The 112,468-nt window shown below is 58.1% G+C and carries 110 protein-coding genes (2 of these 110 only partly in view); 51 read left to right on the top strand and 59 right to left on the bottom strand.

Features of this window, described 5'->3' with window-relative positions:
* On the bottom strand, window positions 1-1,797 hold the 5' portion of the coding sequence (locus tag ABRP31_RS28230) for an ATP-binding cassette domain-containing protein (protein ID WP_349971263.1). Its footprint begins 114 nt before the window's first position; 1,797 of the gene's 1,911 nt are visible here — the first part of the coding sequence; its start codon is at window positions 1,795-1,797; its stop codon lies beyond the left edge, outside the window.
* A 46-nt stretch (window positions 1,798-1,843) separates the two neighbouring features.
* On the opposite strand from ABRP31_RS28230, the gene ABRP31_RS28225 reads away from it, so the two are divergent.
* Window positions 1,844-2,308 (top strand): TIGR02444 family protein, encoded by a 465-nt coding sequence (locus tag ABRP31_RS28225; protein ID WP_349971262.1) that lies wholly within the window; start codon window positions 1,844-1,846, stop codon window positions 2,306-2,308.
* On the opposite strand, the gene ABRP31_RS28220 is transcribed toward ABRP31_RS28225, so the two are convergent.
* Window positions 2,305-3,465: an AlgP family protein gene (locus ABRP31_RS28220; RefSeq protein ID WP_349971261.1), complete on the bottom strand. Its 1,161-nt coding sequence runs from the start codon at window positions 3,463-3,465 to the stop codon at window positions 2,305-2,307. The genes ABRP31_RS28225 and ABRP31_RS28220 overlap by 4 nt on opposite strands.
* A gap of 216 nt (window positions 3,466-3,681) precedes the next feature.
* Between ABRP31_RS28220 and ABRP31_RS28215 the strand changes: the two genes are divergently transcribed.
* Window positions 3,682-4,359 carry an FKBP-type peptidyl-prolyl cis-trans isomerase gene (locus ABRP31_RS28215; protein WP_087271526.1) on the top strand — a complete coding sequence of 226 codons (678 nt, stop codon included), beginning with the start codon at window positions 3,682-3,684 and terminating at the stop codon, window positions 4,357-4,359.
* 202 nt (window positions 4,360-4,561) lie between these two features.
* Here ABRP31_RS28215 and rsd read toward each other — a convergent pair whose 3' ends face one another.
* The 8 genes from rsd to ABRP31_RS28175 all read right to left on the bottom strand — a co-directional run bounded on the left by rsd (window position 4,562) and on the right by ABRP31_RS28175 (window position 12,163).
* Entirely contained in the window at window positions 4,562-5,035 is a 474-nt protein-coding gene (rsd, locus tag ABRP31_RS28210; RefSeq protein WP_087271523.1) for a sigma D regulator, read from the bottom strand.
* A gap of 179 nt (window positions 5,036-5,214) precedes the next feature.
* Complete coding sequence (locus tag ABRP31_RS28205) at window positions 5,215-5,742, bottom strand: disulfide bond formation protein B (protein WP_349971260.1); 528 nt, start codon at window positions 5,740-5,742, stop codon at window positions 5,215-5,217.
* A 230-nt stretch (window positions 5,743-5,972) separates the two neighbouring features.
* Window positions 5,973-7,217: a heme biosynthesis HemY N-terminal domain-containing protein gene (locus ABRP31_RS28200; protein ID WP_087271517.1), complete on the bottom strand. Its 1,245-nt coding sequence runs from the start codon at window positions 7,215-7,217 to the stop codon at window positions 5,973-5,975.
* Complete coding sequence (locus ABRP31_RS28195; protein WP_087271514.1) at window positions 7,214-8,356, bottom strand: uroporphyrinogen-III C-methyltransferase; 1,143 nt, start codon at window positions 8,354-8,356, stop codon at window positions 7,214-7,216. Before ABRP31_RS28195 ends, ABRP31_RS28200 begins: the two co-directional genes overlap by 4 nt.
* Before the next feature lie 49 nt (window positions 8,357-8,405).
* Complete coding sequence (locus tag ABRP31_RS28190; RefSeq protein WP_349971259.1) at window positions 8,406-9,182, bottom strand: uroporphyrinogen-III synthase; 777 nt, start codon at window positions 9,180-9,182, stop codon at window positions 8,406-8,408.
* Window positions 9,179-10,120, bottom strand: coding sequence for a hydroxymethylbilane synthase (gene hemC, locus ABRP31_RS28185; RefSeq protein ID WP_349971258.1), 942 nt, complete (start codon window positions 10,118-10,120; stop codon window positions 9,179-9,181). The genes ABRP31_RS28190 and hemC overlap by 4 nt, the downstream gene beginning before the upstream one ends.
* Before the next feature lie 217 nt (window positions 10,121-10,337).
* Complete coding sequence (locus tag ABRP31_RS28180) at window positions 10,338-11,084, bottom strand: LytTR family DNA-binding domain-containing protein (protein ID WP_087271507.1); 747 nt, start codon at window positions 11,082-11,084, stop codon at window positions 10,338-10,340.
* A complete protein-coding gene (locus tag ABRP31_RS28175) occupies window positions 11,081-12,163 on the bottom strand; it encodes a sensor histidine kinase (protein ID WP_087271504.1) in 1,083 nt (360 codons plus the stop codon). Before ABRP31_RS28175 ends, ABRP31_RS28180 begins: the two co-directional genes overlap by 4 nt.
* Window positions 12,164-12,295: 132 nt before the next feature.
* Between ABRP31_RS28175 and argH the strand changes: the two genes are divergently transcribed.
* The 4 genes from argH (at window position 12,296) to ABRP31_RS28155 (ending at window position 17,651) form a co-directional block, all read left to right on the top strand.
* Complete coding sequence (gene argH, locus ABRP31_RS28170; RefSeq protein ID WP_349971256.1) at window positions 12,296-13,690, top strand: argininosuccinate lyase; 1,395 nt, start codon at window positions 12,296-12,298, stop codon at window positions 13,688-13,690.
* Window positions 13,691-13,852: 162 nt separating this feature from the next.
* Window positions 13,853-14,128: a hypothetical protein gene (locus tag ABRP31_RS28165; protein WP_027899428.1), complete on the top strand. Its 276-nt coding sequence runs from the start codon at window positions 13,853-13,855 to the stop codon at window positions 14,126-14,128.
* A gap of 235 nt (window positions 14,129-14,363) precedes the next feature.
* Window positions 14,364-14,612, top strand: a complete 249-nt coding sequence (locus ABRP31_RS28160) for a TIGR02647 family protein (protein ID WP_087271499.1) — start codon at window positions 14,364-14,366, stop codon at window positions 14,610-14,612.
* A gap of 189 nt (window positions 14,613-14,801) precedes the next feature.
* Complete coding sequence (locus ABRP31_RS28155; protein ID WP_349971254.1) at window positions 14,802-17,651, top strand: class I adenylate cyclase; 2,850 nt, start codon at window positions 14,802-14,804, stop codon at window positions 17,649-17,651.
* A 177-nt stretch (window positions 17,652-17,828) separates the two neighbouring features.
* On the opposite strand, the gene gltP is transcribed toward ABRP31_RS28155, so the two are convergent.
* The 5 genes from gltP to ABRP31_RS28130 form a co-directional block, all read right to left on the bottom strand.
* Window positions 17,829-19,169, bottom strand: a complete 1,341-nt coding sequence (gltP, locus tag ABRP31_RS28150) for a glutamate/aspartate:proton symporter GltP (RefSeq protein ID WP_349971253.1) — start codon at window positions 19,167-19,169, stop codon at window positions 17,829-17,831.
* Window positions 19,170-19,818: 649 nt separating this feature from the next.
* Window positions 19,819-20,286, bottom strand: a complete 468-nt coding sequence (locus ABRP31_RS28145; protein WP_349971252.1) for an inhibitor of vertebrate lysozyme family protein — start codon at window positions 20,284-20,286, stop codon at window positions 19,819-19,821.
* A gap of 2 nt (window positions 20,287-20,288) precedes the next feature.
* Complete coding sequence (locus ABRP31_RS28140; protein WP_002555679.1) at window positions 20,289-20,453, bottom strand: DUF1328 domain-containing protein; 165 nt, start codon at window positions 20,451-20,453, stop codon at window positions 20,289-20,291.
* A 49-nt stretch (window positions 20,454-20,502) separates the two neighbouring features.
* The gene (locus ABRP31_RS28135; RefSeq protein ID WP_087271487.1) at window positions 20,503-20,784 is read right to left on the bottom strand and encodes a hypothetical protein; all 282 of its coding nucleotides are present in this window, start codon (window positions 20,782-20,784) and stop codon (window positions 20,503-20,505) included.
* 225 nt (window positions 20,785-21,009) lie between these two features.
* Window positions 21,010-21,858, bottom strand: coding sequence for a BON domain-containing protein (locus ABRP31_RS28130; protein ID WP_349971251.1), 849 nt, complete (start codon window positions 21,856-21,858; stop codon window positions 21,010-21,012).
* Between the two features lie 362 nt (window positions 21,859-22,220).
* Here ABRP31_RS28130 and algB point away from each other — a divergent pair, with 362 nt between their 5' ends.
* Window positions 22,221-23,567, top strand: coding sequence for a sigma-54-dependent response regulator transcription factor AlgB (gene algB, locus ABRP31_RS28125; RefSeq protein ID WP_087271481.1), 1,347 nt, complete (start codon window positions 22,221-22,223; stop codon window positions 23,565-23,567).
* A 10-nt stretch (window positions 23,568-23,577) separates the two neighbouring features.
* Complete coding sequence (locus ABRP31_RS28120) at window positions 23,578-25,365, top strand: KinB sensor domain-containing domain (RefSeq protein WP_349971250.1); 1,788 nt, start codon at window positions 23,578-23,580, stop codon at window positions 25,363-25,365.
* Window positions 25,366-25,380: 15 nt separating this feature from the next.
* Here the strand turns inward: ABRP31_RS28120 and ABRP31_RS28115 are convergent, their stop codons facing one another.
* From ABRP31_RS28115 to ABRP31_RS28090, 6 genes are all read right to left on the bottom strand, one after another.
* On the bottom strand, window positions 25,381-27,000 hold the full coding sequence (locus ABRP31_RS28115) for an EAL domain-containing protein (protein ID WP_087271476.1): 1,620 nt from the start codon (window positions 26,998-27,000) through the stop codon (window positions 25,381-25,383).
* A gap of 89 nt (window positions 27,001-27,089) precedes the next feature.
* Window positions 27,090-27,866, bottom strand: a complete 777-nt coding sequence (locus ABRP31_RS28110) for an N-acetylmuramoyl-L-alanine amidase (RefSeq protein WP_349971249.1) — start codon at window positions 27,864-27,866, stop codon at window positions 27,090-27,092.
* 79 nt (window positions 27,867-27,945) lie between these two features.
* A complete protein-coding gene (locus ABRP31_RS28105) occupies window positions 27,946-30,063 on the bottom strand; it encodes a diguanylate cyclase (RefSeq protein WP_349971248.1) in 2,118 nt (705 codons plus the stop codon).
* Window positions 30,060-30,932 carry an endonuclease/exonuclease/phosphatase family protein gene (locus ABRP31_RS28100; protein WP_087271470.1) on the bottom strand — a complete coding sequence of 291 codons (873 nt, stop codon included), beginning with the start codon at window positions 30,930-30,932 and terminating at the stop codon, window positions 30,060-30,062. The genes ABRP31_RS28105 and ABRP31_RS28100 overlap by 4 nt, the downstream gene beginning before the upstream one ends.
* Window positions 30,933-30,944: 12 nt before the next feature.
* Window positions 30,945-31,577 (bottom strand): thiol:disulfide interchange protein DsbA/DsbL, encoded by a 633-nt coding sequence (locus ABRP31_RS28095; RefSeq protein WP_087271467.1) that lies wholly within the window; start codon window positions 31,575-31,577, stop codon window positions 30,945-30,947.
* 273 nt (window positions 31,578-31,850) lie between these two features.
* Entirely contained in the window at window positions 31,851-32,480 is a 630-nt protein-coding gene (locus ABRP31_RS28090; protein ID WP_349971247.1) for a c-type cytochrome, read from the bottom strand.
* A 352-nt stretch (window positions 32,481-32,832) separates the two neighbouring features.
* On the opposite strand from ABRP31_RS28090, the gene yihA reads away from it, so the two are divergent.
* Entirely contained in the window at window positions 32,833-33,468 is a 636-nt protein-coding gene (yihA, locus tag ABRP31_RS28085) for a ribosome biogenesis GTP-binding protein YihA/YsxC (RefSeq protein WP_087271460.1), read from the top strand.
* Window positions 33,469-33,753: 285 nt separating this feature from the next.
* Here the strand turns inward: yihA and polA are convergent, their stop codons facing one another.
* Window positions 33,754-36,516 (bottom strand): DNA polymerase I, encoded by a 2,763-nt coding sequence (gene polA / locus ABRP31_RS28080; RefSeq protein WP_349971246.1) that lies wholly within the window; start codon window positions 36,514-36,516, stop codon window positions 33,754-33,756.
* Window positions 36,517-36,590: 74 nt separating this feature from the next.
* Between polA and ABRP31_RS28075 the strand changes: the two genes are divergently transcribed.
* Window positions 36,591-36,878 carry a DUF2782 domain-containing protein gene (locus ABRP31_RS28075; protein WP_087271453.1) on the top strand — a complete coding sequence of 96 codons (288 nt, stop codon included), beginning with the start codon at window positions 36,591-36,593 and terminating at the stop codon, window positions 36,876-36,878.
* A 36-nt stretch (window positions 36,879-36,914) separates the two neighbouring features.
* Entirely contained in the window at window positions 36,915-37,865 is a 951-nt protein-coding gene (locus tag ABRP31_RS28070; RefSeq protein WP_087271449.1) for a homoserine kinase, read from the top strand.
* A 138-nt stretch (window positions 37,866-38,003) separates the two neighbouring features.
* Here the strand turns inward: ABRP31_RS28070 and ABRP31_RS28065 are convergent, their stop codons facing one another.
* Entirely contained in the window at window positions 38,004-38,936 is a 933-nt protein-coding gene (locus ABRP31_RS28065) for a zinc ABC transporter substrate-binding protein (RefSeq protein WP_372489274.1), read from the bottom strand.
* Between the two features lie 67 nt (window positions 38,937-39,003).
* Here ABRP31_RS28065 and ABRP31_RS28060 point away from each other — a divergent pair, with 67 nt between their 5' ends.
* Genes ABRP31_RS28060 through ABRP31_RS28045 form a run of 4 tightly spaced genes read left to right on the top strand, consistent with a single transcriptional unit; the run spans window position 39,004 to window position 41,818 of the window.
* Window positions 39,004-39,486 carry a Fur family transcriptional regulator gene (locus ABRP31_RS28060; protein ID WP_087271443.1) on the top strand — a complete coding sequence of 161 codons (483 nt, stop codon included), beginning with the start codon at window positions 39,004-39,006 and terminating at the stop codon, window positions 39,484-39,486.
* A complete protein-coding gene (znuC, locus tag ABRP31_RS28055) occupies window positions 39,486-40,283 on the top strand; it encodes a zinc ABC transporter ATP-binding protein ZnuC (RefSeq protein ID WP_349971243.1) in 798 nt (265 codons plus the stop codon). Before ABRP31_RS28060 ends, znuC begins: the two co-directional genes overlap by 1 nt.
* The gene (gene znuB, locus ABRP31_RS28050) at window positions 40,276-41,064 is read left to right on the top strand and encodes a zinc ABC transporter permease subunit ZnuB (protein WP_087271438.1); all 789 of its coding nucleotides are present in this window, start codon (window positions 40,276-40,278) and stop codon (window positions 41,062-41,064) included. Before znuC ends, znuB begins: the two co-directional genes overlap by 8 nt.
* A 37-nt stretch (window positions 41,065-41,101) precedes the next feature.
* Window positions 41,102-41,818 carry a PA5502 family lipoprotein gene (locus ABRP31_RS28045; RefSeq protein ID WP_349971242.1) on the top strand — a complete coding sequence of 239 codons (717 nt, stop codon included), beginning with the start codon at window positions 41,102-41,104 and terminating at the stop codon, window positions 41,816-41,818.
* A gap of 152 nt (window positions 41,819-41,970) precedes the next feature.
* Here the strand turns inward: ABRP31_RS28045 and katE are convergent, their stop codons facing one another.
* Window positions 41,971-44,121, bottom strand: a complete 2,151-nt coding sequence (gene katE, locus ABRP31_RS28040; RefSeq protein ID WP_349971241.1) for a catalase HPII — start codon at window positions 44,119-44,121, stop codon at window positions 41,971-41,973.
* A 454-nt stretch (window positions 44,122-44,575) separates the two neighbouring features.
* On the opposite strand from katE, the gene ABRP31_RS28035 reads away from it, so the two are divergent.
* The 3 genes from ABRP31_RS28035 (at window position 44,576) to ABRP31_RS28025 (ending at window position 47,095) form a co-directional block, all read left to right on the top strand.
* Window positions 44,576-45,583, top strand: coding sequence for a methionine ABC transporter ATP-binding protein (locus tag ABRP31_RS28035; protein ID WP_349971240.1), 1,008 nt, complete (start codon window positions 44,576-44,578; stop codon window positions 45,581-45,583).
* Window positions 45,583-46,257, top strand: coding sequence for a methionine ABC transporter permease (locus ABRP31_RS28030; protein ID WP_349971239.1), 675 nt, complete (start codon window positions 45,583-45,585; stop codon window positions 46,255-46,257). The genes ABRP31_RS28035 and ABRP31_RS28030 overlap by 1 nt, the downstream gene beginning before the upstream one ends.
* Before the next feature lie 64 nt (window positions 46,258-46,321).
* Window positions 46,322-47,095 (top strand): MetQ/NlpA family ABC transporter substrate-binding protein, encoded by a 774-nt coding sequence (locus tag ABRP31_RS28025; RefSeq protein WP_087271420.1) that lies wholly within the window; start codon window positions 46,322-46,324, stop codon window positions 47,093-47,095.
* 161 nt (window positions 47,096-47,256) lie between these two features.
* Here the strand turns inward: ABRP31_RS28025 and ABRP31_RS28020 are convergent, their stop codons facing one another.
* The 4 genes from ABRP31_RS28020 to ABRP31_RS28005 all read right to left on the bottom strand — a co-directional run bounded on the left by ABRP31_RS28020 (window position 47,257) and on the right by ABRP31_RS28005 (window position 50,446).
* A complete protein-coding gene (locus tag ABRP31_RS28020) occupies window positions 47,257-47,889 on the bottom strand; it encodes an SCO family protein (RefSeq protein WP_349971238.1) in 633 nt (210 codons plus the stop codon).
* Window positions 47,890-48,063: 174 nt separating this feature from the next.
* The gene (locus ABRP31_RS28015) at window positions 48,064-49,131 is read right to left on the bottom strand and encodes a COX15/CtaA family protein (protein WP_349971237.1); all 1,068 of its coding nucleotides are present in this window, start codon (window positions 49,129-49,131) and stop codon (window positions 48,064-48,066) included.
* 9 nt (window positions 49,132-49,140) lie between these two features.
* Entirely contained in the window at window positions 49,141-49,707 is a 567-nt protein-coding gene (locus tag ABRP31_RS28010; protein ID WP_372489487.1) for a hypothetical protein, read from the bottom strand.
* Window positions 49,700-50,446: an SURF1 family protein gene (locus tag ABRP31_RS28005; RefSeq protein WP_349971235.1), complete on the bottom strand. Its 747-nt coding sequence runs from the start codon at window positions 50,444-50,446 to the stop codon at window positions 49,700-49,702. The genes ABRP31_RS28010 and ABRP31_RS28005 overlap by 8 nt, the downstream gene beginning before the upstream one ends.
* Before the next feature lie 68 nt (window positions 50,447-50,514).
* Here ABRP31_RS28005 and ABRP31_RS28000 point away from each other — a divergent pair, with 68 nt between their 5' ends.
* Window positions 50,515-50,703 carry a twin transmembrane helix small protein gene (locus ABRP31_RS28000; RefSeq protein WP_349971234.1) on the top strand — a complete coding sequence of 63 codons (189 nt, stop codon included), beginning with the start codon at window positions 50,515-50,517 and terminating at the stop codon, window positions 50,701-50,703.
* A 117-nt stretch (window positions 50,704-50,820) separates the two neighbouring features.
* Here ABRP31_RS28000 and ABRP31_RS27995 read toward each other — a convergent pair whose 3' ends face one another.
* The 4 genes from ABRP31_RS27995 to coxB all read right to left on the bottom strand — a co-directional run bounded on the left by ABRP31_RS27995 (window position 50,821) and on the right by coxB (window position 55,271).
* Window positions 50,821-51,708, bottom strand: coding sequence for a cytochrome c oxidase subunit 3 (locus ABRP31_RS27995; protein WP_349971233.1), 888 nt, complete (start codon window positions 51,706-51,708; stop codon window positions 50,821-50,823).
* Between the two features lie 13 nt (window positions 51,709-51,721).
* Window positions 51,722-52,270, bottom strand: coding sequence for a cytochrome c oxidase assembly protein (locus ABRP31_RS27990; protein WP_087271398.1), 549 nt, complete (start codon window positions 52,268-52,270; stop codon window positions 51,722-51,724).
* A 144-nt stretch (window positions 52,271-52,414) separates the two neighbouring features.
* Window positions 52,415-54,007, bottom strand: a complete 1,593-nt coding sequence (gene ctaD, locus ABRP31_RS27985) for a cytochrome c oxidase subunit I (RefSeq protein WP_349971232.1) — start codon at window positions 54,005-54,007, stop codon at window positions 52,415-52,417.
* A gap of 139 nt (window positions 54,008-54,146) precedes the next feature.
* On the bottom strand, window positions 54,147-55,271 hold the full coding sequence (coxB, locus tag ABRP31_RS27980) for a cytochrome c oxidase subunit II (RefSeq protein ID WP_087269632.1): 1,125 nt from the start codon (window positions 55,269-55,271) through the stop codon (window positions 54,147-54,149).
* A gap of 124 nt (window positions 55,272-55,395) precedes the next feature.
* Here coxB and ABRP31_RS27975 point away from each other — a divergent pair, with 124 nt between their 5' ends.
* Together ABRP31_RS27975 and ABRP31_RS27970 are read left to right on the top strand one after the other, a co-directional pair.
* Window positions 55,396-55,692, top strand: coding sequence for a hypothetical protein (locus ABRP31_RS27975; RefSeq protein ID WP_349973835.1), 297 nt, complete (start codon window positions 55,396-55,398; stop codon window positions 55,690-55,692).
* A 71-nt stretch (window positions 55,693-55,763) separates the two neighbouring features.
* Window positions 55,764-56,408, top strand: a complete 645-nt coding sequence (locus tag ABRP31_RS27970) for a hypothetical protein (RefSeq protein WP_087269628.1) — start codon at window positions 55,764-55,766, stop codon at window positions 56,406-56,408.
* Between the two features lie 123 nt (window positions 56,409-56,531).
* On the opposite strand, the gene ABRP31_RS27965 is transcribed toward ABRP31_RS27970, so the two are convergent.
* The 4 genes from ABRP31_RS27965 to ABRP31_RS27950 form a co-directional block, all read right to left on the bottom strand.
* Complete coding sequence (locus ABRP31_RS27965) at window positions 56,532-58,070, bottom strand: SulP family inorganic anion transporter (protein ID WP_349971767.1); 1,539 nt, start codon at window positions 58,068-58,070, stop codon at window positions 56,532-56,534.
* A gap of 92 nt (window positions 58,071-58,162) precedes the next feature.
* The gene (locus ABRP31_RS27960) at window positions 58,163-58,894 is read right to left on the bottom strand and encodes a carbonic anhydrase (RefSeq protein WP_087269625.1); all 732 of its coding nucleotides are present in this window, start codon (window positions 58,892-58,894) and stop codon (window positions 58,163-58,165) included.
* A gap of 215 nt (window positions 58,895-59,109) precedes the next feature.
* Window positions 59,110-60,309: an amino acid aminotransferase gene (locus ABRP31_RS27955; protein WP_349971766.1), complete on the bottom strand. Its 1,200-nt coding sequence runs from the start codon at window positions 60,307-60,309 to the stop codon at window positions 59,110-59,112.
* Between the two features lie 234 nt (window positions 60,310-60,543).
* Window positions 60,544-61,008 (bottom strand): Lrp/AsnC family transcriptional regulator, encoded by a 465-nt coding sequence (locus tag ABRP31_RS27950; protein WP_349971765.1) that lies wholly within the window; start codon window positions 61,006-61,008, stop codon window positions 60,544-60,546.
* A gap of 216 nt (window positions 61,009-61,224) precedes the next feature.
* On the opposite strand from ABRP31_RS27950, the gene ABRP31_RS27945 reads away from it, so the two are divergent.
* Window positions 61,225-62,613: an amino acid permease gene (locus ABRP31_RS27945; RefSeq protein WP_349971763.1), complete on the top strand. Its 1,389-nt coding sequence runs from the start codon at window positions 61,225-61,227 to the stop codon at window positions 62,611-62,613.
* 139 nt (window positions 62,614-62,752) lie between these two features.
* On the opposite strand, the gene ABRP31_RS27940 is transcribed toward ABRP31_RS27945, so the two are convergent.
* The 3 genes from ABRP31_RS27940 to prlC form a co-directional block, all read right to left on the bottom strand.
* Complete coding sequence (locus ABRP31_RS27940; RefSeq protein WP_349971761.1) at window positions 62,753-63,811, bottom strand: PA0069 family radical SAM protein; 1,059 nt, start codon at window positions 63,809-63,811, stop codon at window positions 62,753-62,755.
* Window positions 63,812-63,989: 178 nt separating this feature from the next.
* Window positions 63,990-64,277 carry a YheV family putative zinc ribbon protein gene (locus ABRP31_RS27935; RefSeq protein WP_349971760.1) on the bottom strand — a complete coding sequence of 96 codons (288 nt, stop codon included), beginning with the start codon at window positions 64,275-64,277 and terminating at the stop codon, window positions 63,990-63,992.
* Window positions 64,274-66,361, bottom strand: a complete 2,088-nt coding sequence (gene prlC / locus ABRP31_RS27930) for an oligopeptidase A (protein WP_349971759.1) — start codon at window positions 66,359-66,361, stop codon at window positions 64,274-64,276. The genes ABRP31_RS27935 and prlC overlap by 4 nt, the downstream gene beginning before the upstream one ends.
* 54 nt (window positions 66,362-66,415) lie before the next feature.
* Between prlC and ABRP31_RS27925 the strand changes: the two genes are divergently transcribed.
* From ABRP31_RS27925 to ABRP31_RS27915, 3 genes are all read left to right on the top strand, one after another.
* The gene (locus ABRP31_RS27925; RefSeq protein WP_349971758.1) at window positions 66,416-66,964 is read left to right on the top strand and encodes a gamma carbonic anhydrase family protein; all 549 of its coding nucleotides are present in this window, start codon (window positions 66,416-66,418) and stop codon (window positions 66,962-66,964) included.
* Window positions 66,965-67,096: 132 nt separating this feature from the next.
* Entirely contained in the window at window positions 67,097-67,747 is a 651-nt protein-coding gene (locus ABRP31_RS27920) for an HAD family hydrolase (protein WP_349971757.1), read from the top strand.
* 173 nt (window positions 67,748-67,920) lie between these two features.
* Window positions 67,921-69,864 carry an acetyl-CoA hydrolase/transferase C-terminal domain-containing protein gene (locus ABRP31_RS27915; RefSeq protein ID WP_349971756.1) on the top strand — a complete coding sequence of 648 codons (1,944 nt, stop codon included), beginning with the start codon at window positions 67,921-67,923 and terminating at the stop codon, window positions 69,862-69,864.
* A 281-nt stretch (window positions 69,865-70,145) separates the two neighbouring features.
* Here the strand turns inward: ABRP31_RS27915 and ABRP31_RS27910 are convergent, their stop codons facing one another.
* Both ABRP31_RS27910 and ABRP31_RS27905 read right to left on the bottom strand, forming a co-directional pair.
* Window positions 70,146-71,030 (bottom strand): MBL fold metallo-hydrolase, encoded by an 885-nt coding sequence (locus ABRP31_RS27910; RefSeq protein ID WP_349971755.1) that lies wholly within the window; start codon window positions 71,028-71,030, stop codon window positions 70,146-70,148.
* Between the two features lie 171 nt (window positions 71,031-71,201).
* Window positions 71,202-72,791: an ABC transporter substrate-binding protein gene (locus tag ABRP31_RS27905; RefSeq protein WP_349971754.1), complete on the bottom strand. Its 1,590-nt coding sequence runs from the start codon at window positions 72,789-72,791 to the stop codon at window positions 71,202-71,204.
* Window positions 72,792-73,154: 363 nt separating this feature from the next.
* On the opposite strand from ABRP31_RS27905, the gene rpmB reads away from it, so the two are divergent.
* Entirely contained in the window at window positions 73,155-73,388 is a 234-nt protein-coding gene (gene rpmB, locus ABRP31_RS27900; RefSeq protein ID WP_007920377.1) for a 50S ribosomal protein L28, read from the top strand.
* Window positions 73,389-73,399: 11 nt separating this feature from the next.
* Window positions 73,400-73,555: a 50S ribosomal protein L33 gene (rpmG, locus tag ABRP31_RS27895; RefSeq protein WP_007894709.1), complete on the top strand. Its 156-nt coding sequence runs from the start codon at window positions 73,400-73,402 to the stop codon at window positions 73,553-73,555.
* Window positions 73,556-73,619: 64 nt separating this feature from the next.
* Here rpmG and ABRP31_RS27890 read toward each other — a convergent pair whose 3' ends face one another.
* Window positions 73,620-73,982 (bottom strand): cupin domain-containing protein, encoded by a 363-nt coding sequence (locus ABRP31_RS27890; protein ID WP_349971753.1) that lies wholly within the window; start codon window positions 73,980-73,982, stop codon window positions 73,620-73,622.
* A 261-nt stretch (window positions 73,983-74,243) separates the two neighbouring features.
* Between ABRP31_RS27890 and ABRP31_RS27885 the strand changes: the two genes are divergently transcribed.
* Both ABRP31_RS27885 and ABRP31_RS27880 read left to right on the top strand, forming a co-directional pair.
* Entirely contained in the window at window positions 74,244-75,737 is a 1,494-nt protein-coding gene (locus tag ABRP31_RS27885; RefSeq protein WP_349971752.1) for an aldehyde dehydrogenase, read from the top strand.
* A 238-nt stretch (window positions 75,738-75,975) separates the two neighbouring features.
* Window positions 75,976-77,124 (top strand): MFS transporter, encoded by a 1,149-nt coding sequence (locus ABRP31_RS27880; RefSeq protein WP_349971751.1) that lies wholly within the window; start codon window positions 75,976-75,978, stop codon window positions 77,122-77,124.
* Here ABRP31_RS27880 and ABRP31_RS27875 read toward each other — a convergent pair.
* Window positions 77,121-78,707, bottom strand: a complete 1,587-nt coding sequence (locus tag ABRP31_RS27875; protein ID WP_372489264.1) for a phospholipase D family protein — start codon at window positions 78,705-78,707, stop codon at window positions 77,121-77,123. The genes ABRP31_RS27880 and ABRP31_RS27875 overlap by 4 nt on opposite strands.
* A 55-nt stretch (window positions 78,708-78,762) precedes the next feature.
* The gene (locus ABRP31_RS27870; protein WP_087269576.1) at window positions 78,763-80,196 is read right to left on the bottom strand and encodes a PLP-dependent aminotransferase family protein; all 1,434 of its coding nucleotides are present in this window, start codon (window positions 80,194-80,196) and stop codon (window positions 78,763-78,765) included.
* Between the two features lie 174 nt (window positions 80,197-80,370).
* On the opposite strand from ABRP31_RS27870, the gene ABRP31_RS27865 reads away from it, so the two are divergent.
* Window positions 80,371-80,604: a DUF1127 domain-containing protein gene (locus ABRP31_RS27865; protein ID WP_349971749.1), complete on the top strand. Its 234-nt coding sequence runs from the start codon at window positions 80,371-80,373 to the stop codon at window positions 80,602-80,604.
* Window positions 80,605-80,739: 135 nt separating this feature from the next.
* Here the strand turns inward: ABRP31_RS27865 and ABRP31_RS27860 are convergent, their stop codons facing one another.
* Window positions 80,740-82,053 carry an FAD-binding oxidoreductase gene (locus ABRP31_RS27860; RefSeq protein ID WP_349971747.1) on the bottom strand — a complete coding sequence of 438 codons (1,314 nt, stop codon included), beginning with the start codon at window positions 82,051-82,053 and terminating at the stop codon, window positions 80,740-80,742.
* A gap of 143 nt (window positions 82,054-82,196) precedes the next feature.
* On the opposite strand from ABRP31_RS27860, the gene ABRP31_RS27855 reads away from it, so the two are divergent.
* The gene (locus tag ABRP31_RS27855) at window positions 82,197-82,550 is read left to right on the top strand and encodes a YkgJ family cysteine cluster protein (RefSeq protein ID WP_027901534.1); all 354 of its coding nucleotides are present in this window, start codon (window positions 82,197-82,199) and stop codon (window positions 82,548-82,550) included.
* Window positions 82,551-82,692: 142 nt separating this feature from the next.
* On the opposite strand, the gene ABRP31_RS27850 is transcribed toward ABRP31_RS27855, so the two are convergent.
* Window positions 82,693-83,181 carry an Lrp/AsnC ligand binding domain-containing protein gene (locus ABRP31_RS27850; protein ID WP_027901535.1) on the bottom strand — a complete coding sequence of 163 codons (489 nt, stop codon included), beginning with the start codon at window positions 83,179-83,181 and terminating at the stop codon, window positions 82,693-82,695.
* 158 nt (window positions 83,182-83,339) lie between these two features.
* On the opposite strand from ABRP31_RS27850, the gene dadA reads away from it, so the two are divergent.
* The 5 genes from dadA (at window position 83,340) to ABRP31_RS27825 (ending at window position 87,572) form a co-directional block, all read left to right on the top strand.
* Window positions 83,340-84,641, top strand: coding sequence for a D-amino acid dehydrogenase (gene dadA / locus ABRP31_RS27845; protein ID WP_087269567.1), 1,302 nt, complete (start codon window positions 83,340-83,342; stop codon window positions 84,639-84,641).
* Window positions 84,613-84,966, top strand: a complete 354-nt coding sequence (locus ABRP31_RS27840; RefSeq protein WP_087269564.1) for a RidA family protein — start codon at window positions 84,613-84,615, stop codon at window positions 84,964-84,966. The genes dadA and ABRP31_RS27840 overlap by 29 nt, the downstream gene beginning before the upstream one ends.
* 124 nt (window positions 84,967-85,090) lie before the next feature.
* Window positions 85,091-86,161, top strand: a complete 1,071-nt coding sequence (alr, locus tag ABRP31_RS27835) for an alanine racemase (protein ID WP_349971744.1) — start codon at window positions 85,091-85,093, stop codon at window positions 86,159-86,161.
* A gap of 266 nt (window positions 86,162-86,427) precedes the next feature.
* Window positions 86,428-86,976 (top strand): cupin domain-containing protein, encoded by a 549-nt coding sequence (locus ABRP31_RS27830; RefSeq protein ID WP_349971773.1) that lies wholly within the window; start codon window positions 86,428-86,430, stop codon window positions 86,974-86,976.
* Window positions 86,977-87,149: 173 nt separating this feature from the next.
* On the top strand, window positions 87,150-87,572 hold the full coding sequence (locus tag ABRP31_RS27825; RefSeq protein ID WP_349971742.1) for a c-type cytochrome: 423 nt from the start codon (window positions 87,150-87,152) through the stop codon (window positions 87,570-87,572).
* Between the two features lie 103 nt (window positions 87,573-87,675).
* Here ABRP31_RS27825 and ABRP31_RS27820 read toward each other — a convergent pair whose 3' ends face one another.
* On the bottom strand, window positions 87,676-88,740 hold the full coding sequence (locus ABRP31_RS27820; protein WP_349971741.1) for an aminopeptidase: 1,065 nt from the start codon (window positions 88,738-88,740) through the stop codon (window positions 87,676-87,678).
* Window positions 88,741-88,888: 148 nt separating this feature from the next.
* Between ABRP31_RS27820 and ABRP31_RS27815 the strand changes: the two genes are divergently transcribed.
* Window positions 88,889-89,245, top strand: coding sequence for a hypothetical protein (locus ABRP31_RS27815; RefSeq protein ID WP_349971772.1), 357 nt, complete (start codon window positions 88,889-88,891; stop codon window positions 89,243-89,245).
* A gap of 3 nt (window positions 89,246-89,248) precedes the next feature.
* Here the strand turns inward: ABRP31_RS27815 and ABRP31_RS27810 are convergent, their stop codons facing one another.
* Complete coding sequence (locus ABRP31_RS27810) at window positions 89,249-89,482, bottom strand: DUF1161 domain-containing protein (RefSeq protein ID WP_349971740.1); 234 nt, start codon at window positions 89,480-89,482, stop codon at window positions 89,249-89,251.
* Window positions 89,483-89,653: 171 nt separating this feature from the next.
* Here ABRP31_RS27810 and ABRP31_RS27805 point away from each other — a divergent pair, with 171 nt between their 5' ends.
* The gene (locus ABRP31_RS27805; protein WP_193441868.1) at window positions 89,654-90,313 is read left to right on the top strand and encodes a hypothetical protein; all 660 of its coding nucleotides are present in this window, start codon (window positions 89,654-89,656) and stop codon (window positions 90,311-90,313) included.
* A gap of 120 nt (window positions 90,314-90,433) precedes the next feature.
* Here the strand turns inward: ABRP31_RS27805 and ABRP31_RS27800 are convergent, their stop codons facing one another.
* Complete coding sequence (locus ABRP31_RS27800; protein WP_087269543.1) at window positions 90,434-90,865, bottom strand: OsmC family protein; 432 nt, start codon at window positions 90,863-90,865, stop codon at window positions 90,434-90,436.
* Between the two features lie 246 nt (window positions 90,866-91,111).
* Between ABRP31_RS27800 and ABRP31_RS27795 the strand changes: the two genes are divergently transcribed.
* Window positions 91,112-92,113 carry an LLM class flavin-dependent oxidoreductase gene (locus ABRP31_RS27795; RefSeq protein ID WP_349971739.1) on the top strand — a complete coding sequence of 334 codons (1,002 nt, stop codon included), beginning with the start codon at window positions 91,112-91,114 and terminating at the stop codon, window positions 92,111-92,113.
* 109 nt (window positions 92,114-92,222) lie between these two features.
* Here ABRP31_RS27795 and ABRP31_RS27790 read toward each other — a convergent pair whose 3' ends face one another.
* Window positions 92,223-92,447, bottom strand: a complete 225-nt coding sequence (locus tag ABRP31_RS27790) for a DUF1161 domain-containing protein (RefSeq protein WP_349971738.1) — start codon at window positions 92,445-92,447, stop codon at window positions 92,223-92,225.
* Between the two features lie 149 nt (window positions 92,448-92,596).
* Window positions 92,597-92,812 carry a dodecin gene (locus ABRP31_RS27785; RefSeq protein ID WP_087269534.1) on the bottom strand — a complete coding sequence of 72 codons (216 nt, stop codon included), beginning with the start codon at window positions 92,810-92,812 and terminating at the stop codon, window positions 92,597-92,599.
* Between the two features lie 181 nt (window positions 92,813-92,993).
* On the opposite strand from ABRP31_RS27785, the gene ABRP31_RS27780 reads away from it, so the two are divergent.
* The gene (locus tag ABRP31_RS27780) at window positions 92,994-93,320 is read left to right on the top strand and encodes a YqjD family protein (RefSeq protein ID WP_087269531.1); all 327 of its coding nucleotides are present in this window, start codon (window positions 92,994-92,996) and stop codon (window positions 93,318-93,320) included.
* A gap of 24 nt (window positions 93,321-93,344) precedes the next feature.
* On the opposite strand, the gene ABRP31_RS27775 is transcribed toward ABRP31_RS27780, so the two are convergent.
* Window positions 93,345-94,244 (bottom strand): LysR family transcriptional regulator, encoded by a 900-nt coding sequence (locus ABRP31_RS27775; RefSeq protein WP_349971737.1) that lies wholly within the window; start codon window positions 94,242-94,244, stop codon window positions 93,345-93,347.
* A 124-nt stretch (window positions 94,245-94,368) separates the two neighbouring features.
* Here ABRP31_RS27775 and trpB point away from each other — a divergent pair, with 124 nt between their 5' ends.
* From trpB to ABRP31_RS27760, 3 genes are all read left to right on the top strand, one after another.
* Window positions 94,369-95,598, top strand: a complete 1,230-nt coding sequence (gene trpB, locus ABRP31_RS27770) for a tryptophan synthase subunit beta (RefSeq protein ID WP_349971736.1) — start codon at window positions 94,369-94,371, stop codon at window positions 95,596-95,598.
* Window positions 95,595-96,407, top strand: coding sequence for a tryptophan synthase subunit alpha (gene trpA / locus ABRP31_RS27765; RefSeq protein ID WP_349971735.1), 813 nt, complete (start codon window positions 95,595-95,597; stop codon window positions 96,405-96,407). The genes trpB and trpA overlap by 4 nt, the downstream gene beginning before the upstream one ends.
* Before the next feature lie 123 nt (window positions 96,408-96,530).
* A complete protein-coding gene (locus ABRP31_RS27760) occupies window positions 96,531-97,028 on the top strand; it encodes an anti-virulence regulator CigR family protein (RefSeq protein WP_349971734.1) in 498 nt (165 codons plus the stop codon).
* A gap of 124 nt (window positions 97,029-97,152) precedes the next feature.
* On the opposite strand, the gene ABRP31_RS27755 is transcribed toward ABRP31_RS27760, so the two are convergent.
* The gene (locus ABRP31_RS27755) at window positions 97,153-97,485 is read right to left on the bottom strand and encodes a DOPA 4,5-dioxygenase family protein (protein WP_087269516.1); all 333 of its coding nucleotides are present in this window, start codon (window positions 97,483-97,485) and stop codon (window positions 97,153-97,155) included.
* A 173-nt stretch (window positions 97,486-97,658) separates the two neighbouring features.
* Window positions 97,659-98,609, bottom strand: coding sequence for a LysR family transcriptional regulator (locus tag ABRP31_RS27750; protein ID WP_349971733.1), 951 nt, complete (start codon window positions 98,607-98,609; stop codon window positions 97,659-97,661).
* A 115-nt stretch (window positions 98,610-98,724) separates the two neighbouring features.
* On the opposite strand from ABRP31_RS27750, the gene betC reads away from it, so the two are divergent.
* The 3 genes from betC (at window position 98,725) to ABRP31_RS27735 (ending at window position 102,921) form a co-directional block, all read left to right on the top strand.
* Complete coding sequence (gene betC / locus ABRP31_RS27745) at window positions 98,725-100,230, top strand: choline-sulfatase (RefSeq protein WP_349971732.1); 1,506 nt, start codon at window positions 98,725-98,727, stop codon at window positions 100,228-100,230.
* Window positions 100,231-100,264: 34 nt separating this feature from the next.
* Complete coding sequence (gene choX / locus ABRP31_RS27740; RefSeq protein ID WP_087269508.1) at window positions 100,265-101,191, top strand: choline ABC transporter substrate-binding protein; 927 nt, start codon at window positions 100,265-100,267, stop codon at window positions 101,189-101,191.
* Between the two features lie 164 nt (window positions 101,192-101,355).
* Window positions 101,356-102,921 carry a SulP family inorganic anion transporter gene (locus ABRP31_RS27735; protein WP_349971731.1) on the top strand — a complete coding sequence of 522 codons (1,566 nt, stop codon included), beginning with the start codon at window positions 101,356-101,358 and terminating at the stop codon, window positions 102,919-102,921.
* Here the strand turns inward: ABRP31_RS27735 and aroE are convergent.
* On the bottom strand, window positions 102,918-103,739 hold the full coding sequence (aroE, locus tag ABRP31_RS27730) for a shikimate dehydrogenase (protein ID WP_349971730.1): 822 nt from the start codon (window positions 103,737-103,739) through the stop codon (window positions 102,918-102,920). The genes ABRP31_RS27735 and aroE overlap by 4 nt on opposite strands.
* 163 nt (window positions 103,740-103,902) lie before the next feature.
* The gene (hemF, locus tag ABRP31_RS27725) at window positions 103,903-104,820 is read right to left on the bottom strand and encodes an oxygen-dependent coproporphyrinogen oxidase (RefSeq protein WP_087269499.1); all 918 of its coding nucleotides are present in this window, start codon (window positions 104,818-104,820) and stop codon (window positions 103,903-103,905) included.
* Window positions 104,821-104,994: 174 nt separating this feature from the next.
* Between hemF and ABRP31_RS27720 the strand changes: the two genes are divergently transcribed.
* A complete protein-coding gene (locus ABRP31_RS27720) occupies window positions 104,995-105,972 on the top strand; it encodes an NADPH:quinone reductase (RefSeq protein WP_349971729.1) in 978 nt (325 codons plus the stop codon).
* 79 nt (window positions 105,973-106,051) lie between these two features.
* Here the strand turns inward: ABRP31_RS27720 and ABRP31_RS27715 are convergent, their stop codons facing one another.
* The 3 genes from ABRP31_RS27715 to ABRP31_RS27705 form a co-directional block, all read right to left on the bottom strand.
* Window positions 106,052-106,609 carry a Sua5/YciO/YrdC/YwlC family protein gene (locus tag ABRP31_RS27715; protein WP_349971727.1) on the bottom strand — a complete coding sequence of 186 codons (558 nt, stop codon included), beginning with the start codon at window positions 106,607-106,609 and terminating at the stop codon, window positions 106,052-106,054.
* 37 nt (window positions 106,610-106,646) lie between these two features.
* Entirely contained in the window at window positions 106,647-107,759 is a 1,113-nt protein-coding gene (gene dprA / locus ABRP31_RS27710; RefSeq protein WP_349971726.1) for a DNA-processing protein DprA, read from the bottom strand.
* 123 nt (window positions 107,760-107,882) lie between these two features.
* Complete coding sequence (locus tag ABRP31_RS27705) at window positions 107,883-108,908, bottom strand: LysM peptidoglycan-binding domain-containing protein (RefSeq protein ID WP_349971724.1); 1,026 nt, start codon at window positions 108,906-108,908, stop codon at window positions 107,883-107,885.
* A 139-nt stretch (window positions 108,909-109,047) separates the two neighbouring features.
* Here ABRP31_RS27705 and def point away from each other — a divergent pair, with 139 nt between their 5' ends.
* The 4 genes from def to trkA form a co-directional block, all read left to right on the top strand.
* A complete protein-coding gene (gene def / locus ABRP31_RS27700; RefSeq protein WP_087269485.1) occupies window positions 109,048-109,554 on the top strand; it encodes a peptide deformylase in 507 nt (168 codons plus the stop codon).
* A 145-nt stretch (window positions 109,555-109,699) separates the two neighbouring features.
* On the top strand, window positions 109,700-110,659 hold the full coding sequence (gene fmt, locus ABRP31_RS27695) for a methionyl-tRNA formyltransferase (protein WP_087269482.1): 960 nt from the start codon (window positions 109,700-109,702) through the stop codon (window positions 110,657-110,659).
* Window positions 110,656-111,972, top strand: a complete 1,317-nt coding sequence (rsmB, locus tag ABRP31_RS27690) for a 16S rRNA (cytosine(967)-C(5))-methyltransferase RsmB (RefSeq protein ID WP_349971723.1) — start codon at window positions 110,656-110,658, stop codon at window positions 111,970-111,972. Before fmt ends, rsmB begins: the two co-directional genes overlap by 4 nt.
* A gap of 193 nt (window positions 111,973-112,165) precedes the next feature.
* Window positions 112,166-112,468, top strand: the start of a protein-coding gene (gene trkA / locus ABRP31_RS27685; RefSeq protein ID WP_087269476.1) for a Trk system potassium transporter TrkA. The gene runs 1,071 nt beyond the window's last position; the window shows 303 of its 1,374 coding nt (coding positions 1-303); its start codon is at window positions 112,166-112,168; its stop codon lies off the right edge, out of view.

Genomic DNA, 112,468 nt, shown 5'->3' with positions numbered 1-112,468 from the left:
ATCACGCAACTTGTCTTTATTGGCCGCCTCGTAATTGGCGCTGTCGGCCAACTCCGCTTCAACCTTGGCAAGCCGCTCGTGCAACGTGCCGAGGTCGCGCTCAAGTTTGTCGGCCAGCTTTTTGTGCGGGGCTAACTGCTGACGCAGCGCCGCTGCTTGTTGGCGCTGGGCCTTTTTATCAGTCTTGTCGACGTTGACCGGCGTGTTGCTGACTGGCGCATTGCGCAGCCGGTAATCAGCCAGCCAGCGTGCGTAGTCTTCAAGATCGCCATCGAACTCCTGAACGCGGCCGTCAGCGACCAGCAGGAAGTCATCGGTCGTACTTTTGAGCAGATGCCGATCGTGAGAGACCACCAGTACCGCGCCACTGAATTCCTGAAGAGCCATGGTCAACGCCAGGCGCATTTCCAGATCCAGGTGGTTGGTAGGTTCGTCGAGCAGCAACAGGTTCGGCCGGTCCCACGCGATCAAGGCCAGAGCCAGACGCGCTTTTTCACCACCCGAGAAATTCAGTACCGGCTCATCAAGGCGCCCGCCGCGGAAGTCGAAACCACCGAGGAAATCACGCAACGTCTGCTCGCGCTCTGTCGGGGCGATACGCTGCAGGTGCAGCATTGGACTGGCCTTGGCATCCAGCGAGTCCAGCTGATGCTGGGCAAAGTAACCCACCACGGTGTTCTCGCCACGAGCCATGTGGCCGCTCAAGGGTTCGAGTTCACCTGCAAGGTTTTTGATCAGTGTCGACTTACCCGCGCCGTTCGGCCCGAGCAAGCCAATGCGAGCGCCAGGGGTCAACTGCAACTTGACCTTCTCCAGCACGGCCCGATCGCCATAACCCAGACGCGCATCAGACAGATCCAGCAGCGGGCTGGAAATCTTGCTGGACTCACGGAAGGTGAAGTCGAACGGCGAATCCACATGCGCGGCGGAGAGTTCTTCCATCCGCTCCAGAGCCTTGATCCGGCTCTGGGCCTGCTTGGCCTTGGTGGCCTGAGCCTTGAAGCGCGTGATGAATTTTTCCATGTGCGCGCGCTGCGCCTGCTGCTTCTCGTAGGCTTGTTGCTGCTGGGCCAGACGCTCGGCACGGGCGCGCTCGAAAGCACTGTAGCCACCGCGATAAAGCGTGATCTTGCGCTGCTCGACGTGGGCGACATGGTCGACCACGGCATCCAGAAAATCCCTGTCGTGGGAAATCAGCAGCAGAGTGCCCGGATAGCTTTTCAGCCAGTCTTCCAGCCACAGGATCGCATCGAGATCCAAGTGGTTGGTCGGTTCGTCGAGCAGCAACAAATCCGAAGGGCACATCAAGGCTTGCGCCAGGTTCAGACGCATCCGCCAGCCACCGGAGAAATCCCCAACCGGCTTTTCCATCTGTTCGTTGGTAAAACCCAGCCCGGCCAGCAGCTTGCGTGCCCGTGCATCGGCGGTGTAGCCATCGGCACTGTCGAGCTCCGAGTGCATCCTCGCCTGGGCTGCGCCGTCCTGAGCCGCCTCCGCTTCAACCAGCAAGCGCTGCACTTCGCGCAAGCGCAGGTCACCATCGAGGACATAGTCCACGGCGATGCGCTCAAGGGTGTCGACCTCTTGGCGCATATGCGCGATACGCCAGTCGGCAGGTAGCAGACAGTCACCGGCGTCGGGGGTCAATTCACCCCGAAGCAAAGCGAACAGGCTGGATTTACCGGCGCCATTGGCACCGATGAGGCCGGCTTTCTGACCGGCGTGCAGGGTCAGCTCGGCGTCTTCTAGCAGACGTTGCGGGCCACGCTGTAAGGTAAGGCTTTGAAGTCGAATCATAATGGCGGCGGAGTCTACCAGCTTCGTCTCAAACAGGTAGCGCACTATGCCTTCAGACCTTTGGAGTTTCACCCTCGATTTGTACGCCCGGCCCGGCGTCGAACAGGCTTGTCTGAGCCTGCAGGCCAGCGGCGCCAATGTTTGCCTGCTGTTGTGCGGCGTATGGCTGACCCGGCGCGGCATCGTTTGCACTCACGAACGCGTCAGGGAAATCGGACAGTTGGCCACGCCCTGGCATGACAACGTGGTGCGCCCGCTTCGGGAATTACGCATGCAGTGGCGCAATAGCGCTCAGCACGACACACCCTTGAGCGTGCTACGTGAGCAAGTCAAAGCACTTGAGCTGGAAGCGGAACGGGAACTGCTGACAAGGCTGGAAGCGCACACACTGGAGTGGTCCGCACAGAAATTGGCAGAGCAAGGGGATTGGTTGATTTGCCTGGCGGGCGAGGCCGCCGGGCAAAATCACGACGCGCTGCAGGTGCTGCGCGTCGCGATGAACCAGCCTTAGGAAGCGCTGGTTGGAGTGCTGCTGTTGGATGCCGAAGGCGCAGGTGTCGCTGGTGCAGCGGGCGCCGCAGCAGGCGCTGGGGTCGCAGCAGGAGCAGCAGGTGTTGCCGGCTTCGCAGCGGCTGGTTTGGCAGCTGCAGGTTTAGCGGCTGGCTTCGCTGCTGCTGGCTTGGCGACAGCTGGTTTAGCGACAGGCTTTGCAGCTGCTTTGACTGGAGCCTTGGCCGGTGCTTTCACAGTAGGCTTGGCGGCAACGGTTTTAGCCGCTGGCTTGGCTGCGCTGGCAGCAGGCGCTTTAGCGGCAGGCTTCGCAGCGGGTTTGGCCGCGGCAGGTTTGGCTGGCGCTTTAGCGGCGACAGGTTTAGCTGCTGCAGTTTTGGCCGGTGCTTTAGCGGCGACAGGTTTTGCTGCTGTAGTTTTAGCCGGCGCTTTAGCGGCTGACGCTGGCTTTGCAGCGGCAGTTTTGGCAGGTGCTTTGGCTGCCGATTTAACGGCTGGCTTGCTCACTGGCTTTGCTGCAGCAGCCGGAGCTTTGGCGGCAGGTTTTGCCGCTGCTTTGGCTGGTGTTGCCTTGGCTGGCGCTTTGGCCGGGGCCTTCGCGGCAGGCTTGGCGGCCGCTACTTTGGCAGGTGCTTTGGCTGGAGCCTTGGTCGCCGTTTTTGCGGGTGCTTTTGCAGCACCGGTTTTGGCAACAGGAGCTTTGGCTTTGGCAGCGACAGCCTTGGCCGGTACTGCTTTGGCTGGAGCCGGTTTAGCGGCACGGCTGGTCAGGGCCTTGCTGACAGCTTCTTTGACTCGGCCAATGCCTTGAGCCAGTTTCAGGCTTTCCTGGGCATCACGCTTGAGTTGCAGAATGTAGCCGCGGGTTTCGCTTTGGCGCTCTTTCAGCGCGTCCAGCAACTCTTCGAGTTCGGCAACGGCGGACTTGGCTTTGACCTGAGCCTTGGCTTTACCCGCACTCGCTGCGTCTTGCAATTTGGTACGCGACTTGTGCAGTTTTTCTTGCGCTTTGCCACGCTGTTTTTCAAGTTTGGCGAGCAGTTTTTCCGCATCAGCCAGCGCTTGGGAGCAGGCGTCTTCAAGGTGTTCGAGCAAGCTGCTCGACAGCTGTTGTAGCAAATGCAACGGAGTATTTACTGGCTTGTTCTTGGCCGACATGACTTACCTCCAGGCTGACTGATTTGCGGCTCATACTAGACCTCTGCCCGCAGCGCCGCTAGGGCATCTTGACAGTACGAAACGTCCGCTGTTGCATAGGGGGATAAATGCTTGTAGCAGTCAACTGCGAACCTACGCGAAATTCATCTTCAAACACCCGTCCCACAAGGCCATTGCACTGGCATAATCGCTGCCTTCCCAGGCCGGAGAGCATTCATGTCGCGCTACCTGTTAACGTCGTTGTTCGTCTTGTTGCCGGTGGTTCAGGCTGTACAGGCCGCCCCCTCCAGCGAGGCGCACGATCTCGCTTACAGCCTTGGCGCAAGCCTGGGCGAACGCTTGCATCAGGAAGTGCCGGACCTTGATTTGCCTGCCTTGATCGAAGGTTTGCAGCAGTCCTATCAAGGCAAACCTTTGGCATTGAAAAAGGAGCGCATCGAGCAAATCCTTCGCGAACATGACGCCGCTGTGGCCGAGGCCGAAGCGTCAGGCAACGTCGAGCCGCTCAGCGAAGCCGCCATGGAAGGTGAGCAGAAGTTCATGGCCAGCGAAAAAGCCAAACCCGGTGTCACTGAGTTGGCCGACGGGATATTGATGACCGAACTGGTCGCAGGCAAAGGCCCCAAGCCAAGCGCTGATGGCCGGGTTCAGGTTCGCTACGTCGGGCGCCTGCCAGATGGTACGGTCTTCGATCAGAGCGCCCAGCCGCAGTGGTTTCGTCTCGACAGCGTGATCAGCGGCTGGACTACTGCGCTGCAAAACATGCCCGTCGGTGCCAAATGGCGTCTGGTCATTCCCTCGGCAGAAGCCTACGGCGCAGAAGGCGCAGGTGACTTGATCGACCCGTTCACGCCGCTGGTGTTTGAAATCGAACTGGTTGGGGTGTCGCAGTAGGAACCAACACCAGACGCCATCAAAATACTGGATTGAAGTGGATTTTCTGTAGGCGCTGCCGAAGGCTGCGAAGCTCTTCTCCTGACACATCGCGATCGCAGCCTTCGGCAGCTCCTAAAGATCCTGTGGTTGCTGCGCGACAGTTCCGCAGAAACGAAAAAGGGGTGCCCAATGGCACCCCTTTTTATTCACGCAGAAGTCATCAGGCTTGAGCAGCCGCTTCTTCCTTGTGAGAGTTGTGAAGCACCTCAATCAGGCAGTCCTCCAACTCGAAACGCTCATGCAGCAAGCCACCCAGCTTGTTGAATTCCGCAGCAACGACGGTGCAATCAGAGCAGTCACCTTTGTCACAGCGGTCATTGAAGGCCAGCGCGGATTCGGTGATGACTTTCAGACGCGGGTAGATGGTATCTGCCAGCTCAAGGCCACGCTCATCATTGAATGCCTTGGCTTCGCTGTTGAGCTGTTCATAGATTTCAAAGTGACCGGCCGAAACGTAATCGACCAACACTTCACAGAATTTCTGCAAGCCTTCACGATCGGCAGCCAGCGCTTCGGGCGTATCACCGAGAGCATCGTAGACGCGGACCAGTTCAAGGCGTTCCTGCAGCCAGCGATCAATCAGCTTATTGACCCCACCCCAGCGTTCCTGCGCGTTCTGACAGCTTTCCAACATGATGATCTCTTCCCTTCAGGGGCACGCAGTCTGTGCAGGCCTGGTTTCGAGCTCGTCGGTGGACGACACAGGCTTTATAGGCAACAGATGATGCATATTTCCAATAACGCTTGCGGGCCAGATTATGCCCGCATGACTAGCCCATCAAGGTACGCAGGAGAGAAAGTTCATACAAGTGTTTAATCCTCGACCCGACTTTCGGCAGTTACAACCCGGGCCGAAGCCCTGAAAAGCGCATTGAGCATGAGCAATGCCAACCCGACGAAAGCCAGCAAACTCCACTCCGGCAAGCTGATGCCAAACAACGACCAGGAAATTTCTGCGCAGATCGAGGCGTCGCCCCGCAATCCGTCGACCAGATGGTGCAGAGAAACGGTATCGAGCAGCCATTCAGCCCAGGCAATCACCGCGATGGTTTCATCGGCGGATGCTGTCTGCAGCCACACCTGGCCACCAGCAATTGCAGCACCGGCTAACGTCAGCAGCAGAATGATCACACTGTAAGCGCGAAACCCTTTACGGTCTGGCGCATGAAGCGTAGCGATCAACGCCACCAGGCCGCTGGCGGCAAGCGCTGCGCGTTGCCACAGGCACAGTACGCAAGGTGAGAGGCCGACCACACACTGCAAGTAGAAAACAGAGCCGATGATCATTGCGCAGGCAATGAACACCAGAAAAAACAGGGAGCGCGTGTGAGCCAGTTGCATGGCAAATCCGTAACAAGAGACGAAGGCAGTTACGGTAGAGAAAGCGTCACCCCCTTTCAAGGCGCTGCCGTAAGGATACGTCCCTGTTTAGGTGGGCATTTGTAGACAATGGATGACGGCTTCATCACCGCCCCGTGAAGGAAATTACCTACAACGAGCGAACACCCAAGATTATTCCTACATTGCCGCCTGCGCCCCCATAGCAGAGACAGCCCTTCTGGCTGACCCTGTCAGCCTGCCAGCGCAGGAAGCGGTCGTGCCAGAAGGCGCTCGTCGAGCAAGCTCAAGCCTTCCTGAAAAAGCTGATTGCTACGCTCGGTCTCACCCAGTTGACCCAGCAGACGAGCCAGCTCGGCACAGGTTTCCGGATTGCGCTGCAAACGCAGACTGGCCTCCAGATAATCACGTGCCTTGCCCCACAAACTGCTTTGCAGACACAACCGTCCCAGCGTCAGCAACAAGCTCGGATCGTCAGGATGATTTTTCAGCCAACCCTCTGCCGTCTGGAGCTGGCGCCCCGGATCACTGCCGCGCACCAGGCCATACAGACGAGCAAGATGGCTGTTGTATTCACGCTTGAGCGCACTACGCAGTGCTTCTTCAGCTTGCGCGTCCGCACCCAATCGACGCAGTTGTTCAGCGTAGGCCAATACCAGCTGTGGCTCCTGACGTTGCGCCGAGGTCAGACCTTTCCAGGCGTTATCCAGACCGGGCAAGCCAGCCGAGCTGCCATCGTCTTCCTGCTCGCGGTAAGCCGCCAGCGTGAGGTTTTCACCCCAGGCACGGCGCTCTAGCTCTGCCAGTTCTTGGGGTGGCAGAACCTTGTCCTTGCGCAATTCAGGCATCAGCTTGATCAACGCAGACCATTCGCCGCGCTGACGATACAAGCGCTGTAGCTGACGCAGGATTTGCGCGTTATGTGGATGACGCTCGTTCATGGCCTGCAAGGTAACCAGCGCACCATCGGTGTCGCCTCGGTCTTGCTGCAACTGGGCGTGACTTAGTGCAATCGCCAGCTCTGCCTGGGGCTGACGCTCGAGTGCGCGCTCCAACAAGCTGTCGCTTTCATCGTAACGACCTTGCTCGTTGGCAGCGCGAGCGGCGCCAAGGTAGTAAAGCAACGGTTGCGGTTCTGCCTCGGCGGCACGATGCAGATGACGTTGTGCGCTGGCCCAACGACCCTCCACCAGGTCCATCTGTCCTTGCTCAATTGCAACCTGCACACGGCGGCTGCGGTTGCGCCGCGACCATGGATTGGCAACTGAGCCGGACGCTGTGAGCAGACGGACCAGCAGACGCACCACGACCAGCACCAGCCAGATGGCAAACAGCAGGCCCAGCGTGGCCCAGAGGCTGGATTCATAGCGGAAGTTTTTATAGGCGATCAGGACGTAGCCGGAATGCTCGGCAATCGCCACACCAATCGCCGCAGCTACGGCAATGGCGATGAACAACAGCACATAGGCACGTTTCATGGGCTCGTCCCCTGACGGGCTTCAGCGGGCTGGCTGTTCACGGCACCCGGCGCATCGGCCGAGGCATGACGCCGCTCAAGGTAGGCCTGAACGGCGCTGAGGCTCTGCGCAAGGTCAGGCGTCATCACCGAAACCGGCTGTTTGGAAAGTTCGTCCAGCCGCGCGGAGAGCATTTTGCTCTGGGAGTCATCCTGATTGAAGTTGGTGCGCAGCACCTCTTTCGCTTCGGCCAACGCCTGTTCAAACACTTCTGGCTGGCCATTCAGGGCGGCCCACTGTGCCTGCTCGAGCGCAAGGCTCAATGCCAGACGAACCTGGGTGAGGCTTTGCCCGGCCAATAATGGGCGGATGTTCTTGTCGGCATTGAAGTCGATGCGAATGTAGTGAGATATCTCGTTCCACCACTGCACCAAATGACTGTCTTCGCTTTTGGCGTTGGTCAGGCCCAGCAGCGACTCACCCTTGTCTTTGTATTCCGGGGCCAGTTCATTGAGCTGTGCAACTTGATCACGCAGCGCTGCGAGCTGTAGAAACAGCCCGGTGCGGTCCGGCTGGTCGATGCTGCGCAGTGATGCCAGGCTTTTCGCCAGTTGGTCCCGGGCAGCAAATGATCCGGGATCATCCTGCTCACGAAGAATTTCATCAGCGCCCTGCACCAGCGCCTGAGCGCTGTTGATGTCCTGCAATGCAGACAGACGCAAGCTCGCCAGACGCAGCAAATGCTCGGCCTCGGCAAGGCGCCAGTCCTTGCGGCTGGCACCGAGTACGGTTTCCAGTCGTTGACTCAAGCGCTGCTGATCGCCTTGCAACTGCGCAACCAGACGACGGCGTTCTTCCAGCTCATCGGCAGGGGGAAGTTGCGCCAGCCGCTCAGAGAGCTGTTTCTCGCTGGTTTGCAACGTCAGGGTTTGCGCGGCGATGTCCTGCATTTGCGTACGTTGCAGTTGGTGACTGGCCTGAACAGCGCGCAGTTGCCATACCCCCCAACCGGCGACAGCAATACCTCCAACGCCAAACAACAAGGCCAGCACAACCAGACCGTTACTGCGCCCGGCTGGACGCTCAGGCCGCAATGGATCGGGGGTCGGTGGTGTCAGCACAGATTCAGAATCATCTTTAGGCAAGGCTGTTTCGCTCACGTATCCATCCTTTGCATTTGGGCGTAATCCGTAAAAAACATCACGTCGATCAATACGCCTGAAGAGCAGGCCCGGGTTGTTCCCGCAACGCTGCCAGCAAAGCCGCAGCGCTCGCGCCACGGCAATTCACCACTGTTCGGGCTCCGGCCTCACGCGCCATTTCGGCAACCCGTGGGCTCGGCACGAATAAAGTTAAAAGCGCCAATTCAGGCCAGGCATTGCCTGCCAACTGACGCAGGTGTTCAAAACCCTGCCCACTGCTGACCACCACCGCGTTCAAGCGTTCCGCCTGGATACGCTGGGCCAGCGTCGAAGATGGATAATAGGGCAAGTTGCGCTTGTACAGCGGCAGATAATCAACACTGGCGCCCAGGCTGCGTAAGCGCTCGGCGAGCAACTCCCGACCGTCTTCACCGCGCATGATTAACACGCGCGAACCGGGTATGGCGATGGATTGTTGCAGTCGAGATAAATCAAGCAAGGCCTCACTGTCATCGCCATTCTCTGGCCAACTGACGTCGAGGCCATAGTCCTGAAGAATCTGCGCGGTGCCTGCGCCAACGCTGAACCAGGGCAGAATGGGAGTCTGCGGCCACAGCTGCGCAACCAGCTTCAAGCCCAGGCGCGCGGCGGGTTTGCTGACCACAATGACGGCACTGTAGAGGTCAAGATCCTGAACCATTGAATGCTGTTCGGGACTGGTCGGCAGCGGTTCGATGTCGAGCAGCGGCAAGCTGCTGCTGAATATCCCGGCGTCAGCCAGAGTCTGCGCCAACGCGGCGGACTCTTCTGCAGGACGGGTCAGCAGCAGTCGCCAATCGCTCATTCTCGTTCTGCCTCGCCGTAGACAGCCTTGAGAATGGCTTCTGCGCCTTGCTCCAGCAGCGCGTCGGCAACCTGAACACCCAGCGCCTGAGCATCGGCTTGCGGCGCACGCGCTTCGGCACGCAATAACAAAGCGCCGGATGGATCGCCCACCAGACCGCGCAACCAGATCTGCTCACCTTCAAGCACGGCATAACACGCGATAGGCACCTGACAGCCGCCGTTGAGGTGTTTGTTCAGCGAACGCTCGGCAACCACCCGGATGGCTGTCGCATCGTGATGCAAAGGCGCGAGCAGGGCATGGATTTCAGCATCAACGCTGCGGCACTCGATACCGACTGCACCCTGGCCACCGGCAGGCAGACTGTCGTCAACACTGATGCTGGCAGTGATCCGGTCTTCGAAGCCCAGACGAATCAGGCCTGCAGCTGCAAGAATGATCGCGTCGTATTCACCCGCATCGAGCTTGGCCAGACGTGTGTTGACGTTGCCGCGCAGGAATTGAATTTTCAGGTCAGGGCGACGTGCCAACAGTTGGGCTTGGCGGCGCAGGCTGGAGGTGCCGACTACGCTGCCAGCGGGCAACGCTTCAAGACTGGCGAAGTGATTTGAGACGAAGGCGTCGCGCGGGTCTTCCCGTTCGCAAATGCAGAACAGGCCAAGGCCTTGCGGAAAGTCCATCGGCACGTCTTTCATGGAATGGACCGCAATGTCCGCACGCTCTTCCAGCAGAGCGGTTTCCAGCTCTTTGACGAAAAGTCCTTTGCCACCGATTTTCGAAAGCGGGGAGTCGAGCAATTTGTCGCCACGGCTAACCATGGGCACTAATGTCACGATTAGCCCCGGATGAGACTGTTCCAGACGTGCTTTTACGTATTCGGCTTGCCAGAGGGCCAACGCACTTTTGCGGGTGGCGATGCGGATTTCGCGAGAGGACATGGATCAATCCGTACATGATAGTTGCGACGGATAATAACAGTTCAGACAAAACGGCTCAGCGCTGTGTGGTCGCAGTCATGATTCAGATCAGTGATCTCGAGCCTGTAGGAGCGCACGGGCACCGCGAGGCTGCGATCGCGGTGCATCAGGCAGGCTGCGATCGCGGCCTCGCGGTGCTCGTGCGCTCCTACAGTCAGGATTCATTCATACCGCCAAATCAAAGCTGCTGCATCATCTTGCGCACACCGGCCACGTGGCGGCGGCTGACGATCAGTGCATCGCCATTCAGACCTTTGAGGAACAACTGAAAATGCCCCAGAGGCGTACGTTGCAAGCGCTCGATGCGCTCGCGTGAAACCAGCGCGTTGCGGTGGATGCGCACAAAACGATCGCCGAATTCGTCTTCCAGCGCCTTCAACGGTTCGTCCAGCAGGACTTCACCGCCTTCATGGCGCAACGTGACGTACTTGTGATCTGCAATGAAATAGATCACATGATCCAACGGGATCAGCTCGATACCTTTGCGGGTCCGTGCACTGATGTGGCTGCGTGGTCCGTTGCCGCTTTCCGCCGCGGGGCGCGTCATGGCCGCCAACTGCACGCGGTTGGGACGCTCTGCTTTTCTCAAAGCATCAACCAGATGCTCCGGCCGCACGGGCTTGACCAGATAGCCAACCGCGCTGACCTGGAAAGCTTCAAGGGCAAACTCGTCGTGCGCAGTACAAAAGACAACAGCAGGCGGGGTATCCCGCTCGCACAATCTGGCAGCGACCTGCAGACCATCGAGGCCCGGCATGCGGATATCCAGCAAAACGATATCCGGCTTATGGCTTTCAATAAGCGCCAAGGCTTCTTCGCCATTGGACGCGCCGGGCTCCAAAACCCGGTAACCCTCAATTTCACTGACCATCCGGCTTAGCCGTTCGCGGGCCAGCGGTTCGTCATCAACGATCAGGACATTCATATAGCTCTGGCTTCCTGCGTGAGTCTCGCACAAGGATAGCGTAGACAGGTGAAGTGACGACCGTCACGGCGCTCCACGCTCAGACTGGCCTGCGGGCCAAAAAGTGCCGTAAGACGAGCACCGATATTTACCAGGGCCTGTTGAGTGCCGTTGGAAGTCTGCCGACTGGCAACTTCGTCATAGGGATTGCTTACACACAATATGAACTCTCCCCTTTCATAATCTGCTTCAACCTTTACGACACCTCCTTCGACGCGAGGTGCAATCCCGTAAAGCAAAGCGTTTTCCAGTAATGGCTGCAAGGTTAGCTGGGGAATTGGAAGATCGTCCGGAATTCCACTGATCACCCAGTCCAACTGTAGACGCTCGCCAAGACGATATTGCTCAATCGATAAATATCGTTTTGCCAATTCCAGTTCATCGCGCCACGTAACAAGACTTCCAGGCTTGGCCAGACTGGCCCGAAAAAGGTCGGACAGATCCAGCACCGCCTGCTCGGCCTTGGCCGGATTGGTGGCTACAAGGCTCGCAATGCTGTTGAGCGTATTGAACAGAAAGTGCGGCCGGATGCGCGCTTGCAGCGATTCAATACGAGCGCGCAACTCGCCTTGCTGCTGCTTTCGCCACTGACTCTGCAAATAAAAGTACCGCAGCATCAGTGCCGACATGATCAGGGCGATCACGCCATAGCGCACGTAGCGCTCCACCATCACACCAAAAGTCACCTTGCCCGTAAGCTGGCACACGTCAGTGACTGCGGTGCAGAGCAGCGTGATTGCTACGACCAGCAAACAACCAAACACTCCCGCACGACCCGCTGGCAGACGCGCCAACCAAGGCCGAAGCCCGCACAACAACGCGGCCGACAGCAGCACAATCCATTGCACGAACAGCGACATCAGGGCCAACCGAACCCAATCAAAACTCGGGCGCATAGGCTCGACCAGCACCAAAACCAGCACCAGTAACTCCGCGAGCAACACCAATACCAGCAGCGCTTGTGGCAGGCACAGTTCGGGGAGAAAGAATTCTTTGCCAGGCCCTTTGGGCGAGGGTTGTTTCGGTAAGCTATTTCGCATGGGTCCAGTCTCGACTGTGCTGGCTCAGGCGGCAAGCTGCCCACGAATAAAAAAATCCCAACCTGTTATTATCGCGACTGTCCGGCGAGCAGACGCGGGCATGTCATTCTTCAGCAGATCACGAGCGAATCCATGAGCACCGACAAGACCAACCAGTCCTGGGGCGGCCGCTTCAGTGAACCCGTCGACGCCTTCGTCGCGCGCTTCACGGCCTCCGTCACCTTCGACCAACGCCTTTATCGCCACGACATCATGGGCTCCATTGCCCACGCAACGATGCTGGCGAAGGTCGGCGTTCTCACCGACGCCGAGCGCGATACCATCATCGATGGCCTGAAGACCATCCAGACCGAGATCGAAGCAGGCAGCTTCGAGTGGCGCGTCGACCTGGAAGACGTGCACATGAACATCGAAGCGCGTCTGACCGACCGCATCGGCATCACCGGTAAAAAACTGCACACGGGTCGTAGCCGTAATGACCAGGTGGCAACGGATATCCGCCTGTGGCTGCGTGACGAGATCGACCTGATCCTGTCGGAAATTACTCGCCTGCAACAGGGCCTGCTGGGTCAGGCAGAGCGTGAAGCTGAAACCATCATGCCGGGCTTCACCCACCTGCAGACCGCGCAACCGGTAACATTCGGTCATCACATGCTGGCGTGGTTCGAAATGCTCAGCCGCGACTACGAGCGCCTGGTCGACTGCCGCAAGCGCCTGAACCGCATGCCCTTGGGCAGCGCGGCACTGGCCGGTACGACTTACCCGATCGACCGCGAACTGACCTGCAAACTGCTGGGCTTCGACGTCGTAGGCGGCAACTCGCTGGACAGCGTTTCGGATCGTGACTTCGCCATCGAGTTCTGCTCGGCCGCCAGTATCGCGATGATGCACTTGTCGCGCTTCTCGGAAGAGCTGGTGCTGTGGACCAGTGCCCAGTTCCAGTTCATCGATTTGCCAGACCGTTTCTGCACCGGCAGCTCGATCATGCCGCAGAAGAAAAACCCTGACGTTCCAGAACTGGTCCGTGGCAAAAGTGGCCGCGTGTTCGGTGCATTGATGGGCCTGCTGACCTTGATGAAGGGCCAACCACTGGCCTACAACAAGGACAATCAGGAAGACAAGGAACCGCTGTTCGACGCCGCCGACACTCTGCGCGATTCGTTACGAGCCTTTGCCGACATGATCCCGGCAATCAAGCCAAAGCACGCCATCATGCGCGAAGCCGCGCTACGTGGTTTCTCCACCGCGACTGACCTTGCGGACTATCTGGTGCGTCGTGGTCTGCCATTCCGTGACTGTCACGAAATCGTCGGCCACGCCGTGAAGTACGGCGTTGAAAGCGGTAAAGATCTGGCCGAGATGAGCCTGGAAGAACTGCGCAAGTTCAGCGACCAGATCGAGCAGGACGTTTTTGCCGTGCTGACGCTTGAAGGCTCGGTGAATGCCCGCGATCACATCGGCGGAACCGCACCGGCACAGGTCAAGGCAGCAGTAGCTCGCGGACAAGCGTTAATCGCTGCGCGTTAATCACCTCTCCTTTGTGGGAGCTGAGCTTGCTCGCGATTGGAACGCCGCGGTTTGAAGTAATACCGTGTCATCGTTCATCGCGGGCAAGCCTCGCTCCCACAGGGACCGCGGCTAACCATCACACTTATGCGCTCCGACTAAAAATTCTCAAGGAAACACCCCATGACCGACACCCTCGACAACGATGAAGAAGAATTCGCTGAATCGACCCTGGTTCAGGCAATCGAAAACCAGATTGAAAGCGACAACCCACCTGCCGCCAAAGCGACGTTCAACAAGCTGACGCTGGTTGGCTATGAGCGTGAAGAAATCCTGCAGTTGATGGCCCATGTTCTGGCTATCGAGATTGACGCACTGCTGGAAGAAGATCGTCCATTCAACACCGAATGGTACGAAACAGCCTTGCGTGCTCTGCCTGAGTTGCCGCCAGAGGCATGAGCTGACGTGCTCACCGGCCAACTGACGGCCGGTGGCGAAACCTCGGCAAATCATGCTCGGCAAAATCTCCAGACCAGGTCTACACTGCAAATGCCTCGCTGCCACTCGAACGACGGGGCTACCACGCCAAGCCGGCTTTAACGGTCATCCAGAACCGACAAGCGCAGCACACCCGTTGGTTCCAGAACTTCCGCCAGCCAGTAAGGCGTATTACTAGAAAAAGTCTGGAGCACCTATGTCGTATACCCCTGAGCTGGTTGCCGAACTGGAAATCCTTGCACTCTTCAACCTGGGCAATACCCTTGAAGGACTCAAAGTCCATCATGTAGCCGCCCCGACAGCTGTTGCTGCCGCACAAAGACTCTTCGAAAAAGGCCTGACAACTCAGGTCGATGGCGGATACCTGACCAGCCTGGGGCTGGAAGCCGCCGAACATGCCCAGTCGCTGCTGACTATTCTGAACGTTGCCAAACAAGCCGCTTGATCGCCTTGAGGGTCCGCATTCCAAAAAAGGTTTAGCGGACCCTTCATTTGTGGAAAACTGCGCCGATAAAAAATTGGCGCCAGACAATAAATGACCTGAAAGCCTCCCGCTCTCACGTCCTCCTGACCGCCGTCTAGCTCAGCATTTCAACGCTGCCTCTTTCGAGCCCGGCCGCCGGTTTGAGTTGTAATGACGCGTAACTCCGAAATCCGTCCTGACCTGGATGAAGGCATCGACCGTAAGGTGCTTTCCCAGCTACGCAACCGTTTCCTGACCCTCAACAGCGGGCGGCTTGCGCGTGCCATGGAGGGTCTGTCGACTCGCCAGCAAACCGTGTTGAATCTGCTGCCGCTGTTTTTTCACGTCAACCACCCACTGCTACCCGGCTATGTTTCCGGAAGTACGCCGGCGGGTGTATCTCAATACGAACCCAGCAGCCTGGCCTTGGCCGAGGCTCAACGCCTGACCCGCTCGTTTTCGTACAAGGCGCGGCTTGGCAATGCCCGAAATCCTGTTCACGGCCTGTTTTTGATGGGCAGTCTGGGCACTCTCGCGCAGGCCGAAGAAAGCGATATGGACGTCTGGGTCTGCCACGACTCTGAACTCAGCGCCGATGAAATCGCCGAGCTGCACAAGAAATGCCTGGCACTGGAAGCCTGGGCAGACAGCCAGGGCGCTGAAGCGCACTTTTTCCTGATCGACCCGAAACGTTTCGTGGCAGGCGAGCGCGATACACAGCTCAGCTCAGACAATTGCGGCACGACTCAACACTACCTGCTGCTGGATGAGTTCTATCGCACCGCCATCTGGCTTGCTGGCCGCACGCCCATGTGGTGGCTTGTACCGAGCTATGAAGAACAACGTTACGCCGACTACACCCACACCCTGCTTTCAAAACGCTTTATCCGCCAGGACGAAGTGCTTGATCTGGGACATATGGCGCTTATTCCGCCCGGAGAGTTTCTGGGCGCGGGCTTGTGGCAGCTGTTCAAGGGCATCGAGTCACCCTACAAGTCGGTACTCAAGCTGCTGTTGACCGAGGTGTATGCCAGTGAGCATCCGAAAGTTCGCTGCCTGAGCCTGCGCTTCAAGAAGGCGGTTTTTGCCAATCGGGTAGATCTGGATGAGCTGGATCCGTACATGGTCGTGTACCGGCGCATCGAAGAGTATCTGATCGCGCGTGGCGAGCTGGAGCGCCTGGAACTGGTACGGCGCAGCCTGTACCTGAAAGTGAACAAGAAGCTGACCGGCACATCGCGGCTGCGCAATACCAGTTGGCAGCGCCAGTTGCTGGAGCGCCTGACGCGGGAGTGGGGTTGGGACGAACGTCAATTGCTGCTGCTCGACAGCCGCAGCCAGTGGAAGGTGCGCCAGGTGGCTCATGAGCGCCGGGTACTGGTCAACGAACTCAACTACAGCTATCGCTTTCTGACTCAACTCGCTCGCCAACAAAACGTGGCAAGCTCGGCCGATGCACGCGACCTTAATGTGCTGGGCCGCAGGCTGTACGCAGCGTTTGAACGAAAGGCGGGCAAGGTCGAGTTCATCAACCCTGGCATCGCGCCCGATCTGGCCGAAGACACTTTGACCCTGGTGCAGTCGCCCAACAAGCGCGAGCCGGGTAAAGTCCAGTGGGCTCTGTATAACGGCAATCTGGGCGCGCATGACTGGATAAATTTTTCGCCGATCAAACGCAGCCGCGAGTTGCTTGAACTGCTGACCTGGTGTCACCGCAACAACGTTATCGACAGCTCCACACGGCTTGCGCTGCACCCCGGCAGCAGCGATCTGAGCGAGTTCGAGTTGTTCAATCTGATCGGCGCGCTGCAACAGCAGATCCCGTTGCCGCTGGAAATGGTCAGCGAAGAACGCCTGCTGAGCCCCGCAGTGCCAAGCGAGATTCTGTTGCTGGTCAACGTGGGGGTCGATCCGCTCGGGCATCATCGAGACCTGAACATCCTGATGACCACCGAGCGAACTGACTCGCTGAGCTACGCCGGTGTCAGAGAGAATCTCGTACTGACTCTGGATCAGATCACGCTCAATAGCTGGAACGAGATTCTTGTCAGTCGTTATGACGGTGTCCACGCACTGCTCGACTGCCTGAGCGAGTTACTCAGTAATCTGCCTGAAGGCGCAGCGCAGCCTGCGGTTCGCGTGCGCTGCTTCTGCCACAACCGCGCCCACGCCATCGCTCAGCGGGTTGAAGAACTGGTTTCGACCGCGCAATTGCTGCATGCCGCAGGTTTGAATCATCGCTATCTGATCCAGGTTCAACAGCAGTATCACGTACTGGAAATGGTCCCGGCCCAGCCGGTGACCCATGTCGTGATCAACAGCCTTTCAGGCTTATTCGAATATCTGGGTGAAGAGCTAGCGCGGTATAGCCCGCTGCATTTGGACCCCCACGCGCTGAGCGATCACGATTTAGCGCTGATCCTGCCCCATGGACAGCCCGAATGCATTCAAGTGTTTTACAGGGTCAACGAAAACGAGGCCGAACTCTATGCCCTTGATGAGCACAATGCGCTCTGGCATCAGCGTCTGCCTTATCACGACGAGTTGAGCCTGTTGCAGCCCTTGCAGCGCTTCTTCAATGCGCTGGCTTATCGACGCAACGCGGTGCTGCCTATGAACAACGCTACCGCGTCCGATTCCCTTGAAACGCTGTATTACCAGATCCTGCCATCTGGAGCGGGACGAGCCCGACGCATCGAGCCACGCAGCACGCCAACGGCTGCGAGCAAGCCGTTTTACGACGTGCAGGCGATTGTCGAAGAAGCATCCCCTGGACAGGTCAGCGTGACGCTGTACTGCAATAACAGCGAATTCTCCGAACTGGAACATGGTGACCAGTTGTTCAGCGTCGTAGCCAGACAGATCCTTGAGCGACGCACCGAACCCGAACGCTACCGCTGCTACATCACCGACCTGGACCTTTCAGGGCTGCTGGACGATGCTCGCGGGCAGACGATCCTTTACCTGCGCTACAAGGCACAACTGGAGAAGGCGCTCAACGACGCCATGGAACAGGCTTGAGCCAGAAACAACAAACCCCGGCATGCCGGGGTTTGTTAGGGCGATACGAAACCTGTGCATGAGCTTGAGGTTGCTACCCAACTGTGGGAGCAGGGCTTGCCCGCGATTCAGGCGCCGCAGTATGCCTGTTTAACCGCGTTGTTCTTATCGCGGGCAAGCCCGGCTCCCACACAGCCTTTATGCGTTGTTCGATGAAACCGGCTCGGCCTCCGGAACAGCTTCTTTGCTGCGCCAGTGCGGCAGGGAGTTCCAGTAGCGCTCGCCTTTGGCATCGTCGTACATGCCTTCCCAACGCGAGATGACCAACACGGCCAAGGCGTTGCCAATCACGTTCAGCGCGGTTCGCGCCATGTCCATGATCCGGTCTACACCTGCAATGAACGCCAAACCTTCGAGTGGAATCCCCACGCTACCCAGCGTCGCCAGCAACACGACGAAGGAAACACCCGGTACGCCTGCGATCCCTTTGGAGGTCACCATCAGTGTCAGAACCAGCATCAACTGTTGGCCGATGGACAGATCAATGCCGTACAGCTGGGCAATGAACATGGCGGCGATGCTTTGGTACAGGGTCGAGCCGTCGAGGTTGAAGGAGTAACCGGTCGGTACCACGAAGCTGCAGATAGACTTCGGTGCGCCATAGGCTTCCATCTTTCTGATCACGTTCGGCAGGGCGGTTTCGGAGCTGGCAGTGGAGTAGGCCAGGATCAGCTCATCCTTGAAGATGCGCATCAGCTTGATCACCGAGAAGCCGAACAAACGAGCAATCAGACCAAGTACCACGAATGCAAAGAATGCGATGGCCACGTAAACCAGGATCACCAGCTTCGCCAATGGCAGCAGCGAGGCAAAACCGAATTTAGCGACGGTCACGGCGATCAGCGCAAATACACCGATAGGCGCATAGTTCATGATCATATGGGTGACCTTGAACATGGTTTCCGAGACGCCCTGGAATACCTTCAGCACCGGCTCGCGCACTTCTGCGTCGAGACTCGCCAGACCGAGGCCGAAGATCACCGAAAAGAAGATGATCGGCAACATATCGCCGCGGGCAAGGGCCGCGAAAATATTGGAAGGGATCAGGTTAAGGAGCGTGGCGATGAAAGCATGGTCATGCTGCACTTCGGCAGTAGTCGCCATGTATTTCGAGATGTCGTCAGTACCCAGCGTGCTCATATCGATACCGGTGCCGGGATGGAAAACATTGGCCAGCAACAGCCCGACCACAATCGCGATGGTCGTGACGACTTCGAAGTAGAGGATGGTCTTGAGGCCAATACGTCCCAGTTTCTTGGCATCACCAACACCTGCGATCCCCACGACCAGCGAGGCAACCACAATCGGTACGACGATCATTTTGATCAGGCGGATAAAGATATCGCCCGCGGGCTGAAGGATATTACTGATCCACCACGCCTTCTCTGCGCTGAAGTGGTTAAGTAGTGCGCCCAGCGCAATCCCGAGTGTCAGACCGATAAGGATCTGCCACGCGAGGCTCAGCTTTGCCTTCTTCATGTCGTTACCTTTTTTCAAGTGGCTCGCACTTCTCTAAGCACACATGCACAACGTTGCTGATCCACAGCAGCGGCGAGGCATCGGTTACCGGTTAGAGCAGTCCCGAGTAGATGCAGCAAGCGAGCATCCGGCTCTGTAGCTGACGAAAAAAGGCGCAACTATTCCCACGCATCAGCGCAACGTCTAATGCCGTAAACGACTACCCCATACCGAATCGGCATAATGTTTGCGACGAAAAACATATCTGAAAACGACCTTCCAGTACCGCGAATCGGCTCAAAGGTGGCTAATTCGCCCTCTAGAGGCCATTCAGGAGAATCAGGCAGGTGTATCAGAAGGGATATGGCGAGAGAAAGAAGGGCAAAGTTCTTACATGAAATGTCGGATGTGCGGCGGCGTGAGGCGAGGTGGAACGATAAAACGCAACGCAAGACAGCCGATCGTTTCCCGAGATTCGAGATCACAATCATGGACTTGCGTCGCGGTTCTTCCTGACCCGGCCCTCATCGGGAGTACTCCCTGTACTCCTAGGTCACTTCGATCCGAACGATCAAAGCATCCCGGCCCCCTGGTCATGCGCAATTCTTTTCAAACCGCGCATCTAAAGAGCATCCCGAACATGGACGCTCTCTGTTCTTGAATACCGTGATCAATACCAGTTGGGATCCTTGCGCAGCTGCTCCTGGAGCATGTCCTGCATACCCTTGTCGGGTTCACCCAAGTACCGATAAGTTGCGTGACGTGTCGGCGACTTGTCCGAAGGCAGGCCAGCCGGCACATCTACCAGCAACGCATAAGCTTTGTCCTTGTCGAGGCGAAAGGCCACGAGAAGGCGCTGGCTCTTGCAGGTCTCAGCCGTTTTGCACAGAGGACCTACAAGGTAGTTATCGCCATCTTCAGGCACAGCGGTCATCTGCTGCTCGCTGGCGCCGGACAGATTGATTACCCAATCGGGCAAACGCTCTTCCTTCTTGATCACTGAGGTCCAAGTGGATCGGTACTCGGGGTCAGATCCCAGTAGCTGATTGACCCGAGACTGTCCGTCATTGGCAGCCATCGCCGTCGCACAACCGCCCATTAACAGGGCGGCAGCGATTGAGTGCAGAGACGTGCGCATATTCAGCCTCGGCCGCGACGGCCAAAGAAGAAAGAGACCACGAACATAACCAGGAATACGACGAAGAGGATCTTCGCGATACCGGTTGCGGTGCCTGCGATACCACCGAAGCCAAGTACTGCGGCGACAATGGCAATAATCAGAAACGTGATTGCCCAACTCAACATGATGACTCTCCTTAGCTGCTTTTAATGGATGCTGCGTTTACTACGCGGGTCAAAAAACCCAGGTTTGCTGGCGCTGCACTTCACTTACAGGCGCTTTGCGATCAACGGGTGTGAGGCTAAGCGCAGTATCCCGAGCCATCGACGCACTGGCGTTGGTGTAGGACTGGCTGTAAGTGAACGGCTGCTTGATCTGCGCGGCTTCGCGGGAATTGTCCCAGTGCTGAAACTGCTGAATTGCAATCAGAGTGACCATCAGCGCCAGGCTGGCGAACAAGCCTTGCTGAATGTGCAAGGGCGAAATACGCAATTGAGTAAGACGCTGGCGGTTCATCTGAGTGCTCCTGACGCCACGTTGGGCTGTCAAACTTGATCTTGTTGCCGATGTTTCACGGCTTCTATAAACAAGATATTGCAGCCTGCGTGCCAGCTTTCAACCGAGATAAATAACCATATAAATCAATAACTTATAAGTACTCCAGAAATTCTTCTGCGAGCATCCTGCACGATCAGCCCTGGTGGGTCGTGCAGGATGCACGAACGTCCCGATGTACGTTGATTAGCCTGTTGTCCGCGCCATCACCTTCAACGCATCTGCGTTGACGCCTTTCACGCCGCGAATATTTCGCGCGATCTCGACAGCGAGTTCTTTTTCCGCATAGTTCGCGACGATGCCGTTAAGGCTGACCAGACCACTCTTGGTGTCGACCTTGATGTTCAGGCCATCCAGATTGCGGCTGTAGATCAGACTGGATTTGACCTTGCTGGTAATCCATACATCACTGATGTCTTCAGCCGGGCTGGGGGCCTGCGGGTCAACCCGCGAAGCAATGGAGTCTGCGGCACTGATGCTGATCAGGTTATTAACGGTAATCACGCCATCAGTATTGGTCGCCAGGCTACCCGCCACCTCCTTGGCTTCCGGGCTCTGCGCTCGGCCTTTGAGCGTCACGACACCCTCTTTGGCATCTACATCAATGTTGAGAGCTTCTGTGACGCTGCTCCACAGCAGCTTGGACTTCACGGTCGCGGTCAGCGTGGAGTCTTCAAAACGCTGCGCCATATTGGCCTTGGTACCAGGCTCGGCGGCAACATTTGGGTCGATCTGCAGTTGATTGTCGACTTTGTCGATGCCCTTGGTATCCAACGCGATGCGTTCGGCCAGTTCACGATCAACCTGGTTTTCAACCTTGCCTTTCAAGACAGCCGTTCCCTGCTCGACGCTGACGTCGATCTTGAACGGGCTCAAATGCTTGTTCAAAGCAAACGCGGTCCAGATCGAACCTTCCTGACGCGCTTCGGCAAGCTGGCTAGGCAAATCGCCCTGAGCAGCACTGGCCATCAAAGGGTTCAGGCCCAGCACAGTGATTGTGGCTGTGGCCAGAGCGAGCTTTTTCAGCGGGTGCATGGCACTTCTCCGTCTTTATAGCTGTGGAAAATTTTCGAGCAACTCTGCAGGAACTGACTTCGTCCGGGAGGGCATTGTTCCTGAGGAAAAGTTTCCAACGATTGCGCTATGCCTCTCGGGGCTGCCGTCAGCACGCCGTAGGCATAAGAAAAACTGTGGGAACTAGCTTCACTCCCTACACGCAATACACGGACCATGAACGAAGCGCTTATTGAAATAATTTCCTATTAATATCAATTAGTTGCGTCTAATTCGGTCAGATAGCTACCATCCAGCCCGCATAATCAATCAGAATCAACCATGCAACTTGCCCGATTATTCCGACACTAACGCAAGACTATTCATTAAGGAGCGTAGGAAAAATGGAAGCAGCCACTGAGAATCAGGGCCGTATTCTGCTTGTGGATGACGAATCCGCGATCCTTCGCACGTTCCGTTATTGCCTGGAAGATGAGGGCTACAGTGTCGCCACCGCCAACAGCGCATCCCAAGCGGAAACGTTGCTGCAGCGCCAGGTCTTCGACCTGTGCTTTCTGGACCTGCGGCTAGGCGAAGACAACGGGCTCGATGTATTGGCCCAGATGCGCGTCCAAGCACCCTGGATGCGAGTGGTGATTGTCACTGCTCACTCAGCGGTAGACACAGCGGTTGATGCTATTCAGGCCGGTGCGGCGGACTATCTGGTCAAGCCATGCAGCCCCGACCAATTGCGTCTGGCCACCGCCAAACAACTGGAAGTACGCCAGTTGTCAGCGCGACTGGAAGCGCTGGAAGGCGAGATACGCAAACCCAAGGATGGCCTGGACTCCCATAGCCCTTCGATGATGGCTATCCTGGAAACTGCCCGCCAGGTAGCAACCACGGATGCCAACATCCTTATCCTTGGCGAGTCAGGTACCGGTAAGGGTGAACTCGCCCGCGCCATCCATGGCTGGAGCAAACGCAACAAGAAGTCCTGCGTGACCATCAACTGTCCGTCGCTGACGGCTGAGCTGATGGAAAGTGAGCTGTTTGGCCACAGCCGTGGCGCGTTTACCGGCGCGAGCGAGAGCACCTTGGGTCGCGTCAACCAAGCTGACGGTGGCACGTTGTTTCTTGACGAGATCGGCGATTTTCCACTCACATTGCAGCCAAAATTGCTTCGCTTTATTCAGGACAAAGAATACGAGCGGGTCGGCGACCCCGTCACTCGCCGCGCCGATGTGCGCATTCTCGCGGCCACAAACCTGAATCTGGAAGACATGGTGCGCAACGGTCGTTTCCGTGAGGACCTGTTGTACCGCCTGAACGTCATAACCCTGCATTTGCCTGCCCTGCGCGAGCGTACAGAAGACATTCTGACCTTGGCGGATCGCTTCCTGGCGCGCTTCGTCAAGGATTACGCCCGCCCTGCACGGGGTTTCAGCGATGAGGCCAAAGCCGCGCTGCTGAACTACCGCTGGCCCGGCAACATTCGCGAGCTGCGTAACGTGATTGAACGCGCCAGTATCATCTGCCCACAGGAGCGAGTCGAAATCTCTCATCTGGGCATGGCCGAACAACCCACCAGCAATGCTCCGCGAGTCGGTGCCGCGCTGAGCCTGGATGAGCTGGAAAAAGCTCACATCGGTGCAGTCCTGGCGACCAGCGACACCCTTGACCAGGCGGCCAAAACACTCGGAATCGATGCTTCGACACTGTATCGAAAACGCAAGCAGTACAACCTATGACTAACCCGGCATGAAACTGGCCATGAAGTTGCGCACAAGGTTGTTCTTCAGCATTTCGGCCCTGATAACCGTGGCGTTATTGGGGCTGGTGCTTGGGCTGGTCAGCGTCATGCAGATGGCGAACTCGCAGGAGTCGTTGATCCACCAGAATTTCGTGACCCTGGATACCGGGCTGAAGCTTCGGCAAAACCTCGGCGACCAATTGGTCATGATGCTCAATGAAACGCCTGAACCGGAGCGCTTCAGCAAGCTTCAGGACCAATTCCGGGTCCTGCTGGAGCAAGGCGTTGAGCACGACGAACTTAACAACGTCGACAACGGGTTCCACGAGGCCCGGGAGGACTACCAGAAATTTATCGATGCTTACGAAGAGTCCCGTCAGTCGGCACGCTCGATGCGCGATAACTCTGAATTGACTGAAGCCTTCAACAACCTGCGCAACAACCTGCTGATTGCACACCGCCAATCACTGGAAAACATCAGTCAGGTGGAAGTGCACTCACGCGAAAGGGCGTTATGGGTTGCCGGCTTACTCGGGCTGGTAGGCATTGCCGTGCTCTGCATCGGCTTCATTACCGCCCACGGTATCGCTCGCCGTTTCGGTGCGCCTATCGAAGCCTTGGCCAAAGCCGCAGACAACATCGGCAAAGGCAACTTTGAAGTGACCTTGCCAATTGCCTCGGGCGCCGAAATGAACTTGCTGACCCGACGCTTCGGGATCATGGCGGAAGCGTTGCGGCAGCATCAGGTGACCAATGTCGACGAACTGCTGGCCGGCCAACAGCGTTTGCAGGCTGTACTGGACAGTATCGACGACGGCCTGCTGATGATCGACCGCCAAGGTCGTCTGGAACACCTCAATCCGGTTGCCCAGCGTCAGTTGGGATGGGAAGAGCCCAAGCTGGGCCAGGGGCTTGGCAGCGCCCTGCAGCGCCCCGAGCTGGATGAACAGCTTTACTTGACGCTGCGCGGTGGATCGCTTGAGCGCGCGCCGGAAGACCTCGAAATAGAGGTCGATGGTGAGTCGCGCTTGCTCACCTACAGCCTGACTCCTGTCAGCCATACCAAGGGGCACATTCTCGGTGCGGTGATGGTTCTGCACGATGTGACCGAGCAGCGAGCGTTCGAGCGAGTGCGCAGCGAGTTTGTCTTGCGCGCGTCTCATGAGCTGCGCACGCCAGTCACGGGCATGCACATGGCGTTTGGGCTGTTCCGCGAGCGGGCCAAATACCCTGCGGACTCGCGCGAGGCGGACCTGCTGGATACGGTCAACGAAGAAATGCAGCGTTTGATGCAACTGATCAATGACCTGCTGAATTTTTCTCGTTACCAGAATGGGCTACAGAAGCTGACCCTGGCGCCCGTGTCCATCGAAGAAATGCTGGAGCAGGCGCGACAGCGTTTCGATGATAAGGCTCACGAACAGAACGTTGTCTTGTCCATCGAGACCCAAGACCCACTGCCCCGTCTGCATGCGGACCGGGCTCAGCTCGAACGGGTACTGGATAACCTGATGGACAACGCCCTGCGCCACACCCCGGAAAACGGCCTGATTCGCCTGCAGGCACGGCGTCATGGCGAGCGGGTGATCATCAGCATAGAAGACAACGGTGAAGGCATCGCCTACGGTCAGCAGGGGCGAATATTCGAGCCCTTCGTCCAGGTCGGCCGTAAGAAAGGCGGCGCCGGGTTAGGTCTGGCGCTGTGCAAAGAGATCGTGCAACTGCACGGCGGGCGAATGGGCGTCTATTCGAGGCCGGGGCAGGGCACCCAGTTTTATATGGCGTTGCCGCTGTAGGTTTAACCTTCACCGTTACGCCACATCCTCGGCCCGCCGCCCTTGGCTACGGCGCCCGCCGGTGACCAGTTCGCTGAATTTATGAGCGCTCAGCGGCCTGGCGAACAGCCAGCCCTGGCCGTATTTCACACCCTCACTCATCAACAGCCGAGCCTGAGACTCAAACTCGATGCCCTCGGCAATCACTCGCAATTGCAACGCATGAGCCATCCGGATGATATGCGGCGCCACCCCGCTACTGGCCGCGTCATGCCCCAGAGCATCGATAAAAGCCTTATCGATTTTCAGGCAATCCACAGGCAACGTTTGCAGATAAGCCAGGCTGCAATAGCCTGTGCCGAAATCATCGATCAGCACTTGGTGCCCCCTGTCGCGCAAGGCCTGCAAGTGATTGCGCGCAATCACAACGTCGATCAGCCCACGCTCGGTCACTTCAAAGGCAATCTGCCGGGCTGACACCTTGTGCACAGCCAGCAGCTTGGCTGTAACCCGTCCGATACGCGGCGCCATCACATCGCACGCCGCCAGATTCACGGAAATGTAGAGCTGCGGGTTGGCGCGCAGCAGCGGCCCCAACTGTTCAAGTAGCTGCTGCAAAACGAAATCCGTGATCTGCCGGATTTGACCGGTATTTTCTGCCAACGGAATAAACAGATCCGGGCTGGTCAGCGTGCCATCCGGCCTGCGCCAGCGAACCAGGGCTTCGGCCCCCACACACAGACGCGTCTGCAGATCAAAGATCGGCTGAAAGAGCACCTTCAATTCACCGCGCCTTAATGCTCCCTGCAACTCCCCACCCAATGATTGCTTCTGGCGCACCAGCTGTAACACCAGCCCGCCCATACACAAGGCAATCAGCAAACTTGCAGGAACCAGCAACCACCAGGCGCCGGTTACTTTCTCCTGAAGGCCAGCGCGTGGCGCAATCATCACGAGCTGATATTCGGGACTCTCGGTCGGCATGCGATAGATCAGTCGTGTGTCGGTGATCATCAGTTTTTGGGCGCTGGTCGACGACCAAGGGACGCTGGGTGGCCAGGACTGATCAGGCCCGAGCACCGTCACCGCTTTGGCACCGTGATTCAGCACAACCAACAAGCTGCCGCCACTGGGCAGGTCCACCACATCGGTCAAATGCCCTCGGGAGGTTGAAACCCGGAAGCCCCCGAGCCCAAGCACCAGTGCTGCAAGGTTGTCATCAGGCTGGGCGGAGGTATTGAGCCAATAATCGTAGGTGGGCCCGCGAATATCCGGCTCACGAGGCTGACCGAGATGACTGGGGCGCGAGCTGCTGGTGCAAACTGTGAGGTCGCCTACAAACGCAGCTTCATAAATGAATCGATAGCTGGAGGTCACCTGACGTAATCGGTCGACCATCTGCGGACCGCAGCGACGCAAAGGCTGCGCATCGAGCTGATCAAGCCCTGCGCGCAACTGACCAAACAGTTGCTCCATCCGCACCAGGAAACGCCCGCCCTGGGCACTCATCTGCTCACTTTCGTTCTGTCGCGCCTGATGCACAGCCAATGCGAAACTGCCCACCAGCAACACAGCCGCGCTTAGCAAGGCGGCGAGCAAAGCCATCAGCCAAGGACGAAAGAGGGTCATGCGAAAGGGTGTTGCCGCATCGCGCATCAGTTGATATCCGGAGGAAACCCTCTAGGTATAGCAACAAGCGCGCAAATAGCCCGTCTGATTGGGGCTGCGGCAACGATTTAGTGCAATTAGCGCTGGCGGTTGAGCACCTTCAGGATTGCCGCACTCTGCACATCGGGCTGTCCGTCAAAACGTGCGGGCCGATAATGCATCTGAAAGGCGGCCAACACATCTCGTGTCGCGACATCCAGCTCACCGGTCTGCGGTGTGGTGTAACCCACTCGAGCAAGCTGCTGCTGAAACCAGGCAATGTCCGGCACGCTATCGAGCATCAATGCCTGTTGCTCCGCCACCAGACGCTCGTCTGGCCAGACACCCAGGCCTTCCTGCGCCAGCCGTTTCCACGGGAACAGCGGCCCCGGATCAAGCTTGCGCGCCGGTGCAATATCGCTATGGCCGATGATGTGACGCGGGTCGATATGGTTACGCTTGACGATGTCCTTGAGCAGTACGATCAAGGCCTGAATCTGGCCTTCGGAGTATGGATACCAAAGCCTGCCTGTCGGTGTGTCGCGGTAGCCAGGATTGACGATTTCGATGCCGATAGACGCAGAGTTTAGCCAGGTACGCCCATCCCACTCACTTTCACCCGCGTGCCACGCTCGGGCGCTCTCATCGACGAGCTTGTAGATGGTCGGCGGCGTATCACCGATCAGGTAATGCGCGCTGACCTCGCCGTGGGTCAACAACTCAAGGGAGCGCTCTAGCGTCGCCGAGGTGTAATGCACCACGACAAACTGCACGCGGTTGTCGTAATTCACCGAGGGATGACTGGTGTCGAGTCGTGGCCCGCTGGTGCAAGCGGTCAACGTAATGAGCAGCAGGGCAGATAAAAACAGCTTCATGAAAACCTGAACACTTAGGCAATAAAAGAACGGAGCATAACGCACTCCAGTGACAACGCTCACGACCAGGAGATCAACGTCAGCCCTGTTCAATACGGTTTCGGCCATTTTCCTTGGCACGGTACAAAGCCTGATCAGCGCGTTTGAGAGCCACATCACTGCGCTCGCCAGGACGTAACGCGGTCACGCCGGTAGACACAGTGATCGTTACTGGCTCACTTTTGAAGTGGAAAGGACACTGCTCGACAGCGGCTCGCAACTGCTCAAGCAAAGCCAGGCCGGCTGTTACTTGAGTTGCCGGGAGCAGAATCACAAACTCTTCCCCCCCGAAGCGAGCAATGAAATCCGTGGAGCGCAGCTGTTTTTTCAGCACCTTGCCCACGATCTTGAGGACCCGATCACCGGCCAGGTGTCCATAACCATCGTTAATGCGCTTGAAGTGATCCAGATCCAGATCCAGAATGCAGACCAGCAGATTGGTTTTATTCTTTTGCCAGAGGGCCATTTCATGCCCAAGACGCTCTTCCCACGCCGCCCGATTGGGTAAGCCGGTCAGTGGATCGATCAAAGCCTTTTGTCGCTGCTCTTCAAGATTGGCCCTGAAGCCAAGCGCTTCCTGCTCCATGGTTGCGACTCGACTGGCGAGACTCTGCAGACGCGCCGCAACGTCCTGCTCACGCTCATCACGTGCTTTCTGGTGCTGATCCATGGTGCCCAGCAAGCCTTCCAGGCGGTCTTCCAGGACCTTCTTCAGGCTAGGTAAATCGGCCGCGTCCTGAACACTGTTTTGTAAGCCGTCTACTTGCAGGCGCAGCTCATTGTTCAGCTCACGCGAGGCAGTCTGCTGACCGACATAATCCTCACTGGCAGCCTGAAGGTTGCTCTGGAAAGACTCCAGGCGCTCATTGAGTTGTTTTAGGTAAACCTCGAACTCATGCTGACCACTGTCAGTGATTGCCAACATCAAGACCGCAAGATCGTCGAGGATGGGCAGCAGTTCGTACCAGTTCAACCCATGTTCAAGACGCAAACGCATCGCCTCGGCTTGCGGGCGATGGTGCTCGGGCAGAGTCAGGTCATTCAGCAGACCCAACAGGGTGTCTTCGATATGCGCTGCCACCGAGCTGTAACTGGGCTCGGGTGAACTCGGCAACGCGTAAACCGCATCCTCATCACCAGGCTCTGACTCTTGCGCCACATCGTCTTCAACGACTGCGGCTGCAGGCGGCTCCGGCGCATATTCGTAAGGCACTGCGGGGGTTGGCGTGAGCAAGTCCTGAAGCGGAGCGACTTGATCCGCAGGAGCAGCGGCGGCCGCGGCAGGCGTTTGCGGCTCAGGAACAGGAACAGGAACAGGAACAGGAACAGGAACAGGAACAGGTTGCGCCGGCGCCGGCGCCTCCGCCACAGCAACGACCGTCGGTTCAATCAATGGGCTCGACACGCCTGGCTGCTGGACTTGCAGCGCAGAAGTCACTGGAGGCGGTGCTTCCTGAGGGACTGTCACCGCAACGACTGGTGGAACAGTGTCGGCTTCCGCTCGTTTCGCTGCGTCTACGGGCTCTTCCCAGTCATCGACCTCTATCGGAGTCGGCGCACGCTCGGCTCCCTGCTCTGCGTCAGCAGCCGGGGCCACAGTTGCGTCAGCCGCTTTGACAGCGGCATCGCTTGTTTCATGTCCGCCAAAAAGACGCTGCAACAAACCCGGACGATGCGGCTCCTCTGGACGCTCTATTACGGTCAGGGCCTGGCCCTGCAGGCCGCTTAACTCCCCCAGCAATAGAGGCAGCTCCCGCGCCTGGGAGGCACGCTCTTCCAGATCCTTGGCGAAACGTTTGAGGGGTTTGCGTACGTCCTTGGGCAGTTGCAGAGACTGCAGCTGCGTGACCAGCGACACCAATGCGCTACTCACCTGAGCAGCACGCTCTTCGCGGCGCTGCTCCGAATCCAGTACCGCTTTTTCCAGCTTTGGAATCAAAGCGGCAAGGCCTGCGTCCATGTCGTCCTTACGGACGATTTCGCGCATTTCCTTCATGCACTGGTCGACAGCCCTATCCGAGCCCTCGGCCGCCAGACTGCTGCGCACCAGACCGCGGCGTAACAGGTCGAGACGGGCATTCCAGCGTTTTTCGAGTTTGTCCTGTTGTTCGATGCCTTTGAGGTACTTCTCTCGCCAGCGTTCTGCTTCGTCGCTCATTCAGGGGATCCGCGATGACTGATAACGGGCAGCGAGTCGCCACTCAATGAAGCAGGCAGGCGGATCTCTACTGCAACGGGTAAATGATCAGAGATTGGCTGAGCCAGTACCTGAACCCGTTCCAGAGTGAGTGTAGGACTGAGCAGAATATGATCAAGGCAGCGCTGTGGCCGCCAACTCGGAAATGTCGCTTCAACTTGTGGCGCCAGCAGCCCCAAGTCACGTAACGGCGAGTTTTCAAGCAGGTCGAGCGCATGAGTGTTCATGTCGCCCATCAATACCTGATGACGAAAACCACCGATCAACTCCCGGATATACGCCAGTTGGCGTGTACGGGTGCGAGCCCCCAGGGCAAGGTGCATCATCACAACGACCAGCGCATCTTCACCTTCACCGAAGCGAAGCAGAATCGCACCGCGCCCGGCAGGTCCCGGCAGCGGGTGATCCTCGATGGCCCACGGGCGCAAACGACTGAGCACACCATTGCTGTGCTGACCGAAACGACCAAGGTTGCGATTGAGCTGCTGATACCAGTAAGGGAAGGCGCCAAGCTGGGCCAGGTGTTCGACTTGATTGACGTAGCCAGAGCGCAGACTGCCGCCATCGGCTTCCTGCAGGGCGACCAGATCAAAGTCGCCCAGCAAGTCACCTATCTTCTGTAGATTGCTGGCCCGCCCCACGTGTGGCAGCAAATGCTGCCAGCTGCGCGTGACGTAATGCCCATAGCGACCGGTGCTGATACCGACCTGGATGTTGAAGCTGAGCAAGCGAAGCCGGCCATCAGCCGGCAGACCACTGGCTTGCAGGTGATCTTCGTTGACCCGCGGATCATGCAGGCCAACGCTTCGTGCTTCTTTCCTGCGCCGCATGGCAGGCGCTGCTTACTTGGCCGCTCGCTCTTTGGCGATGAGCTGATCGGCTACTTGCAGAGTCTGCTCAGGACCACCAGCAGAACCCAGATCGAAGCGGTACTTGCCGTTGACGATCATGGTCGGTACACCCGTGATTTCATACTTCTTGGCCAGTTCTTTGTACTGGGCGATCTTGCCCTTCACAGCGAAAGAGTCGAAGGTTTTCAGGAACTCGTCCTTGTCGACACCTTGGGTAGCCACGAACTCGGCCATGTCATTTTTGTCGGTCAGACGCTTGCCGCCTTTTTGGATCGCGTCGAATACCGCAGCGTGAACCTTGTGCTCTACACCCATGGTGTCCAGCGTGATGAACAGTTGACCGTGTGCGTCCCATGGGCCGCCGAACATGGCAGGGATGCGGACGAAGTGAACGTCGGCTGGCAGCTTCTCAACCCATGGGTTGATGGTCGGCTCGAATGCGTAGCAGTGCGGGCAGCCGTACCAGAACATTTCCACGACTTCGATCTTGCCTGGCTCGGAAACAGGAACAGCGCTGCTCAGCACGGTGTACTGCTTACCGGCTTCGATAGGCTCGGCAGCTTGTGCCGTGATACCGAACAGACTGGCGGCAACCAGTGCGGCGCTGAGGATCAGATTACGCATGCTTTACTCCTGAGGCTGATTTGAGTCGCCTTGAAACGACCGGACTTCGACCGACCGACAAGGCGCGAGTTCGCTAGTGTAACGCTGGCAAGAGCAAAAAAGGGTGGCCGAAGCCACCCTTTTTGAGTTGAAAATCTGTTCGAGCCCAGCCTGCCCGCGAAGAACGGTAACGAGGTGTTTCAGTATCTGGGCAGTGGCGCTTCATGCGAGGCAATTCCGGCCCACGTAATCAATGATCCTGTGGGAGCCGGGCGGCTCCCACAGGATCAGCCATCAATGAAGCCCCTGGATGTACTGCGAAAGCGCTTCGATATCCTTGTTGCTCAACTTCGCAGCAATGGAGCGCATGACCATGGTGTCGCCGTCATTGGTGCGTTCACCTTCGCGGAAGGCCACAAGCTGCTTCTTGATGTAATCAGCATGCTGGCCGCCCAGATGCGGGAACCCTGCTTGTTCGTTGCCTACGCCATTGGGCGAATGACACCCGGTGCAAGCCGGCATGCCTTCACTCAAATTGCCGCCTCGGAATAGCGCTTCACCGCGAGCGACCAGATTTTCGTCAGCTGCACCAATAGTGCCTTTCTGGCTGGCGTAAAACGCGGCGATGTCGTTCAGGTCCTGTTCATTGAGACTGGCCAGCAAGCCGGTCATTTCCAGCACGACGCGTTTGCCGTCTTTGATTTCATGCAATTGCTTGAGTAGATAACGTTCGCCTTGACCTGCCAGTTTGGGGAAGTTTGGCGCCAGGCTGTTACCGTCAGGGCCATGACAAGCACCACAAACCACGGTTTTGGCCTGGCCAGCAGCCGCGTCGCCGACTACCTTTTCAGCCGCCTGAGCCGTACTGCAGACGGCCAAGCTCAACGGCAGGGTCAACAGCAGCCTCAAGAAAATTTTGTTCATCAGGTAATCCAAATCGGCTAAAGGTGAATAGTTATATAGAGGTGGACTCGCTCATCCAGACGGATGAAGGTTCACGAATCCCCGCTATTGCGGTCCCTGCACAATCCACGCGACGGCATCGCTTTGAACTCCTGAACACAGGCGGCTCCAAAGCCTTCATACTCAGCAACCCTTTCAGGTTAAAAGCGGACTGCGTTCTAATGCGCTTATAGTTCTCGCTTGGCTGATGTAGCTCCCGGTGACCGGGACAAAGCACACACAAAATCTGCGGTAATTATATACTGGCCTCACTGAAACGGAAACGACACCTCTTGCCGCACCCCTTGCTGGCACCGCTCTCACCGGAAATCACATGCAACTCAAGAATCCCATCCTCGGCTTGTGCCAACAGGCAACCTTCATGCTCAGCGCAGCCAAAGTCGACCAATGCCCGGACGACGAAGGCTTTGAAGTGGCCTTCGCAGGGCGTTCCAACGCGGGCAAGTCCAGCGCTCTGAACACGCTGACCCACGCCAGCCTGGCCCGTACATCGAAGACGCCAGGTCGTACTCAGCTGCTGAACTTCTTCAAACTGGACGATGAGCGGCGTCTGGTCGACCTGCCGGGTTACGGCTACGCCAAGGTGCCAATTCCGCTCAAGCAACACTGGCAGCGTCACCTTGAAGCTTATCTGGGCAGCCGGGAAAGCCTGAAAGGTCTGATTCTGATGATGGACATCCGTCACCCGATGACGGACTTCGACATCCTGATGCTGGACTGGTCGATCGCCAGCCACATGCCGATGCACATTCTGTTGACCAAAGCCGACAAGCTGACTTACGGCGCAGCCAAGAACACGCTGCTCAAGGTTCAGTCAGAAATCCGCAAGGGCTGGGGCGATGCCGTCACTATCCAGCTGTTCTCGGCACCCAAGCGTATGGGTCTGGAAGAGGCCTATACCGTGCTTGCAGGCTGGATGGAGCTGGAAGACAAGGCACCTGCCGAGTAAATCGCAGGCAAAAAAAACCCCGGACTTCATATGGGGGAGGGGAAGTTCGGGGTTCAAGTTCCAGACTTCCAGGGAGGGAAGCCGGATATCTGCCAACACTTAACACAACTAGGAGCATGACTGGCTTCGCAGCCAATCGAGTTCTCTGACTGGCTTTTCGAGGCGTAAGTTCCTGGCCGGAGGAAATTCTCCGAACGGTCCGTCTGGTACACCGCGTTATCGTTTATCGCGGGCAAGCCCGGCTCCCACAGGAAACCGCATGCTTGCCCGGGTTCAGCACCTTGATCAGTGCGCCTCGTCCCAGTTGTTGCCGACACCAACTTCCACCAATAGCGGAACATCCAGCTGTGCCGCGCCACTCATGTGCGGACGGATCTGCTCGCTGATCTGTTCAACCAGATCTTCACGAACCTCCAGCACCAGTTCATCGTGTACTTGCAGGATCACTCTGGCGTCTAGCCCGGACTCTTGCAGCCAGCCATTTACCGCCACCATGGCCTTCTTGATGATGTCTGCCGCCGTGCCCTGCATAGGCGCGTTGATCGCCATGCGCTCGGCGCCTTTGCGCAGAGCCTGGTTCTTGGCGTTGATGTCTGGCAAATACAGACGACGGCCAAAAATGGTCTCAACGAAACCCTGCTCAGCCGCCTGCGTACGGGTGCGCTCCATGTAATCGAGCACGCCGGGATAGCGAGCGAAATATCGATCTACATAGGCCTGGGACTGTTTGCGATCAACACCGATCTGCTTGGCCAGACCGAAAGCGCTCATGCCGTAAATCAGGCCGAAGTTGATCGCCTTGGCGCTGCGACGCATGTCAGTCGTTACCGCTTCGAGCTCGACGCCGAAAACTTCTGCGGCCGTTGCCCGGTGAACGTCCAGATCATTACGGAACGCGTGCAACAAGCCTTCATCCTTGGCCAGGTGAGCCATGATGCGCAGCTCAATCTGCGAGTAGTCCGCCGCCAACAGCTTGTAGCCCTTGGGCGCGACAAAAGCCTGACGAATACGACGCCCTTCTGCGGTACGGATCGGGATGTTCTGCAGGTTCGGGTCACTGGAAGAAAGGCGCCCGGTCACTGCCACCGCTTGATGATAGGACGTGTGAATACGCCCCGTACGCGGGTTGATCTGCTCCGGCAGGCGGTCGGTGTAAGTGCTCTTGAGCTTGCTCATCGAGCGGTACTTCATCAGGACCGTAGGCAGCGGGAAACCTTGCTCGGCCAGTTCAGCCAGCACCGCTTCAGCGGTGGAGGCCTGCCCCTTGGCGGTCTTGCTCAGGATCGGCATGCCGAGTTTTTCGTAGAGAATCACACCCAGTTGTTTGGGCGAGCCCAGATTGAACTCCTCCCCGGCAATCTCGAACGCCTCGCGCTCAAGAGCGACCATCTTGTCGCCCAGCTCGACGCTTTGAATGCCAAGCAGCTTGGCGTCTACCAACGCACCTTGCCGCTCGATGCCTGCCAGCACCGGCACCAATGGCATCTCGATATCGTTGAGTACCGGCAACAGGCTTGGAATGGCAGTGAGCTTCGCCTGAAGCGCTTCGTGCAGGCGTAACGTTACGTCCGCTTCCTGGGCAGCGTACTGCGCGGCCAACTCCAGTGAAATCTGGTCGAACGTCAGTTGCTTCACGCCCTTGCCAGCGATGTCCTGAATATTTCCGGCGGCATGGCCCAGGTATTTCAGCGCCAGGCTTTCGCGGTCATGACGGGTCGCGGTGGAATCCAGCACATAGGATTCCAGCATGGTGTCGTAGAGCAGCCCCTGAACCGCAATGCCCTGGCTCTGATCACCGTCGATGGCGCAGTTCGCGAGGATATTGATATCGAACTTGGCGTGCTGGCCGACTTTGATTTTGCTCGGGTCTTCCAGCAGCGGCTTGAGCTGCTTGAGGACATGGTCGCGGTCCAGCTGCTGCGGAACACCCATGTACGAGTGGGTCAGCGGAATGTAAGCAGCTTCGTGAGTCTGCACGGCAAATGACAAACCCACCAGTTGCGCACGCTGGGCGTCCAGGCCATTGCTCTGGGTCACGAATGCCACCAGCTTGGCGTCGTTGAGCTTCTTCAGCCAGACGTCGAGCTGGTCCTGCTCCAGGATGGTTTCGTAGCGGGACTCTGCCGGAGCCGGGGCTTCTTCGATAGCGATTTCCAGACCGACACGCTTGGCGTCACGGTGCAGTTCTTCGATCCAGCTTTTGAATTCCAGCTCGGCGTACAGCTCAAGCAGCGCTTCACGATCAGGCTCTGTGCAGTGCAGTTGATCCAGTTCGATATCCAGCGGCACGTCGATCTTGATCGTCGCCAGCTCATACGACAGGAATGCCATGGCGCGGTGCTCTTCGAGCTTGGCCGCCAGGTTCTTCGCGCCACGAATGGGCAGCGTCGCGACCATTTCGAGGTTTTCGTACAGCTCTTTCAGGCCACCACCGACGCCGACCAACAGGCCTACGGCGGTTTTTTCGCCCACTCCCGGCACGCCCGGAATGTTGTCGACCTTGTCGCCCATCAGCGCCAGGTAATCAATGATGTGCTCAGGACCGACGCCGAACTTCTCCTTCACACCTGCCACGTCCTGCACGCTACCGGTCATGGTGTTGACCAGCGTGATATGGCCGTCGACCAGCTGCGCCATGTCCTTGTCGCCGGTGGAAATGATTACCGGTCGGTCCGCCGCTGCACTGCTGCGCGCCAGTGTGCCAATCACGTCGTCAGCTTCGACCCCGTCAACGCACAGTAACGGGTAACCCAAACCTTTCACACAGGCGTGCAGCAGATCGATCTGCACGCGCAAATCGTCCGGCATGCTTGGCCGGTTAGCCTTGTATTCAGCGTACAGCTCGTCACGGAACGTACCGCCCTTGGCGTCGAACACCACAGCGAACGGGCTGTCCGGGTATTGCCGACGCAGGCTTTTGAGCATATTCAGCACGCCTTTCACGGCACCCGTGGGCAAACCCTTGGACGTGGCGAGCGGCGGCAGCGCATGAAAAGCGCGGTACAGGTAAGAAGAACCGTCCACCAGGACGAGGGGAGCTTGGCTCATGAGCAGAATCAACCTTTTCGGCGGGGTCGGCGCTAGAATGCGAGGACCATTGACGACAAAGGGACAAGGTTATCATGCGCACAACAAATCGCCTGTTGCTGGCCGGCCTGTTTACACTCTGCCCGCTGATTGCCGTTGCTGCCGATGAAGCACCGTCAGGAGACCCGGAAGTTACAATCCGCACCGAAGGTGACAGGACCATTCAGGAGTACCGCCAGAACGGTTTCCTGTATGCGATCAAGATCACCCCGAAAGGCGGTAAACCTTACTTCCTGGTGCGCGCCGATGGTACAGACGCCAATTTCATTCGTTCAGACCAACCGGATATGCTGATTCCATCGTGGAAAATATTCGAGTGGTAAGGTCCCACATTCACCTTTTTTGCTGGCAGCCCTGATATGTCCGTATTTACCCCACTGGCTCGGCCCGAGCTGGAAACATTTCTCGCCCCTTACGGGCTAGGCCATCTACGTGACTTTCAAGGCATTGCCGCCGGAAGCGAAAACACCAACTACTTCATTAGCCTGGAGCAGGGTGAGTTCGTACTGACGCTTGTGGAACGCGGTCCGGTTCAGGAAATGCCGTTCTTCATCGAACTGCTGGACACCCTCCACGAGGCTGATCTGCCGGTACCGTATGCCTTGCGCACCACGGACGGCGCTGCCTTGCGCGAGCTGGCCGGCAAACCGGCGTTGCTGCAACCGCGGCTGCCAGGCAAACACATCAGCGCGCCGAACACGCAGCATTGCGTGCAAATCGGTGAGCTGCTGGGTCATCTGCACCTGGCGACTCGCGACAAGATACTGGAGCGCAAGACCGATCGCGGCCTAGACTGGATGCTCGCCGAAGGCGCGACACTGATTTCTCATCTGGAAGCCGCACCCAGCGCGTTGCTCAAAGCTGCACTGGAAGAAATCGAACGCTTGAAGCCCAGGATCATGGCGCTGCCTCGGGCCAATCTGCATGCCGATCTGTTCCGCGACAACGCGCTGTTTGAAGGCACGCACCTGACCGGGCTGATCGACTTCTACAACGCCTGCTCAGGGCCGATGCTTTACGACCTGGCTATCGCATTGAATGACTGGTGCTCGGACGAAGAAGGCAAGATCGACGCGCCACGCGGGCGTGCATTGCTGGGTGCCTACGCAGGGTTGCGCCCGTTCACAGCGGCCGAAGCCGAGTTGTGGCCGACCATGCTGCGCGTAGGTTGCGTGCGTTTCTGGCTGTCGCGCTTGATTGCGGCGGAATCCAACGCAGGGCAGGACGTGCTGATCCACGACCCGATGGAGTTCGAGAAACGCTTGGCCCAACGGCAGGAAACGCACCTGCCGCTGCCGTTTGCGTTGTAAATCCACAAAGCTTCAAAGGTCGGCACTGTTAAACCGAATGCCAAGAACCTGTAGGAGCTGCCGAAGGCTGCGAATGGGCAATTCTGACACACCGCCTTCGCAGCCTTCGGCAGCTCCTACAAAAACTATCAACCGACCTCAAAGACTCTCCAGGCACCCCACCAAATCATCACCCAGCTTGTTCAGCAGCAGCTCATAACCGGTCGCGTTTGCCTGAGTATCTCCGCCCAGCGCATCCAGCTCAGCCAGTTTTGCAGGCAGCCCGGCCGTCAGGGTTTCGGCCAGACGTGGACGCAATGGCGGCTCGCTGAATACGCAGGTCTTGCCAACTTCCTTCAGCCGCGCACGCATGGCAGCGACATGCTGGGCACCGGGCTGAACCTCGGCAGCAACGCTGAATACGCCCGCATGCTTGAGGCCATAAGCGTCTTCGAAATAATCGAAAGCCTCATGGAATACGAAGTACGGCTTGCCCGCGATTCCGGCTACACGGCCTTTGATTCGCGCATCCAATGTGTCCAGACGCGCATTGAACGCTTTGGCATTACTTGCATACCGCGCGGCATTGGCCGGATCGGCAGCGCTCAGGTCGGTGGCCATTTTTGCCGCGATCACCCGGGCATTCACCGACGACAACCACAAATGCGCATCGAGGCTACCGGGCCGATGATCGTGGTCATGCTCGTCGTGGCCGTGGTCATCGTCTTCTTCGTGGGACGCGCTGTCTGCGCCGAAGTGGCGCAACTTCAGACCCGGTAGCGATTGCACGGCGACGACCGGCAAGGTCCGGTTTTTCAGGACACGAGGCAGGAAGCCTTCCATGTCCGGGCCGATCCAGTAGAGCAAATCGGATTGCTGCACGCGCCGTACGTCGGATGGCCGCAAAGCATAGTGATGCGGCGACGCCCCTGGCGGCAAAAGCACCTCTGGCGTACCGACACCATCCTGCACAGCCGCAGCAATCAGCTGCAATGGCTTGATGCTGGTGAGGACGCGGACATCGGCCTGAACCGGGGAAATTGTCAGCAAACTTGCGGTTAAAGCGACAAATAGAGCAAAAAGACGGTACACGTGGGCCACTCATAGAAGGCTAGAACGGGTAACATAATAACGTCTCTAGCAATTATCGTCGCCGCCCATGCCTATTACACCGTTGGCCAGTCGCCCTCACGACCACTCCCACTGCGTGCATACCGCGCTTTCCGAAGCCGATACCCTGTGCGCCCAGAAAGGCCTGCGCCTGACTGCCCTGCGCCGTCGCGTGCTGGAACTCGTCTGGCAGAGCCACAAACCGCTGGGTGCCTACGACATCCTCGCGGTGCTCAGCGAAGAAGATGGCCGTCGTGCTGCGCCGCCTACCGTTTACCGAGCGCTGGATTTCCTGCTGGAAAACGGTCTCGTACATCGCATCGCGTCCCTGAACGCCTTCACCGGCTGCAACCACCCGACTCACGTGCATCAAGGCCAGTTCCTGATTTGCCGTGAATGCCACGCCGCCATTGAGCTGCAAAGCCCGACCATCAGCGAGGCCGTGACCACTGCGGCTGCCGACGTGGGCTTTGCGGTCGAAGGCCAGACGGTGGAAATCATCGGGGTGTGTTCCGGCTGCAAGGCCGCCTGATGAGCAACGCGTTGATCAAGCTTGAGCACGTTGGCGTCGCCCTGTCCGGGCAGAACGTGCTGGAAAATATTCACCTGAGCGTCAAGCCTGGGGAAATCGTCACCCTGATCGGCCCCAACGGCGCGGGTAAAACCACGCTGGTGCGTGCGGTGCTCGGTTTGCTTAAACCGGACACCGGCAGCGTCTGGCGTAAACCGAAGCTGCGCGTTGGCTACATGCCGCAAAAGCTGCACGTTGACCCAACGCTGCCACTGTCGGTACTACGCTTTCTGCGTCTGGTGCCCGGCGTTGACCGTGGGGCCGCGCTGGCAGCGCTCGCTGAAGTTGGGGCCGAGAAGGTTATCGACAGCCCACTGCAAAGCGTTTCCGGCGGTGAGATGCAGCGCGTTCTGCTGGCTCGCGCCTTGTTGCGCAAACCGGAATTGCTGGTACTGGACGAGCCCGTGCAGGGCGTCGACGTCGCCGGGCAAGCCGAGCTTTACAGTTTGATTACCCGCCTGCGTGACCGCCATGGCTGCGGTGTGCTGATGGTCTCCCACGATCTGCATCTGGTGATGAGCACCACGGATCAGGTGGTGTGCCTGAATCGCCACGTCTGCTGCTCCGGCCATCCGGAACAAGTTAGCCACGACCCGGCGTTCGTCGAGCTGTTTGGCAAAAACGCGCAAAGCCTGGCGATCTATCACCACCATCACGACCACGCCCATGACCTGCATGGCGAAGTCGTTGAAGAGACCGCCGACCCGGCTGGTCACGCACACACACATGTTCACGGGGACAGCTGCAAGCATGGCTGATTTTCTTCTCTACGCCTTGCTAGCCGGCCTGGCCTTGGCACTTGTTGCAGGACCGCTGGGTTCATTCGTAGTCTGGCGACGCATGGCCTATTTTGGCGACACGCTTTCTCACGCAGCGCTGCTAGGCGTGGCACTGGGCTTTTTGCTGGATGTCAGCCCCACGATTGCGGTGACTGTCGGCTGCCTGTTGCTGGCGATTCTGCTGGTCACCCTGCAGCAACGTCAGCCGCTGGCATCCGATACGCTGCTGGGGATTCTTGCGCCCAGCACGTTGTCTCTTGGGCTGGTTGTGCTGAGCTTCATGCACGATGTGCGCATCGACCTGATGGCTTACCTGTTTGGCGATTTGTTAGCGATCAGCCCTAACGACCTGATCTGGATCCTTGGCGGATCACTGGCAGTGCTGGTATTACTGATAGCACTTTGGCGCCCACTGTTGGCGATTACCGTGCATGAAGAGCTGGCGAAGGTTGAAGGCCTGCCCGTCGCAGGCTTGCGCATGGCGCTGATGTTGTTGATCGCGGTAGTGATCGCCGTGGCGATGAAAATTGTCGGCGTTCTGCTGATTACATCGCTGCTGATCATTCCGGCAGCTGCGGCACAGCGTCACGCCCGCTCGCCGGAGCAAATGGCATTAGGCGCAAGCGTGCTGGGCATAGTCGCCGTGTGTCTCGGGCTGTCGATGTCCTGGTTCAAGGACACCCCGGCAGGGCCATCAATTGTGGTTTCAGCAGCGGCATTGTTTCTGCTGAGTTTTGTCCTCCCCAAACGAGCGGTGTAGACTTGCTCGTTTTTTGCGCAATTAGAGAATCGCAGGAATGAAGCCGTTCGCATCCCGTTATCTGCTGCTTGCCGCATTTTCCGCTCTGTTGGCGGCCTGTCAAAACACGCCGACAGTCGAAGCGCCTGCCCCTGCGACTGAAGCAGACGGCTTCGCGCAGCTTGAGCAGAGCATTACCAGCAATGAACTGGCCACAGCCGAAGACCAGTTGGCCAAGCTGCAAGCTGCAGCGCCAACGGATATTCGCCTTGAGCCGTTCCAGCGTCGTCTGGCAGAAGCGTATCTGAGCCGCAGCCAGATTGGCCTGCAGAAGGGCGACGTCAACGCAGCAGCCACGGCGTTGAGCCGAGCACGAGCCTTGATGCCTAAAGCACCCGCCTTGACCAGCGGCGTCAACGGCGCAATCGCCCATGCCCGCAAAGCCGAGCTGGATCAGGCCGAAGCGGAGTTGAAAGCAGCTGAAGCCAAGCGTGTCGCCAAACTGATTGATCCATCGGCAGAAAGCACGACTATCGAATTGAAGATCGGCGATATGGCGCAACTACGTCGCCAACTGGATGCGATCGCTGCTGATACGGTAGCGTTCAACTGCGTCGTTCTACTGCAAGTACCGCGCACAGACGATTACCCGTGGCTGGCCACTTTGCTGACCAAACGGGTAAACAAGATCAATCCGGATTTTGAACTGGAATTGCGCCGCAAGATTGAGCGCAATGAGTCGGCGACAGTCGTTCTGAAGCCTGCACAGCAATAGCCGAGCCCGCCACGCCTCGGGTCTATGGCACCGCGCTATCTCGCGTCAAACGGTAGATCTGTAGGAGCGCACGAGCACCGCGAGGCCGCGATAGCGGTTTATGAGACAGACCTCCATGGCTGCCTCGCGTTACTCGTGAGCTCCGACAGGATTTACGCAGGAATCGCTTTAGCCTTCGGCTCACGATCCCAGACCCGATGCTGGGCTATCGCGGTGAAGAAAGGCTTGAACGACTTGCTGTCAGACACTTCCAACAGCCCGGCATCCTTATCCAGATGCAGCAGATCAATAATCTGCTTGGCCTCACCACTTACCGAAATTGCCTTGAGGTGTTTGTAAGCCTCGAGCACATAGTGCAACGCGACACCATCGCCACTCAGTGCAGTTACCGAAGCAGCCCCACCTGGAATGAACACTGCGTCGAACGCTACCGACGGCAAGCCTTCCATGGAGGCGTCCACCGGCAGGCTCGCACCGCTGGCAGTTTTCACCGGCGCAGAAGTCGGACCCAGCACCTTGGCGTGAGCACCTTCAGCTTCCAGCGCCGCTTTCATAGCCGCAACAGCTTTGTCGTCGACACCATTGGCCACAAGGATCGCCACTTTGCGCGACACGATATCGCCCGACAGCAGATTCACCTGACTCAACAGCGGCGACTCTTCAAGCGATTGCTTCCTGGACGGCACGGTTGGAGCCGTTGGCGCAGGCAGACCTAGATTGGCGGCGACACGAGCAGCCAATTCCAGATCGATGTTCGCCAGGATCTCGTTCACCTGACGTGCACGAATGTGTTCGCGCTCGACCTTGCCCAACTCGAAGCTGTACGCCGCGATGATGTGCTCTTTCTCAGGGTGGCTCATGCTGTTGAAGAACAGCGTGGCTTGCGAGAAGTGGTCGGAGAACGATTCGCTACGCTGACGAACCTTGTGCGCTTCGATGCGCTCCGGATAGCTTTCAAAACCGCCATCCACCGGGCCAGCCGGGGTTTCTTTCGGCCAGCCGCCGTCAATCGAGTTCGGCTCGTAGGAAGCGCGGCCTTTGTCGATCGTGGTGCGGTGCTGAGCATCGCGCTGACCATTGTGGTTCGGGGCGACAGGGCGGTTGATCGGGATCTCGTGGAAGTTCGGCCCGCCAAGACGGCTGATCTGAGTGTCTGTGTAGGAAAACAGACGACCTTGCAGCAGCGGGTCATTGGAGAAATCGATACCCGGCACGACGTGACCAGGGCAGAACGCGACCTGCTCGGTTTCAGCGAAGAAATTGTCCGGGTTACGGTTGAGCACCATTTTGCCCAGCGGCGTCACGGGTACCAGTTCTTCAGGGATGATCTTGGTCGGGTCGAGAATATCGAAGTCGAACTTGTGCTCGTCCTCTTCTGCCACGATCTGCACGCCCAGTTCCCATTCTGGGTAATCGCCGGTTTCGATGGATTCCCACAGGTCACGACGGTGGAAGTCGGTGTCTTTACCGGCCAGCTTCTGCGCTTCGTCCCATACCAGCGAGCAAACGCCGAATTTAGGCTTCCAGTGGAATTTCACGAAGGACGATTTGCCCTCGGTGTTGATCATGCGGAACGTATGCACGCCGAAACCCTGCATGGTGCGCAGGCTTTTTGGAATGGCGCGGTCGGACATAGTCCACAGCACCATGTGCGCGGACTCAGGCACCAGCGAGACGAAATCCCAGAAGGTGTCGTGAGCGGAGCCACCGGTCGGGATTTCGTTATGCGGTTCAGGTTTGACCGCGTGAACGAAGTCCGGGAATTTGATCGCGTCCTGGATAAAGAACACTGGCATGTTGTTGCCAACCAGGTCGTAGTTGCCTTCATCGGTATAGAACTTCACGGAAAAACCACGTACGTCACGCACGGTATCGCCTGAACCACGAGGACCTTGTACGGTGGAAAAACGCACAAACACCGGGGTTTGCTTGGCCGGATCACGCAGGAAGCCAGCTTTGGTCAGCGCGGCATGGTCCTCGTAAGCCTGAAAGTAACCATGCGCGCCAGTGCCGCGGGCATGGACGATGCGCTCTGGAATACGCTCATGGTCAAAGTGCGTGATTTTTTCACGCATGATGAAATCTTCGAGCAGCGACGGGCCGCGGTCGCCTGCCTTCAGAGTGTTCTGGTTGTCGGAGACCTTCACACCATGGTTGGTGCGCAGCGCCTGCTGGGTCGCGTCGGAGCGAAACTGCTCCAGACTTTCCAGCTTGGCGTTGGTGTTGCTGCGGTCCGGAGTATCGGTTCCTGCGAGTTCGCTTTTTGCTGTTCCTGCGGTATTCGTGGGTTTCTTCGTAGCCATCAGACAAAAACTCCTCAATGACAGTCTGCCCTTTAGCCGGAACCGGCATGGGCTTATAAGCAAAAATCCCTGAAATCGAGCCCAGGGAAATCACGGCACTAAGAAAGTGACTGAGAAGAAAAACAGGCGTTCCGTGTTTTTTTCGAACATCTGTCGGGTGGCGCTCCCAACGGAGCGATTTCTTGTGGGAGCAGGGCTTGCCCGCGATAAGACTGGACGCGATATACCTGATATTTGCGGAGCCTCATCGCGAGCAAGCTCTGCTCCCACAGGAAATCCAGATCATTGCCACCCATCGCCTTATTCCATTTCGATGGGTGCGTTATGAAATAAATGCTAAATCGATTCCGGCGGACAGGCTAAAATGCGCGCCCGGCCTATCCAGCCGATGCCAATCAGCCGGCGCGTTCTGCCGCTGCGCTGAACTTTTAACGCGCCCCACAAGGTTCGCTAAGTGATCGAGTTCCATAACGTCCATAAAACCTATCGGGTGGCAGGCAAGGAAATTCCAGCCCTGCACCCCACCAGCCTGCGCGTCGAAGACGGCCAGGTGTTCGGTCTGATCGGCCACTCAGGGGCAGGCAAAAGTACTTTGCTGCGCCTGATCAACCGCCTGGAAACTCCGAGCGGCGGACAGATAATCGTCGATGACGAAGACGTCACGGCCCTTGATGCCAATGGCTTGCGGCGTTTCCGCCAGCAGGTCGGGATGATCTTCCAGCACTTCAACCTGCTGTCCTCCAAAACTGTGGCCGACAACGTCGCCATGCCGCTGACTCTGGCCGGTGATATGTCCCGCGCCGAGATCGACCAGCGCGTGTCAGAACTATTGGCCCGGGTGGGTTTGTCGGATCATGCGAAGAAGTACCCTTCGCAGTTGTCCGGCGGGCAGAAGCAGCGCGTCGGCATTGCCCGTGCTCTGGCGACCAAGCCGAAAATCCTGCTGTGTGATGAAGCGACCAGCGCTCTGGACCCGCAAACCACGGCGTCGGTCCTGCAATTGCTGGCCGAGATCAACCGTGAGCTGAAGCTGACTATTGTCCTGATCACCCACGAGATGGACGTGATCCGTCGCGTTTGCGACCACGTCGCAGTCATGGACGCTGGCGTGATCGTCGAGCAGGGCAAGGTCGCTGATGTGTTCCTGCACCCGCAGCATCCGACCACCAAACGCTTTGTTCAGGAACACGAGCAGATCGATGAAAACGAGCAGCGCGATGACTTCGCCCACGTCGAAGGCCGCATCGTGCGTCTGACCTTCCAGGGTGAGGCGACCTACGCGCCGCTGCTCGGCACTGTCGCGCGTGAAACCGGTGTGGATTACAGCATCCTGGCCGGACGCATCGATCGCATCAAGGACACGCCTTACGGGCAACTGACCTTGGCCATCACCGGCGGTGACATGGACGCCGCCTTCGCTCGCTTCACCGCCGCGGATGTTCATATGGAGGTGCTGCGCTGATGGACGCTCTACTGACTTTATTCCCCAACGTCGACTGGTCGGAAATCTGGATCGCCACGCTCGATACCCTGAACATGCTTGTCGTTTCTCTGGGCTTTACGGTGCTGCTCGGCTTGCCGCTGGGCGTGATTCTGTTCCTGACTTCGCCACGCCAGTTGCTCGAAAACAAGGGCCTGTATTCAGTCCTGGCAGTGATCGTCAACCTGCTGCGGGCCTTGCCATTCATCATCCTGCTGATTGTGATGATGCCCGTTACCGAGATTATTACCGGCACCACTCTGGGCATCCTCGGCACCTTGCCACCGCTGATCGCGGGCGCAACTCCGTTCTTTGCTCGTCTGGTGGAAACCGCGCTGCGCGAAGTGGATCGGGGCATCATCGAAGCGACTCAGGCCATGGGCGCCACCACGCGGCAGATCATCGTCAAGGCGCTGCTGCCTGAAGCGCGTCCGGGCATCCTCGCAGCCATTACCGTTACGGCCATTGCGCTGGTGTCGTTCACCGCCATGGCGGGTGCGGTTGGCGCGGGCGGGCTGGGTGACCTGGCAATCCGTTACGGTTACCAGCGCTTCCAGAACGATGTGATGTTTGTGACGGTCGTATTGCTGCTGGTGCTGGTGCAAATCCTGCAAACCATCGGCGACAAACTGGTCGCACACTTTTCCCACCGTTAAGTTATTGGCCGATGTCCATCGGCAAAGGCCCGCCACGATGGCGGGCCCTCAAAGGAGTTGATCCATGAAAAAACTGTTGGCCGTATTTGCCGCCGTCGCCGCGTTGTCCGCCCACGCCGATGAAACCCTTAAAGTCGCGGCAAGTGCCGTGCCCCATGCCGAACTCCTGGAGTTCGTGAAGCCGACCCTGGCCAAAGAAGGCGTGGACCTGCAAATCAAAGTCTTCAACGACTATGTGCAGCCTAACCTGCAGGTTGCAGAAAAGCGCATGGACGCCAACTTCTTCCAGCACCAACCGTACCTGGATGAGTTCAACAAGGGCAAAGGCACTGATCTGGTCAGCGTGGCCAAGGTTCACGTAGAACCCTTTGGTGCTTACTCCGACAAGATCAAGAACCTGGCCGATCTGCCGGACGGCGCCAACGTTGCCCTGCCTAACGACGCGACCAACGAAGGCCGTGCGTTGCTGCTGCTGGCCAAAGCTGGCTTGATCACGCTAAAGGATCCAGCCAGCATTCTTGCCAAACCGAGCGATGTGCTGCAAAACCCGAAAAACCTGAAGTTCCGTGAGCTGGAAGCTGCGACACTGCCACGCGTGCTGACTCAGGTTGATCTGGCACTGATCAATACCAACTATGCACTGACGGCCAAGCTCGATCCAACCAAGGACGCGCTGATCATCGAAGGTGCAGAGTCGCCTTACGCCAATATTCTGGTTGCCCGCCCGGACAACAAGGATTCGGACGCCATCAAGAAGCTGGTCGCGGCACTGCAAAGCCCGGAAGTGAAAGCGTTTATCGCTGAGAAGTACAAAGGCGCTGTGGTTCCGGCGTTCTAAGCTGAACCCGCTCCCCTGTAACTTAGCTTGGAATGCATTCCTGTGGGAGCGGTGCTTGCCCGCGATACATGAGACGCAGATAGAAGATACACCGCGTCATCGTTTATCGCGGGCAAGCACCGCTCCCACATAAAATTGCACGGTGTCAGAAACCCCATTACTCACTCCCGCTCCAACAACCCCGGCAACTGCGCCAGCAGCTTCTGAGTGTTGAACGGCGCCCGGATAAAGCCACGCTGATTGCCATCCGGCCCAAGCAACGCAAGGTTGCCGCTATGGTCCACGGTGTATCCCGGTTTGCTGGTATCAGCAGGGATAAACGGAATGCTCACCCCGTTGGCCAGCTTCTGAATATCCGGCACGCTCCCCGTCAATCCCACGAAGTCCTTATCGAAATAGCCCAGATACTGCTTGAGTTGCTGCGGCGTATCGCGAGCTGGATCGACGCTGATCAGCACCACTCGCAACCGGCTCAATACTTCCTTGGGTAGCTCGCTCTTGATCTGGCGCAGCTGGGCGAGGGTAGTCGGGCAGATGTCCGGGCAATAGGTGTAGCCAAAAAACAGCAGCGTCCACTTGTCCTTGAATTCGTTGATCTGTACCGGCTGGCCATCCTGATTGGTCATCATCAGGTCCGGCAACTTGCGGCTTTGCGGGAGCAGAATGATCCCTGCATCGATCAACGCCGTCTGGTCGCCGGAGCCTTTGCCCGATAACACACGATTGACGGTCAGGCCCAAGATCAAAGCGACGATGGCGACCAGGATGAAGACGGTTTTCTGGGTTCGAGTCATAAGATCAACAGTAGTAGTTTTTGAACAGATTGATTGCAGCATGTGGTTGTGGGCACGGTACAGCACATCTCACGTTTTGTTGGCAAACATGCCTTTGGCAGCGCTCATCCAACGGCGCATGACGAGGTGATAACCGTAGAACCGGCTTTGGCCGGGAAAGGCCCCGTACATCCACTATATTTTCGTCGTGAGGAATGCCGCCTTCCCGGTTAGATCCGGTCCCAACAGTCCCCGATGATTCCCAATATGGGGCCTCTGGACGACCGGCGCGCGCACTCGATAATTGATCATCACCATGCTCACCATCAGCCCTGCACCACAGGCGCTATGGGCGATAGCGGTAAGCAGTGGCAGATGAAACAGTACGTTGCTGACGCCAAGGCTGATCTGCATCGCGAGAAGCGTGACTAACAAGGCCGCCATGCCCATAAGCCCCGACTTCTTGAGTTGCCAGGCCAGGCTGAGCAGCGACAGCGTGACCAGTAGCGCGCCGACGCGATGAGTCAGGTGAATCGCCGTACGCGCCTCGCTGTCGAGTTTGCCGCCCAGATAATTGGGCCCGATGTGTTGGGCTAGATGAAAGCCGTTGGCAAAGTCTGCGTCAGGCCACCATTGCCCCTGACACGTAGGCACATCGGTACAGGCTAACGCGGCATAGTTGGCGCTGACCCAGCCACCCAGCGCGATCTGCACAGTTACCAGAAGCAAACCAATGGCAGCCAGGCGCTGAAGCTTTGCAGGCAACTGCGGCCTTACAGCGAAGGCACCACTCAAGCGCAGTGTCAGCAGAAACAACAGACTCAGCGTTGCGACCCCGCCCAGCAGATGTGCCGTTACCACTTGCGGCCAGAGCTTGAGGGTCACAGTCCACATGCCAAATGTGGCCTGCGCAAGCACCACGCCCAACAACAAAAATGGCAGCTTCAATGGTTGACCTGTCTGCCTGCGTCGCCGCCAGGCCTGGCCTGCCAACAGCAGGATCAGCAGCGCCAGCGCACCGGCGAAGTAGCGATGGAGCATTTCGCTCCAGCCCTTGGCGGCATGCACCGGTGTGTCGGGAAAATATAGCTCGGCGTGGGCCAGTTGCAGGTCGTTGCTCGGCACACTGATAAAGCCATAACAGCCTGGCCAGTCCGGGCAACCCAGCCCGGCATGAGTGAGCCGGGTATAAGCACCCAGTAACACCACGAACAGCGCCAGCAGCGTGGCAAGCAGAGCAAGACGAAAACCGGGCCTGGTCATGACGACCTCCTAGCCTATATTCGATAGCTTCAGCAGTTGCCGCAGGTCCTTGAGCAAGTCCTTGCCGTTGACATCAGCGCCGTAGCGCAACACGAGATTGCCGTGGGGATCGACGATCCACAATTGAGGTACTTCAATGCCGGGCGCAGCCTTGTGGTAACGCGGCAGCTCCAGCGGGTAACGTTGCAGTTGCGGGTATTCTCGGCTCAATTGCACGGCGTAATCTGCACTCAGCGGTTGTGCGCTGGCCAGTGCGTGACTGGCGCGAGCGGCATCACGCCCCAGTCCGATCTGGATTTGCCGCGCCAGATACACCAGTTGCCGGCAATCGGCAGCGCAGTCTCCCGGCGCACTGACCAATAGCTGCCAACGCGATTCCTCAGCCTGCACACCCAAGTCAGCGCGGCTCTGACCATTACCGATCAACTGCCCGTGAAAGCTGCGATCCTCCGGTACCCAGAATTTGAACTTGTACATGCTGGTGGCCAGGATCATCGGCCCGACAGCCACTAACACCACCAGAATCAACTGCAATCGTCCCCTGCGACGGTTATGTGGCGAGCGCTGTTCAGACATGCTGATGGTCGTTCCCATGAGGGTTCTCCGGTCTTTTCTTGTTGTGCTTTGCCTGGTGCCAACCGAGATAGAGATAAAGTGCGATCAGCGCGACGGCCATCGAGAACCACTGCACGGCGTAGCCAAGATGCTTTTCTGGACCCATGGCGACCACCGGCCAATCGACTCGATACGCACCGAGTCCCGACTCCATTCGCAGCTCTTGAGCGAAGCCTTCACGACCCAGTTCCGCCCAGAGTCTGGAAGGCTCGATTACCGTGACCAGTCGCGGCCAGGGGGCGTTGGCAGAGTCGGCCTGTAGCTGAAACGTGGCAGGTATCACATAAACCCAAGCCTGCAGGCTGACCGGTTGTGTCGGGGTACTGAATGCAGGTGCGGTCCGGCGATCAGGCCAAGGTAGCCAGCCGCGATTGACCCACACCCAGACACCACTGGCCTGGTCCTGAAACGGCTGGATCAGTTCAACCCCGGCTTTACCTTCGCGGGTGCTGTTATCGAGCAATAGACTGTGCTCAGCATCAAAAGCCCCGCGTAACTGCACACGACAGTACGCAGCATCAGCGCTGTTCAATAATTGATCAATCGACCCGGGTGACTCAGCCTGACGTTCGGCATGGGTCGCGAGCATCACGCGTTTCTGTTCGCCACGGCCCAGTTGCCAGAAGCCAAGGGAAACCAGCACAGGCAACAAGACAAGCACGACGACGCTAGGCAGCAGGCCGGGAGCGAAGTGCTTCATCGCCCGGCCTGCCAAGCGTGATCAGGCCCACCTATACTCCATTGCATCGCGTTGCTCCTGGAGTTGTCATGCTCAAGATAGCGATCGTTCTTCTGCTTATCGCCACCGTGGCCTGCCTGTTCAGTGGCCTGTTCTTTCTGGCCAGAGACGGCAGCCAATCCACCCGTTTGCTGAAAGCCCTGACGTTGCGTGTCAGCCTGGCGGTGGTAACTCTGGCGCTGATTGCCTGGGGGTTCTATAGCGGCCAGTTGGTGTGACCCACCCCTGTAGGAGCTGAGCTTGCTCGCGATGCAGATGCCAGATTTCTCAGGCTAACCGAGTTATCGTTTATCGCGAGCAAGCTCGGCTCCCACAGGTTTAACCAGGCTCAAGGTCTAGACCACATACACAAATACAAACAGCCCGACCCACACCACATCCACAAAATGCCAATACCAACTGGCCGCCTCAAACCCGAATTGATGCTGCGCATCGAAATGCCCGCGCAGGATGCGCATCAGCATCACGAACAAGATGATCGTGCCGATGGTGACGTGAGCGCCGTGAAAGCCGGTGAGCATGAAAAAGGTCGCGCCATAAATGCCGGAGCCCAGCGTCAGGCCGAGCTCCTGGTAGGCGTGAACGTATTCCTCAACTTGTAGCGTCAAGAAGCTCAAGCCCAACAAAACCGTGATCGCCATCCATGTCTTCAACGCGCCACGATGGCCGCGCTTCAAGGCGTGATGAGCAATGGTGATGGTGACACTGGAGCTGACCAGCAGAATCGTGTTGATCAGCGGTAACTTCCAGGGATCGATCACGCCCTTGGGCGCGGGATAAAGCTTCGGGTCTGGCGTGTCCAGCATCGGCCAGGTGTACTGAAAGTTCGGCCACAGCATGTTGGCAATGCCTTTGGAGCCTTCGCCACCCAACCACGGCCCGGACCAGTAACGGATGTAAAACAGCGCACCGAAGAAGGCGACGAAGAACATCACTTCCGAGAAAATGAACCAGCTCATGCCCCATCGAAATGAGCGATCCATCTGCGCGCTGTACAACCCGGCGCGGCTCTCCCTTATCACCGTGCCGAACCAGCCGAAGAGCATGTATGCCACCAGCAGACCGCCCACGATAAAAATCCATGGCCCATGTGAGTCCGGCCGTGCGGCCTTCAGGTCGTTGAACCAGGTGCCCAGGCCGTACATCGTTATCAACAGCCCGACGGTGGCAATAATCGGCCATTTGCTTTGTGCCGGAACGTAATACTGCTCGTGAGCGGCCATCAGGCTCTCCTCGCTAACCCCCGCTTTTCGCTGCGGGTGGTTTGCTGGCGGTAACGTTGAACAGGGTATAACCCAGCGTCAGCTGATTCACGTCCTTGGGCAGGTCGCGATCCACGATAAAACGTACCGGCATTTCGATACGCTCTCCCGGCTGCAACACTTGCTGGGTGAAGCAAAAACATTCGGTCTTGTGGAAATACACCGCTGCCGACCCAGGGGAAATGCTGGGCACTGCCTGAGCGGTCATGGGCCGGTCAGTCGGGTTTTGAGCAACGAACAACATCTCGTTGACGGCACCGGGATGCACTTGCAACTGGTCAGCCTTGGGATAAAAACCCCAAACCATATCCACGGCATTGGTCGACAAGAACTGCACCCGCACCTGACGGCTTTCATCAACCTGCTGCGAGCCCTGCCAGGCATCGCCAGTCTTGCCGTTGATACCGAACGCCTTGCACATCACGTCGTAAAGCGGCACCAGAGCAAAGCCGAAGGCGAACATCACGACGACTACCAGCAGGAGACGAGTGATCAGTTTTTTCTGAGAGCGAGCTTCATTCATGCCAACACACCCTCGACTTGGAATGCGGCCCTGTGGGAGCTGGGCTTGCCCGCGATGCAGATGCCACATTTCGCAGGCTCACCGCGTTATCGTTTATCGCGGGCAAGCCCGGCTCCCACAGGATCTGCATCAAGGCACGCATCTTCATTTCACCTCCGGCGGCGTAGTGAAGGTGTGATACGGCGCGGGCGAGGGGATGCTCCATTCCAGACCTTCAGCGCCGTCCCAAGGTTTGGCTGGCGCCGGTACGCCGCCGCGAATGGTCTTGATCACGATGAACAAAAAGAAAATCTGCGTCGCACCGAAGGTAAACGCACCTATCGAGGACACCATGTTGAAGTCGGCGAATTGCAGGTTGTAGTCCGGGACGCGGCGCGGCATGCCTGCCAAACCGACAAAGTGCATCGGGAAGAACGCCATGTTCATGCCCACGAAAGACAGCCAGAAATGCAGCTTGCCGAGGGTTTCGTCGTACATGTGTCCGGTCCACTTGGGCAGCCAGTAGTAAGCCGAGGCGAAAATACCGAAGATCGCACCGGGTACCAGCACGTAATGGAAATGGGCGACCACGAAATAAGTGTCCTGGTACTGAAAATCGGCGGGAGCGATGGCCAGCATCAACCCGGAAAATCCTCCAATACTGAACAGAATCACAAAGGCCACGGCGAACAGCATCGGCGTCTCAAACGTCAGCGAGCCTTGCCACATGGTGCTGACCCAGTTAAAGACCTTCACACCTGTAGGCACTGCGATGAGCATAGTCGCGTACATGAAGAACAGCTCGCCCACCAACGGAATGCCCACCACAAACATATGGTGCGCCCAGACCATGAACGACAAAAAGGCGATGCTCGCCGTGGCGTAGACCATCGAGGTGTAGCCAAACAGCGGCTTGCGCGAGAACGCCGGGATGATTGAACTGACCGCGCCGAACGCCGGCAGGATCATGATGTACACCTCCGGGTGGCCAAAAAACCAGAACACATGCTGGAACAACACCGGATCACCGCCGCCCGCAGCATTGAAGAAGCTGGTACCGAAGTGGATGTCCATGAGCATCATCGTCACGCAGCCGGCCAATACCGGCATCACCGCGATCAGAAGAAATGCGGTGATCAGCCAGGTCCAGACGAACAATGGCATCTTCATCAGGGTCATGCCGGGGGCACGGAGATTGAGAATCGTTGCAACCACGTTGATTGCGCCCATGATTGAGCTAATGCCCATCATATGAATGGCGAATATGAAAAACGTCACGCTTTCAGGTGCATAGGTCGTGGACAGAGGCGCATAGAACGTCCAGCCAAAATTCGGACCGCCGCCGGGGCTGAACAGGGTCGAGACCAGCAGCGCGAAGGCGGCGGGCAGCAACCAGAAGCTGAAGTTGTTCATCCTTGGCAAAGCCATGTCTGGCGCGCCGATCATCAGCGGGATCATCCAGTTGGCGAGACCGACGAAGGCGGGCATGACCGCACCGAAGACCATGATCAACCCGTGCATGGTGGTCATCTGATTGAAGAATGCTGGCTCGACGATTTGCAATCCCGGCTGAAACAGCTCGGCGCGAATCACCATCGCAAAGGAGCCACCCAACAGAAACATGGTGAAGCTGAACCACAGGTACAGCGTGCCGATGTCTTTGTGGTTGGTGGTCAGCAGCCAGCGCATCAGGCCTTTGGCAGGGCCGTGTACCGCGTCATGGCCAGAAGCGCCATGATCGTCGATGACGGTGCTCATGAGTTGTCTCCCGCGGTGCCGACAAAATCTTTTTGTAGGAGCGCACGAGCACCGCGAGGCCGCGATAGCGGTGTATCAGGCAGGACGCCATCGCGGCCTCGCGGTGCTCGTGCGCTCCTACAGAATTTGTGTTGGTTATTCATTTCTGCGCCTCTTTCAGCGCCAGCACATCCTTGGGCGTGACCATATCGCTGGTGTTGTTGCCCCAGGCGTGGCGCTCGTAGGTGATCACTGCGGCGATATCGACTTCCGATAACTGCTTGCCGAACGCCGCCATGGCGGTACCCGCTTTACCGTTGAACACGATATTGAGGTGGGCGTCCTTCGGACCGGTGGCGATTTTTGATCCCTTGAGCGCCGGGAACAGCGGCGGCAGACCTTGACCCTCCGGCTGATGACAGGCCACGCAAGTGGTGTGATAGACCTTGTCGCCCCGCGCAACCAGCTCTTCGAGGGTCCACTCCTTGCTGGTCAGTTCCTTGAGCCTGGCGCTCTCCTCTTTGCGCCCGGCCAGCCAGGTGTCGTAATCGGCCTTGCTCTTGGCTTCAACCACGATGGGCATGAAGCCGTGATCCTTACCGCACAGTTCGGTGCACTGCCCACGGTAAATGCCCGGCTTGTCGATGCGGGTCCAGGCCTCGTTGACAAAACCGGGGATGGCGTCGCGCTTGACCGCAAAGGCCGGCACCCACCAGGAATGAATGACATCAGCGCCGGTCACCAGAAAGCGGATTTTCTGCCCAACCGGGACCACCAGCGGCTGGTCTACCTCCAGCAGGTAGTGCTCACCTTTTTCATCGCGGTTGTGAATCTGCTCAGCCGTGGTCGCCAGATTGCTAAAGAATTCGACGTCCTGCCCCAGGTATTTGTAATGCCACTTCCACTGATAGCCGGTGATCTGGATGTCCAGATCCGACTCAGTGTTGTCGTACATTTCGATGAGGGTTTTTGTCGCAGGAATGGCCATTGCCACCAGAATCAGCAGCGGCACGATGGTCCAGAGGATTTCGACGGTGGTGTGTTCGTGAAAATGCGCCGCGACCTGCCCGGTAGAACGCCGATGAACGATCATCGACCAGAACATCGCGCCGAACACCACGATGCCGATCACCACACAGATCCAGAAGATGGTCATGTGCAGATCGAACACCGCATTACTGACCTGTGTCGCTCCAGGCGCCATATTCGTTGTCCAGGCGCCGTGCGCCTGATCGAATACCGACCACAACAGGAGCAACATCCAGACTCGTGGATGTCGCATCATTGCGGGCTTCCCCATTGTTCTTATTCCGCAGGTTCGTACCGGCGGTGCAGGGCGTGTGAGAACGTAACGAGCGAAGGCAAGACAAGGCAAAAACAGGCGAAAAAGCGAAGTTCAGGTGTGCTAAATGAGCATTTTTCGCCTGTTTTTAACGCAGTATTGCCGAGCGCAGTCGTTTTCACGCGTCATGCTGGGGAGTGGGCTGCCACTTCAGTTACACCAGAGCCGCGCAGGCGGTCATCAGCCAACTTCCGTCAGAACCGAGTATAGACAGGGCCACGAGGCGTGCAACGCGCTGGCAAAATCCGGAAAATGGTCTACACAGATGCGCAGCCTCGAAAATAAAGAGGCATTAATGGCGCAAATGGCGTTTTTAATAGCCAATGCACATATATGTGAATTTGTTATGACAAATACGTCTTAGCCTTTCGCTGAGGCAGGCTAACGTATGGTCTCCCCTTTCCGTACCCTGGTTTTCCGCCTTCAGGAGCGTTCATGAACACCGCCGCTTTGCGCGAGCAGATCCAACGTGCCCACCAGCACGAGGCCGAGACTGGCCAACTATTGCGTCAACTTGAAACCCAGTTACCGCACCTGCACCCAGCCATCCATCTGCCGGAAGTCGATGCGCGTGGCGTGCTGACGCGCTTCGTCACCGCCTATATCGATCTGGTGCCGGACTTGCTGGACGCTGCGCATGAAGTCGCCGTAGAAGCCGGCATCGAAGGACAGATCAAACCGGTACTTAAAATCGCTGAGCATTTCTTCACCGCGCCACCCGCGATCATGGACGGCCACGAAGGCCTGGACAGTCTGCTGGACGAAGCCTATCTGGCGCATCGGCTGGTTGAGGAAGTGAATGATCTCTACATCAAGCATTTCGCCCGCCCGCTGATCCCCTCCAACACCGTGGTCGCCAGCGTTATCGCCCACCAGTTGATTGGTGAGTCATTCGCCAACCAACTGGACGAAGCGGTGCATCACGCGGTGGATCAGTTGCTTGATGAAGAAAGCTTTGAGCTGGAATCCGTAGAAGCCTACCGCGACCGCCTGAGCAGCCCGGACACCGAAGCCGCGTGGAAACGCTGGCCGTGCCTGTCGCGGCAATTGGGGCTTGGGCTGGATCTGGATCGGGGGTAAGAAAGCCCCCCTTAAATCCTGTAGAAGCGCACGAGCAACGCGAGGCCGCGATAGCGTTCGCCATCGCGGCCTCGCGTTGCTCGTGCGCTCCTACAGGGTCGGGTTCAGTTGATGCTGACGACCTCAAGCCTGCGAGGCCGCTGACCCGATACCGGTAGTCGTCGTCAACCGACCTTCCAGCCTGCGCTTCAACCCACGCGATTCGATGATCAGACGCGAGCCTTGAGCAGCGTTGGCGCGACCCCACTCTTCCAGCAGCTCAAGGCAGGAATGGTCGATGTAACTCAGGTTGCTCATCGGCACATAAACCTTGCTGCCCGCCGGAATAGTCTCCAGCACTTTGGTCAGCGCCGGGACTTTCAGGAAGGTGGCGGACCCCACCATGCGCAGTTCAAACTCGCCTTCAACGTCCGTGGGTACCAGATTGATCTTCAACCGCGCAGCCTGCAGCGCCAGTTTGACCAGAGTCAGACCGAAACCGACCAGTACACCCGTCAGCAGATCCGTGAAGATGATCGCCGCAGCGGTAGCCGCGTAAGTGAACATCGGCATCCGGCCATAACGGCCCAGACCACGAAACGCCTTGAGGTCCACCAGCTTGCAACCGGTGTAAACCAACACACCCGCCAGACTCGCCACCGGAATGCTTTGCAGCACGCTGGACAGCAACAATACGAACGCCAGCAGCCACAAGCCGTGGAACATCGCCGACATACGTGTCTTGGCTCCCGCCTGAACGTTGGCGGAACTGCGCACGATCACGCCCGTCATTGGCAATGCGCCCACCAGACCGCAAAGCACGTTACCGACGCCTTGGGCACTCAGCTCTTTATCGAAATCCGAGCGCTGACCGTCATGCATGCGGTCTACCGCGGCTGCCGAGAGCAAGGTTTCGGCGCTGGCAATAAAAGCGACAGCGAAAGCAGCGATCAGAATCGCCGGATCAGCGAGGTTCATCAGGTCGGCAGGGCGCAACCAGTCGATGGCTTCTGCGAGGTTATCCGGCACTTCCACACGCTTGACCTGCATCGCCAGAGCGATACTGGCAAAGGTCGCGAGGCCGACACCCAGCAGCGCACCCGGTACGAAGCGCAGCGACTGAGGACGAAACTTGTCCCACACCCACATCACCAGGATCGTACCCAGACCGAGGGCACCTGCCTGCATGCCGCTGCCCGGGCCGATGGCCTGAATCAGGGTAGAAGGGAAGCCAACCAGGTTATCCAGACCGGACGGTTTAGGCCCGCCATCAAACATGACGTGCGCCTGAGAGAGCACGATCAGCACACCGATACCGGCAAGCATGCCGTAAACCACCGCCGGGGCTGTGACGCGGAACCAGCAACCGAGCTTGAAACGCCCCGCAAGGATCTGCAGCACACCCGCCAGCAGCAGGATCGGACCGAGCATGGCCATGCCGTGTTCGCGAACCACCTCGAAGACCAATACCGCGAGGCCTGCAGCCGGACCGCTGACTTGCAGCGGTGAGCCCGCCAACCAACCCACCACCAGGCCGCCGATGATGCCGGTGATCAGTCCTTTGGCCGGTGGCATACCGGAAGCGATAGCGATCCCCATACACAGGGGCAATGCAACCAGAAAAACGACTACGGAAGCGAGAAGCTCTCTGGGCAAAACGGATTTCAATTGAGCGAGGCCCATGATGACTCTCCGGTATTCTTCAGACGTGACGACGCCTCACGGCGCGCTTTGAGCGCACCGTCAGGTGTCTGAACGAGGTGAAAGTCGCGTTTTTAGTAGCGAGACTTCGGCGTGGCCACCGGTGTCGGATGATCGCCATCCAACGCCAGGAAGCGACCTTTTTCGGCATCGTAGGCTTTGATGCCACAGGTTTCGATGTCGTACACCCAGCCATGGATGAACAACTCACCGCTGGCCAGCTTCGACGCTACCGATGGGTGAGTACGCAAGTGTTGAAGTTGCGCGATGACGTTCTCTTCGGTGAGGACGTGCATCGTTTCTTTTTCGCCGGTGCAACTGCAGTTGTCTTCAACCACAGTACGGGCAACCTCGGCATGTCGCAGCCAGGCTTTGACCGTCGGCATTTTTTCCAGCGTGTGCGGGTTGAGAACAGCGCGCATGGCGCCGCAATCGGAGTGACCGCAGACGATGATGTGATGAACGCCCAATGCCATAACGGCATATTCGATGGCAGTGGAAACACCACCGTTCATGGGACCGTAAGGCGGGACTACGTTACCGACGTTACGCGTCACGAACAGGTCGCCTGGCGAGCTGTTGGTGATGAGCTCCGGCACAATCCGGGAGTCGGCACAGGTAATGAACATGGCACGCGGCTGCTGGGCCGTTGCGAGTTTCTTGAACAGTTCTTCCTGCTCAGGAAAAACTTCAGAGCGAAAACGTTTGAAGCCTTCAACAATGTGAGCCAGCGCTACGTCGGAAGTTTCGGCCTCAGGCTTAACGTCTACCGACGTAGCTGAAACCTGCTTATCCATGTCACTCATGTCTAATCCTCTTTGACGGATTGATGTGGATTTATTGCTGCCACCCTAACTACAGGCATCGCTTCCAAATCCATTTGCCCGCGCCCAACGGGGTGATGCAGATTTACAGGCTAACCGTCAAAACTTAACTGAAACTGAATGTAGCGCTCTGGATCAAGGGTTACAGCCCAACGGCATTAGTGGCATTTGAGTGGCCTGCAACCCTGATTTTGTCGTTATCCCTCGCAAACGCTACTGAAAGCCTCGACGACCTTCGGCAGATTTTGCTCGTTCAGCCCGGCCATGCAAACCCGGCCACTGCTGATCAGATAAACGGCGTGCTCGTTTCTCAGTCGGTCAACCTGTGCACTGCTGAAACCTGTGTAACTGAACATGCCACTCTGCGTGAGGATATAGCTGAAGTCGCGCTGTGGCATTTTTTCCTTGAGGGCTGCGACCAGTTTCACGCGCATGTCGATGATCCGCAGACGCATGGCTTCCACTTCAGCCAACCACTGGCTGCGCAGCGCTGGGTCGTTAAGTACGGCGGACACGACCAGCGCGCCGTGTTTCGGCGGGCTGGAATAGTTGCGGCGGACAGTGGCCTTGAGCTGGCCCAATACCTTGTCGGCCATGGCCGCATCAGGGCAGACGATCGACAAGCCGCCGACCCGCTCGCCGTACAGCGAGAAGATTTTCGAGAACGAGTTGCTGACCAGCACCGTCAGACCGGCATCGGCCATGGCCCGAATCGCATAGGCATCTTCACTCATACCAGCACCGAACCCCTGATAAGCAGTGTCCAGGAAAGGAATCAGCTTGCGGGCTTCGATCAGTTCAATGAGCTGATCCCATTGGGCAATGGTCAGGTCCGCGCCTGTCGGGTTGTGGCAGCACGGGTGCAGCAAGACGATGCTGTGCGCAGGCAAATCCTGAAGCGCAGCAAACATGGCGTCGAATTTCACGCCACCGGTCGCGGCATCGAAATATGGGTAGGTGTTGACTTTGAAGCCTGCGCCGCCGAACAACGCGTGGTGGTTCTCCCACGTCGGATCGCTGACCCAGACCTGAGAATCCGGGTAAGCCGACTTCAGGAAGTCCGCGCCCACTTTCAATGCCCCCGAACCGCCAACGGTCTGGATCGTTGCGATGCGCCCGGCCAGCAGAGCAGGGTGCTGCTCGCCGAACAACAATGCCTGCACGCCCTGACGATAAGGAGCAAGGCCTTCCATCGGCAGATAAACACAAGGCGGCTGCTTGCCTTCGAGCAATTGACGCTCGGCTTCCACTGCCGAGGCCAGACGCGGGATTTGCCCTTGCTCGTCGTAATACAGACCGATACTGAGATTGACCTTCTCGGCGTTCGGATCTTTTTGATAAGCGTCCATCAACGACAGGATCGGATCACCGGCATAGGACTCAACGTGGGCAAACATGGCAGACAACTCCTGATGAAAAGCGCGTGGGCAGGGCTCGGGGGCGACATAACGAGGTAGGCGAGCATTGGACAATACAGCCGAAGCTCACACAACAAGCGCGCATCGTACACAAAGCATGATGATTACGCATATAAAGCTTTAAAAACGCACGAATCGCGCAATAAGAAAACCAAAAACGCACCAGCCGTGTACACAAAGCCCTGAAAATGAGTCAACACAGTGCGACTTGCTTCAGGCGGTCCCGATATTGTTTTCCTTCAAGCGTTCCAGCACCACCGACGTCTTGAGATGCGAAACACAATTCGTCGCAGAAATCCGGGCCATCAGCTGATTGAGGCTGGCGAGGTCGGCCACTGCGGTTTTCAGGTTGTAATCGGCATCACCCGTTGTCTTGTACGCGTCGATGATTGCAGCCTCGCTGGCAATAAAACCCTGAAAGCCTTCCGAGTGCTCGGGACGGTGGCTGATCAACTTGACCTCGACCATCGCCACCACCTCCAGGTTCATGGCCTGCGGGGCCAGCCGCGCATGGTAGCCAAGGATCAACTGCGCTTGCTCCAGAGCGATCCGACGCCGCGAACACTGGGATGCGGATAACCCGATAAGGTCACTGAGCTCCTGATTGGTCAGGCGCCCGTTGGCCTGCAACAGGGTCAGGATCTTCAAATCAAAATCGTCGATCTCGTTGACTTTCATGGTCGGGTAATCCGTCGGAATTCAAAGGCTTCGGACGCAAAGCCTAACAGTTTATGCTTGACGCTTGGCCAATGGCGGGTAGCCTGCGTCATCCTTTTGCAGCGTATGAGAAAAACCAAAGGCTGAGGTGTGGCACCTGTTTTGCAAAATGCCCTCCGCAGCCGGCAATTGGCGGCTTGTATCTACTCGGTATCTTCACCTGGGCCAGGACCTTTTATGAACGAACAAAAATCTGCCGCTCACCTGCATCGCGGGCTCAAGAATCGGCATATCCAGCTGATCGCCCTGGGCGGCGCTATCGGCACCGGACTGTTCCTGGGCATTGCGCACACCATCAACATGGCCGGCCCGTCGGTGATCCTCGGTTACGCCATCGCTGGCATGATCGCGTTTTTCATCATGCGTCAACTGGGCGAGATGGTCGTGGAAGAGCCTGTCGCAGGCACTTTCAGTCACTTCGCCAATCGTTACTGGGGTCGCTTCGCGGGGTTCATGTCGGGCTGGAACTACTGGGTACTTTACGTGCTGGTGGGCATGGCCGAGCTGACTGCCGTAGGCCAATACGTGCAGTACTGGTGGCCTGAGACACCGACCTGGGTGTCCGCAGCGATCTTCTTCGTCGCCATCAACCTGATCAACCTGACCAGCGTGAAGATCTTCGGTGAAATGGAGTTCTGGTTCTCCATGATCAAGATCGTGGCGATCATCAGCATGATCGTCTTTGGCGCCTGGCTGCTGGCCAGCGGCACTGGCGGACCTGACGCGAGCGTTGCCAACCTTTGGCAATACGGCGGCTTCTTCCCGAATGGCATCAGCGGGCTGGTGATGGCGATGGCCTTCATCATGTTCTCGTTCGGCGGCCTGGAGCTGGTCGGCATCACCGCTGCCGAGGCGGAAAACCCTAAAACCAGCATTCCCAAGGCGACCAATCAGGTGATCTACCGCATCCTGATTTTCTATGTCGGCGCGTTGGCAATCCTGCTCTCGCTGTACCCTTGGCAGAAAGTCGTGACTGGCGGCAGCCCGTTCGTGCTGATCTTCCACGCGCTGGACAGTGATCTGGTCGCTACGATTCTCAACGTCGTGGTCCTGACCGCAGCGCTGTCGGTCTACAACAGCTGCGTTTACAGCAACAGCCGCATGCTCTTCGGTCTGGCCATGCAGGGCAATGCGCCCAAGGCTTTGCTCAAGGTCAACCGTCGCGGCGTGCCACTACTGGCGCTGGGCGTATCGGCCACTGCCACCGGCCTGTGCGTGCTGATCAACTACCTGATGCCCGGCAAAGCTTTCGAACTGCTGATGGCGCTGGTGGTGTCCGCACTGGTGCTGAACTGGGTCATCATCAGCATCACCCACCTGAAATTTCGCAAGGCCAAACGCGAAGCGGGTGAAATCACTGAGTACCAAAGCTGGGGCTATCCGCTGACCAACTATGTGTGCCTGGTATTCCTGCTGGGCATTCTGGTGGTCATGTACTTCACGCCGGGCATCTCGCTGTCGGTATTCCTGCTTCCAGCGTGGCTGATCGTTCTTGGAGTGGCTTACCGGATCAAGATGCGTAAGGCGAAGGCATTGGGGCCTGAGCTGAAATCGCATAAGTCTTGAGTTGCAATGCAGCCCTTGTGGGAGCAGAGCTTGCTCGCGATAAGGCTGGATGCGGCTCACTTTAGACCGCGGTGTTCTTATCGCGAGCAAGCTCTGCTCCCACAGGGTTTAGCATTGCAACTCGCTATTGCGACATCCGCTACAACAACGACATCTGCCCACCCGGTGGGCAGAATGCCTCGCAATCCAGATCGAAGCTTTCCCGCTTGTTCAGCCCCAGCCGTTTGATCGCCATCCGATAGCGCTGCGCCAAGAGGTCGGCAAACGGGCCTTCGCCACGCATGCGCACGCCAAAACGGCTGTCGTAAACCTCACCGCCACGCACTTGCCTGACAAGGCTCATCACATGCTCTGCCCGTTGCGGGTAGTGCGCGTGTAGCCACTCTTCAAACAGCGGCGCGACTTCCAGCGGCAGACGAAGCATCACGTAGCTTGCACTCAATGCCCCGGCAGCCTTTGCCTCCGTGAGCATGGCTTCCAGTTCCATGTCGTTGATCATCGGGATGATTGGCGCACACAACACACCCACCGGAACACCTGCATCGCGCAGCACACGGATCGCTCGCAGCCTCGCTTTAGGCGCAGCGGCGCGCGGTTCAAGTATGCGTTTGAGCTCGTCGTCCAGCGTGGTCAGGCTGATGAACACGGAAATCAGGTTCTGCTTCGCCAGTTCGGCCAGCAGATCCAGATCCCGCAAAATCAAAGATCCTTTGGTAATGATCGTCACCGGGTGGCGATAACGCAGAAGCACTTCGAGAACAGCACGAGTGATTTTGTACTCGCGCTCGATGGGCTGATACGGATCGGTGTTAGCCCCCAGGGTGATCGGTGCACAACGATAGCCCGGCTTCGACAACTGCTGTTCGAGCACTGCAGCGGCGTTGGTCTTGGCGATCAGCTTCGTCTCGAAATCCAGCCCCGGCGACATGTCCCAATAGGCATGACTGGGCCGTGCATAGCAGTAAATGCAGCCGTGTTCACAACCGCGATAGGGGTTGATCGAGCGATCGAAAGGGATGTCAGGCGAGCTATTGCGGGTGATGATGCTTTTGGCGGTTTCGCTGGTGACCTGCGTGCCTTGGGTCAATGGCACTTCCTGGTACCAGCCGTCATCCTCAGCCAATGAGCGGCTGGGCGCGAAGCGATTGTGCGGGTTGCTGGCCGTGCCCCGGCCGCGAGGCGGGAAAATCAGGGACATGGGGGCTTCTCCTATAGCTGTATGTGCACACAGTACAAGATACCCCCCTTTACGTCTCTAGCTTGCCCGATAAAAGGCGTAACCCCGGTAGGAGCGAACTTGTTCGCGAGACGGTATTTCTGCATGTGCAGCAACATCGCCTCGCGAACAAGTTCGCTCCTACCGATAGTGAGTCACTTCAATCCAAATCAACCGGCTTTTTCAGCTTCGGATTCGGGAAGAACTGCACGCCCTGCACCTTCGGATCGATAGCCTTGACCGCGATCTTGTTGACTCGCGTGCCGAGTTCGTTCGGCACCGAATTGCCCTGCTCGTTGAGCGTGTCGCTGTAGCCGCAAGCCACGCACTCGCGATGGGGAACGTCGTTTTCGCTCCACATCATGAGTTTGTCCGGCTCGCTGCACGCCGGGCACACAGCCCCGGCGATGAAGCGTTTCTTGGTAATGACTACCGGGGTTTCGGTCATGCTGCCGCATCCTCACTCAGGCCACTGTGACGCAAGAGTGCGTCAATCGATGGCTCACGTCCGCGGAAGTCGACGAACAGCACCATTGGTGCCTGCGAACCACCGCGAGCCAGGATCGCTTCACGGAAAGCGCGACCGGTCTCTGCGTTAAGCACGCCGTCTTCTTCAAACCTGGAGAAGGCATCGGCAGACAGCACCTCAGCCCATTTGTAGCTGTAGTAACCCGCTGCGTAACCGCCGGCGAAAATGTGCGCGAAGCTGTTCGGGAAGCGGTTGTAAGCAGGCGGACGCATCACCGACACCTCGTCGCGAATGCCATCCAGGACCTGCGCCACGCTGCGGCCATCACCATGGGTAGCATGCAACTCGAAGTCGAACAGCGAGAACTCCAGCTGACGAACCATCATCAATCCGGACTGGAAGTTCTTCGCAGCGAGCATTTTTTCCAGCAGGTCCTGCGGCAGGGCTTCGCCAGTCTGGTAATGACCGGAAATCAGCGCCAGACCTTCCGGCTCCCAGCACCAGTTCTCCATGAACTGGCTCGGCAGCTCCACAGCATCCCATGCCACGCCGTTGATGCCGGACACACCAGCATGCTCAACGCGGGTCAGCAGGTGATGCAGACCGTGGCCGAACTCGTGGAACAGGGTGGTGACTTCATCGTGCGTCAGCAACGCAGGCTGACCCGGCGAGGCCGGGGTGAAGTTGCAGACCAAATTCGCCACCGGGCTCTGCAGTTGACCTTCGGCGGTACGGCGACGGTCGCGAGCGCCGTCCATCCAGGCACCGCCGCGCTTGTTGGCACGGGCATACAGATCGAAGAAGAAGCGGCCGACGTGCTGACCGTTTTCCTTGATCTCAAACAGACGCACGTCCGGATGCCAAGTATCAAAGCCTTTCTGTTCGGCGATTTCGATGCCGTACAGACGCTGAACAATGGCAAACAGCCCGCCCAGTACTTTGTCGATCGGGAAGTAGGCACGCAACGTTTCCTGAGAAACGCTGTAGCGTTGCTCACGAAGTTTCTCGCCATAAAAGCCGCTGTCCCAGCTTTGCAGGTCCGGGCAGCCTTGCTCGGCAGCGTAGGCCTTGAGCTGTTGCAGGTCCTGGGCAGCAAACGGTTTGCTGCGCTTGGCCAGATCACGCAGGAACGTCAGCACCTGATCGCTGGATTCCGCCATCTTGGTAGCCAGGCTCAACTCGGAGAAGCTGGCAAAACCCAATAGCTGAGCCAGCTCCTGACGCAAATCGAGAATCTGCTCCATTACCGGGCCGTTGTCGTTCTTGCCGGCATTCGGGCCCTGGTCAGACGCACGGGTACAGTACGCCGCATAGACTTCTTCACGCAGGGCGCGATCTTCGGCGTAAGTCATTACTGCGTAGTAGCTCGGGAACTCCAGAGTGATCAGGAAACCTTCCAGATCCTTGGCCTTGGCGGCGGCCGCCATTTGTTGTTTGGCCGATTCGGTCAGGCCAGCCAGGGACGCTTCGTCGGTGACCAGTTTGGTCCAGGCCTGAGTAGCATCGAGCAATTGGTTGGAAAACTGGCTGCCCAGCTCCGAGAGCTTGCTCTGGACTTCGGCGTAGCGCTTTTGCTGCTCGGGCGGCAGGTCAATGCCCGACAGGCGGAAGTCACGCAGCGATTGCTCAAGAATGGTTTTCTGCGCCACATCAAAGCCAGCCGCTTCAGGGCTGTTGGCCAGCGCTTCAAACGCCTGGAACAGCTCGCGGTTCTGGCCCATTTCAGTGGAATAGGCACTCAGCGCAGGCAGGCACGACTCGTAGGCTTCACGCAGTTCGGCGCTGTTGCACACGGCGTTCAAGTGGCTGACAGGGCTCCAGGCTGCGCCGAGGCGGTCATTGAGTTCGTCCATGGCCAATACAAGCCCGGCCCATGTAGGCTGCGAGCCTTGCCTGGCGAGGATCTCGGCAATCGCGGCGCGGTTGTCGGCAAGAATCTGTTCGATGGCAGGTTTGACATGCTCGGCACGAATCGCCGAAAAAGGTGGCAGGTCGTAGGATTGCAGAAGAGGGTTGTTCGCGCTCACGGTTTTGCACCTTGGCTGGAAGAAACACCCACGCATCTTAATTACAATCGGCGCGGTCCGCAGCTATCAGCGCCAAAGAAGGAGCCTATCGTGGCGATTCGCACGTTCCAGAACCACACGCCAGCGCTTGGCGACCGGGCCTTTGTCGATCATTCGGCGGTTGTGCTAGGTGATGTCGAAATCGGTGCTGACAGCTCAGTCTGGCCGCTGACGGTGATTCGCGGTGACATGCACCGCATCCGTATCGGCGCCCGTACCAGCGTGCAGGACGGCAGTGTGTTGCACATTACTCATGCCGGGCCGTTCAACCCTGACGGCTTTGCGCTGTTGATTGGCGACGAAGTCACCATCGGCCATAAAGTCATGCTGCACGGCTGCGTCATCGGCAATCGCATCCTGATCGGCATGGGCAGCACGATCATGGACGGCGCCGTGGTTGAAGATGAGGTGATCATTGGCGCAGGGAGTCTGGTGCCGCCGGGCAAAGTATTGGAAAGTGGCTTTCTCTACGTCGGCCGCCCGGTGAAACAGGTCCGAGCGTTGACCGAAAAGGAAATCGCCTTCTTTCCCTACAGCGCCGCCAATTACGTGAAGCTCAAGGACCTGCATCTGGCCGAAGGTTTTGATCAGCCTTGCTGAATCGCCACATGCCACGGTAGGAGCGAACTTGTTCGCGAGGCGCTGGGCCTGACACAGCTGCCTCGCGAACAAGTTCGCTCCTACCGTTAACGCCGCAAGACAGCCAATCGCGAAAACCCCATGGGAGTTTGCATGCATTATCAAAACATCCTGTTCGACCTGGATGGCACTCTGACCGATCCACGCCAGGGGATAACCAGATCAATCCAGTTCGCCCTCAAGCAACTGGGTATCGATGAGCCGGACCTGGTGCAACTGGAACACTTCATCGGTCCGCCGCTGTTGCAGCAGTTCATGCATCAATACGGTTTTGACGAGGCCAAAGCCTGGGAGGCGGTGGGTTTTTATCGCCAGCGTTTCAAGGTCACCGGGCTTTACGAGAACCTGGTGTTCGATGGGATATTTGAACTGTTGGATGAGCTGGTGGACCAGGGGCGCAACCTGTACATCGCGACGTCCAAGCCGTGGGTATTCGCCCACGAAATCGCCCGACACTTCGACTTCGCTCGACACTTCAAAGTGATCTACGGAAGCGAACTGGACGGCACCCGCACCGATAAAGTCGAACTGATTGCGCATTTGATGGCGACAGAAAAACTCGACCCGAAACAGACGCTGATGATCGGCGACCGCAAACACGACCTGATCGGCGGCCTGCGCAACGGGCTGGATGTTGCGGCAGTAGGCTATGGTTTTGGTAGTCACGAGGAATTGCAGGCTGAGTCGCCGACGTATCACTTTGCAACGCTGGCGGAGCTGCATAAGGCCTTTCTGAATAAATGAATACCTTGTAGGAGCTGCCGAAGGCTGCGAAGGCGGTGTGTCAGAATTAATGCTTCGCAGCCTTCGGCAGCTCCTACAGGATGTGCGCAAGCCATTGCAGCAAACTTGCTTTCGCCCCGGTCCAACCTCCATCGAATAACTGCCCCATCCAATAAAAAGTCCCGGAGGACCCGATGCCGCAGTACAGCTCCATTGATCAAGCGGTCGCTCATGTCATCGCCCGGTTGCCGACGCACATCCACATGGGCATCCCATTGGGTCTGGGCAAACCGAACCGGTTCGTCAACGCGCTGTATGAGCGCATCAAGCAAATGCCCGAGCGGCAGCTAACGATCTATACAGCGCTAAGTCTCGGTCGTCCGCCAACCGGCGACGGTCTGCAAGGACGATTCCTGCAACCGTTCCTGGACCGGGTATTTGATGATTATCCAGAGCTGGAATTTCTCTCTGACCTGCATCGCGACAGCCTGCCGGCCAATATCCGCGTACAGCAGTTCTTCATGCAGCCGGGCAGTCTGCTCAACAGCGCGCCCGCTCAGCACGATTACATCAGCAGCAATTACAGCCACGCCGCTCGGGACATCAATGCCGGTGGCCTGAACCTGGTCGCGCAACTGGTTGCCCGCGATGAACAGCGGCCCGGCAAGCTGAGCCTGAGCTGCAACCCCGATGTCACCCTCGACTTGTTGCCCATGATCGCGAAGCGACGCGCAGCAGGCGAAACCATTCTGATGTTGGGCCAGGTTCACGCGGACCTGCCCTACATGCCGGGCGATTCGGAGCTGGATGTCGATGACTTCGACTTCCTGATCGATGAGGAAGAACGCAGCACACTGTTCTCTACGCCAAATATGCCGGTAGGTTTTCAGGATCATTTCATCGGCCTGCATGCCAGCACTTTGGTACGCGATGGCGGCACCCTGCAGATCGGTATTGGCTCAATGGGCGACGCACTGACCGCTGCGTTACTGGCTCGGCAGGCCGATAACGACACCTATCGAGCGCTGCTTGCCGAGCTGAACCTCAGCGACTGGCAAACCCTGATCGATCGCGAGGGCGGCGTGGAGCCCTTCGTGTCCGGGCTTTACGGCTGCAGCGAGATGTTCGTCAACGGCTTGCTGGTGCTGGTCGACGCCGGGATCATTCGCCGCAAGGTGTATCCCGATGCGATGCGTCAGCGCGAAGCCAATAATGGCACCCTCGACGAGTCGGCTTACACGGACGGCATCATGGTCCATGGCGGGTTCTTCCTCGGGCCGCAGAGTTTTTATCAGCGCCTTCGCGAGTTTTCCCCGGAGCGTCTCGGCGATTTCAACATGACCGCCATCAGCTACATCAACGAGCTGTATGGCGATGAGCAGCTCAAGCGTCTGCAACGACGCGATGCGCGGTTCATCAACAGCGCGTTCACGGTCACGCTCATGGGTGCTGCCGTGGCCGACCAGTTAGAGGATGGCCGCGTGGTGAGCGGCGTCGGCGGCCAATACAATTTCGTCGCTCAGGCGCATGCGCTGGAAGACGCCCGTTCGATCATGATCCTGCGTAGCTGGCGTGAGTCCGGCGGCGAGACTAGCTCCAATATTGTCTGGGAATACGGCCACACCACGATTCCACGGCATCTGCGAGACATCGTGGTCACCGAGTACGGCATTGCCGACCTGCGCGGCAAGAATGATTCAGCGGTCATTGAGGCCATGCTCAACATCAGTGACTCGCGCTTTCAGCCGGGCTTGATCGAACAGGCGCAACGAGCAGGCAAGCTGCCCAAGGATTTCAAACTGGACCCGCGCTTCGCCCACAACACCGCCGAGCGCCTTCAAGCCATCGCTGAGCAGTATTCGCAGCTGTTTCCCGAATACCCGTTGGGTTGCGACTTCAACACTGAGGAGCGCGACCTGCTGCGGGCGCTGCATTGGCTGGAGAGCAAGTTCAAGCTCACGGAAATCATCGAGCTGGGCAAAGCTACGCTGGACGCACCTGAGCCTGAGGCGTTCCCGGTGCATCTGGAACGGATGCAACTTGACCAGCCACAGGGATTGAAAGAGGAGCTGTATCAGCGGCTGTTGTTGGCGGGGTTGCAGAATACGGCTCGGGCTGATGCGACGCCGAGCGTCTGACACGGCGCAGTGCTTGTGGGAAACGTTATGTTCGCCTGCAAACCCAATCCCCTGTGGGAGCGAGGCTTGTCCGCGATAAAAGCAACTTGGACCATCTGTCGAATCGCAGTGCCTGCATCGCGGGCAAGCCCAGCTCCCACATAAGATTGCGCTCTTGTGTCGGAGCCGGGCTTGGACTGGGCGGCATTGTGACGAGTCAGTCGCTGCGGTGCATCAGGCTTACCGAGCAATCGCTCCTCGCGGGCAAGCCTCGCTCCAACAGGTTTCTACAAAGGTCGGGATCAAAGCGTATTCAACGGGATCTTGAGATAGCGCACGCCATTGTCTTCCGGCTCGGGAAGATGACCTGCACGCATATTGATCTGTACTGACGGCAGGATCAGCACGGGCATTTCCAGCGTCGCATCCCGGGCTTCGCGCATCTGCACGAATTCGTTTTCATCGATGCCCTGGCGAATGTGGATGTTGTTGGCGCGCTGTTCGGCAACCGTGGTCATATACTGCAACTCGCGACCATCAGGCTGGTAGTCGTGACACATGAACAGGCGCGCGGAGTCGGGCAGGGTGAGGATTTTCTGGATCGACTGATACAGCGTTCGTGCATCTGCGCCGGGGAAATCACAACGCGCCGTGCCGTAGTCCGGCATGAACAGCGTATCGCCAACAAACGCCACGCTTTCACCGCCCACCTCGAACACATAGGTCATGCACGCCGGGGTATGCCCGGGCGTGTGCATGGCCCGCGCCTCAAGGGTGCCGACGTTAAAGGTCGCGCCGTCGTCCAGCAGCACGTCGAACTGGCTGCCGTCACGGGCGAAACCAGTCGGCGCATTGAACAGCTCGCCGAACACGTTTTGCACCGCTGTGATATGGCTGCCGATGGCAATCTTCGCGTTGAGCTTGTCTTTGAGGTAAGCAGCTGCCGAAACATGATCGGCGTGGACGTGGGTTTCCAGGATCCATTGCACCGAGGCGTTCAGTTCACGAACCCGGGCAATCAGCTGATCGGCGGATTCGGTGCGCGTGCGTCCCGATTTGGGATCGAAGTCGAGCACGCTGTCGATCAGCGCGCAGTGTCTGGTCTGAACATCCATGACCAGATAACTGAGCGTGGAAGTGTGGGTGTCGAACAAGCCTTCAATGTGCAGGCGGTCGGCGATGATCATGGATTCTCCGACGGTTGTGTGATGGTCGCGATCTTGGGCTGTGCTTCATGTGGGAGCGGTGCTTGCCCGCGATAAGGCTGGATGCGACTCAGCATAGATCGCGGTGTTCTTATCGCGGGCAAGCACCGCTCCCACAAGGGGGCGTATTCCATTTCAAATCACGTGTTGCGGTTATTTAACCTGCACCTTGAAGAAGTCCTGGCGACCAAACGGGCTGACCTGATAACCGCTGACATCTTTGCGGGTGAGGGCGGCTGCGGTTGGGTGTGCCAGTGGCAACCAGAGTGCCTGTTGCTGGATCTGCTGCTGGGCCTGGTGATACAGCTTGCTGCGCGCAGCCTGATCACTGGTGGTTTTGCCGTCGCTGATCAGCTTGTCCAGCGTGGCGTCGCAGTAGCGGGCGAAGTTGGTACCGGACTTCACGGCCGCGCAGGAGAACTGCGGGGTCAGGAAGTTATCCGGGTCGCCGTTGTCGCCAGCCCACCCCATGAACAACAGGTCATGCTCGCCAGCCTTGGCGCGACGGATCAACTCACCCCACTCGATGACTTTGATTTCAGCGGTGATGCCGACTTTAGCCAGGTCCGCTTGCAGCAGCTGCGCGCCCAGGTTCGGATTCGGGTTGAGCAGGCTACCGGTCGGGCGCGTCCAGATAGTGGTTTTGAAACCATCCTTCACGCCGGCCTTGGCCAGCAGCGCTTTGGCTTTGGCGATGTCCTGCTTGTAACCGGGCAGATCTTTCGCGTAGCTCCAAGTGTTTGGCGGGTAGGGGCCGTTGGCAGCTTCGGCGGTGCCTTCGAATACCGCTTTCAGGTAGCTATCCTTGTCGAACGCCAGATTGACCGCTTGCCGCACTTCAGCTTTGTCGAACGGAGGATGCTGACTGTTGATCGCCAGAAACGCAGTCATGAATGCTTCGGTTTTTTCCACTTTCAGGTTCGGGTCTTTAGCGGCTTCCTGGATATCCAGCGGCTTCGGTGAAAGGGTGATCTGGCACTCGTCGCGACGAATGCGCTGCAAACGCACGTTGGCGTCCGGGGTGATGGCGTAGATCAATTTGTCGACGCCCGGCTTGCCTGCGAAATAATCCGCGTTGGCTTCGTAGCGCACCACGGCGTCTTTCTGGAAACGTTCGAACACGAACGGCCCGGTACCAATCGGCTGGCTGTTGAGCTTCTCCGGAGTGCCCGCTTTAAGCAGTTGCGCGGTGTACTCGGCCGAGTAGATCGAGGCAAAACCCATGCTCAGCGTCGCCAGGAACGTCGAGTCCGGGTGGTCCAGGGTAAAGCGCACAGTCAGCGGATCCGGTGCATCGATCTTCTTGATCAGCGCAGGCAACTGCATCGATTGAGCATGCGGGAAACCGCTTTGGGCGACCTTATGCCACGGATTCTGCGGGTCAAGCATGCGCTGGAAACTGAACACCACGTCATCCGCATTCAGCTCGCGGCTCGGCGTGAAATAGTCGGTGTGGTGAAACTTCACGCCCTTGCGCAGCTTGAAGTCGTAGGTCAGGCCGTCAGACGACACTGTCCAGCTTTGCGCCAGGCTTGGCACCAGCTTGCCGCTCTGCGCGTCGAAATCCACCAGCCGGTTCATCAGCACATCGGCGGAGGCATTAGTGGTGGTCAGCGAGTTGTACTGCACCACGTCAAAGCCTTCAGGGCTGGCTTCAGTGCAGACGCTCAAGGCCGTCGCGGCACTGGCCATTACCGGGAACAACAGGGGAGCTAACAAAAACGGTATCGCAGCAAGACGCATGGCTATATTCCTGTCAGAAAGGGCCCCATCTGCTGGCGCAGTCTGGTAAGGGAGTTACCCTAGACCATGCTTGGACGCAGAACAATGGTTACGACCCGACCGGCGGTAGATTTGCCAGCACCCCCGCAACGGCCTGACCATTGGGCTGAACGCGTTGCCTGATGTTGGGGTAAAGTGCTTTGCCTGTTGTGACACCAAACCCTTTCTGGTATAAAGCAGCGCTCTTTTCTAGGGGCCCGGTTCCTTCACTGTAGGTGTAGCCGGTAAGACCCTTAAAGAAACGCGGCGCCTGGCGCCAAATGACTGAGAGATTAAGCGGCCAACCCATGCCGGGTTGGGCATGAGGTTTTAGAGGGCTGAGGCATGTCGAGAGTCTGTCAAGTTACCGGTAAGGGTCCGGTGACTGGGAATAACATTTCCCACGCAAACAACAAAACCCGTCGTCGTTTCCTGCCAAACCTGCAGCATCATCGCTTTTGGGTTGAAGAAGAGAAACGTTTTGTTCGTCTGCGCGTATCTGCTAAAGGCATGCGTATCATCGACAAGCGTGGCATCACTGTTGTGCTCGCTGAACTCCGTCGCGACGGCAAAATTTAAGGGAGAAGATCATGCGTGAATTGATCCGATTGATTTCTAGTGCTGGTACCGGTCACTTCTACACGACCGACAAGAACAAGCGCACCACTCCGGACAAAATCGAAATCAAAAAATTCGATCCGGTTGTTCGCAAGCACGTGATCTACAAAGAAGGCAAAATCAAGTAATTGATTTTTCTTCTTTACGAAAAAGCCCGCAGCGATGCGGGCTTTTTTGTGCCTGATGGAAAAGTCAGGCTTTCGCTTCAAACACCACGTAAATTTTGCGGCAGTGCTCCAACACTTCCCACGTACCTTTGAATCCCGCTGGAATCACAAAGCGATCTCCCGCTCTCAGAGTTTTCGACCCGCCCGCGTCATCGCGCAAGACCGAAACACCCTGGACGATTTCGCAGTACTCATGCTCGGTGTAGTTGACCGACCACTGACCCACTTCGCCTTCCCAGACACCCGCGTTCAGTTGTCCGCAAGGGCTGTTGTAGTGGTTGTAGATTGTCTGTTCCGGGTCGCCCTTGAAGATTTTTTCCGGCGCAGGACGGTAGCGTTCAGCTTCGGTGCCGGCTTCGCTGAAATCCACGATGCTGTCGATAGTCATTTCTTACCCTCGCGGTAGATGCGTTGCAGGTTTGACGAAGTGCACGGCCAATAGTGCCAAAGGCCCGCGTCTGGATGTTGCATAAATCGAACAAGATGGCGGGATTCAGGCCCGTTATGTCAAAGATATTGGAAATCGCCAGATCACTGGTTTAGGGTGGTGAGTGCAGTTGCGTGGTGGCAGTAGGTTGCAGGTTGTTTGTTTTTTGCACAAATCTACCCTCCACGCACACCCTAATCGATACAAGCGGAGGACATACGCATGACCACCCTGACCCACGCTGACTGGGAACAACGCGCCAAGGACCTGAAGATTGAAGGCCGCGCGTTTATCAATGGCGAGTACTCCGACGCCACTTCCGGTGAGACATTCGAATGCATCAGCCCGGTCGATGGCCGTCTGCTGGCCAAAGTCGCCAGCTGTGACGCCGCCGACGCTCAACGCGCCGTTGAAAGCGCTCGCAAGACATTTAATTCCGGTGTCTGGTCGCGAATGGCGCCGGCCAAGCGCAAGGCCGCCATGTTGCGCTTGGCCGCACTGATCAATAAAAACGTCGAAGAGTTGGCCCTGCTGGAAACCCTGGACATGGGCAAGCCGATCAGTGACTCGTACAGCATCGACATCCCAGGCGCCGCTAACGCGCTGAGCTGGAGTGGCGAGGCCATCGACAAGCTCTATGACGAGGTGGCTGCAACGCCTCATGACCAACTCGGTCTGGTGACCCGTGAGCCTGTGGGCGTTGTCGCCGCCATCGTGCCATGGAACTTCCCGCTGTTGATGGCGAGCTGGAAACTCGGCCCGGCGCTGTCCAGCGGTAACTCCGTCATCCTCAAACCTTCGGAAAAATCTCCGCTGACCGCCATTCGTATTGCCCAACTGGCGATCGAAGCGGGCATTCCAGCTGGCGTGCTCAACGTGCTGCCAGGATATGGTCACACCGTGGGCAAGGCGCTGGCCCTGCACATGGATGTCGACACGGCGGTGTTCACCGGCTCGACGAAAATCGCCAAGCAGTTGCTGGTGTACTCCGGCGAATCGAACATGAAACGCATCTGGCTGGAAGCGGGCGGCAAAAGCCCGAACATCGTCTTTGCCGATGCGCCTGACTTGCAGGCTGCTGCTGCATCCGCGGCCAGCGCTATCGCATTCAACCAGGGCGAGGTCTGCACCGCAGGTTCGCGCTTGTTGGTTGAGCGCTCGATCAAGGACAAATTCCTGCCCATGGTCATTGAAGCGCTGAAGAGCTGGAAGCCGGGCAACCCGCTGGACCCGGCCACGACGGTTGGCGCACTGGTGGATACTCAGCAGATGAACACTGTGCTGTCTTACATCGAAGCGGGCCACTCCGATGGCGCCAAGCTGGTGGTGGGCGGCAAGCGTATTCTGCAGGAGACCGGTGGCACCTACGTCGAGCCGACGATTTTCGACGGCGTGACCAATGCCATGAAGATCGCTCAGGAAGAGATTTTCGGCCCGGTTCTGTCGGTATTGACGTTTGATACCGCCGAAGAGGCCATCCAGATCGCCAACGACACGCCTTACGGCCTCGCTGCTGCCGTCTGGACCGCAAACCTGTCCAAGGCCCACCTGACTGCCAAAGCGTTGCGCGCCGGTAGCGTATGGGTCAATCAGTACGATGGCGGCGACATGACTGCGCCATTCGGTGGCTTCAAGCAATCGGGCAACGGCCGCGACAAGTCGCTGCATGCTTTCGATAAATACACCGAACTGAAATCGACGTGGATTAAGTTGTAACCGCTATCGGTCAACCCGTAGAACCGGCTGAAGCCAATCCTACGGAATTGCGTAGATCCTGTAGGAGCGCACGAGCACCGCGAGGCCGCGATAGCGGTGTATCAGACAGGCCGCCATCGCTGCCTCGCGGTGCTCGTGAGCTCCTACAGCGCAACAGTGATTTGCTTCAAAACAGCCGGGCTTCCCTTGGATAGCCCGGCTGTTTCGTCTTGGCCTTTTGATCCACAGGAGCGTGGGGATGCGTTGGGGTACTTATTTCGCGGTGCTGGCGTCGGTGCTTTCCGTCGGGCTGGCATTGGGCGTCAGCATGCCGCTGGTGTCTTTGCGACTGGAAAGCTGGGGTTACGGCTCATTCGCCATTGGCGTGATGGCTGCGATGCCCGCTATTGGTGTGCTGCTCGGCGCGAGCCTGGCCAGCGGCCTTGCGGCACGCTTCGGCACCGCCGCGCTGATGCGCCGCTGCCTGTGGGCTGGCGCGCTTTCCGTAGGACTGTTGGCGCTGCTGCCGTATTACTCGGTGTGGCTGGTGCTGCGCCTGACGCTGGGCGTGATCCTGACCATCGTGTTCATCCTCGGCGAAAGCTGGATCAACCAACTCGTCATCGAAAAATGGCGCGGCCGTCTGGTGGCGCTGTACGGCAGCACGTACGCCTTGTGCCAACTGGCCGGACCGTTGCTGCTTGGCGCATTGGGCACCGAGCACGACACAGGTTTCTGGGTCGGCGTGGCGCTGCTGATTATTTCGCCGTTTTTGTTGCTGGGCAGAAGCGGGGCCCCAAGCACCGATGCATGCCGCGTGACCTTCATCGACCTGTTCGCTTTTTGTCGCTCCATGCCCGCAATTGCCTGGGCAGTCGCCCTGTTCGCTGCATTCGAAGCGCTAATCCTGACCTTGCTGCCGATCTATTGCCTGCGCCAGGGCTTCACCCCGGAAATCGCCTTGGCGATGATCAGCACCGTAGTCGTGGGCGACGCGCTTTTGCAATTACCGATTGGCGCACTGGCCGACAAGGTTTCGCGGCGCACGCTGTTTTCAAGCTGCGCGGTGGCCTTGATGGTTTCAAGTCTGCTGGTGCCGCTGCTGGTAAATACCGTGCTGATCTGGCCGCTATGGGTACTGTTCGGGGCCAGCGCAGGCGGTTTGTTCACCCTGTCGCTGATTCTCATCGGCGAACGCTTTCGCGATGACGCACTGGTTCGCGCCAATGCGCATGTGGCGCAGCTATGGGGAATCGGTTGTTTGCTGGGGCCATTGGCCGCCGGGGCCGGCAGCCAATGGGTCAGCGGTCAGGCGCTGCCGCTGTTGATGGCAGCGGGAGCGTTTGGTCTGGTGATCCTGTCATTGCGACGCGGAGCGTTCGGGGCTCAACCGGCAGCGAAGGCCTAGAGCATTTTCTCCAGGCCAACGACCCGACTGAACCATGCATTCAAGCGACGCCAGGTATCGCCGGGCTCTTTGTACAGGGTGTGCATTTTGCCGTCGTCTTCGGTGACCCACACCACTTTGCCGTCTTCCAGCTTCGCTTCATAACTCACAGTGGGCTGCATGCCTTGCAACGCCAGCTCGCGCAGCGCTTCGGTCAGTTCAGGGCTATCCACCAGTACACCGACTTCGGTGTTCCACAGCACCGAGCGCGGGTCGAAGTTGAAGGAGCCCACGAACACTTTACGACGATCAAACGTCATCGCCTTACTGTGCAGGCTAGAGTCCGAACCACCGCCAAACGTGCCGCCTTTGCTGAACAGATGAGGGCCGCTACCGCCGCTAGAACTCCCCGGGTCACCGGGCTGACGGCGCATCTCAAACAGCTTCACACCATGCTCCAGCAGCGCCTTGCGATAAGGCGCATAACCGCCGTGCACCGCAGGCACGTCAGTGGCCTCTAGTGAGTTGGTCAGCAAACTGACCGATACCCCGGCATCGGCACGCCCGGTGAGATACAGCAAACCTTCTTCACCGGGAACGAAGTAGGCCGAAACCAGTATCAGCTCCTTGTTCGCGTTGAGCAGCTCAGGCGCCAGTTGCGTGGTCAGCAGCAGATGCGGGTCAGGCTCGCCACGCGCCAGCACTTTGGTGGGGGCATCCCACAGGGCCTGGTTGTGCGCCCAGATCAACTCGTTGAACCAGATTTTAAGGCGCGGATTTTTCTGATAAGCCATCAGGCGGTCATACAGCGCCTTGTGTTTATGCTGCGACTCGACAAGCGATGCCTCAAGACGTTTGCGCGCCTTGGCCAGATCGCGAGTCGTCGGCAGGAAATACATGAACTCGGCAATTGGCTTGCTCAGGGTGCTGTTCCAGTACTGATCAAAACTGTGCCCAAGCTGCTCTGCTACCGGACCGACGCTGAGCATGTCGATGTCGGTGAAATTCAGGTTTTCTTCGGCGTCGAAGTATTCATCACCCAGATTGCGCCCACCCACGATGGCCGCGCTGCTGTCCGCCAGCCACAGCTTGTTGTGCATGCGCCGATGCTGCCGCGACAGATTCATCAGTCGTCCCACGCTGCGGGTTACGCCGGTCTCACGCCCTAGGCTCTGGGGGTTGAACAATCGAATCTGAATGTTGGGATGCGCTGCCAGGGTAGCGATGGAGTGATCCAGTCCGTCACTGGTGGTGTCGTCCAGCAGGATGCGCACACGAACACCGCGATCCGCAGCCTTGAGCAATTCATCAATCAAGGCGCGGGTGCTTAACCCGTCATGGACGATGTAGTACTGCAAATCCAGGCTGGTGCGGGCATTGCGGATCAGTTCGGCGCGCGCCATGAAGGCTTCGGTGCTGTTGGACAGCAAGCGAAAGCCCGAACGTCCCTCATGGGGCTGAGCCATCGCCTGAACCGAACGGCCAAACGCCGAATCCGTTGGCGGCAATGCCTGACTGGGCTCGTTGGGAATGTGAACGTGCGAACAGCCGCTGACCCACGACGCGACGGACAGAAAAAAGGGCAAGGCCCATGTCTTTTTCAAAATGATCATCCGGAAATTACAGCTCGGCGATAGGACCGCAAAAACCCCGGAAAAGTTACGAAACAGGAGGCGATTGCTCTGCAATCAGCTGAGAAATGGTTTCACCGACCGTACGCACCGCGTTCTCGACCTCTGGCGACGGCTTGGCAGCGAAGTTCATTCGCAGGCAATTGCGATACTTGCCGGAGGCGGAAAAGATACTGCCAACCGCAATCTGTACGCCCTTGGTCAACAGCGCACGATTCAGACGCAATGTATCGAAGTCCTCAGCCAGCTCGACCCACAGCATGAAGCCACCTTGCGGGCGACTGACCCGCGTACCCGCCGGAAAGTAACGCATCACCCAGTCGATCATCTGTTCGCGACCGCGCTGATACTGACTACGCATACGCCGCAGATGCGGCTCGTAATGACCGCCCTCGAGAAATTCGGCAATCGCCAGTTGCGGCTGGGGCGCTGTTGAACCCGTGCCGATGTACTTCATGTGCAGCACGCGCTCAAGGTAGCGGCCCGGCGCCACCCAACCGATGCGCAAGCCTGGCGCAAGCGTCTTGGAGAACGAGCTGCACAGCAGGACCCGACCGTCTTCGTCGAAGGATTTGATCGTGCGCGGCCGCGGATAACTGAACGCCAGATCGCCATAGACATCGTCTTCGATGATCGCCACATCAAAGCGCTGAGCCAGTGTCAGCAAGGCGCGCTTGCGGTTTTCCGGCATGACGTAACCCAGCGGATTGTTGCAGTTGGGCGTCAGCTGTATGACCTTGATCGGCCATTGCTCCAGCGCCAGCTCCAATGCTTCAAGGCTGATGCCGGTCACGGGATCGGTCGGGATTTCCAGGGCTTTCATGCCCAGGCCTTTCAGTGTCTGCATCGCGCCGAAAAAGCTTGGCGAGTCCACAGCGACGATATCCCCCGGATCACAGATGGCCCTGACGCTGGCCGAAAGCGCCTCATGGCAACCGGTGGTGATGAGCAAATCGTTAGCGGTCAGGTTACAGCCCGAATCCAGTAGCAGCCGAGCAACTTGCTCGCGAAGTGTCTGGTTGCCCTGGATGCTGTCGTAATACAGACCGGGCATTTGCTCATCACGACTGATCCGCCCAAGGGCGCGCATCAGCGGTCGTAGCGTCGGGCTACTGACGTCGGGCATGCCACGCCCCAGTTGCACTAGGTTTGGCAAAGCCTTGACCCGCATCAGGTCCAGCACCTGATCCCACTGGGAGATATCCACTGGACGCTGCGCAGGACGGCCAATGACCGGCAGCGCCGGAACAGCACGGCTGACCGGCACAAAATACCCGGACTTGGGTTTGGGCAGGGCAAGGCCGCTGTCTTCCAGCACGCGATACGCCTGCTGCACCGTACTCAGGCTGACGCCGTGTTCAACACTCAACGCGCGTACCGAAGGCAGCCTGTCGCCAGGCCGATAGAACCCGTTTTCGATACGCGTACCGAGCAATTCGGCGAGGTTGACGTAGAGCGTCATGAGCATACTCTCGGTTTTTTAAGTGAGTCAGCCATACAGATTGGAGAAAAATACAGCATTCAGCGCCGTTATGAAAAGATCTGTATGCAGATAAATAGATTTGTTTGAATCTGTAATGGTTTGTCGTAGCGATTCATCATGTACCCACACCACAACGTAACGAGGGTTGGGACCATGAATGGGTTGAGTGATGTACGGTTGGCGCTTTACAGCCAGGATCTGGGCAACGGGCGAGCAGTTGTCACCAAGACAGCCAACGCACCGAAGCTGGGCCGCTGGGCGCTATATCGCCATCGCTGGATATCACGCCGGACGCTGCTGACCTTGACTGAAGACCAATTGCGCGATGTAGGCCTTAGTTCTGGTCAGGCGCTGCTGGAAGGGTTGAAGCCGTTCTGGCGGGAGTGATTACCGGGCCCGGCATAATCCTGTGGGAGCCGGGCTTGCCCGCGATAAGGCTGGACGCGATCTAAAGTGAACCGCGTCCAGCCTGATTCGCGGGCAAGCCCAGCTCCCACAGGTCTACGCGGCCAAACCTAAGCTTCAACGCAACTCCTTCAACCGATGCCACAGCATCCCCAGCGCCAGCAGTGGCGAGCGCAGGTGCTTGCCGCCGGGGAAGGTGATGTGAGGGACTTTGGCGAACAGCTCGAAGCCATTGCTGTGTTGCCCGGCAATGGCTTCCCCGAGCAGTTTGCCAGCCAGATGCGTCGCGTTAAGGCCGTGTCCGGAATAGGCTTGGGCGTAGAAGACATTGGGCTGGTCCTTCAAGCGACCGATCTGCGGCAAGCGGTTGGCGCCGATGCCAATCATGCCGCCCCACTGATAATCGATCTTCACGCTCGCCAACTGCGGAAAAACCTTGAGCATCTTGGGCTGCATATAGGCCGCGATATCTTGCGGGTCACGCCCTGAATAGTGGCAAGCCCCGCCAAACAGAAGACGTCGATCCGCCGAGAGCCGGAAGTAGTCCACCGTCACGCGCTGATCACACACGGCCATGTTTTGTGGCAGCAACTGCTTGGCCAGTTCTTCGCTCAACGGCTCGGTCGCGATGATGTAGCTGCCTGCGGGTAGAACCTTGCCACTGAGCTGCGGGTTGAGATCATTCAGGTAAGCGTTGCAGCCCAGCACCAGCGTGCTGGCCAACACAGTGCCCTGAGCGGTATGCACTTTGACCTGCGGGCCATATTCAATGCGGCTCACCGCCGAGTGCTCGAACACTTGCACGCCCAAAGACTGCGCCACAGCGGCTTCGCCCAAGGCAAGGTTTAGCGGGTGCAAATGCCCCGATCCCATGTCGATAAGCCCGCCCACATAGCGATCGGAACCGACTACGCTGCGCATCTCGCTGGCCTGCAATAGCTGTAGCGGATGGCGATAACCCAGATCGCGCAACTCATCAGCATCCTCAGAAAGCCCGGCGAGATCCCGAGGCTTGTTGGCCAGGTCGCAATAACCCCAGGTCAGATCGCAATCGACGCCATAGCGCTCAATGCGCTGGCGCACGATTTCGACCGCCTCAATGCCCATCAGCTTCAACTGCCGAACGCCTTCGGCGCCGACCACGCCCGAGAACTGCTCAAGACCGTGACCAACGCCGCGAATCAACTGCCCGCCATTACGCCCGCTGGCTCCCCAGCCAATTTTTCGCGCTTCCAGCAACACCACGCTCAAGCCACGCTCGGCCAGTTCAATCGCGGTATTCAGGCCGGAAAATCCACCGCCCACCACACAGACGTCCGCCTGAACCTGACCTAGTAGCGACGGATAATCCGGCTGGGGGTGGCTGCTGGCGGCGTAATAAGAGGCGGTGTGCTGATCGTTGGCGGTCGATGGTTGAACGCGGGCGTTCATGGCGTAATCCCGTTGGTGTTATTTGAAAACATCTCCGAGGATAAGCCGCTGGTTTAGCGACGGGCAAGGCGCGATCCAGACGGCGCTGTCTTGAACAGCCGGACTGAGGCAAAATCACGCCCATTCATAGCGGGTAAGTTTCAATGAGCTGCAACAGTCAGAAAATTCGTGCGTTACGCCAGCAGATCCCTTCTTTCGAATGCGTCCCTGGCTGTCACGACTGCTGTGGTCCAGTGACGACCTCGCCAGAAGAAATGTCCCGTCTGCCACGCAAGACAGCGGCCGAGCAGGATGCGGCCATGGACGAACTCAACTGTGTGCACCTTGGCCCCAATGGCTGCACGGTCTATGACGAGCGCCCGCTGATCTGCCGCCTGTTCGGCACCACGCCGACCCTGCCATGCCCCAATGGACGCAGGCCGGTGGAGATGATTCATCCGCGGGTTGAAAAGCAGATTCATGAATACATGGCGTCGACGCGGCAGGTGTTGGTGTAAAAGCCGGAAGATGTCCCAATTGTGGGAGCCGGGCTTGCCCGCGATGCAGGCGCCGCAGTCTTTCAGATCAAACCGGTTGCTTTCATCGCGAGCAAGCTCGGCTCCCACAGAAGATCCGCCAACCTTTAGGATTGGCCTGGCCTCAATCCGCAATCGGCAGATTCAGGCTCTCTTTCACCTCTTCCATCACGATATAGCTCTTGGACTCCCGCACATGGGGGAGTTTGAGCAGGATGTCGCCCAGCAGTTTGCGGTACGAGGCCATTTCCGAGATGCGCGCCTTGACCAGGTAATCGAAGTCGCCCGAGACCAGGTGGCACTCCAGCACGTGGGGCAGTTTCAGCACGGCGCGGCGGAACTCTTCGAAAGTATCGCCAGATTTGTAATCCAGACTGATCTCGACGAACACCAATAGGCTAGCCTTGAGACTTTGCGGATTCAGGCGGGCGTTGTAACCCATGATGATGCCTTCGCGCTCCAGCCGACGGACCCGCTCTGTGCAGGGCGTTGTAGACAAACCGACGCGCTCGCCCAGCTCGGTGAAGGAGATTCGGCCATCGGCTTGAAGGATGCGCAGGATGTTGCGGTCGATCTTGTCCAGTTCACGTTTTGACTGGGTTTGGGTACGCATGGGTAAAACCCCCTCTACCAAAGGCTTCTTTGCCGGGAAATCCCGCCAAATATAGGCGCTTATACAGTGAAAAGCACTGCTCGGAGCTGCATATACTGCCCACATCCTTGCTTAAAACTTCAAAACGTCAGCGGATATCCGCGATGAGGTAAATCGACATGCGCGTTCTGGTCCTTGGTAGTGGTGTGATCGGCACGACCAGTGCCTATTATCTGGCACGGGCAGGCATGCAGGTTACGGTCGTGGATCGCCAGCCAGCGGTGGCCATGGAAACCAGCTTTGCTAACGCAGGCCAGGTTTCGCCGGGTTATGCATCGCCTTGGGCTGCGCCCGGTGTGCCGCTCAAAGCGATCAAGTGGCTGCTTCAGCGCCACGCGCCACTGGCGATCAAAGCCACTGCCGATATCGACCAGTACCTGTGGATGGCGCAAATGCTGCGCAACTGCACGGCCAACCGTTATGCGGTCAATAAAGAACGCATGGTTCGCCTGTCCGAATACAGCCGTGATTGTCTGGACGAATTGCGTGCTGAAACCGGTATCGCTTACGAAGGCCGCACACTGGGCACGACTCAGCTGTTCCGCACTCAGGAGCAACTGGACAACGCCGCCAAGGACATTGCCGTACTTGAGCAATCCGGCGTGCCATTCGAGCTTTTGAACCGCGACGATATTGCCCGGGTTGAACCGGCTTTGGCAGGCGTCACCAATATCCTCGCGGGTGCCCTGCGACTACCCAACGACCAAACCGGCGATTGCCAGATGTTTACCACTCGCCTGGCCGAGATGGCTGTGCAGTTGGGCGTTGAGTTCCGCTACAACCAGTCCATCGAGCGCATCGATTTCGCTGGCGACCGCATCAATGGTGTGTGGATCGACGGCAAGCTGGAAACAGCCGACCGTTACGTTCTGGCACTCGGCAGCTACTCGCCGCAGTTGCTCAAGCCACTGGGCATCAAGGCTCCGGTGTATCCGCTCAAAGGTTATTCGCTGACGGTGCCGATCACCGACCCGGCGATGGCCCCGACATCGACCATTCTCGATGAGACTTTCAAGGTAGCGATTACCCGCTTCGACAACCGTATCCGTGTCGGCGGCATGGCCGAGATTGCCGGTTTTGACCTGTCGCTGAACCCGCGTCGACGTGAAACACTGGAGATGATCGTCAACGATCTTTATCCTCGCGGCGGTGACTTGAGCCAGGCCAGTTTCTGGACCGGTCTGCGCCCGACCACGCCGGACGGCACGCCGATTGTCGGTGCCACGCCGTACCGTAACCTGTTCCTCAATACCGGCCACGGTACATTGGGCTGGACCATGGCCTGCGGTTCGGGTCGTTTGCTGGCGGACCTGATTGCTCGCCAGAAACCTCAGATCAGCGCCGAAGGCCTTGATATTTCTCGTTACGGCAGCACCAGGGAGATCGCAAAAAATGTCCATCCAGCGCCAGCTCACCAATGAGCGCATGAGCCAGATCGTCGTCCATAACGGCACTGTGTACCTTGCAGGCCAGGTCGGTGACGACATGGCCGCCGGGATCGAGCAACAAACCCGCGAGACCCTTCACAGCATTGAGCGCTTGCTGGAATTGGCCGGTACCGACAAAAGCCGCATCCTGTCAGTGACCATTTACCTGAAAGACATCGACGCCCACTTTGCCGGGATGAACAGCGTCTGGGACAAATGGCTGCCGAAAGGCGTTGCGCCCGCACGTGCCACCGTCGAAGCCAAGCTGTGCGAACCTGAAATACTGGTTGAGCTGTCGGTTGTGGCAGCGCTTCCTTAACAACGTATCCCCTGTAGGAGCTGCCGAAGGCTGCGAACACTCTTGACGTCACCTCAGCGACCAAGACCCTTCACAGCCTTCGGCAGCTCCTACAGTTCTATTCCTTTGCCATCAGAATCCCAACATGCGTCCAGCTCGCGCGATTATCGATCTTCAAGCCCTGCGTCATAACTACCGCCTCGCCCGGGAAACCACCGGCGCGAAAGCACTGGCGGTGATCAAGGCCGACGCTTACGGACATGGCGCTGTGCAAGTCGCCCAGACACTTGAGTCCGAGGCCAATGGTTTCGCCGTGGCCTGCATTGAAGAGGCGCTGGAGTTACGCGCTGCCGGTATCCGTGCACCGGTTCTGCTGCTGGAAGGCTTCTTCGAAGCCGATGAACTGGACCTGATCGTTGAGCACGATTTCTGGTGCGTGGTGCATTCGCTATGGCAGCTGGAAGCCATTGAACAGGCCCGCCTGCACAAACCATTGACTGTCTGGCTCAAGCTCGATTCAGGCATGCATCGCGTTGGCTTGCATCCCCAGGATTTTCAAGCGGCTTATCAACGCCTTCAATCCAGCGGCAAAGTGGCGAAAATCGTCCTCATGAGCCACTTCGCCCGCGCCGACGAACTGGACTGCCCGTCCAGCGCCGAGCAAGTCGCGGTATTCGAAGCCGCCCGCCAGGGCATCAGCGCCGAAATCAGCCTGCGCAATTCCCCTGCAGTCATGGGCTGGCCGGATGTTCCCAGTGATTGGGTACGACCGGGCATCATGCTCTACGGCGCCACGCCATTCGATCGGCCGCAAGCGGTGGCTGATCAGCTGAAACCGGTGATGACGCTGGAATCAAAAGTGATCTGCGTACGCGAATTGCCTGCGGGCGAGCCGGTAGGTTACGGCGCGACATTCATCACTGAACGCGCCAGCCGCGTTGGCGTGGTGGCCATGGGTTATGCCGATGGTTATCCTCGCGAAGCGCCTACAGGTACGCCAGTCCTGATCGACGGTCAGCCGAGTCAACTGCTGGGCCGAGTGTCGATGGACATGCTGTGCGTCGACCTCAGCCATCTGCCAGCCGCAGGCTTGGGCAGCCGGGTCGAGCTCTGGGGCAAGAACGTCCTGGCCAGCGACGTGGCGACTCGCGCAGGCACCATTCCGTATCGCATCTTTTGCAATCTGCGCCGGGTGCCAAGGGTTTATCAGAACTAAGATAACTCTCTGAATCGAGCTTCTTTTTCGGTAGGAGCTCGCGAGCACCGCGAGGCAGCGAAAGCGGGCTGCCTGAAACTCCGCCATCGCAGCCTCGCGGTGCTTGTGCACTCCTACAGAGGTAATGTTGCCGCGTAACACCGCGCCGCTTGCCAGCCAGCTCCCTGGATATTCCGTAACCAGTCCAAGTGTTGTAAATACTGAACGCTATTGCCATGATGGCGCTCAACTCGACCTTGCCTGATCTATCTAGGAGGACTGCCGCATTGGACGTCGGTGAACGACTGCAATCCATTCGTAAACTCAAGGGCCTGTCCCAGCGCGAACTTGCCAAACGAGCAGGCGTGACCAACAGCACCATTTCCATGATCGAGAAAAACAGCGTCAGTCCCTCGATCAGTTCACTGCGCAAAGTGCTCGGCGGGATTCCCATGTCCATGGTGGAGTTCTTCTCAGAAGAGCTTGAGCAGCAGAACCCGACCCAAGTGGTCTACAAGGCCAGCGAGCTGATTGATATCTCCGACGGTGCGGTGACCATGAAGCTGGTGGGCAAAGCTCACCCAAGCCGTGCAATTGCATTCCTCAACGAAATTTATCCGCCCGGTGCAGATACCGGTGAGGAGATGTTGGTTCACGAGGGAGAAGAGACCGGCATTCTGGTCGAGGGCCGACTGGAGCTTGTGGTCGGTCTCGATACCTACATTCTTGAAGAAGGCGACAGCTACTACTTCGAGAGCAGCAAACCCCATCGCTTTCGCAACCCGTTTGACGTCCCGGCGCGACTAATCAGCGCAGCCACCCCGGCCAATTTCTAAGCCAGCGGCCCGGAAAACACGGGCCGCAGCAAGCACATCCCCCGAACGTCGAGCGTCGGATAATAACCTTTCTGATTGCAGGGTTGTTTCGGACTCTCAGGCGAGGAGCTATACTTTCGCCGCCTGCTAAACCGTGGCAGGCGAGCGTGAATAGTCACCATGAGGGTGTGAGCGTGAACCTGACGAATAAGATTCTGGCCGTTGCTGCCGCATTGGCTTTTTGGGCGCTCAACGCTCAGGCAGCAACCAATGACGAGATCGCCAAACGGCTCGAGCCGGTCGGCCAGGTCTGTATTCAGGGCAAGGAATGCGCAGGTATGGAAGTCGTCGCCTCCACCGGCGGTGGTGCGGCCAAAAGCCCTGACGACATCATTGCCAAACACTGTAACGCCTGCCACGGCGTGGGTTTGCTGAATGCGCCGAAGATCGGTGACGCAGCAGCCTGGAAAGAACGCGCCGATCACCAGGGCGGCCTTGATGGCCTGCTGGCCAAGGCAATCACCGGCCTCAACGCCATGCCTGCCAAAGGCACCTGCGGCGATTGCACCGATGACGAGCTCAAGGGTGCGATTCAGAAGATGTCGGGGTTGAAGTAAACGACCAGACCTATCACTTGTAGGAGCTGCCGACGGCTGCGAATCGCGGTATTTCAGGACAAATGCTTTCGCAGCCTTCGGCAGCTCCTACAGGGAATTATGTTCACCCAGATCTATCCATCAGCCGCTGCAACTCAGCCCTGCGCTGCGCGATCGGCAATGCGCCCAAGCGCTCAACCTGCGCATAAAACGCCTGCCAGTCGCCGTTCACGTTTTTGAACAGCACTTCAAACGCTGGCACCCACTGATCGTAAAGTCCGAAGGGCAGCAACCGGGCATTGTTCATCGGTGCATTAATCCAAGCGTCGTAACGCTTATCCCCTGACCATTGCTGATCGCGCAGCACGCGATAGTCGCTGCGTAGCCTTTCGAACTCCGCCGCCTTGCGCTCGCGCATCTGCTCAACATTCAAAGGTTGGCGGTACAGCTGTTTCAAACGCTCCCGGGTCGCCAGCACCAGCCGGGTCAGTTCGTCCCGCTGTTGGGTCTGCGTTTTACGCTGCGGATCAAGGCCACGTGCGGCGCGCCATTGTCGGGTTCCTTCCTGCTCGACAAAGCTTGCGTAGGACTCATTGAACTCAGTGTCATCTTTCACATAAAAACGCTGATGCGCCAACTCATGGAAGATCAGCGTCGCAAGGCGCTCATCATCCCAATTCATCATTGAACTCAGAATCGGATCGTTGAACCAGCCCAGGGTGGAATAAGCCTCGACGCCGCTGACGTATACGTCTTTGCCTTGCAGACGCTGTAACGCCGCCGCGCCCCTCGCGCCTCCTACGGTGTAGTAGCCGCGATAAGCGACACAACCGGCGATGGGGAAGCAATGGGTGATCGGTTCAAGGGAGAACTCATCCGTCGCGAACACATTCCAGACCACGTACGGACGACCAAGATCGGCATACAGTCGATAGCTCTTATTGTCGGGAAGGTGCAGGCGGGTGCTGGCAAAGTCGCGTGCAAGCTGGGACAGAGCCAGACGCTGGCGAAGTTTCGGGTCGCGGCTCTGATCAGCGATAACGTCTTCAACCGGCTCACGAGCCCGCAACAACTGAAACTGGCCGCTCACCAACTGGTCGTAATAGGTAATGCTCGAGCAGCCGTTCAATAGCAAGACAGCCATCAATGGCCAACTGCGCCAAAGGCGTAAAACGTTGAGACTCGGCATGGACAGCCTTTAAAGTTGCATACATGGCGCGTTATGCCGGACAGCACCGGCCTTTCGCAACTACTATCGAGATTCCTGAGCCGAGCCGACCATGCGCCCTTTACTGATGCTCTTAGCCCTGACCACTCTGGCTGGCTGCGCAGGCCCCATGCCGGCCGTTGATCCTGCTCAAGCCTGGGTCGATATGCGCACTATGACCGGCAAGCTGGTCATGGCTGACAAAGTAGACGGCAAGACCACCTACGACGGTCGCTACTTCCAGATATCACCGGGCAGCCACCGGCTTCAGGTCCGCTATGACTATGAGATCCATTACGGTGGTTTTACGGCCATGGGTGATGAATACACCGAGCTGACGTGCTACGTCGAACTGCACTATGCGAACTTCAAGGCAGGGCAGCGCTACATGATCGAAGTCCGCTCGCTGACCAACGATGTAACTGCCGAACTGCTGGATGCCCAGCGTAACGTTCTGGCCGAGCAGGACCACGTCACCTGTATCTGACGATCAGCGGTCGTTCTTCTGGTAAATGATTTTACGTGTGCCGTTATCGCAGGTACCGACCACCATGTTCTGGTCGTGAACCTCTTCATTGGCGACGATTTCCAGTGTGTAGGAGCTGACATTGTTGGCCTGAATCTTGGCTTCGATTTCGGCTTTCAACTCTTCACAGTCTTTGGGCGCGGCCAGGGCGCTGGTGGTCAGCGAGAGACCCAATACGGCTAATGCAAAACGGTTCATGCTCAACTCCTCGATACCCCGAGAGCAGCACGCGCCAGAATGATTCCTGCGCCTGCGCCGCTCCTTTTCATAGACATTGCCCGGTCTCAGCAAGTTCGGCGTTCGTCAGTCGAGCCGAACTTCTTTGTGAGTGACTCATCACATCCTGACGATTAACTGACTGAGCGATGTATGAACGCACCTTTCATCCAATGGGTTATCCAGTACAAGGACGCCCTGACGGTCCTGATCAGCATCGGTACGCTGATTGTCTGGGTGCTCTACGCACAACTGCTGTTGAACAATTATCGCCGCCAGCGTCGACCGCGGATCATCATCAACCGGGGCGCGGGTAAAGGCATCGGCTCGCTGTGCCTGATCAGTAACATGAGCGCCGAGCCCATCTTCATCAATCAGATCGTGCTGGTGCTTAACACCAACCAGGGCGAACTGTGCTGCGACGTCACCGATATACGCGAAGAAAGCAAAGGCGAAATCGAACAGGATCTGATCCTGCACAACGCCACCCGTCAGGGGCCACTGGGCACTGGCGACTTCACGCATATTGGCTCTTTCGCCTCTCTCATTCAGCGCCTGGCCCTGCTTCATTCGATTCCCATGCAGGGTCACAAACCAGCGCAAGACTGGGTGTTTTCCAGCCTGGAAGTGCGCGTGATCGCCTTCTACGGCTCTGATAAACATGCGATTGGTGCAAGTCGGGCGTTCACGCTGGGGACTGCAGAGGAGGGCGGCTGCCAACTTATTGCTCAAGCGCGAGAAAGCCGTCAGTACAATTCAGCTTGGCATCGTCGCAAGGTACGTCGGCATTGGATGCTGGATGTGGAAGGTTAAACAAACTGACCTTGGCCTGACGCTGCAGGAGCTACCGGAGGCTACGATAACGATCGTCCTGAGACACCGCTATCGCAGCCTTCGGCAGCTCCTACAGGTCAATCATCTATCCTGAACTGATCAGCTAAGCAGCGTAGCGTCCAGGGTGATCTTGGCGTTCAGGACTTTCGATACCGGGCAGCCTTCTTTGGCTGCAGTGGTCAGTTTGTCGAACTGCTCTTGGGTCGCGCCCGGCACCTTGGCCTTCAGCGTCAGGTGCACGGCCGTGATTGCAAAGCCGCCGTCCACCTGATCCAGAGTGACGTCTGCAGTAGTGTCGATGCTTTCCGCGGTGAGGTTTTCGCCGCCCAGAATCATCGACAGCGCCATGGAGAAGCAGCCGGCGTGTGCTGCGCCAATCAATTCTTCAGGGTTGGTGCCCTTGCCGCCTTCGAAGCGAGCCTTGAAGCCATACGGCGCTTCGCGCAATACGCCGGTTTCAGTGGAGATGCTGCCGATGCCAGTCTTAAGGTCGCCTTCCCAGTGGGCCGATGCTTTTTTGACGATGCTCATGGTGTCTCCTCATGGATGAGTGCGGTTTCGCACAGGGTTAAGGGTTCTGAGGATAGCTCGGTCTGGAAAGTTCAACAGTCGGACGGATCCGAAAATAAAGTAGAATTTTTCTACTTTAGGGATTGAATCCCGAGCATATGCCCTTATCCTCTTTAACAACCGCGGGTTTCGGTCATCAGCGTTATTTCCATCAGACGGGTCATGCGCCAAGCCTGCAAAAACACTTTCGAGGATCGTTGACGACCTATGAAACGTTTATCTGATGTGAAAATTTCTACGCTCGATCTGGTGCCGGTACGCCACGACAAAGGCCCGGCTGAATCCCTGCGCAACTCCTTGAACCTGGCGCAACACGTCGAAAAGCTGGGCTACACCCGCTTTTGGGTGGCCGAACACCACAACATGGATGGCATTGCCAGTTCGGCGACTTCGGTGCTGCTCGGCTATCTGGCTGGCGGGACATCGACGATTCGCGTCGGTGCCGGCGGCATCATGCTGCCCAACCACGCGCCATTGGTGGTTGCCGAACAGTTCGGCACCCTGGCAAGCCTGTATCCGGGCCGTATCGATCTGGGTCTGGGCCGTGCGCCGGGTTCCGATCAGATGACCGCCCGTGCATTGCGCCGGGAGCGCTCTGGCAGTGCTGACGACTTCCCTGAGGATGTGGCGGAGTTAATGGCCTACCTTGGTCCGCGCACACCTGATCAACGAGTCATCGCGGTTCCGGGTTCCGGCACCAATGTGCCGATCTGGTTGCTGGGCTCAAGCCTGTTCAGCGCGCAACTGGCCGGACAGCGCGGTCTGCCTTACGCGTTCGCGTCGCATTTCGCGCCGCGCTACATGCATGAGGCCATCCGGGTCTATCGCAATCACTTCGAACCTTCAGCCGTACTCGACAAGCCCTACGTCATGCTCGGTGTGCCGTTGGTGGCGGCCGATACGGACGAGCACGCGGAGTATCTGGCGACATCCCTGTATCAGCGGATTCTTTCGCTGATGCGCGGCCAGACATTGATGCAGAAGCCGCCCGTGAAAAGCATGGAAGGTTTGTGGCTGCCTCATGAGCGTGAAGCGGTGAGCGACTTCCTCGGCCTCGCGATGATCGGCAGCAAAGAGAAAATCCGCGCTCGACTGGATGTGCTGCTGGAACAAACCGACGCTGATGAGCTGATCTTCACCTGCGACATGTATGAACATGCCGATCGGTTGCGTTCGTATGAAATTCTGGCTGAGGCTGCAAAAGGCTAAGGGCGACGCTGCACCTTAGGTGCTCGTGCACTCCTACAGCGCAAAAGGTTAGCCACAGAAACAAAAAAACCGACTTCAATGAGTCGGTTTTTTTGTTTCTGCAATCCGATCAGCCGCGCTGATACACGATTTCCTTGGTGCCGCCTTCGCAGCTGCCGACAACGGTCTTGTCAGTCACGCTGCCTTTTTCGACGACTTCAAGCGTGTAGGACGAAGCGCCTTTGGCCTGGATTTTTGCATCAATTTCCGCCTTCAACTCTTCGCACGGCTTGCCAGCGGCCAAGGTGGTCCCGGCAATGCTCAGCAAACCTACCGCCAATAGAAATTTCTTCATTGGTCAAACTCCTTCGTCAGGCCAAAACAGGTCATCTACAGGGCAAACGACCTGAAAGAATTAACCACCCCGACGATTGTTCGCCGCAGCGGGCTCTATCTGTGTAGCGGAGGATATGGCATTCAGCCAGTGCGAAAGTTCAGCACTGCTCAGCTGTTGGCAATTCGGAAACCTACTTTCAGGGTGACCTGATAGTGCGCAACCTTGCCATCTTCAATGTGGCCACGAGTCTCGGCAACTTCAAACCACTCCAGGTGCTTAATGCTTTTGCTGGCTTCGGCCAACGCGTTATTGATTGCGTCTTCGATGGTGGTGGTAGACGAGCCAACCAGCTCGATCTTCTTGTAGGTGTGATGATCAGTCATGGCAGTTCTCCTAAGGGTCATTACGAGCGTAGCAGTGAGTACGCTCCTTACCTCTGTGGGGAAAAGCTGCATAAAAGTTCAGCACTTTGCGAAAACACAACTTTGCGAAAAACAAACGCACTTTCTGAAAAGCCTGTAGTCGGAAACAACACACGCCACTCACCATCGCAGGAGAAACATCATGGCTAGCACTTCACTACGTAAAGCCTCGCTTCAAAGCATGGAAGCGGAAATCGAAAGTCTGTTGAAATCGCTGGAAGGCCTGAAGTCCGATGCTTCGGACGAATCGCGCAAGACCCTTAAAAATTTGAAAGCCAACGCTGAAAGCGCGCTGAGCCATTCGCGCAGCCTGCTTAGCGATGTCTACGAAGACGTCAAAGTCAAAACCCGCGAAACCAGCGTTGCTACCCGCGATTACGCGCAAGAGCACCCTTGGACCACCGCCGGTGTTGCTGTAGGTGCGGTCGGCCTGCTGGCTGCTTACCTGCTGTGCAAACGCGGTAACTGATAAAACCGCTCCCGGTTTAAGGAGCTAGGGCCGTCCCGAACGTTTCAGCTCATTCTTTAGCCACATGGCCAGAGATTGAGCACGCCCGTCAGCGGCACGTTTGGGCACCCACAACGCCAGTTGCGCCGGGGTTTCGCTGAAGCCCCACGGCGCAACCAGGCGACCCGCCCGCAGGTCATCCGCGACCAGTGGTTCCGGGGCAATCGCCACGCCAAGGCCAGCCACGGCCGCTTCCAGCAAATAATACAGATGCTCAAAACCCTGCCCATATTGCAGCTCCTTCGGGTCGATGCCGTTTTGCTGCGCCCAGCTGGGCCAAGCTTGCGGCCGCGAAGTGGTTTGCAGAAGGGTTTCGTTGAGCAAATCCTGCAGCGGGGCTTGCTGCAACTGCGCATAGCGGGAAAAGTGCGGGCTTAACACCGGACCAATCCGCTCACTCGCCAACTCGAACACTTGCATGTCTGCCGGCCACGGCGGCTCGGCGAATACCAGCAGCGCGTCGAGTCCGGGGCGACGCGGATCCAGATCACCTTCACCCGCCGACAAATGCAGGCGCAGATCCGGCAGATCTGCGTTCAGCCGTCCCAGGCGTGGAATGAACCAGCGCGCCAGCAAACTCCCGGAACAGCCCAACACAAACGGGGCATCCGCATTGCCTTGGCTTAGCTCGGCACACACATTACGTAGCCGGTCGAAAGCGTCACCGCTGGCGTCTCGCAGCCGAATGCCTGCATCTGTGAGTTTAAGGCCACGCCCGTCTTTGATGAACAAGGCGACGCCCAAGTGTTCTTCAAGCACTTTCAATTGCCGGCTCACTGCACCGTGAGTCACGTGCAGCTGTTCAGCCGCTTGACTGACGCTGTTAGAGCGTGCAGTGGCTTCAAAGGCTCGCAATGCATTTAACGGAGGAAGGTCGCGGCTCATGGTATCTGTGAGTTTTCCTGACAGGTCGCCGCGATCTTATCGGTTTTCAGATAGGTTGGCGCTGGTTAAAGTGTGCTCATTGCCGATCCGGCTCACTCATTCGCTTATCGACCCTGGAGGTCACATGACCCAGACCAACTTCAGCAGCGGCCCAGACGCCAACGGCTTGTTCGGCTCATTCGGCGGCCGCTACGTTGCCGAAACCCTGATGCCACTGGTGCTCGACCTGAATCGCGAGTACGAAGCTGCGAAAGCTGACCCGGAATTCGTCGAGCAACTGGCCTATTTCCAGCGCGATTACATTGGTCGTCCAAACCCTCTGTACTTCGCTGAGCGTCTGACCGAGTTTTGCGGTGGCGCGAAGATCTACTTCAAGCGCGAAGAGCTGAACCACACCGGCGCGCACAAGATCAACAACTGCATCGGCCAGGTCCTGCTGGCCAAGCGCATGGGCAAAAAACGCCTGATCGCCGAAACCGGCGCAGGCATGCACGGCGTGGCGACGGCCACAGTTGCTGCACGTTTTGGCCTGCCTTGCGTGATCTACATGGGCGCTACCGACATTGAGCGGCAGCAAGCCAACGTGTTCCGCATGAAGTTGCTGGGTGCTGAAATCGTCCCTGTCACCTCCGGCACCGGCACCCTGAAAGACGCGATGAACGAAGCACTGCGTGACTGGGTAACCAACGTCGACGACACCTTCTACCTGATCGGCACCGTGGCAGGCCCACACCCGTACCCGGCGATGGTTCGTGATTTCCAGTCGATCATCGGCAAGGAAACCAAAGTCCAGATGCAGGACAAGGAAGGCCGTCTGCCAGACAGCCTGATCGCTTGCGTCGGTGGTGGCTCCAACGCCATGGGCCTGTTCCACCCGTTCCTGGATGACAGCAGCGTGCAAATTATCGGCGTCGAAGCCGGTGGCCACGGTGTTGATACCGACAAGCACGCTGCCAGCCTCAACGGTGGTGTGCCAGGCGTGCTGCACGGCAATCGCACGTACTTGCTGCAGGACAACGACGGTCAGATCACTGACGCGCATTCGATCTCTGCCGGTCTGGACTACCCAGGCATTGGCCCGGAGCACGCTTACCTGCACGAAGTGAAGCGCGTCGAATACGTCAGCATCACCGACGAAGAAGCGCTGGAAGCCTTCCACCATTGCTGCTTGCTGGAAGGCATCATCCCGGCCCTGGAAACCGCTCACGCTCTGGCCGAAGCCATGAAGCGCGCCACTAACCTGCGCGACGACCACTTGATGGTGGTGTGCCTGTCGGGTCGTGGTGACAAAGACATGCAAACCGTCATGAACCACATGGCCGCCGCCGAACAGAATCAGGAGAAGCTGGTATGAGCCGCCTCGAACAACGTTTCGCCCAGCTGAAAACCGAAGGCCGCGCGGCATTGGTGACCTTCGTCACCGCAGGCGACCCGGGTTATGACACCTCGCTTAAAGTCCTCAAGGGTCTGCCAGCAGCCGGTGCCGATGTTATCGAGCTGGGCATGCCGTTCACCGACCCGATGGCCGACGGCGTGGCCATTCAACTTGCGACGTTGCGTGCTCTGGATGCCGGTCAGACGCTGTTGAAAACCCTGCAAATGGTCAGCGAGTTCCGCATCGACGATCAAACCACGCCGATCGTGCTAATGGGTTACTACAACCCGATCCATCGTTATGGCGTGGAAAAATTCGTCGCCGCTGCCAGCGAAGCGGGCGTTGATGGTCTGATCATTGTCGACTTGCCACCCGAGCATGACGCCGAACTGGCGACGCCTGCGCAGGCCTCCGGTATCGACTTCATCCGCCTGACCACGCCAACCACCGACGATGCGCGCCTGCCGCGTGTGCTTGAGCGCAGCTCCGGCTTTGTTTACTACGTATCGGTTGCTGGTGTGACTGGCGCAGGTTCGGCGACGATGGAGCACGTTGAGGGCGCGATCGAGCGTTTGCATCGCCATACCAGCCTGCCGATCTGCGTCGGTTTCGGTATTCGCACCCCGGAGCAGGCAGCCGCCATCGCTCGCCTCGCGGACGGCGTAGTTGTGGGTTCGGCACTGGTGGACAAGATCGCCAATGCTGCGTCACCAGAGCAGGGCGTCGATGACGTGTTAAGCCTCTGCGCGGCCTTGGCCGAAGGCGTACGTAAAGCTCGTGTGAGCTGAAGGTAAAGTTCCTGATACAGAGGAATCAAAGCGCAAACGCCTGTACTAAGTAGTCAGGCAAAGGGGTTCAGGACTGATGTCGTGAACCCCTTTTTGCTGCATTGAATTTTTCAGGAGCAACACATGAAACTGCCGAACCGTTTGATTGCCGGGCTGGGTATCTTGATGATCAGCGCCAGTCCGCTGTTGCAAGCAGCGCCGCAAGATCAGCGCGGCGGCCCTGACGACAACCGTCAAGGTCAGCAACAAGGTCCAGGTCCACAAAGCAAAGGTGGTCACGATCTGGGTAAACAAGGTCAAGGCAACGCCGGACGCCCGCAGCAGCACGCCCATCAGGACAACCGTGGTGGCAATCGCCCGCCGGAAAACTTTGATGGCGTGCGCAACACTATTCAGCAGCATCGGGACGTGATCGGCCGTGGTCAGCCGCTTCCGCCGAACATTCATGTGGTCAAAGGTCGTCCGCTGCCACCCGGCTACGGCAAGCGTCTGGACGCTCGCTCGCTGCAACACCTGCCTCATTACGACGGCTACGAATGGCGCCGCATGGGCACTGACGTGGTCCTGATCGCCGTGGGCACCGGAATTGTGTACGCGATTCTGGATGGTGTTTTGAATTAACAAAACCCTGTACCTGTAGGAGCTCACGAGCACCGCGAGGCAGCGATAGCGGTATTCCTGAGACACCGCCATCGCTGCCTCGCGGTGCTCGTGAGCTCCTACAGTTGTGGTGTTTTCTCTCTACCTACCGCCTGAACATCCCCACATTCAAGGGCCGTACCGCCCCCATCCAGATCGCATGCTCGGTGTGATCCGCCAGCTCATCCCCGGTCAACGGATGAGTGAACACCACCAGACCGTTACGATTCAGCGCCAGCCAGAGCATCACATCGGCAAATTGCGGATGATCAAACGCCAGCTGACAACTCCAGTCGGTATGCGGGCCAACCGGCCGTTCGTGAACCCTGCCCATCGCCAACCCAAACTTCTCGGCCGCCGCCTCACACAAGGCACGTGCCTGTTCGAGGGTGTCAGCATCGAAGTAAACATGGGCGTGATAACCCTGAATCTCTGACATGCGTTTAAGTGCTCCTGTGGACCCATTATTAAATGCAATCTCTGTAGGAGCTGCCGAAGGCTGCGAAAGCGGTACTTCTGACACTCCGCCATCGCAGCCTTCGGCAGCTCCTACATATCCAATGTTTGCTGCGCGATAGCGCTGTGGCACAAGCACAGCGCTGCCCCCCCCATTCACACCGCAATCGACGGCAACGGCCTGCCCGTCAGCGACGGTCCGCTCTGCGCCTGTTCACTCGCCAGCCAATCCACAAACTGCTGAACAATCTGCACCCGCCGTTTACGTTGTGGCAGTACAACGTAATAGCCATAAGCGGAAACCGCTGTCGCATCGACAGGACGACACAACAATCCTTGATCAAGCAGGGCGTCTACCAGATGACGCCAGCCGATAGCCACGCCCTGGCCGGCAATTGCGGCCTGGATCAGCAACGTGTAGTTGTCGAAACGCAATTGGCCGGGGGCAGGGGCCTGAGGAATGTTCAGGGCGCGGAACACGCCGCCCCAGTCGAACCAGTTGGCGCTGCCCTCGCCACGCAAATGCAGCAGCGGGAATTCACGCAGTACGTCGGTGGACAATGGCGGCTCTCGACCGGCCAGTAACTGCGGGCTGCACACCGGGAAGACTTCTTCGCTGAACAGCCAGCGGCTTTCGCCTTGCTTGAAACGTCCGTCGCCAAACAGCACCGCGACGTCGATATCAGCACGCAACATGCTGTGGCTACGTTCGCTGGTCACCAGGCTGACGTCTACATCCGGGTTGGCTTCATGAAAGCGATGCAGGCGCGGCATCAGCCAGTAAGCCGCGAATGCAAAATCGGTGGCGACCTGCAGCACCTCGTGTTGATGCTGATGGGTGATCGCGATCAGCCCTGCGTCCATAGACTCCATGCCGGTCTGCACATGGCTGAACAGAATGCTCCCTGCGTCAGTCAGCTCAATACCTCGATAGATTCGGTCAAAAAGCCGGGTCGCCAACTGTTCTTCCAGGCGCTTGATTTGTTGGCTCACGGCGGGCTGAGTAGTGCCCAGTTCGATCGCCGCAGCGGTGAAACTGCGCAGGCGCGCCGCGGCTTCGAACGCCCGCAGCAGATCCAGCGACATTTCACCGAGCGATTCAAACATAAGCTGTAGTTATCCTAGGCATTGTCTTGCATGGGCTTTACCACAACCGGTATGGGTCCCATCCTCAGTCGCAGCACTTTCGCATAAATATTCACGATGGGATGCCGCGAAATACATGAAGCGCAAAAATATTCTGTTCATCATGGCCGATCAAATGGCCGCGCCGATGTTGCCGTTCTACGCTTCGTCTCCAATCAAAATGCCTAATCTGAGTCGCCTCGCTGCTGAAGGCGTGGTGTTCGATGCTGCTTACTGCAACAGCCCATTGTGCGCCCCGTCGCGCTTCACGCTGGTCAGCGGTCAGTTGCCCAGCAAGATCGGGGCTTACGACAACGCCGCTGAATTCCCCGCCGACATCCCGACCTATGCTCATTACCTGCGCCGCCTGGGCTACAAGACTGCTCTGTCCGGCAAAATGCACTTCTGCGGGCCTGACCAGTTGCATGGCTACGAAGAGCGCCTGACCAGTGATATCTACCCCGCAGACTATGGCTGGTCCGTCAATTGGGACGCGCCGGATGTGCGTCCGACCTGGTATCACAACATGGCGTCGGTACTGCAGGCTGGCCCATGCGTGCGCACCAACCAGTTGGACTTCGATGAAGAAGTGGTCTTCAAAGCCCAGCAATACCTGTTCGATCACGTGCGCAACGACGGCGATCAACCGTTTTGCCTGACGGTATCCATGACCCACCCGCACGATCCGTACACCATCCCGAAACCGTTCTGGGATCTATACAGCGACGACGAAATCCCGATGCCGCAGCATCAACCCGATCAGGCCGAGCAGGATCCGCACTCTCAACGGTTAATGAAAGTCTATGATCTGTGGGACAAGCCGTTGCCCGAGGAGAAAATCCGCGATGCCCGCCGCGCTTATTTCGGCGCGTGCAGCTACATCGACAGCAATGTCGGCAAGCTGATGCAAACGCTGGAAGACATCGGCCTGGCGGACGACACCATCATTGTGTTCTCAGGCGATCACGGTGACATGCTCGGCGAACGTGGCCTCTGGTACAAAATGCACTGGTTTGAAATGGCGGCTAGAGTGCCATTGCTGGTCTACGCGCCAGGCCAATACAAGGCCGGACGCATTGGCGCAGCGGTTTCCACAGCTGATTTGCTGCCGACATTTGTCGCGATGGCTGAAGGCGAGCTGGTGGATGGCTTGCCACTGGATGGTCAGTCACTGATGCCGCATTTGCTGGGCGAGGGTGGTCATGACGAGGTGTTTGGCGAGTACATGGCCGAAGGTACTAACAGCCCGCTGATGATGATCCGGCGTGGCGCGTACAAATTCATTTATTCGGAGCAGGACCCATGCCTGCTGTTCGATGTCCATAACGATCCACAGGAACTGGAAGAGCTGAGCCAGTCGGACACTCACCTGCAACTGTTCAATGAGTTCCTGGCTGAAGCACGGGCCAAATGGGATATACCGGCGATACACCACCAGGTGCTCGCCAGCCAGCGTAGACGGCGCTTTGTCGCTGAGTCGCTGGCACTCGGCAAGCTGAAGAGTTGGGATCACCAGCCGCTGGTAGACGCCAGTCAGCAGTACATGCGCAACCACATTGATCTGGACGATCTGGAGCGCAAGGCACGTTATCCACAACCTTGACCCTGCCAAAAAATCAAAAAACTAGGGGAAGTTAATGAAGACGTTATCCAAAACACTCGTGATTGGGGTCATGGCGTTGAGCAGCCTTGCGGTACAGGCTGCCGAGCAAAGTTGCAGCACTGTAAAACTGGCCGATCCGGGCTGGAGCGACATTGCTGCAACCAACGCCATTGCCGGCTTCCTGCTGGACGGGATGGGCTACAAGGCCAAGGTCGATACCCTGGCGGTGCCGATTGCTTACGGCGGTCTCAAGGATGGCAAGCTGGACGTCTTCCTGGGCAACTGGATGCCTGCGCAACAGGGTTTCTATGACAAGTTTGTCGCGACCGGGGATGTCACCCAACTGGCGAAGAACCTGGACGGTACCGAGTTCACCCTGGCCGTGCCGGATTATGTCTGGGACGCGGGTGTGCATAACTTTGCCGACTTGAACAAATTCGCCGACAAGTTCGAGAAGAAGGTTTATGGCATTGGCTCCGGCGCGCCAGCCAACCTGTCGATTCAGAAAATCATCAAGGAGAACGAATTCGATCTGGGCAGCTGGAAGCTCGTCGAATCCAGCGAACAAGCGATGCTGGCTGAAGTAAATCGCCGGGTGAAAAAAGATCAGTTCGTGGTGTTCCTTGGCTGGACGCCGCACCCGATGAACGTGCAGATCAAAGGCCTGCATTACCTCAAAGGCGGCGAGAAATACTTCGGCGACACCGGCACCGTACATACCCTGACTCGCAAAGGTTACGCCGAGGCCTGTCCGAACGTAGGCAAACTGCTGACCAACCTGACGTTCACTCAGGAGATGGAAAACAGCATCATGGCCGACGTGACCAACAACAAAGTCACCAATGCTGCCGCAGCCAAAGCCTGGATCAAAGCCAACCCGGCCGTGCTGGATAAATGGCTGGATGGCGTGAAAACCATTGATGACAAAGATGCACTGGCGGCGGTGAAGGCGAAGCTCTAAAAGGGCTAAGCACACAAACCTGTAGGAGCTGCCGAAGGCTGCGAAGCAATATTCCTGACATATCGCATCGCAGCCTTCGGCAGCTCCTACAGATGCATAGAACCTTGCACCCAACTGTCTGACACTTCACCCTAACCCCCCCGCAATCCTTCAAAGAGCGTTTCATGGGTTGGCTCAACCGCCATAAATTCCTGCCGTTTCTTGCCTGGCTTCCCCGCCAGACTCGCGCCACCGTGGGTCGAGATGCCTTGGTGGGGTTGAGCGGGGCGATTCTGGCCTTGCCACAGTCCATTGCTTACGCCCTGATCGCCGGATTGCCTGCCGAGTACGGTTTATACGCGGCCATAGTGCCGGTCATGATCGCCTGTTTGTGGGGCTCGTCATGGCACCTGATCTGCGGGCCGACGGCGGCAATTTCAGTCGTGCTCTACGCCAGCATCAGCCCGCTGGCGGTCCCGGCCAGTCAGGATTACATCACCCTGATTCTGCTGCTGACGTTCATTGCCGGGGTGTTTCAGTTATTGCTCGGCATGGTGCGCTTCGGCGCGCTGGTCAACTTCGTCTCCCATTCGGTGGTGCTCGGTTTCACCCTGGGTGCCGCCGTAGTCATTGCACTGGGGCAAATGCCCAACCTGATCGGCATCGATTTACCCAGCCAGACCACCGCTCTAAAAAGCCTGATCGCCGTGTTGGAGCATCGAGGCGAGCTGGACATGCCGTCACTGATGTTGGGTTTACTGACGCTAGGGCTCGGCATGCTACTGAAGCTGGTTGTACCGCGCTGGCCAACACTGTTGATCACACTCATCGCATCCAGCCTGCTGGTCTGGCTATGGCCAGCGATGTTTGGCCATGTGCGCGTTGTCTCGGCATTTGTCGGCCATCTGCCGCCGTTGAGCCCGCTGCCACTCGATCCGGAACTGATCCTCAAACTGCTGCCATCCGCCGTGGCGGTGGGCATGCTCGGACTGGTCAACAGCCTGTCGATTTCCCGGTCGCTGTCTACCCGCTCCCAGCAACTGATCGACGCCAATCAGGAAGTGCGTGCTCAGGGCCTGTCGAACATGGGAGGCAGCCTGTTTTCAGGCTTTCTGTCAGCAGGTTCGTTTACTCGCTCGGCACTGAGCTTTGAAGCGGGCGCCAATTCACCCCTGGCCGGAATATTTTCCGCCTTGTGGGTCGCGCTGTTTGCCGTCGCCGGGGCGTCGTTGATCGCGCATATTCCGATCCCGGCGATGGCGGCTTCGATTCTGCTGATTTGTTGGGGGCTGGTGGACCGGCGCGGCATCCGTGCGTTGTACCGCGTCAGTCGCTCAGAATTTCTCGTCATGGCCTTAACCTGCGTCGCGACATTGCTGCTCGAACTGCAAACCGCGATTTACGCGGGGGTGCTGGCGTCGCTGTTCTTCTACCTCAAGCGCACTTCACAGCCGGTCGTGCAGCAATGGCGCGACGGCGACGAAGACATCATGCGCGTTGGCGGCTCGATCTTTTTTGGTGCCAGCCACTATTTGCAGACAAGACTGCAGCGCACTGAAGGCAAACACGTGGTCATTGAAGCGCAACACATCAACTTCATCGATTATTCCGGCGTCGAGATGCTCCATCAGGAAGCCCGACGCCTGCGTGATCACGACCGGACCCTGACGTTGCGTCGGGCCCGGCCGCAGGTGATTGATGAGCTGCGCAAGCTGGAAGGGGATAAATGCCCGATCCGGTTCGAAGATTAAGCCGCGAGTTGCCTGCGCAACTCAGCCAGCACTGGTGCTGAATCCGGTCGCACGCTGCGCCATAGCAAAAAGGCCTCGGCGGCCTGCTCGACCAGCATGCCCAAACCATCAACGGATTGCGCCGCGCCGTGCTCGGCGGCCCAACGGCAGAAGGCTGTAGGCTCGCTGCCGTACATCATGTCGTAGCAGAAGGTCTTACCGGGATCGATCAGGCTCGGCGAAATTGGCGGCAGTTCTCCCGCCAGGCTCGCGGATGTGGCGTTGATGATCACGTCCACTGACTCTTCCAGCCAATCGAAACCGCTGGCAAATACGGGCCCCAGATCAGCGAATTGCTGGGCCAGCAGCTCGGCTTTTTCTACCGTTCGATTAGCGACCACCAATACCGACGGGCGCTCGGCCAGCAAGGGCTCCAGCGCACCGCGCACTGCGCCGCCCGCACCGAGTAACAGCACGCGCTTGCCATGCAGACTCACGCCGCAGTTAACCGTCAGATCCCGCACCAGTCCCGCGCCATCGGTGTTATCACCGAGCAAGGTGCCGTCGGCCAGCTTGCTCAGGGTGTTGACTGCGCCTGCACGCCGGGCGCGTTCGGTCAGGCTGTCGGCCATGAGATAGGCCTGTTCCTTGAACGGCACAGTCACGTTGGCCCCACGGCCTTCGTTGAAGAACGCCTTGGCGAATGCGGTGAAGTCATCCAGCGGCGCAAGCGCCGTGCGGTAATCCAGCGGTTGACCGGTTTGCTCGGCGAACAGGCGATGAATCAACGGTGACTTGCTGTGGCCGATGGGGTTGCCGAAGACGGCGTAGTGGTCCATTTATAGTCCTGGAAGCCGAGCACGTGAATACTGAACCCTGTGGGAGCTGGGCTTGCCCGCGATAGGGGCGACGCGATCTGAAGTGAACCGCGTCCATCCTTATCGCGGGCAAGCCCAGCTCCCACAAGGGAGATGCATTTCAAATTAAGATATCTACAGAGTCTTACCCCAACGCCAACCAGTCCCGATCCTGCAGGAAGTACTCGGTCAGGCGTGCTTCTTCGCTGCCTGGCGCGGCTTTCCAGTCGTAGCCCCAGCGCACTTGCGGTGGCAGCGACATGAGGATCGACTCGGTACGCCCTCCCGATTGCAGACCAAACAGCGTGCCACGGTCGTAGACGAGGTTGAATTCCACATAGCGCCCGCGACGGAACTCCTGAAACTCACGTTGCTGCGCGGTATACGCGTCCGCCTTGCGACGACGAACGATCGGCAGGTAAGCGTTGATAAAGGCATCGCCAATCGCGCGCATGAAGGCAAAACTGGTGTCGAAATCCCACTGGTTCAGGTCATCGAAGAACAAGCCGCCGATTCCGCGAGGCTCGTTACGGTGCTTGAGGTGGAAATAGCTGTCGCACCACGCCTTGTACCGCGGATAAACGTCGGCGCCGAAAGGCGCACATGCCTGTTCGGCGACACGGTGCCAATGCACGCAGTCTTCTTCGACGCCGTAATAAGGCGTCAGGTCGAAACCTCCGCCGAACCACCAGACCGCTTCTTCGCCCTCTTTTTCAGCGATGAAGAAGCGTACGTTAGCGTGAGAGGTCGGGACATGCGGGTTGTGCGGGTGGATCACCAGCGACACGCCCAAGGCCTCGAAACCACGTCCGGCCAGTTCAGGCCGGTGAGCACTGGCGGAGGGTGGCAGGCTGGTGCCGAAGACATGGGAGAAGTTGACGCCGCCCTTTTCAATCACCGTGCCGTTTTCGACTACGCGCGTACGTCCACCACCGCCAGCGGGGCGGGTCCATGCATCCTCGACAAAACGGGCACCGCCGTCTTCCTGTTCCAGAGCGGTGCAGATCCGGTCTTGCAGATCGAGCAGGTAGGCTTTGACGGCCTCAGTGCGGCTAGAAGACATGGCGACCTCTTAAACTGACTTCAAACGGCTGGGCACCCGGAGTTCAAGGGCCACAGCGAAATTGGCGCGTAGCATACCACCCGTGGCCAATCGACCGCAGTTGACGAAGCGCAAACGAAGGAGTCCGATAGAGCCCTTTCACATTCCTGTTTCGATTGATCATGGAGAGAACAAATGGCAAAGCGTATCCAGTTCAGCACGACCGGCGGCCCGGAAGTTCTCGAGTATGTGGACTTCGAACCGGCCCAGCCTGGCCCGCAACAGGTACGTGTGCGTAACAAGGCCATCGGCCTGAATTTCATTGAGACCTACTTCCGCAGCGGCCTGTATCCGGTGCCGTCCTTTCCGTCGGGGCTGGGTAACGAAGGCGCGGGTATCGTCGACGCAGTGGGCAGCGAAGTCAGTCGCTTCAAAGTCGGCGACCGTGTCGCGTACGGCACCGGCCCACTGGGCAGCTACAGCGAGTTGCATACCTTGCCGGAAGCCAATCTGGTGCATCTGCCGGAAGCTGTCAGTTTTGAACAAGCCGCCGCCATCATGCTCAAGGGCCTCACCGTGCAATATCTGCTGCGTCAGACCTACGTCGTCAAACCGGGTGAAACGATCCTGTTCCACGCCGCAGCGGGTGGCGTAGGCTCGCTGGCCTGCCAATGGGCCAAGGCGCTGGGCGTGAAGCTGATCGGCACTGTCAGCTCCGCCGAGAAAGCCGCTCACGCCAAAGCACTGGGTGCTTGGGAAGTGATCGACTACAGCAAGGAGGATGTGGCCAAACGCGTGCTGGAACTGACTGACGGGCAGAAATGCCCGGTGGTTTATGACGGCGTGGGTCAGGACACCTGGGCGACTTCTCTGGATTGCGTTGCGCCGCGTGGCCTGCTGGTCAGCTTTGGCAATGCATCCGGACCTGTTGCAGGCGTGAACCTGGGGATTCTGGCCAGTAAAGGCTCGTTGTATGTCACCCGTCCAACTCTGGGCAGCTACGCCAACACCCCGCAGAACCTGCAAAGCATGGCCGATGAGCTATTCGACATGCTCGCCAGCGGCAAGATCAAGGTGGATAACATCCAGCAATTTGCCCTCAAGGATGCAGGCAAAGCGCAGACCGAACTGTCGGGCCGCCGCACCACTGGCTCGAGTATTTTGCTTCCTTGATTGGAAATGCAATTCCTGTGGGAGCCGCCCAGACCAAGCCCGGCTCCCACAGGTTTTGCGCAATTCAGTGGGACCGAATTTACCCCGCCCGAACGATTTCCGCAGTCGCGATATCGCGAATCACGCTCGGATTACGGCGGCCTCCCAGGCTGCCGCTGAGCACGCCATCGATCTGCCCGCGGAAATACTGCTCGACTCTAAGACGTGAACGCGCAGCAGGGCGGCCTGCCGGGTTGGCCGAGGTGGAAATCAGCGGACCGACCAATGCACACAGTTCACGTACCGTTGGGTGATCACTAACCCGCAGCGCTACCGTCTCGTGAATACCGGTTATCCACTGCGGCAAGAGGTTCTGGTGCGGCACCAGCCACGTGTTGGGACCTGGCCAGGTACTGGCCATCCGATCAATCCACAACTCGGGAAAATCCTCGAACAGGAAGTCGAACTGACGAATGTTGTCAGCGATCAGAATCAGCCCTTTTTCCACGGGCCGAGATTTGATCGCCAGCAGGCGGTAAACCGCTTCTTCATCCCAAGGATCACAACCCAGCCCCCACACCGCTTCGGTTGGATAGGCAATGACCGCACCGGCGCGAATGTTTCGGGCGGCTTGTTGCACTCGCCAACTGCTGACCATTTTCACTCTCCGCTAAAACGTTGTCGGCAGTTTAACCTCAGGCTGCGCGCGCAAACCATCGTCCCGCTTCACAGGCAATGCGTCCGTCCAGTTCCAGCTCCGTCAACGCCGCCAGCACTCTGGGCAGCGGCCAACCGATGGAGTTCGCCAAGGCTTCACTGGTGTGGGGTGCGGCATGCAGCAACGCCAACAGTGGATGGTCGATAGCGACGTCAGATGTCTGCACTGCCTCAGTTGGCGCCACCACCTGCCAGCCACGCAATGCTTCAAGAATGTGATGCACCGTTTCGACCAGCACAGCGCCATCGCGAATCAACTGATGGCAACCCCGCGCACCGGGGTGATGAATCGACCCCGGTATTGCATAAACCTCGCGGCCCTGCTCGGCAGCCAGTCGAGCGGTGATCAAAGAACCACTGGCAACACTGGCTTCGACCACCAGCACGCCCAGGGACAAACCACTGATAATTCTGTTGCGGCGCGGGAAGTTGCTGGCAGTCGGACCTGCATCCAGCGGGAACTCGGAAACCACCGCGCTTCCTTCGGCAATCATCCGCGCTGCCAACGCTCGGTGGCGCTGTGGATAAAGTTTTTCAATGCCGGTACCCAGAACGCCGATTGTAGAGCCGCCGACGTCCAGAGCGGCCTGGTGCGCAGCGCCATCAATACCCAGCGCCAAGCCACTGGTAATGACAAACCCGGCACCGGCCAGGCTCTTGGAAAAAGCTGCGGCGGTGTCCAGTCCCGGACGTGAAGCGCGGCGGCTGCCGACCATGCCCAACTGCGGCCGGTCCAGAATCGTGGCGTTGCCTGCGACGAATAGAAGTGGAGGAGGATCGGGGATTTCCGCTAGCAATGCCGGGTAGTGTGGGTCGTCCCACATCAGCAAATGCTGGTCCGGACGCTCTAACCAGGCCAATGCGGCGCTAGCACCATCGCGCACGTCCGGGTTACGTCGGGCCTCAGCACACGCCGCTGGTAACCCCAATGCACGCCAGGCGCTGGCCGGTGCGCTGAGTGCAGCAGAGGCGCAGCCGAATGCATTGATCAATTTGAAGAATCGCTTTGGTCCCACCTCCGGCAAGCGATGCAAGCGCAGGCGCGCTTCCTGTTCGGCAGGCGAAGGGGTAGCTTTTTCGAACAGCGGCATAAGATCTTCCTTGATCCGTAGCGCACCTGAAATGGTGGCCAATCCTGTGGATAACTCTGTTAACAACAATTTGATAACTGGTCACGCGATGACAAAAATCTGTATCAATTCTGCAACATAACGCTAAGGATTTTTGATCTTGTCCATTACCGCCAACGAGCGGTTGGCGTTCAGAACCAGCCCGTAGCTGAGCTTGTCGTACGTGCGGAAAATCATTAGCAGCCCGGAGCGTTCGTCAGGAATTTTGACTTGTTCACCGGTGATGCGATCGCGGACAGTCTCGCCAGTCTTGTAGATCGCCAGCACGTTCCCTTCGATCAGACCGTCACGTTTGCCCTTATCCACCGTCACCACATCCATCACGCCGATCTGATTCACGCCACGCGGAACGTCAATGATCAGCCCGTTGATATCACTGCGTGGTTCACTTGGCTGGAAGCTGGAGTTGATTGCCCGTTCTTCGCTGGCGAACAGTCGGTCACCCAGGCGCACTTCCTGGTTCGAGCGCTGCAGCATCAACGTGGAGACATCACCCTCGGCCGCGATAATTTCGCCACCACCGATCTCGTCAGCGTTAATACCCAGCACTTCCTGTGTGACCGGATCGGTGTAGGTCTTGCCCTGGCGGAAGATGCCATAGACCGAATGCGTCGGGTCCAGAGTGCCTCGCGCATAAATCCGGTCACCGATACCACTCAGGACTCGCTCGGCATTCCCGGCCACAATGTAAGGAGCCTGGTCGAACTGCTCGGGAGTGTCCACGATTCGGTTACTGAGCAGGAAAGCATTGATCGCCCCCAGCGGGATGCTTGGAACGGCTTCAATCATCGGCGTACTGCGCACCCGAGGCGATAGCTTCACGGTACCGCGAGACTCGCCGCGATTGAGGGTGACCCGCGGCTGACCGTCGACATAACTCAGCGACAAGGTGTCGCCGGGGTAGATCAGATCAGGGTCGTGGACTTGTGGGTTGGCGCGCCAGATTTCCTGCCATTTCCAGGGCTCGCTGAGAAACTTGCCGGAAATGTCCCAAAGCGTGTCACCGGCGACAACCGTGTAGCGTTGCGGATGGCCTTCCCTGAGTTGCACTTGCGCCTGCACAAGACCGGTCACGGCCAACAGCAGCAGGGCGAGTAGTGATTTCCTCATGCAGTGAATCCCTTTATCATGTTGCTTCGCGTGAACATAGAGTCCTATCCGGCTCGGTGTAAAAATGGTTGCCCCGCTTGGACGTCCAAAGCCTAGCAGCCGATTTTGACTTTACCCTACAAGTGCAGCTCTTACGTATATGGCTATTCTAAACATTCTCGAGTTTCCCGATTCGCGCCTGCGTACCATCGCCAAGCCGGTGGCCGTAGTAGACGCCGACATTCGTCAGTTGGTCGATGACATGTTTGAAACCATGTATGAGGCGCCAGGTATCGGGCTGGCTGCAACCCAGGTCAACGTGCACAAACGTGTCGTGGTCATGGACCTCAGCGAAGACCGCAGCGAGCCTCGGGTTTTCATCAACCCCGAGATCGAAATGCTGACCGACGAAATGGATCAGTATCAGGAAGGTTGCCTATCCGTGCCGGGTTTCTACGAAAACGTAGACCGCCCGCAGAAGGTGCGCATCAAAGCACTGGACCGCGACGGCAACGCTTACGAAGAAATCGCCGAAGGCCTGCTGGCGGTATGTATCCAGCATGAGTGCGATCACCTGAACGGCAAGCTGTTCGTCGATTACCTGTCCAACCTCAAGCGCGACCGGATCAAGAAAAAGCTCGAAAAACTGCACAAGCAGAACGCTTGATTCCTACCTGACCGTAGGAGCTGCCGCAGGCTGCGAATGACCGGGAAACGGTCGCCATGGCTATTGTGGCTGAAGGTTGTTCCAACCTTATCGCAGCCTTCGGCAGCTCCTACAGTTCAAAATGTCCTTTCCCAACGAGAAGCCCATGACTGAGCCACTGCGCATCGTCTTCGCCGGCACCCCAGAGTTCGCCGCTGAACACCTCAAGGCCTTGCTCGACAGCCCTCACCAGATCGTCGCGGTCTACACCCAGCCTGATCGCCCGGCCGGTCGTGGACAAAAGCTGATGCCAAGCCCGGTCAAGCAACTGGCTGTGCAACACGATATTCCAGTGCTGCAACCGCCGACCCTGCGCGATGCTGCGGCTCAAGAAGAACTGGCAGCGCTCAAGCCCGATCTGCTGGTCGTGGTCGCTTACGGTTTGATCCTGCCGCAAGTGGTGCTGGATATTCCGCGTTTGGGTTGCATCAACAGCCATGCATCGCTGCTGCCACGCTGGCGCGGTGCGGCGCCGATTCAGCGCGCCGTAGAGGCAGGCGATGCCGAGAGCGGTGTCACGGTCATGCGCATGGAACTGGGTCTGGACACCGGGCCGATGCTGCTCAAGGCCATCACGCCCATCACCGCTGAAGACACCGGCGGCACCTTGCATGATCGCCTGGCTGAACTGGGCCCGCCTGCTGTGTTGCAAGCCATTGCCGGTCTGGCCGATGGCACACTCGTCGGCGAAGTCCAGGATGACAGCCTCGCCACTTACGCTCACAAACTCAACAAGGACGAAGCGCGCATCGACTGGAGCCGTCCCGCTATCGAGCTTGAGCGTCTGGTTCGCGCATTCAATCCATGGCCGATCTGCCACAGCACGCTGAACGGCGAAGCCCTGAAAGTCCTCGCCGCTAGCCTCGCTGAAGGGCAGGGCGAACCAGGCGTCATCCTCGAAGCCAACAAGGACGGTTTGATTGTCGCTTGTGGTCAGGGCGCGCTGCGTCTGACGCGCCTGCAATTGCCCGGCGGCAAGCCACTGAATTTCACTGACCTGTTCAACAGCCGCCGCGAGAAGTTCGCCATTGGCACCGTGCTGGGCCAACAGGTGACTGCGCAATGAACCCGCGTCTGGCCGCCGCCAAGGCACTGGCCCCTGTGCTCAGCGGCAAAGCTTCGCTCAACAGTTCGCTGCCGACGCAGATGGACAAGGTTGAAGTCCGGGATCGCGGCCTGGTTCAGGATCTGGCGTTCGGCACAGCTCGCTGGCAGCCACGGCTTTCTGCGTTGGCCGCAAAATTGTTGCAAAAGCCTTTCAAAGCCGCCGATGCGGACGTCGAGGCGTTGCTGCTGGTGGGTTTGTATCAACTTCTGTATTCGCGCATTCCGGCCCACGCTGCCATCGGCGAAACCGTAGGCTGCGCCGACAAACTGAAAAAGCCTTGGGCCAAAGCGCTGCTAAACGCCGTGTTGCGTCGTGCACAGCGTGAAAGCGAGGCGCTATTGGCCGAGCTGGAACACGATCCGGTGGTGCGCACATCGCACCCGCGCTGGCTGCAAAAAGCGCTGAAAGCGGCTTGGCCAGAACAGTGGGAAGCCATCTGCGCCGCTAACAATGCGCATCCGCCAATGATTCTGCGGGTCAATCGTCGGCACAACAGCCGTGACCAATACCTCGAACTGCTGGCCAAGGCAGACATTGAAGCAGTCGGCTGCACGTTCAGTCAGGACGGTATTCTGCTGACCGAGCCTTGCGATGTGCGCAGTCTGCCAGGTTTTGCCGAAGGCTGGATCAGCGTGCAGGACGAGGCCGCGCAACTGGCTGCCGATCTGCTCGAACTGGCCCCGGGCCAACGGGTGCTGGACGCCTGTTGCGCCCCAGGCGGTAAAACCTGCCACTTGCTGGAAGTCCAGCCTGCGCTGGCAGGCGTCGTGGCAGTGGACCTGGAAGCCAAGCGTCTGGTGCGTGTGCGGGAAAACCTTGAGCGCCTTGGCCTGAGCGCCGAACTGATCGCTGCCGATGCCCGGGAAACCGCGCAATGGTGGGACGGCAAGCCATTCCAGAGAATCCTGCTTGATGCGCCGTGCTCGGCAACCGGTGTGATCCGCCGCCATCCCGACATCAAGCTGACCCGTCAGGCTGATGACATTCCAGCCCTGGCAACGCTGCAAGGCGAGTTGCTCGATGCCCTTTGGCCAACCCTGCAAGTCGGCGGCATTCTGCTTTACGCCACCTGCTCGACACTGCCGATGGAAAACACCGAAGTCATTGAGGCGTTCCTGGCCCGCACCTCCGGCGCACGTGAGCTGGACATCGCCGGTCAGCTCGGCCAGCAGCCGCCCGGTCTGAAACAGCCACACGGTCGCCAACTGCTCGCGCAGGAAGGCGGGCATGACGGGTTCTATTACGCCAAACTGATCAAGATCGCTGCTTGATGCGGGTAACCCGCGATACTTGGACTCGATGTAATCTCCTGTGGGAGCCGGGCTTGCCCGCGATGAACGATGGCGCATTTTGCAGAAAGACCGCAGCGTCCGTATCGTCGGAATGCCGCCCAGACCAAGCCCGGCTTACACAGGTTTCACGCAATTCCATAGGTTTGCTTATGCCGCTTCAAGGAGCAATTGATTGAAAATCATCATCCTCGGCGCAGGGCAGGTTGGCGGTACGCTGGCTGAACACTTGGCCAGCGAAGCCAACGACATCACTGTGGTCGACACCGACGGCGACCGGTTGCGTGATCTGGGCGACCGCCTGGATATCCGCACGGTGCAGGGCCGTGGCTCGTTTCCGACCGTACTGCGCCAGGCAGGCGCAGATGACGCTGACATGCTGGTAGCAGTGACCAATAGCGACGAAACCAACATGGTGGCCTGTCAGGTCGCCTACACGCTGTTCCACACGCCGACCAAAATCGCCCGGGTGCGGGAA

The sequence above is a fragment of the Pseudomonas caspiana genome (genome assembly GCF_040224095.2).
In the GTDB taxonomy this organism is placed as follows: domain Bacteria; phylum Pseudomonadota; class Gammaproteobacteria; order Pseudomonadales; family Pseudomonadaceae; genus Aquipseudomonas; species Aquipseudomonas caspiana.
Note: the sequence above shows the minus strand (reverse complement) of the source record. Positions and strands in the feature narration are given on the sequence as shown.

Bases quoted from the DNA above. Each gene is read 5' to 3' on its own strand.
- ABRP31_RS28225 (WP_349971262.1), top strand. From the start codon at position 1,844: ATGCCTTCAGACCTTTGGAGTTTCACCCTCGATTTGTACGCCCGGCCC.
- ABRP31_RS28220 (WP_349971261.1), bottom strand. From the start codon at position 3,465: ATGTCGGCCAAGAACAAGCCAGTAAATACTCCGTTGCATTTGCTACAA.
- ABRP31_RS28215 (WP_087271526.1), top strand. From the start codon at position 3,682: ATGTCGCGCTACCTGTTAACGTCGTTGTTCGTCTTGTTGCCGGTGGTT.
- rsd (WP_087271523.1), bottom strand. From the start codon at position 5,035: ATGTTGGAAAGCTGTCAGAACGCGCAGGAACGCTGGGGTGGGGTCAAT.
- ABRP31_RS28205 (WP_349971260.1), bottom strand. From the start codon at position 5,742: ATGCAACTGGCTCACACGCGCTCCCTGTTTTTTCTGGTGTTCATTGCC.
- ABRP31_RS28200 (WP_087271517.1), bottom strand. From the start codon at position 7,217: ATGAAACGTGCCTATGTGCTGTTGTTCATCGCCATTGCCGTAGCTGCG.
- ABRP31_RS28190 (WP_349971259.1), bottom strand. From the start codon at position 9,182: ATGAGCGATTGGCGACTGCTGCTGACCCGTCCTGCAGAAGAGTCCGCC.
- hemC (WP_349971258.1), bottom strand. From the start codon at position 10,120: ATGTCCTCTCGCGAAATCCGCATCGCCACCCGCAAAAGTGCGTTGGCC.
- ABRP31_RS28180 (WP_087271507.1), bottom strand. From the start codon at position 11,084: ATGAATGTCCTGATCGTTGATGACGAACCGCTGGCCCGCGAACGGCTA.
- ABRP31_RS28175 (WP_087271504.1), bottom strand. From the start codon at position 12,163: ATGCGAAATAGCTTACCGAAACAACCCTCGCCCAAAGGGCCTGGCAAA.
- argH (WP_349971256.1), top strand. From the start codon at position 12,296: ATGAGCACCGACAAGACCAACCAGTCCTGGGGCGGCCGCTTCAGTGAA.
- ABRP31_RS28165 (WP_027899428.1), top strand. From the start codon at position 13,853: ATGACCGACACCCTCGACAACGATGAAGAAGAATTCGCTGAATCGACC.
- ABRP31_RS28160 (WP_087271499.1), top strand. From the start codon at position 14,364: ATGTCGTATACCCCTGAGCTGGTTGCCGAACTGGAAATCCTTGCACTC.
- ABRP31_RS28155 (WP_349971254.1), top strand. From the start codon at position 14,802: ATGACGCGTAACTCCGAAATCCGTCCTGACCTGGATGAAGGCATCGAC.
- gltP (WP_349971253.1), bottom strand. From the start codon at position 19,169: ATGAAGAAGGCAAAGCTGAGCCTCGCGTGGCAGATCCTTATCGGTCTG.
- ABRP31_RS28145 (WP_349971252.1), bottom strand. From the start codon at position 20,286: ATGCGCACGTCTCTGCACTCAATCGCTGCCGCCCTGTTAATGGGCGGT.
- ABRP31_RS28140 (WP_002555679.1), bottom strand. From the start codon at position 20,453: ATGTTGAGTTGGGCAATCACGTTTCTGATTATTGCCATTGTCGCCGCA.
- ABRP31_RS28135 (WP_087271487.1), bottom strand. From the start codon at position 20,784: ATGAACCGCCAGCGTCTTACTCAATTGCGTATTTCGCCCTTGCACATT.
- ABRP31_RS28130 (WP_349971251.1), bottom strand. From the start codon at position 21,858: ATGCACCCGCTGAAAAAGCTCGCTCTGGCCACAGCCACAATCACTGTG.
- algB (WP_087271481.1), top strand. From the start codon at position 22,221: ATGGAAGCAGCCACTGAGAATCAGGGCCGTATTCTGCTTGTGGATGAC.
- ABRP31_RS28120 (WP_349971250.1), top strand. From the start codon at position 23,578: ATGAAACTGGCCATGAAGTTGCGCACAAGGTTGTTCTTCAGCATTTCG.
- ABRP31_RS28115 (WP_087271476.1), bottom strand. From the start codon at position 27,000: ATGCGCGATGCGGCAACACCCTTTCGCATGACCCTCTTTCGTCCTTGG.
- ABRP31_RS28110 (WP_349971249.1), bottom strand. From the start codon at position 27,866: ATGAAGCTGTTTTTATCTGCCCTGCTGCTCATTACGTTGACCGCTTGC.
- ABRP31_RS28105 (WP_349971248.1), bottom strand. From the start codon at position 30,063: ATGAGCGACGAAGCAGAACGCTGGCGAGAGAAGTACCTCAAAGGCATC.
- ABRP31_RS28100 (WP_087271470.1), bottom strand. From the start codon at position 30,932: ATGCGGCGCAGGAAAGAAGCACGAAGCGTTGGCCTGCATGATCCGCGG.
- ABRP31_RS28095 (WP_087271467.1), bottom strand. From the start codon at position 31,577: ATGCGTAATCTGATCCTCAGCGCCGCACTGGTTGCCGCCAGTCTGTTC.
- ABRP31_RS28090 (WP_349971247.1), bottom strand. From the start codon at position 32,480: ATGAACAAAATTTTCTTGAGGCTGCTGTTGACCCTGCCGTTGAGCTTG.
- yihA (WP_087271460.1), top strand. From the start codon at position 32,833: ATGCAACTCAAGAATCCCATCCTCGGCTTGTGCCAACAGGCAACCTTC.
- polA (WP_349971246.1), bottom strand. From the start codon at position 36,516: ATGAGCCAAGCTCCCCTCGTCCTGGTGGACGGTTCTTCTTACCTGTAC.
- ABRP31_RS28075 (WP_087271453.1), top strand. From the start codon at position 36,591: ATGCGCACAACAAATCGCCTGTTGCTGGCCGGCCTGTTTACACTCTGC.
- ABRP31_RS28070 (WP_087271449.1), top strand. From the start codon at position 36,915: ATGTCCGTATTTACCCCACTGGCTCGGCCCGAGCTGGAAACATTTCTC.
- ABRP31_RS28060 (WP_087271443.1), top strand. From the start codon at position 39,004: ATGCCTATTACACCGTTGGCCAGTCGCCCTCACGACCACTCCCACTGC.
- znuC (WP_349971243.1), top strand. From the start codon at position 39,486: ATGAGCAACGCGTTGATCAAGCTTGAGCACGTTGGCGTCGCCCTGTCC.
- znuB (WP_087271438.1), top strand. From the start codon at position 40,276: ATGGCTGATTTTCTTCTCTACGCCTTGCTAGCCGGCCTGGCCTTGGCA.
- ABRP31_RS28045 (WP_349971242.1), top strand. From the start codon at position 41,102: ATGAAGCCGTTCGCATCCCGTTATCTGCTGCTTGCCGCATTTTCCGCT.
- katE (WP_349971241.1), bottom strand. From the start codon at position 44,121: ATGGCTACGAAGAAACCCACGAATACCGCAGGAACAGCAAAAAGCGAA.
- ABRP31_RS28030 (WP_349971239.1), top strand. From the start codon at position 45,583: ATGGACGCTCTACTGACTTTATTCCCCAACGTCGACTGGTCGGAAATC.
- ABRP31_RS28025 (WP_087271420.1), top strand. From the start codon at position 46,322: ATGAAAAAACTGTTGGCCGTATTTGCCGCCGTCGCCGCGTTGTCCGCC.
- ABRP31_RS28020 (WP_349971238.1), bottom strand. From the start codon at position 47,889: ATGACTCGAACCCAGAAAACCGTCTTCATCCTGGTCGCCATCGTCGCT.
- ABRP31_RS28015 (WP_349971237.1), bottom strand. From the start codon at position 49,131: ATGACCAGGCCCGGTTTTCGTCTTGCTCTGCTTGCCACGCTGCTGGCG.
- ABRP31_RS28010 (WP_372489487.1), bottom strand. From the start codon at position 49,707: ATGTCTGAACAGCGCTCGCCACATAACCGTCGCAGGGGACGATTGCAG.
- ABRP31_RS28005 (WP_349971235.1), bottom strand. From the start codon at position 50,446: ATGAAGCACTTCGCTCCCGGCCTGCTGCCTAGCGTCGTCGTGCTTGTC.
- ABRP31_RS28000 (WP_349971234.1), top strand. From the start codon at position 50,515: ATGCTCAAGATAGCGATCGTTCTTCTGCTTATCGCCACCGTGGCCTGC.
- ABRP31_RS27995 (WP_349971233.1), bottom strand. From the start codon at position 51,708: ATGGCCGCTCACGAGCAGTATTACGTTCCGGCACAAAGCAAATGGCCG.
- ABRP31_RS27990 (WP_087271398.1), bottom strand. From the start codon at position 52,270: ATGAATGAAGCTCGCTCTCAGAAAAAACTGATCACTCGTCTCCTGCTG.
- ctaD (WP_349971232.1), bottom strand. From the start codon at position 54,007: ATGAGCACCGTCATCGACGATCATGGCGCTTCTGGCCATGACGCGGTA.
- coxB (WP_087269632.1), bottom strand. From the start codon at position 55,271: ATGATGCGACATCCACGAGTCTGGATGTTGCTCCTGTTGTGGTCGGTA.
- ABRP31_RS27975 (WP_349973835.1), top strand. From the start codon at position 55,396: ATGAGCATTTTTCGCCTGTTTTTAACGCAGTATTGCCGAGCGCAGTCG.
- ABRP31_RS27970 (WP_087269628.1), top strand. From the start codon at position 55,764: ATGAACACCGCCGCTTTGCGCGAGCAGATCCAACGTGCCCACCAGCAC.
- ABRP31_RS27965 (WP_349971767.1), bottom strand. From the start codon at position 58,070: ATGGGCCTCGCTCAATTGAAATCCGTTTTGCCCAGAGAGCTTCTCGCT.
- ABRP31_RS27960 (WP_087269625.1), bottom strand. From the start codon at position 58,894: ATGAGTGACATGGATAAGCAGGTTTCAGCTACGTCGGTAGACGTTAAG.
- ABRP31_RS27955 (WP_349971766.1), bottom strand. From the start codon at position 60,309: ATGTTTGCCCACGTTGAGTCCTATGCCGGTGATCCGATCCTGTCGTTG.
- ABRP31_RS27950 (WP_349971765.1), bottom strand. From the start codon at position 61,008: ATGAAAGTCAACGAGATCGACGATTTTGATTTGAAGATCCTGACCCTG.
- ABRP31_RS27945 (WP_349971763.1), top strand. From the start codon at position 61,225: ATGAACGAACAAAAATCTGCCGCTCACCTGCATCGCGGGCTCAAGAAT.
- ABRP31_RS27940 (WP_349971761.1), bottom strand. From the start codon at position 63,811: ATGTCCCTGATTTTCCCGCCTCGCGGCCGGGGCACGGCCAGCAACCCG.
- ABRP31_RS27935 (WP_349971760.1), bottom strand. From the start codon at position 64,277: ATGACCGAAACCCCGGTAGTCATTACCAAGAAACGCTTCATCGCCGGG.
- prlC (WP_349971759.1), bottom strand. From the start codon at position 66,361: ATGCGTGGGTGTTTCTTCCAGCCAAGGTGCAAAACCGTGAGCGCGAAC.
- ABRP31_RS27920 (WP_349971757.1), top strand. From the start codon at position 67,097: ATGCATTATCAAAACATCCTGTTCGACCTGGATGGCACTCTGACCGAT.
- ABRP31_RS27915 (WP_349971756.1), top strand. From the start codon at position 67,921: ATGCCGCAGTACAGCTCCATTGATCAAGCGGTCGCTCATGTCATCGCC.
- ABRP31_RS27910 (WP_349971755.1), bottom strand. From the start codon at position 71,030: ATGATCATCGCCGACCGCCTGCACATTGAAGGCTTGTTCGACACCCAC.
- ABRP31_RS27905 (WP_349971754.1), bottom strand. From the start codon at position 72,791: ATGCGTCTTGCTGCGATACCGTTTTTGTTAGCTCCCCTGTTGTTCCCG.
- rpmB (WP_007920377.1), top strand. From the start codon at position 73,155: ATGTCGAGAGTCTGTCAAGTTACCGGTAAGGGTCCGGTGACTGGGAAT.
- rpmG (WP_007894709.1), top strand. From the start codon at position 73,400: ATGCGTGAATTGATCCGATTGATTTCTAGTGCTGGTACCGGTCACTTC.
- ABRP31_RS27890 (WP_349971753.1), bottom strand. From the start codon at position 73,982: ATGACTATCGACAGCATCGTGGATTTCAGCGAAGCCGGCACCGAAGCT.
- ABRP31_RS27885 (WP_349971752.1), top strand. From the start codon at position 74,244: ATGACCACCCTGACCCACGCTGACTGGGAACAACGCGCCAAGGACCTG.
- ABRP31_RS27880 (WP_349971751.1), top strand. From the start codon at position 75,976: ATGCGTTGGGGTACTTATTTCGCGGTGCTGGCGTCGGTGCTTTCCGTC.
- ABRP31_RS27870 (WP_087269576.1), bottom strand. From the start codon at position 80,196: ATGACGCTCTACGTCAACCTCGCCGAATTGCTCGGTACGCGTATCGAA.
- ABRP31_RS27865 (WP_349971749.1), top strand. From the start codon at position 80,371: ATGAATGGGTTGAGTGATGTACGGTTGGCGCTTTACAGCCAGGATCTG.
- ABRP31_RS27860 (WP_349971747.1), bottom strand. From the start codon at position 82,053: ATGAACGCCCGCGTTCAACCATCGACCGCCAACGATCAGCACACCGCC.
- ABRP31_RS27855 (WP_027901534.1), top strand. From the start codon at position 82,197: ATGAGCTGCAACAGTCAGAAAATTCGTGCGTTACGCCAGCAGATCCCT.
- ABRP31_RS27850 (WP_027901535.1), bottom strand. From the start codon at position 83,181: ATGCGTACCCAAACCCAGTCAAAACGTGAACTGGACAAGATCGACCGC.
- dadA (WP_087269567.1), top strand. From the start codon at position 83,340: ATGCGCGTTCTGGTCCTTGGTAGTGGTGTGATCGGCACGACCAGTGCC.
- ABRP31_RS27840 (WP_087269564.1), top strand. From the start codon at position 84,613: ATGTCCATCCAGCGCCAGCTCACCAATGAGCGCATGAGCCAGATCGTC.
- alr (WP_349971744.1), top strand. From the start codon at position 85,091: ATGCGTCCAGCTCGCGCGATTATCGATCTTCAAGCCCTGCGTCATAAC.
- ABRP31_RS27820 (WP_349971741.1), bottom strand. From the start codon at position 88,740: ATGCCGAGTCTCAACGTTTTACGCCTTTGGCGCAGTTGGCCATTGATG.
- ABRP31_RS27815 (WP_349971772.1), top strand. From the start codon at position 88,889: ATGCCGGCCGTTGATCCTGCTCAAGCCTGGGTCGATATGCGCACTATG.
- ABRP31_RS27810 (WP_349971740.1), bottom strand. From the start codon at position 89,482: ATGAACCGTTTTGCATTAGCCGTATTGGGTCTCTCGCTGACCACCAGC.
- ABRP31_RS27805 (WP_193441868.1), top strand. From the start codon at position 89,654: ATGAACGCACCTTTCATCCAATGGGTTATCCAGTACAAGGACGCCCTG.
- ABRP31_RS27800 (WP_087269543.1), bottom strand. From the start codon at position 90,865: ATGAGCATCGTCAAAAAAGCATCGGCCCACTGGGAAGGCGACCTTAAG.
- ABRP31_RS27795 (WP_349971739.1), top strand. From the start codon at position 91,112: ATGAAACGTTTATCTGATGTGAAAATTTCTACGCTCGATCTGGTGCCG.
- ABRP31_RS27790 (WP_349971738.1), bottom strand. From the start codon at position 92,447: ATGAAGAAATTTCTATTGGCGGTAGGTTTGCTGAGCATTGCCGGGACC.
- ABRP31_RS27785 (WP_087269534.1), bottom strand. From the start codon at position 92,812: ATGACTGATCATCACACCTACAAGAAGATCGAGCTGGTTGGCTCGTCT.
- ABRP31_RS27780 (WP_087269531.1), top strand. From the start codon at position 92,994: ATGGCTAGCACTTCACTACGTAAAGCCTCGCTTCAAAGCATGGAAGCG.
- ABRP31_RS27775 (WP_349971737.1), bottom strand. From the start codon at position 94,244: ATGAGCCGCGACCTTCCTCCGTTAAATGCATTGCGAGCCTTTGAAGCC.
- trpB (WP_349971736.1), top strand. From the start codon at position 94,369: ATGACCCAGACCAACTTCAGCAGCGGCCCAGACGCCAACGGCTTGTTC.
- trpA (WP_349971735.1), top strand. From the start codon at position 95,595: ATGAGCCGCCTCGAACAACGTTTCGCCCAGCTGAAAACCGAAGGCCGC.
- ABRP31_RS27760 (WP_349971734.1), top strand. From the start codon at position 96,531: ATGAAACTGCCGAACCGTTTGATTGCCGGGCTGGGTATCTTGATGATC.
- ABRP31_RS27755 (WP_087269516.1), bottom strand. From the start codon at position 97,485: ATGTCAGAGATTCAGGGTTATCACGCCCATGTTTACTTCGATGCTGAC.
- ABRP31_RS27750 (WP_349971733.1), bottom strand. From the start codon at position 98,609: ATGTTTGAATCGCTCGGTGAAATGTCGCTGGATCTGCTGCGGGCGTTC.
- betC (WP_349971732.1), top strand. From the start codon at position 98,725: ATGAAGCGCAAAAATATTCTGTTCATCATGGCCGATCAAATGGCCGCG.
- choX (WP_087269508.1), top strand. From the start codon at position 100,265: ATGAAGACGTTATCCAAAACACTCGTGATTGGGGTCATGGCGTTGAGC.
- ABRP31_RS27735 (WP_349971731.1), top strand. From the start codon at position 101,356: ATGGGTTGGCTCAACCGCCATAAATTCCTGCCGTTTCTTGCCTGGCTT.
- aroE (WP_349971730.1), bottom strand. From the start codon at position 103,739: ATGGACCACTACGCCGTCTTCGGCAACCCCATCGGCCACAGCAAGTCA.
- hemF (WP_087269499.1), bottom strand. From the start codon at position 104,820: ATGTCTTCTAGCCGCACTGAGGCCGTCAAAGCCTACCTGCTCGATCTG.
- ABRP31_RS27720 (WP_349971729.1), top strand. From the start codon at position 104,995: ATGGCAAAGCGTATCCAGTTCAGCACGACCGGCGGCCCGGAAGTTCTC.
- ABRP31_RS27715 (WP_349971727.1), bottom strand. From the start codon at position 106,609: ATGGTCAGCAGTTGGCGAGTGCAACAAGCCGCCCGAAACATTCGCGCC.
- dprA (WP_349971726.1), bottom strand. From the start codon at position 107,759: ATGCCGCTGTTCGAAAAAGCTACCCCTTCGCCTGCCGAACAGGAAGCG.
- ABRP31_RS27705 (WP_349971724.1), bottom strand. From the start codon at position 108,908: ATGAGGAAATCACTACTCGCCCTGCTGCTGTTGGCCGTGACCGGTCTT.
- def (WP_087269485.1), top strand. From the start codon at position 109,048: ATGGCTATTCTAAACATTCTCGAGTTTCCCGATTCGCGCCTGCGTACC.
- fmt (WP_087269482.1), top strand. From the start codon at position 109,700: ATGACTGAGCCACTGCGCATCGTCTTCGCCGGCACCCCAGAGTTCGCC.
- rsmB (WP_349971723.1), top strand. From the start codon at position 110,656: ATGAACCCGCGTCTGGCCGCCGCCAAGGCACTGGCCCCTGTGCTCAGC.